Annotated in this window: 100 protein-coding genes and 8 pseudogenes (1 of these 108 cut by a window edge); 57 read left to right on the forward strand and 51 right to left on the reverse strand. The window is 63.6% G+C overall.

Going from position 1 to position 113,975, the window contains the following annotated elements:
• A protein-coding gene (locus tag IWY39_RS05360) for a DNA methyltransferase (RefSeq protein WP_229380664.1) crosses the window boundary here: on the forward strand, window positions 1-350 show its 3' portion. Its footprint begins 2,029 nt before the window's first position; the window shows 350 of its 2,379 coding nt (coding positions 2,030-2,379); its start codon lies off the left edge, out of view; it ends in the stop codon at window positions 348-350.
• 3 nt (window positions 351-353) lie between these two features.
• Here the strand turns inward: IWY39_RS05360 and IWY39_RS24550 are convergent, their stop codons facing one another.
• Window positions 354-695 (reverse strand): immunity protein Imm33 domain-containing protein, encoded by a 342-nt coding sequence (locus IWY39_RS24550; protein WP_443019974.1) that lies wholly within the window; start codon window positions 693-695, stop codon window positions 354-356.
• Window positions 696-821: 126 nt separating this feature from the next.
• On the opposite strand from IWY39_RS24550, the gene IWY39_RS05365 reads away from it, so the two are divergent.
• From IWY39_RS05365 to IWY39_RS05370, 3 genes and pseudogenes are all read left to right on the forward strand, one after another.
• A protein-coding gene (locus IWY39_RS05365) for an IS5 family transposase (protein WP_196871401.1) occupies window positions 822-1,603 on the forward strand; the annotation gives its coding sequence in 2 pieces (ribosomal slippage) (window positions 822-1,146 and window positions 1,146-1,603; 783 coding nt in all).
• An 11-nt stretch (window positions 1,604-1,614) separates the two neighbouring features.
• A pseudogene (locus IWY39_RS24430) lies at window positions 1,615-1,719 on the forward strand (type IIL restriction-modification enzyme MmeI); the annotation flags it as partial.
• Complete coding sequence (locus tag IWY39_RS05370; RefSeq protein ID WP_196871402.1) at window positions 1,720-2,094, forward strand: type IIL restriction-modification enzyme MmeI; 375 nt, start codon at window positions 1,720-1,722, stop codon at window positions 2,092-2,094. It abuts the pseudogene before it with no gap.
• Window positions 2,095-2,314: 220 nt separating this feature from the next.
• Here IWY39_RS05370 and IWY39_RS05375 read toward each other — a convergent pair whose 3' ends face one another.
• Window positions 2,315-3,229 carry a sugar kinase gene (locus IWY39_RS05375; protein WP_107125196.1) on the reverse strand — a complete coding sequence of 305 codons (915 nt, stop codon included), beginning with the start codon at window positions 3,227-3,229 and terminating at the stop codon, window positions 2,315-2,317.
• Between the two features lie 171 nt (window positions 3,230-3,400).
• On the opposite strand from IWY39_RS05375, the gene IWY39_RS05380 reads away from it, so the two are divergent.
• Window positions 3,401-5,362 (forward strand): hybrid sensor histidine kinase/response regulator, encoded by a 1,962-nt coding sequence (locus IWY39_RS05380; RefSeq protein WP_107125275.1) that lies wholly within the window; start codon window positions 3,401-3,403, stop codon window positions 5,360-5,362.
• A gap of 79 nt (window positions 5,363-5,441) precedes the next feature.
• Window positions 5,442-6,320 carry an alpha/beta fold hydrolase gene (locus tag IWY39_RS05385; protein WP_107125195.1) on the forward strand — a complete coding sequence of 293 codons (879 nt, stop codon included), beginning with the start codon at window positions 5,442-5,444 and terminating at the stop codon, window positions 6,318-6,320.
• Window positions 6,321-6,455: 135 nt separating this feature from the next.
• On the opposite strand, the gene IWY39_RS05390 is transcribed toward IWY39_RS05385, so the two are convergent.
• The gene (locus IWY39_RS05390; protein ID WP_017181370.1) at window positions 6,456-7,385 is read right to left on the reverse strand and encodes an NAD(P)H-dependent flavin oxidoreductase; all 930 of its coding nucleotides are present in this window, start codon (window positions 7,383-7,385) and stop codon (window positions 6,456-6,458) included.
• Between the two features lie 138 nt (window positions 7,386-7,523).
• On the opposite strand from IWY39_RS05390, the gene IWY39_RS05395 reads away from it, so the two are divergent.
• A complete protein-coding gene (locus IWY39_RS05395; protein WP_107125194.1) occupies window positions 7,524-8,582 on the forward strand; it encodes a hypothetical protein in 1,059 nt (352 codons plus the stop codon).
• Between the two features lie 42 nt (window positions 8,583-8,624).
• Here the strand turns inward: IWY39_RS05395 and IWY39_RS05400 are convergent, their stop codons facing one another.
• Both IWY39_RS05400 and epsC read right to left on the reverse strand, forming a co-directional pair.
• Window positions 8,625-8,963, reverse strand: coding sequence for a DUF2794 domain-containing protein (locus tag IWY39_RS05400; protein ID WP_107125193.1), 339 nt, complete (start codon window positions 8,961-8,963; stop codon window positions 8,625-8,627).
• The gene (gene epsC, locus IWY39_RS05405) at window positions 8,963-9,676 is read right to left on the reverse strand and encodes a serine O-acetyltransferase EpsC (RefSeq protein WP_026002086.1); all 714 of its coding nucleotides are present in this window, start codon (window positions 9,674-9,676) and stop codon (window positions 8,963-8,965) included. The genes IWY39_RS05400 and epsC overlap by 1 nt, the downstream gene beginning before the upstream one ends.
• A 189-nt stretch (window positions 9,677-9,865) precedes the next feature.
• Here epsC and IWY39_RS05410 point away from each other — a divergent pair, with 189 nt between their 5' ends.
• The 3 genes from IWY39_RS05410 to IWY39_RS05420 all read left to right on the forward strand — a co-directional run bounded on the left by IWY39_RS05410 (window position 9,866) and on the right by IWY39_RS05420 (window position 12,654).
• Window positions 9,866-10,639: a sulfite exporter TauE/SafE family protein gene (locus tag IWY39_RS05410; protein ID WP_019051794.1), complete on the forward strand. Its 774-nt coding sequence runs from the start codon at window positions 9,866-9,868 to the stop codon at window positions 10,637-10,639.
• A 39-nt stretch (window positions 10,640-10,678) separates the two neighbouring features.
• Window positions 10,679-11,605, forward strand: a complete 927-nt coding sequence (locus tag IWY39_RS05415; RefSeq protein ID WP_017181365.1) for a hydrogen peroxide-inducible genes activator — start codon at window positions 10,679-10,681, stop codon at window positions 11,603-11,605.
• 296 nt (window positions 11,606-11,901) lie between these two features.
• Window positions 11,902-12,654, forward strand: coding sequence for an SDR family oxidoreductase (locus tag IWY39_RS05420; protein WP_107125192.1), 753 nt, complete (start codon window positions 11,902-11,904; stop codon window positions 12,652-12,654).
• 76 nt (window positions 12,655-12,730) lie between these two features.
• On the opposite strand, the gene IWY39_RS05425 is transcribed toward IWY39_RS05420, so the two are convergent.
• The 3 genes from IWY39_RS05425 to pgsA are packed head-to-tail and all read right to left on the reverse strand — an operon-like array spanning window position 12,731 to window position 13,998.
• Window positions 12,731-13,174 (reverse strand): molybdenum cofactor biosynthesis protein MoaE, encoded by a 444-nt coding sequence (locus IWY39_RS05425; RefSeq protein WP_107125191.1) that lies wholly within the window; start codon window positions 13,172-13,174, stop codon window positions 12,731-12,733.
• Window positions 13,171-13,425, reverse strand: coding sequence for a molybdopterin converting factor subunit 1 (gene moaD, locus IWY39_RS05430; RefSeq protein ID WP_019051792.1), 255 nt, complete (start codon window positions 13,423-13,425; stop codon window positions 13,171-13,173). Before moaD ends, IWY39_RS05425 begins: the two co-directional genes overlap by 4 nt.
• A 9-nt stretch (window positions 13,426-13,434) precedes the next feature.
• Window positions 13,435-13,998 carry a CDP-diacylglycerol--glycerol-3-phosphate 3-phosphatidyltransferase gene (gene pgsA / locus IWY39_RS05435; RefSeq protein WP_026002085.1) on the reverse strand — a complete coding sequence of 188 codons (564 nt, stop codon included), beginning with the start codon at window positions 13,996-13,998 and terminating at the stop codon, window positions 13,435-13,437.
• A 145-nt stretch (window positions 13,999-14,143) separates the two neighbouring features.
• On the opposite strand from pgsA, the gene IWY39_RS05440 reads away from it, so the two are divergent.
• Window positions 14,144-15,454, forward strand: coding sequence for an MFS transporter (locus IWY39_RS05440; RefSeq protein WP_107125190.1), 1,311 nt, complete (start codon window positions 14,144-14,146; stop codon window positions 15,452-15,454).
• Window positions 15,455-15,459: 5 nt separating this feature from the next.
• Here the strand turns inward: IWY39_RS05440 and IWY39_RS05445 are convergent, their stop codons facing one another.
• Entirely contained in the window at window positions 15,460-15,657 is a 198-nt protein-coding gene (locus tag IWY39_RS05445) for a hypothetical protein (RefSeq protein WP_107125189.1), read from the reverse strand.
• Window positions 15,658-15,765: 108 nt separating this feature from the next.
• Between IWY39_RS05445 and IWY39_RS05450 the strand changes: the two genes are divergently transcribed.
• The gene (locus tag IWY39_RS05450; RefSeq protein ID WP_107125188.1) at window positions 15,766-17,820 is read left to right on the forward strand and encodes a transglycosylase domain-containing protein; all 2,055 of its coding nucleotides are present in this window, start codon (window positions 15,766-15,768) and stop codon (window positions 17,818-17,820) included.
• A gap of 152 nt (window positions 17,821-17,972) precedes the next feature.
• Here IWY39_RS05450 and IWY39_RS05455 read toward each other — a convergent pair whose 3' ends face one another.
• Window positions 17,973-19,145 carry an NAD(P)/FAD-dependent oxidoreductase gene (locus IWY39_RS05455; protein WP_107125274.1) on the reverse strand — a complete coding sequence of 391 codons (1,173 nt, stop codon included), beginning with the start codon at window positions 19,143-19,145 and terminating at the stop codon, window positions 17,973-17,975.
• Window positions 19,145-19,594, reverse strand: a complete 450-nt coding sequence (locus tag IWY39_RS05460; protein ID WP_107125187.1) for a YaiI/YqxD family protein — start codon at window positions 19,592-19,594, stop codon at window positions 19,145-19,147. The genes IWY39_RS05455 and IWY39_RS05460 overlap by 1 nt, the downstream gene beginning before the upstream one ends.
• A 211-nt stretch (window positions 19,595-19,805) precedes the next feature.
• On the opposite strand from IWY39_RS05460, the gene IWY39_RS05465 reads away from it, so the two are divergent.
• From IWY39_RS05465 to IWY39_RS05490, 6 genes are all read left to right on the forward strand, one after another.
• Window positions 19,806-20,228 carry an iron-sulfur cluster assembly scaffold protein gene (locus tag IWY39_RS05465; RefSeq protein ID WP_019051786.1) on the forward strand — a complete coding sequence of 141 codons (423 nt, stop codon included), beginning with the start codon at window positions 19,806-19,808 and terminating at the stop codon, window positions 20,226-20,228.
• Window positions 20,228-22,030 (forward strand): cation:proton antiporter domain-containing protein, encoded by a 1,803-nt coding sequence (locus tag IWY39_RS05470; RefSeq protein WP_107125186.1) that lies wholly within the window; start codon window positions 20,228-20,230, stop codon window positions 22,028-22,030. Before IWY39_RS05465 ends, IWY39_RS05470 begins: the two co-directional genes overlap by 1 nt.
• On the forward strand, window positions 22,027-22,353 hold the full coding sequence (locus IWY39_RS05475; protein WP_107125185.1) for a DUF423 domain-containing protein: 327 nt from the start codon (window positions 22,027-22,029) through the stop codon (window positions 22,351-22,353). The genes IWY39_RS05470 and IWY39_RS05475 overlap by 4 nt, the downstream gene beginning before the upstream one ends.
• Window positions 22,354-22,397: 44 nt before the next feature.
• Window positions 22,398-22,865, forward strand: a complete 468-nt coding sequence (locus IWY39_RS05480) for a Fur family transcriptional regulator (protein ID WP_017181353.1) — start codon at window positions 22,398-22,400, stop codon at window positions 22,863-22,865.
• A 49-nt stretch (window positions 22,866-22,914) separates the two neighbouring features.
• The gene (gene dxs, locus IWY39_RS05485; RefSeq protein WP_107125184.1) at window positions 22,915-24,843 is read left to right on the forward strand and encodes a 1-deoxy-D-xylulose-5-phosphate synthase; all 1,929 of its coding nucleotides are present in this window, start codon (window positions 22,915-22,917) and stop codon (window positions 24,841-24,843) included.
• Between the two features lie 128 nt (window positions 24,844-24,971).
• Window positions 24,972-25,265, forward strand: a complete 294-nt coding sequence (locus IWY39_RS05490) for a hypothetical protein (protein WP_107125183.1) — start codon at window positions 24,972-24,974, stop codon at window positions 25,263-25,265.
• Window positions 25,266-25,312: 47 nt separating this feature from the next.
• On the opposite strand, the gene IWY39_RS05495 is transcribed toward IWY39_RS05490, so the two are convergent.
• The 8 genes from IWY39_RS05495 to gpmA all read right to left on the reverse strand — a co-directional run bounded on the left by IWY39_RS05495 (window position 25,313) and on the right by gpmA (window position 33,287).
• Window positions 25,313-25,726 carry a DUF3035 domain-containing protein gene (locus tag IWY39_RS05495; protein WP_017181351.1) on the reverse strand — a complete coding sequence of 138 codons (414 nt, stop codon included), beginning with the start codon at window positions 25,724-25,726 and terminating at the stop codon, window positions 25,313-25,315.
• Window positions 25,723-26,238, reverse strand: coding sequence for a signal peptidase II (gene lspA / locus IWY39_RS05500; RefSeq protein WP_019051782.1), 516 nt, complete (start codon window positions 26,236-26,238; stop codon window positions 25,723-25,725). Before lspA ends, IWY39_RS05495 begins: the two co-directional genes overlap by 4 nt.
• 109 nt (window positions 26,239-26,347) lie before the next feature.
• On the reverse strand, window positions 26,348-29,245 hold the full coding sequence (gene ileS, locus IWY39_RS05505; protein WP_107125182.1) for an isoleucine--tRNA ligase: 2,898 nt from the start codon (window positions 29,243-29,245) through the stop codon (window positions 26,348-26,350).
• A gap of 141 nt (window positions 29,246-29,386) precedes the next feature.
• A complete protein-coding gene (locus IWY39_RS05510) occupies window positions 29,387-30,328 on the reverse strand; it encodes a bifunctional riboflavin kinase/FAD synthetase (RefSeq protein WP_107125181.1) in 942 nt (313 codons plus the stop codon).
• A 43-nt stretch (window positions 30,329-30,371) separates the two neighbouring features.
• Window positions 30,372-30,854, reverse strand: a complete 483-nt coding sequence (locus IWY39_RS05515) for a dihydrofolate reductase (protein WP_107125180.1) — start codon at window positions 30,852-30,854, stop codon at window positions 30,372-30,374.
• Entirely contained in the window at window positions 30,851-31,921 is a 1,071-nt protein-coding gene (locus IWY39_RS05520) for a 5-(carboxyamino)imidazole ribonucleotide synthase (RefSeq protein ID WP_107125179.1), read from the reverse strand. The genes IWY39_RS05515 and IWY39_RS05520 overlap by 4 nt, the downstream gene beginning before the upstream one ends.
• Before the next feature lie 8 nt (window positions 31,922-31,929).
• Window positions 31,930-32,418 (reverse strand): 5-(carboxyamino)imidazole ribonucleotide mutase, encoded by a 489-nt coding sequence (gene purE, locus IWY39_RS05525; RefSeq protein WP_017183666.1) that lies wholly within the window; start codon window positions 32,416-32,418, stop codon window positions 31,930-31,932.
• Between the two features lie 182 nt (window positions 32,419-32,600).
• Window positions 32,601-33,287, reverse strand: coding sequence for a 2,3-diphosphoglycerate-dependent phosphoglycerate mutase (gene gpmA / locus IWY39_RS05530; RefSeq protein WP_019051776.1), 687 nt, complete (start codon window positions 33,285-33,287; stop codon window positions 32,601-32,603).
• Between the two features lie 297 nt (window positions 33,288-33,584).
• Here gpmA and sppA point away from each other — a divergent pair, with 297 nt between their 5' ends.
• Window positions 33,585-35,468 (forward strand): signal peptide peptidase SppA, encoded by a 1,884-nt coding sequence (sppA, locus tag IWY39_RS05535; RefSeq protein WP_107125178.1) that lies wholly within the window; start codon window positions 33,585-33,587, stop codon window positions 35,466-35,468.
• A gap of 155 nt (window positions 35,469-35,623) precedes the next feature.
• Here the strand turns inward: sppA and IWY39_RS05540 are convergent, their stop codons facing one another.
• From IWY39_RS05540 to IWY39_RS05560, 5 genes are all read right to left on the reverse strand, one after another.
• Window positions 35,624-36,265: a trimeric intracellular cation channel family protein gene (locus IWY39_RS05540; protein ID WP_107125273.1), complete on the reverse strand. Its 642-nt coding sequence runs from the start codon at window positions 36,263-36,265 to the stop codon at window positions 35,624-35,626.
• 121 nt (window positions 36,266-36,386) lie between these two features.
• A complete protein-coding gene (locus tag IWY39_RS05545; RefSeq protein ID WP_107125177.1) occupies window positions 36,387-37,694 on the reverse strand; it encodes a M20/M25/M40 family metallo-hydrolase in 1,308 nt (435 codons plus the stop codon).
• Window positions 37,695-37,696: 2 nt separating this feature from the next.
• The gene (locus IWY39_RS05550; protein ID WP_107125176.1) at window positions 37,697-38,242 is read right to left on the reverse strand and encodes a glutathione peroxidase; all 546 of its coding nucleotides are present in this window, start codon (window positions 38,240-38,242) and stop codon (window positions 37,697-37,699) included.
• Between the two features lie 37 nt (window positions 38,243-38,279).
• Complete coding sequence (locus IWY39_RS05555) at window positions 38,280-38,987, reverse strand: VIT1/CCC1 transporter family protein (RefSeq protein WP_107125175.1); 708 nt, start codon at window positions 38,985-38,987, stop codon at window positions 38,280-38,282.
• A 104-nt stretch (window positions 38,988-39,091) separates the two neighbouring features.
• Window positions 39,092-40,993, reverse strand: coding sequence for an ABC-F family ATP-binding cassette domain-containing protein (locus tag IWY39_RS05560; protein WP_107125174.1), 1,902 nt, complete (start codon window positions 40,991-40,993; stop codon window positions 39,092-39,094).
• Window positions 40,994-41,226: 233 nt separating this feature from the next.
• On the opposite strand from IWY39_RS05560, the gene IWY39_RS05565 reads away from it, so the two are divergent.
• From IWY39_RS05565 to IWY39_RS05585, 5 genes are all read left to right on the forward strand, one after another.
• Window positions 41,227-41,958 carry an SIMPL domain-containing protein gene (locus tag IWY39_RS05565; protein ID WP_107125173.1) on the forward strand — a complete coding sequence of 244 codons (732 nt, stop codon included), beginning with the start codon at window positions 41,227-41,229 and terminating at the stop codon, window positions 41,956-41,958.
• Between the two features lie 76 nt (window positions 41,959-42,034).
• Complete coding sequence (locus IWY39_RS05570; protein ID WP_017182725.1) at window positions 42,035-42,373, forward strand: hypothetical protein; 339 nt, start codon at window positions 42,035-42,037, stop codon at window positions 42,371-42,373.
• Window positions 42,374-42,407: 34 nt separating this feature from the next.
• A complete protein-coding gene (locus IWY39_RS05575) occupies window positions 42,408-43,073 on the forward strand; it encodes a response regulator transcription factor (protein WP_006953141.1) in 666 nt (221 codons plus the stop codon).
• Window positions 43,074-43,257: 184 nt separating this feature from the next.
• Window positions 43,258-44,562 carry a sensor histidine kinase gene (locus tag IWY39_RS05580; protein WP_107125272.1) on the forward strand — a complete coding sequence of 435 codons (1,305 nt, stop codon included), beginning with the start codon at window positions 43,258-43,260 and terminating at the stop codon, window positions 44,560-44,562.
• Between the two features lie 169 nt (window positions 44,563-44,731).
• A complete protein-coding gene (locus IWY39_RS05585) occupies window positions 44,732-45,085 on the forward strand; it encodes a YbaN family protein (RefSeq protein WP_107125172.1) in 354 nt (117 codons plus the stop codon).
• Between the two features lie 465 nt (window positions 45,086-45,550).
• Here IWY39_RS05585 and IWY39_RS05590 read toward each other — a convergent pair whose 3' ends face one another.
• A complete protein-coding gene (locus tag IWY39_RS05590) occupies window positions 45,551-45,985 on the reverse strand; it encodes a hypothetical protein (RefSeq protein WP_145169695.1) in 435 nt (144 codons plus the stop codon).
• 333 nt (window positions 45,986-46,318) lie between these two features.
• Window positions 46,319-46,816 carry an SH3 domain-containing protein gene (locus tag IWY39_RS05595; RefSeq protein ID WP_107125271.1) on the reverse strand — a complete coding sequence of 166 codons (498 nt, stop codon included), beginning with the start codon at window positions 46,814-46,816 and terminating at the stop codon, window positions 46,319-46,321.
• 102 nt (window positions 46,817-46,918) lie between these two features.
• Between IWY39_RS05595 and IWY39_RS05600 the strand changes: the two genes are divergently transcribed.
• The 6 genes from IWY39_RS05600 (at window position 46,919) to acnA (ending at window position 56,205) form a co-directional block, all read left to right on the forward strand.
• Window positions 46,919-47,917, forward strand: coding sequence for a 2-hydroxyacid dehydrogenase (locus tag IWY39_RS05600; protein WP_017184338.1), 999 nt, complete (start codon window positions 46,919-46,921; stop codon window positions 47,915-47,917).
• 68 nt (window positions 47,918-47,985) lie between these two features.
• The gene (locus IWY39_RS05605) at window positions 47,986-48,171 is read left to right on the forward strand and encodes a DUF1328 domain-containing protein (protein WP_017184339.1); all 186 of its coding nucleotides are present in this window, start codon (window positions 47,986-47,988) and stop codon (window positions 48,169-48,171) included.
• A gap of 4 nt (window positions 48,172-48,175) precedes the next feature.
• Window positions 48,176-48,391, forward strand: coding sequence for a DUF5818 domain-containing protein (locus IWY39_RS05610; RefSeq protein ID WP_107125170.1), 216 nt, complete (start codon window positions 48,176-48,178; stop codon window positions 48,389-48,391).
• A 54-nt stretch (window positions 48,392-48,445) separates the two neighbouring features.
• Window positions 48,446-50,200, forward strand: coding sequence for a DUF885 domain-containing protein (locus IWY39_RS05615; RefSeq protein WP_107125169.1), 1,755 nt, complete (start codon window positions 48,446-48,448; stop codon window positions 50,198-50,200).
• A 165-nt stretch (window positions 50,201-50,365) separates the two neighbouring features.
• Window positions 50,366-53,131, forward strand: coding sequence for a bifunctional aconitate hydratase 2/2-methylisocitrate dehydratase (locus IWY39_RS05620; protein ID WP_107125168.1), 2,766 nt, complete (start codon window positions 50,366-50,368; stop codon window positions 53,129-53,131).
• Between the two features lie 404 nt (window positions 53,132-53,535).
• A complete protein-coding gene (gene acnA / locus IWY39_RS05625; protein WP_107125167.1) occupies window positions 53,536-56,205 on the forward strand; it encodes an aconitate hydratase AcnA in 2,670 nt (889 codons plus the stop codon).
• Between the two features lie 65 nt (window positions 56,206-56,270).
• Here the strand turns inward: acnA and IWY39_RS05630 are convergent, their stop codons facing one another.
• Together IWY39_RS05630 and IWY39_RS05635 are read right to left on the reverse strand one after the other, a co-directional pair.
• The gene (locus IWY39_RS05630) at window positions 56,271-57,914 is read right to left on the reverse strand and encodes a M28 family metallopeptidase (protein WP_107125166.1); all 1,644 of its coding nucleotides are present in this window, start codon (window positions 57,912-57,914) and stop codon (window positions 56,271-56,273) included.
• A 59-nt stretch (window positions 57,915-57,973) separates the two neighbouring features.
• A complete protein-coding gene (locus IWY39_RS05635) occupies window positions 57,974-58,630 on the reverse strand; it encodes a glutathione S-transferase (RefSeq protein WP_017184345.1) in 657 nt (218 codons plus the stop codon).
• Window positions 58,631-58,754: 124 nt separating this feature from the next.
• Here IWY39_RS05635 and IWY39_RS05640 point away from each other — a divergent pair, with 124 nt between their 5' ends.
• Window positions 58,755-59,978 (forward strand): polyhydroxyalkanoate depolymerase, encoded by a 1,224-nt coding sequence (locus IWY39_RS05640; RefSeq protein WP_019051756.1) that lies wholly within the window; start codon window positions 58,755-58,757, stop codon window positions 59,976-59,978.
• Window positions 59,979-60,515: 537 nt separating this feature from the next.
• Here the strand turns inward: IWY39_RS05640 and IWY39_RS05645 are convergent.
• Genes IWY39_RS05645 through IWY39_RS05655 form a run of 3 tightly spaced genes read right to left on the reverse strand, consistent with a single transcriptional unit; the run spans window position 60,516 to window position 64,758 of the window.
• Window positions 60,516-61,856: an amidohydrolase family protein gene (locus tag IWY39_RS05645; protein ID WP_229380663.1), complete on the reverse strand. Its 1,341-nt coding sequence runs from the start codon at window positions 61,854-61,856 to the stop codon at window positions 60,516-60,518.
• Window positions 61,853-63,238, reverse strand: a complete 1,386-nt coding sequence (locus tag IWY39_RS05650; protein ID WP_107125164.1) for an amidohydrolase — start codon at window positions 63,236-63,238, stop codon at window positions 61,853-61,855. Before IWY39_RS05650 ends, IWY39_RS05645 begins: the two co-directional genes overlap by 4 nt.
• Window positions 63,235-64,758, reverse strand: coding sequence for a peptide MFS transporter (locus IWY39_RS05655; protein ID WP_107125163.1), 1,524 nt, complete (start codon window positions 64,756-64,758; stop codon window positions 63,235-63,237). Before IWY39_RS05655 ends, IWY39_RS05650 begins: the two co-directional genes overlap by 4 nt.
• Before the next feature lie 137 nt (window positions 64,759-64,895).
• On the opposite strand from IWY39_RS05655, the gene IWY39_RS05660 reads away from it, so the two are divergent.
• Both IWY39_RS05660 and IWY39_RS05665 read left to right on the forward strand, forming a co-directional pair.
• Window positions 64,896-65,474 (forward strand): nitroreductase family protein, encoded by a 579-nt coding sequence (locus tag IWY39_RS05660; protein WP_107125269.1) that lies wholly within the window; start codon window positions 64,896-64,898, stop codon window positions 65,472-65,474.
• Between the two features lie 72 nt (window positions 65,475-65,546).
• The gene (locus IWY39_RS05665; RefSeq protein WP_017184351.1) at window positions 65,547-65,891 is read left to right on the forward strand and encodes a GntR family transcriptional regulator; all 345 of its coding nucleotides are present in this window, start codon (window positions 65,547-65,549) and stop codon (window positions 65,889-65,891) included.
• Between the two features lie 160 nt (window positions 65,892-66,051).
• Here the strand turns inward: IWY39_RS05665 and IWY39_RS05670 are convergent, their stop codons facing one another.
• From IWY39_RS05670 to IWY39_RS05700, 8 genes are all read right to left on the reverse strand, one after another.
• A complete protein-coding gene (locus IWY39_RS05670; protein ID WP_107125162.1) occupies window positions 66,052-68,088 on the reverse strand; it encodes a tetratricopeptide repeat protein in 2,037 nt (678 codons plus the stop codon).
• Window positions 68,085-69,449 (reverse strand): PEP-CTERM-box response regulator transcription factor, encoded by a 1,365-nt coding sequence (prsR, locus tag IWY39_RS05675; protein WP_017184353.1) that lies wholly within the window; start codon window positions 69,447-69,449, stop codon window positions 68,085-68,087. Before prsR ends, IWY39_RS05670 begins: the two co-directional genes overlap by 4 nt.
• Window positions 69,449-71,521 carry an XrtA/PEP-CTERM system histidine kinase PrsK gene (gene prsK, locus IWY39_RS05680; protein WP_107125268.1) on the reverse strand — a complete coding sequence of 691 codons (2,073 nt, stop codon included), beginning with the start codon at window positions 71,519-71,521 and terminating at the stop codon, window positions 69,449-69,451. Before prsK ends, prsR begins: the two co-directional genes overlap by 1 nt.
• Before the next feature lie 10 nt (window positions 71,522-71,531).
• Complete coding sequence (locus IWY39_RS05685; RefSeq protein ID WP_017184355.1) at window positions 71,532-72,920, reverse strand: TIGR03013 family XrtA/PEP-CTERM system glycosyltransferase; 1,389 nt, start codon at window positions 72,918-72,920, stop codon at window positions 71,532-71,534.
• A gap of 306 nt (window positions 72,921-73,226) precedes the next feature.
• The gene (locus IWY39_RS05690) at window positions 73,227-73,508 is read right to left on the reverse strand and encodes a hypothetical protein (RefSeq protein ID WP_017184356.1); all 282 of its coding nucleotides are present in this window, start codon (window positions 73,506-73,508) and stop codon (window positions 73,227-73,229) included.
• A 52-nt stretch (window positions 73,509-73,560) separates the two neighbouring features.
• Complete coding sequence (locus tag IWY39_RS05695; RefSeq protein ID WP_019051748.1) at window positions 73,561-74,229, reverse strand: sigma-70 family RNA polymerase sigma factor; 669 nt, start codon at window positions 74,227-74,229, stop codon at window positions 73,561-73,563.
• 119 nt (window positions 74,230-74,348) lie between these two features.
• Window positions 74,349-74,480 (reverse strand): hypothetical protein, encoded by a 132-nt coding sequence (locus IWY39_RS24310; RefSeq protein ID WP_017184358.1) that lies wholly within the window; start codon window positions 74,478-74,480, stop codon window positions 74,349-74,351.
• An 81-nt stretch (window positions 74,481-74,561) separates the two neighbouring features.
• Window positions 74,562-75,353, reverse strand: a complete 792-nt coding sequence (locus IWY39_RS05700; RefSeq protein ID WP_019051747.1) for a response regulator — start codon at window positions 75,351-75,353, stop codon at window positions 74,562-74,564.
• Window positions 75,354-75,642: 289 nt separating this feature from the next.
• Between IWY39_RS05700 and IWY39_RS05705 the strand changes: the two genes are divergently transcribed.
• Both IWY39_RS05705 and IWY39_RS05710 read left to right on the forward strand, forming a co-directional pair.
• Window positions 75,643-75,888 carry a NepR family anti-sigma factor gene (locus IWY39_RS05705; RefSeq protein WP_130752523.1) on the forward strand — a complete coding sequence of 82 codons (246 nt, stop codon included), beginning with the start codon at window positions 75,643-75,645 and terminating at the stop codon, window positions 75,886-75,888.
• Between the two features lie 103 nt (window positions 75,889-75,991).
• The gene (locus IWY39_RS05710) at window positions 75,992-77,503 is read left to right on the forward strand and encodes a sensor histidine kinase (RefSeq protein ID WP_107125267.1); all 1,512 of its coding nucleotides are present in this window, start codon (window positions 75,992-75,994) and stop codon (window positions 77,501-77,503) included.
• Window positions 77,504-77,548: 45 nt separating this feature from the next.
• Here the strand turns inward: IWY39_RS05710 and tgt are convergent, their stop codons facing one another.
• Entirely contained in the window at window positions 77,549-78,679 is a 1,131-nt protein-coding gene (gene tgt, locus IWY39_RS05715; RefSeq protein ID WP_017184362.1) for a tRNA guanosine(34) transglycosylase Tgt, read from the reverse strand.
• Window positions 78,680-78,718: 39 nt separating this feature from the next.
• Window positions 78,719-78,898 (reverse strand): hypothetical protein, encoded by a 180-nt coding sequence (locus IWY39_RS05720; protein WP_017184363.1) that lies wholly within the window; start codon window positions 78,896-78,898, stop codon window positions 78,719-78,721.
• Window positions 78,899-79,135: 237 nt separating this feature from the next.
• Here IWY39_RS05720 and IWY39_RS05725 point away from each other — a divergent pair, with 237 nt between their 5' ends.
• Window positions 79,136-80,098, forward strand: coding sequence for a crotonase/enoyl-CoA hydratase family protein (locus IWY39_RS05725; protein ID WP_026002618.1), 963 nt, complete (start codon window positions 79,136-79,138; stop codon window positions 80,096-80,098).
• A 20-nt stretch (window positions 80,099-80,118) separates the two neighbouring features.
• Here the strand turns inward: IWY39_RS05725 and IWY39_RS05730 are convergent, their stop codons facing one another.
• Complete coding sequence (locus IWY39_RS05730) at window positions 80,119-82,074, reverse strand: putative bifunctional diguanylate cyclase/phosphodiesterase (RefSeq protein WP_019051741.1); 1,956 nt, start codon at window positions 82,072-82,074, stop codon at window positions 80,119-80,121.
• Window positions 82,075-82,266: 192 nt separating this feature from the next.
• On the opposite strand from IWY39_RS05730, the gene IWY39_RS05735 reads away from it, so the two are divergent.
• Window positions 82,267-82,941, forward strand: a complete 675-nt coding sequence (locus tag IWY39_RS05735) for a GNAT family N-acetyltransferase (protein WP_196871403.1) — start codon at window positions 82,267-82,269, stop codon at window positions 82,939-82,941.
• A 64-nt stretch (window positions 82,942-83,005) separates the two neighbouring features.
• Here IWY39_RS05735 and groL read toward each other — a convergent pair whose 3' ends face one another.
• On the reverse strand, window positions 83,006-84,652 hold the full coding sequence (groL, locus tag IWY39_RS05740) for a chaperonin GroEL (protein ID WP_107125160.1): 1,647 nt from the start codon (window positions 84,650-84,652) through the stop codon (window positions 83,006-83,008).
• 50 nt (window positions 84,653-84,702) lie between these two features.
• Window positions 84,703-84,990, reverse strand: a complete 288-nt coding sequence (gene groES / locus IWY39_RS05745; RefSeq protein ID WP_007704439.1) for a co-chaperone GroES — start codon at window positions 84,988-84,990, stop codon at window positions 84,703-84,705.
• A 327-nt stretch (window positions 84,991-85,317) separates the two neighbouring features.
• Between groES and IWY39_RS05750 the strand changes: the two genes are divergently transcribed.
• Both IWY39_RS05750 and yghU read left to right on the forward strand, forming a co-directional pair.
• Window positions 85,318-85,752, forward strand: coding sequence for a universal stress protein (locus IWY39_RS05750; RefSeq protein ID WP_107125266.1), 435 nt, complete (start codon window positions 85,318-85,320; stop codon window positions 85,750-85,752).
• Between the two features lie 73 nt (window positions 85,753-85,825).
• Window positions 85,826-86,695, forward strand: a complete 870-nt coding sequence (gene yghU / locus IWY39_RS05755; protein ID WP_107125159.1) for a glutathione-dependent disulfide-bond oxidoreductase — start codon at window positions 85,826-85,828, stop codon at window positions 86,693-86,695.
• Window positions 86,696-86,717: 22 nt separating this feature from the next.
• Here the strand turns inward: yghU and IWY39_RS24435 are convergent.
• A pseudogene (locus IWY39_RS24435) lies at window positions 86,718-86,798 on the reverse strand (NAD(P)-dependent oxidoreductase); the annotation flags it as partial.
• A 64-nt stretch (window positions 86,799-86,862) separates the two neighbouring features.
• On the opposite strand from IWY39_RS24435, the gene IWY39_RS05765 reads away from it, so the two are divergent.
• Window positions 86,863-88,034 (forward strand): IS3 family transposase gene (locus IWY39_RS05765; protein WP_107124077.1). Its coding sequence is split into 2 segments (ribosomal slippage): window positions 86,863-87,127 and window positions 87,127-88,034, totalling 1,173 coding nucleotides; the frame shifts between segments, so codons are not numbered across the junction.
• Window positions 88,035-88,065: 31 nt separating this feature from the next.
• On the opposite strand, the pseudogene IWY39_RS05770 reads toward IWY39_RS05765, so the two are convergent.
• A pseudogene (locus IWY39_RS05770) lies at window positions 88,066-88,191 on the reverse strand (IS66 family transposase); the annotation flags it as partial.
• 800 nt (window positions 88,192-88,991) lie between these two features.
• Here IWY39_RS05770 and IWY39_RS05775 point away from each other — a divergent pair.
• The 3 genes from IWY39_RS05775 to IWY39_RS05785 are packed head-to-tail and all read left to right on the forward strand — an operon-like array spanning window position 88,992 to window position 92,211.
• Entirely contained in the window at window positions 88,992-90,230 is a 1,239-nt protein-coding gene (locus IWY39_RS05775; RefSeq protein ID WP_196871299.1) for a site-specific integrase, read from the forward strand.
• Window positions 90,227-91,198 carry a tyrosine-type recombinase/integrase gene (locus IWY39_RS05780; RefSeq protein WP_145169986.1) on the forward strand — a complete coding sequence of 324 codons (972 nt, stop codon included), beginning with the start codon at window positions 90,227-90,229 and terminating at the stop codon, window positions 91,196-91,198. The genes IWY39_RS05775 and IWY39_RS05780 overlap by 4 nt, the downstream gene beginning before the upstream one ends.
• Complete coding sequence (locus IWY39_RS05785) at window positions 91,195-92,211, forward strand: tyrosine-type recombinase/integrase (protein WP_145169984.1); 1,017 nt, start codon at window positions 91,195-91,197, stop codon at window positions 92,209-92,211. The genes IWY39_RS05780 and IWY39_RS05785 overlap by 4 nt, the downstream gene beginning before the upstream one ends.
• Window positions 92,212-92,356: 145 nt before the next feature.
• On the opposite strand, the pseudogene tnpC reads toward IWY39_RS05785, so the two are convergent.
• Window positions 92,357-93,253 (reverse strand): annotated as a pseudogene (tnpC, locus tag IWY39_RS24555) (IS66 family transposase); the annotation flags it as partial.
• Here tnpC and IWY39_RS05795 point away from each other — a divergent pair.
• On the forward strand, window positions 93,173-93,358 hold the full coding sequence (locus IWY39_RS05795; protein WP_107126049.1) for a hypothetical protein: 186 nt from the start codon (window positions 93,173-93,175) through the stop codon (window positions 93,356-93,358). The pseudogene tnpC and the gene IWY39_RS05795 sit on opposite strands and share 81 nt — an antisense overlap.
• 37 nt (window positions 93,359-93,395) lie before the next feature.
• Here the strand turns inward: IWY39_RS05795 and tnpB are convergent, their stop codons facing one another.
• A complete protein-coding gene (tnpB, locus tag IWY39_RS05800) occupies window positions 93,396-93,752 on the reverse strand; it encodes an IS66 family insertion sequence element accessory protein TnpB (RefSeq protein ID WP_409994392.1) in 357 nt (118 codons plus the stop codon).
• A complete protein-coding gene (gene tnpA / locus IWY39_RS05805) occupies window positions 93,749-94,141 on the reverse strand; it encodes an IS66-like element accessory protein TnpA (RefSeq protein WP_107126048.1) in 393 nt (130 codons plus the stop codon). The genes tnpB and tnpA overlap by 4 nt, the downstream gene beginning before the upstream one ends.
• Window positions 94,142-94,430: 289 nt before the next feature.
• On the opposite strand from tnpA, the gene IWY39_RS05810 reads away from it, so the two are divergent.
• The 9 genes and pseudogenes from IWY39_RS05810 to IWY39_RS05850 all read left to right on the forward strand — a co-directional run.
• Window positions 94,431-95,279 (forward strand): cupin domain-containing protein, encoded by an 849-nt coding sequence (locus IWY39_RS05810; RefSeq protein WP_107126609.1) that lies wholly within the window; start codon window positions 94,431-94,433, stop codon window positions 95,277-95,279.
• A gap of 193 nt (window positions 95,280-95,472) precedes the next feature.
• Window positions 95,473-97,116, forward strand: a complete 1,644-nt coding sequence (locus IWY39_RS05815; RefSeq protein ID WP_107126610.1) for an acyl-CoA synthetase — start codon at window positions 95,473-95,475, stop codon at window positions 97,114-97,116.
• 189 nt (window positions 97,117-97,305) lie between these two features.
• Window positions 97,306-98,705 (forward strand): annotated as a pseudogene (locus IWY39_RS05820) (IS1380 family transposase).
• Window positions 98,706-99,017: 312 nt separating this feature from the next.
• Window positions 99,018-99,881 (forward strand): cupin domain-containing protein, encoded by an 864-nt coding sequence (locus tag IWY39_RS05825; protein WP_107126487.1) that lies wholly within the window; start codon window positions 99,018-99,020, stop codon window positions 99,879-99,881.
• A 333-nt stretch (window positions 99,882-100,214) separates the two neighbouring features.
• Window positions 100,215-102,797, forward strand: a complete 2,583-nt coding sequence (locus IWY39_RS05830; RefSeq protein WP_196871405.1) for a TonB-dependent receptor — start codon at window positions 100,215-100,217, stop codon at window positions 102,795-102,797.
• A gap of 111 nt (window positions 102,798-102,908) precedes the next feature.
• Window positions 102,909-104,021, forward strand: coding sequence for an S-(hydroxymethyl)glutathione dehydrogenase/class III alcohol dehydrogenase (locus IWY39_RS05835; protein ID WP_107126489.1), 1,113 nt, complete (start codon window positions 102,909-102,911; stop codon window positions 104,019-104,021).
• Between the two features lie 98 nt (window positions 104,022-104,119).
• A complete protein-coding gene (locus IWY39_RS05840; RefSeq protein WP_231377494.1) occupies window positions 104,120-104,278 on the forward strand; it encodes a hypothetical protein in 159 nt (52 codons plus the stop codon).
• A gap of 124 nt (window positions 104,279-104,402) precedes the next feature.
• Window positions 104,403-105,625, forward strand: a pseudogene (locus IWY39_RS05845) (IS256-like element ISSpwi2 family transposase).
• Between the two features lie 55 nt (window positions 105,626-105,680).
• Window positions 105,681-106,022 (forward strand): annotated as a pseudogene (locus tag IWY39_RS05850) (VOC family protein); the annotation flags it as partial.
• A 260-nt stretch (window positions 106,023-106,282) separates the two neighbouring features.
• Here the strand turns inward: IWY39_RS05850 and IWY39_RS05855 are convergent.
• Entirely contained in the window at window positions 106,283-106,747 is a 465-nt protein-coding gene (locus IWY39_RS05855; protein ID WP_107126494.1) for a GNAT family N-acetyltransferase, read from the reverse strand.
• 258 nt (window positions 106,748-107,005) lie between these two features.
• Window positions 107,006-107,542, reverse strand: coding sequence for a TetR/AcrR family transcriptional regulator (locus IWY39_RS05860; RefSeq protein ID WP_107126490.1), 537 nt, complete (start codon window positions 107,540-107,542; stop codon window positions 107,006-107,008).
• 217 nt (window positions 107,543-107,759) lie between these two features.
• Here IWY39_RS05860 and IWY39_RS05865 point away from each other — a divergent pair, with 217 nt between their 5' ends.
• From IWY39_RS05865 to IWY39_RS05880, 4 genes and pseudogenes are all read left to right on the forward strand, one after another.
• Window positions 107,760-109,295: an MFS transporter gene (locus IWY39_RS05865; protein WP_261376126.1), complete on the forward strand. Its 1,536-nt coding sequence runs from the start codon at window positions 107,760-107,762 to the stop codon at window positions 109,293-109,295.
• A 7-nt stretch (window positions 109,296-109,302) separates the two neighbouring features.
• Entirely contained in the window at window positions 109,303-110,469 is a 1,167-nt protein-coding gene (locus IWY39_RS05870) for an HlyD family secretion protein (RefSeq protein ID WP_196871407.1), read from the forward strand.
• Entirely contained in the window at window positions 110,466-111,857 is a 1,392-nt protein-coding gene (locus tag IWY39_RS05875; RefSeq protein ID WP_107126492.1) for an efflux transporter outer membrane subunit, read from the forward strand. The genes IWY39_RS05870 and IWY39_RS05875 overlap by 4 nt, the downstream gene beginning before the upstream one ends.
• Window positions 111,858-112,316: 459 nt before the next feature.
• A pseudogene (locus IWY39_RS05880) lies at window positions 112,317-113,716 on the forward strand (IS1380 family transposase).
• The last annotated feature ends 259 nt before the right edge of the window (window positions 113,717-113,975 follow it).

A 113,975-nucleotide genomic window follows, 5' to 3' on the forward strand; every position in this document is an offset into this window, starting at 1 on the left:
TTATACAACCTTTCGTCGGCGCAGAAGAATTTATTAACGACGGCAAGCGATGGATACTTGCGCTACAAAAAGCTTTACCTGAAAAAATCAGACAATCACGGTTCATCAAAGAGCGGCTTGCAGGCGTGCGCGCATTTCGGAAGGGCGAACTACATCCTAGAGGAAAACCTGATGGAGCGCGTCCCACTCATGGCAGTTCAACGTACTCGCTGGCGGACCATCCGACCAGCTTTCACGTCACGGTTATTCCTGAGAGTCCATTTTTAGTCATTCCACAAGTCAGTTCAGAGCGACGTGATTATGCCCCAATTGGATGGCTAGGCGGCGTGGACAAATTCGGGATGCATTGACCTCTACTGTTCGAGAAGGGTGTGGTCAGGCCACACATCCTCATGGCCGGGTGCGGTCATGAATCGCCATCCCGGAGGTAAGGCTAAGAATGGCAAAGCCGCAGGGCAGTCGTCTGCAAGATGATGAAGATGTAGCGGTTTGAAGAGGTCCGCCGCATCTGACCACTCCCCTGACCAGATGAACCAACCTGATGTGCCGCTTTGGGGTTCGTGGCGGAGGCCATGTAGTGGCACCTCGCCTCGCAAGGCGCTGTCCGATATCCCAACCTTCATCGCACCATCCGGTGGCGAGAATGCGGCGCCGTAACGCTCGCAGATATCCACTTGGGCTTGCTCCATGAGCATAGATTAGCGAACGGATGACCGCCTGCATATCGGCTCGGCGTAGACCAAGGATTTTCGTGCCGACGTGCAAAGCGAGATTGACCCCGGCCACTCAGGTTGATTCAAGGCTGTCTTTTGGAGGCAGGCTTGAGCAGGGGCGATCTCACCGAAGCGGAATGGCGTGTTCTGAAGGGCTTGTTGCCCATAGAGCGTGAGAACCGTAGTCGAGGCAGGCCGCCCGAGCAGAGCCGAACGATCATAAATGGCATCCTATGGCGGCTTCGCTGCGGCGCTCCGTGGCGCGACGTGCCGCCGAAGTACGGTAGCTGGAACACAATCTATCGGCGGTTCAGAAGATGGAGCGAAGCCGGGGTCTGGGAAACCGTGGCCGTGACGTTGGCCGAGGTCATGGCAGACAGCGGCCACTACAGCATCGATAGCACCACCGTTCGCGCCCATGTGTCGGCAGCGGGCGGAAAAGGGGGACTCATCGACGCGCTCTTGGCCGCTCGCGGGGCGGGTTCTCCAGTAAGCTTCACTGCCTGGCTGATGCCCTCGGGCGACCGCTCGCCTTCCATCTGACAGCCGGCGAGGCGGCAGACTGCAAGGCCTATGACGCCCTGATCGGTCTGCCCGAACGCGCACCCGATGCTCTGCTCGCCGACAAGGGCTACGATGCCGATGCGATCCGCGCCAACCTCGCCGAACGAAAGATCGAAGCCGTCATCCCCGGCCGTTCAAACCGACGGGTGAAAATCGAGCATAACCGCACGCTCTACAAGCAGCGCAATCGCATCGAGCGTATGTTCGGCCATCTCAAGATTAACCGCGCTATCGCCACCCGCTATGACCAACTGGCAAACAGCTTCCTCGGCATGGTCCATCTCGCCACCATCAGATACTGGCTCAAATTTGTCCACGCGGCCTAGAACCCCCAACGATTCCAAGCGACAAGTTACGACTTTTAGCCGATGCAACTCTTTGGGATTTTGGGATCATTACAAGTTCCATCCACATGGCTTGGATGAAAGCAATCACCGGACGAATGAAGTCTGATTTCATGTATTCGGTTGGTGTTGTATACAACACCTTCCCATGGCCCGACGCCACCCCCGCGCAGCGCGCTAAAATAGAGGGGCTGGCGCAGGCGGTGCTGGATGCCCGCGCCGCCTATCCCACGTCCAGCCTGGCCGATCTGTATGACCCGGACACCATGCCCGCCGACCTGCGCCGCGCCCATGCCGCGCTCGACCGCGCGGTTGATCGCCTCTACCGTGCGGCCCCGTTTGAAACCGACCGCGACCGGGTGGAACATCTGTTCGGTCGCTATGAGGCGCTGGTCAATCCGCTCGAACGGCTGGGCGCCGCGAAAAACCGCCGCGTGGCGCGCAAGGCCGGTCAGGATGCGGGCGGGAGTTAAGGCAACTTGCGGCTAGCGTTCCCCCGGCGAAGGCCGCAGTCCGCGATTGCAGATGCTGTGCCAGACATTCTGGAAGCATCCTCCCCTGCAAGGGGAGGTGGCAGCACGAAGTGCTGACGGAGGGGTATCGCCCTCTCGATAGCTGGACACCCCTCCGTCTGGCCTGCGGCCAGCCACCTCCCCCGCTGGGGGAGGATCACAGTTCCCGTTCTGAATCGGTTCAATAGGGCGCATCCCCGTCCCGCGCCGGGATCGCGCCGCGACGCCCGATATTCCATCCCGCCAGCCTATGCCCCACCAGCGCCGCGTCCACGGGCGTCGCGCCCGTCAGCCGTGCATGGAGATAGCCGCCGTTGAACGCATCACCAGCCCCGCTGGAATCGATCACCGGCACCATCTGCGGGACCGGCACGACAACGCCATCGACCAGGCAGCCGTCACCGCCCAGCTTCACCACCACCTCACGCCCCTGCCGCGCACCCCAGCGGGCGGCGGCGTCCTGCGCGTCGTCGGCTGCGCCCATCTCCACCTCGTCCGCCAGCGTCGGCAACCCCATGTCGCTGACCGCAATCGCCCGGTCGCGCCAGTGGCAGGCGGTTGCGGCATCGCTCCACAGCCGGGCGCGATAATTGCCGTCGAACGCCACCTTGCCGCCCCCGGCCCGCACCCTGGCGCACAGGTTCAGCAACGCCTCCCGCCCTTCGTCGGGCAGGATGGCCAGCGTGATGAGCGAGAAATAGAGCAGGTCGGACTGCGCCGCCTGCGCCACCATATCCACGCTGCCGGGCAGATCGAACATCCGCCGCGCGGCCGCCTCCCCCCGCCAATAATGGAAACTGCGCTCGCCGCTCGCATCCGTTTCGATCGCATACAGGCCCGGCAGCCGGTCCGCCGCGCGCAGCACCAGCGCGGTGTCGACCCCTTCGGCCTCCCATGCCGCGCACAGTTCCGCGCTCATCGGGTCCGTGCCCATGGCGCTCGCCAGCCGCACCCTGTCGCCCGACCGGGCGAGATGGATCGCGGTGTTGATGACATCGCCGCCATAGCCCAGCGTCCAGCCGTCGCCCGTCCCCCGGCTCAGTTCCAGCATCGCTTCCCCGATGACAGTGACGCTCGCCCCTGCTACGCTGACCATATTCCATCCCGTTCCATCTGACGCCGGTTTCGTGCGGAGCGACTGCGCGCAAGTCAAGCCGTCAACGGTAAACGGCCTGTTTGCGGTAACAGGGAACTTTTACGCGACACGGGCGTTTTGCCTGTGGCAAGGACGCTCTTGATCCATTCGACGTCCGCCTTCGGGGAATTGATGATTAGTGCTGTGCCTGGACGTCCTGACAACTGCTTTGAACTATTGGTCCAGAGTGTTACCGATTACGCCATCTACATGCTCGATCCCACCGGCGTCATCGTCAGCTGGAACGCAGGCGCGCGCCGGTTCAAGGGCTATGAAGCGGACGAGATTATCGGCCAGCATTTTTCCCGCTTCTACACGGCGGAGGATCAGGCGAGCGGCGTGCCTGCCCTTGCCCTCTACACCGCTGAACATGATGGCCGTTTCGAAGCGGAAGGCTGGCGCGTGCGCAAGGGCGACACCCGCTTCTGGGCCAGCGTCGTGATTGATCCGATACGCGATCCCAGCGGACAATTGCTGGGCTTTGCCAAAATCACCCGCGACATGACCGAACAACGCTCTGCGCGCGAAGCGTTGCGCCACAGCGAGGAACGCTTCCGCCTGCTGGTCGACAGCGTCACCGATTATGCGATCTACATGCTCGATCCCGTCGGCACGGTAACCAGCTGGAACCGCGGCGCGGAACGGTGCAAGGGCTATAGCGCAGACGAGATTGTCGGCCAGAATTTCTCGCGCTTCTATAGCGAGGAGGACCGCATCGCCGGCCTCCCCTCCCGCGCGCTCCACACCGCCGAACAGGAGGGCCGGTTCGAAGCGGAAGGCTGGCGCATCCGCAAGGACGGCACCCGTTTCTGGGCCAATGTCGTGATCGATCCGATCCGCGACCCGCTGGGCCAATTGCACGGCTTTGCCAAGGTCACCCGCGATCTGACCGAACGACGCGAAGCGCAGCGCGCGCTGGACGAAGCGCGCGACGCCATCGTCCAGACGCAGAAGATGGACGCGATCGGCAAGCTGACCGGCGGCGTCGCGCATGATTTCAACAATCTGCTGGCGGTTATCGTCGGCAGCCTGGATCTGGCGCGGCAACGCATGGCGAGCGGCGCGGACATCAGCCGCTATCTCGACAATGCCATGGCCGCGGCCGAACGCGGCGCGACGTTGACCCAGCGGATGCTGGCCTTCGCGCGCAAGCAGGAACTCAAGCTGCAATGCGTCGATTGCATCGCTCTGGTGCGCGACATGGCGGACCTGCTCCAGACGACGCTGGGGTCGGGCATCACCATCGAAACCCGCTTCCCGCTCGCTATGGTCCCCGCCCATGCTGATCCGACGCAACTGGAACTGGCGCTGCTCAACCTGGCGGTCAATGCGCGCGATGCGATGCCGGGCGGCGGCCTGATCATTGTCGAGGCGGCGGAAATCGCGGTCGATGCCGGCGAACGGCCCGATCTGGCGGCCGGTGCCTATATCCGCCTTGCCGTCACCGACGCTGGCGAAGGCATGGACGAAGCGACGCTGCAACGCGCGCGCGAACCTTTTTTCACGACCAAGGGCGTGGGCAAGGGTACCGGGCTTGGCCTGTCAATGGTCCATGGTTTTGCCCAGCAATGCGGCGGATCGCTGACCCTGTCGAGCGAGGTCGGGGTTGGCACTACCGTCGCCCTGTGGCTGCCCGTCGCCAGCGCCGATACCGCCGAGCCCGCGCCAGCGCGCTTTCAGATGGCCGACGACATCGACACGCCGATGGTCATATTGGCGGTCGATGATGATGATCTGGTGCTGATGAACACGGCGGGGATGCTGGAAGATCTGGGCCATACCGTGTTTCAGGCCAGCAATGCGGTGGATGCGCTGCGCCTGCTGGAACAGGGCGCGATCGACCTTGTCGTGACGGACCATGCCATGCCGGGCATGACCGGCGCGCAACTGGCCGACGCAATCGAAGCCTGCTTCCCCGGCCTGCCGGTCATCATCATCACCGGCTTTGCCGAATTGCCCCCGCACGCCAGCGCCCGGCCCCGGCTGGACAAGCCGTTCAAGCAGGCCGATCTCGCCCGCATCGTGAAGGCCAGTCGCCCTTCGCACGCCGGCGATCCACCGCTTGACGCTACGGTCACGCCGCACGGCGGCTGACACTTTTGGCGGATAGGGGCTTGCAAGCAGCCTGCACTTCGCCAATGGAATAAAAATTCCAACAAAATCGCAGGATTACATGGACACGCCGTTTGCGCCCACACCGACATCGCATTTCTTCACGTCGTTGCGCACCCGGCTGCACTATCTCGACTGGGGCAATTCATCGGCGCCCACGCTGATCCTGGTCCATGGCGGCTTCGACCATGGGCGCAGCTGGGACTGGACGGCGCGCGCGCTGGCGAAGGATTATCATGTCGTCGCGCTCGACCTGCGCGGCCATGGCGACAGCGGCTGGTCGGCTGACGGCGCTTATATGATGACCAATTATGTCTATGATCTGGCGTTGCTGGTCGATCTGCTGGACCGATCGCCGATCAGGATCGTCGGCCATTCGCTGGGCGGGTCGATTGCGCTGCGCTTTGCGGGCCTGTTCCCTGACAAGGTGGACAAGATCGTCGCGATCGAAGGATTGGGCCTTTCGCCCCACCGGATACAGGAAAAGGCCCAGGAATCAGAGCCTGACCGCTGGCGCAACTGGATCGAATCGCGGCGCGCCAGCGCCCGCCGCACCCCCAAACGCTACCCCACCATAGAGGCCGCGGTCGGGCGGATGCGCGAACGCAACGAACATCTCTCGCTTGAACAAGCGCTGCACCTCACCATGCATGGCGTCAATCGCAATGAAGATGGCAGCTATAGCTGGAAATTCGATCCCTATCTCAACGGCACTGCGCCACAGGCCGGATCGGACGACGATCTGCCTGCCTTCTGGCGACAGATCAGCGCGCCGACCTTGCTGTGCCTGGGACTCGACAGCTGGGCGTCCAACCCGGTCAAGGACGGTCGCGCCGCGCATTTCAGCAACGCCCGGCTGGTCGAATTTGCCGATGCGGGCCATTGGCTCCACCACGACCAGTTCAACCGCTTCATCGCGGAATTGCGCGCCTTTTTGTGACTATTAGGTCCTCCCCTGCAAGGGGAGGGGGACCGTTCGCGAAGCGAATGGTGGAGGGGTGTCGCCCTATCGATAGGGTAACACCCCTGCGTCTGGCCTGCGGCCATCCACCTCCCCTGCAAGGGGAGGATGCCATTACGCCACAAACCCCGCCACCGCCGCCTGATACTCCGCTTTCAGGCCCGCGATAAAATCGCCCGCTGGTTGCACCTTGGTGATCGCGCCGATCCCCTGCCCGCATCCCCACACATCGCGCCATGCCTTCTTGTCGGTCATGGCACCGGCGAAATCCATGTCCGCCGCCTTGGGCAGCGCGTCCGGGTCCATGCCCGCCGCCACGATGCTGGGGCGCAGATAATTGCCATGAACGCCGGTGAACACATCGGAATAGATGATGTCGTCGGCCTGGGATTCGACGATCATCTGCTTGTAGGCCGCATCGGCATTGGCCTCGCTCGTGGCGATGAAGGGCGATCCCATATAGGCCAGGTCCGCCCCCATCATCCGCGCCGCCGCGATCGAGCGGCCCGTCGCAATCGACCCGGACAGCGCAAGCGGCCCGTCGAACCACTGGCGGATTTCCTGCACCAGGGCAAAGGGCGACAGCGTCCCGGCATGCCCCCCTGCCCCGGCCGCCACCGCGATCAGGCCGTCCGCGCCCTTCTCTATCGCCTTGCGCGCGAACCTGTTGTTGATGACGTCATGCAGCACGATCCCGCCATAGCTATGGATCGCCTCATTCACCTTTTCCTGCGCGCCCAGCGACGTGATGATGATCGGGACGCGATATTTGACGCACAGCGCCAGATCCTCCTCCAGCCGGGGATTGGTCTTGTGGACGATCAGGTTGACGGCAAAGGGCGCATCCTTTTCCGTCAATTCGCTGGTCAGCCGTTGCAGCCAGCTCTCGAACACGCCCGAAGGCCGGGCATTGAGCGAGGGGAAGGCGCCGACAATGCCTGCCCGGCACTGGGCGATGACCAGGTCGGGCTGGGATATGATGAACATGGGCGATCCGATCAGCGGCAGCGACAAACGGCCTTGAAGCGATGTCGGCAGGGTCATGATCGTAGCTCTCCTTCTTTGTTCGCCATTCGCGCTATCACTGGCGGCGTCGCAGAAAAAGGCCAAATCAACTGTATTGATGATATAATACAGTCATGCTATGACAGGCCATAATCAACAGTCCGTTGGAGATGGACGATGTATAGCGAGAGTGATCTACAGGATGCTGTAGCGGCGGGGGTTATCCCCGCGCAAAGCGCGCAGGCGCTGCGCGATCATGTCGCCCGGCTGCGGTCCAGCCCGGTGGTGGATGAAGAATCCTTCCGCCTGCTGACCGGCTTCAACGATATTTTCGTGGCGATCGCCGGCATCATCCTGCTGGTCGCGGTCGGCTGGCTGGGCAACAGCATCCGGCTGGGCGCGCCGGAACATCATCCATCGCTGATGTCGGGCCTGCTGGTCGCGGCAGCCAGTTGGGGGTTGGCCGAATATTTCACCCGCCAGCGGCGCATGGCGCTGCCCTCCATCCTGTTGCTGGTCGGCTTCGTCGGCGGCGTCGCCTTTTCGCTGGGCGCGCTGGCGGCGCAACTCTTCCCCGATGTCGGCGATCGGGCAGGCGCGCTAATCCTGTCTGGCGTCGCTGCATTCAGCGCGCTGGCGGCCTTCGCACACTGGCGGCGCTTCATGGTGCCGATCACCGTGGCGGCAGGCGCTGCGGCGGCGGCCGGGGTCGTCGCGGGCCTCGTCATCGCGGCGATCCCGAACAATGTCACCCTGCCCTTCCTGCTGCTGCTGGCTGGCGGGCTTGCCATCTTCGCCTTCGCCATGTGGTGGGACATGTCAGACCGCAGCCGCATCACCCGCCGGTCGGACGTCGCCTTCTGGCTGCACCTTACCGCTGCGCCGATGATCGCCCATTCGCTCTTCCACCTGCTCGGCGTATTCGACGGCGACGACATCAGCGTCGCAAAGGCGGTGATGGTCATCGCCCTCTATGTCGCCTTCGGCCTTGTCGCTCTGGCGATCGACCGGCGCGCGCTGCTGGTATCCAGCCTCGCTTATGTTCTCTTCGCCCTCTATGCCCTGTTCAAGCAGGCAGGCGCGGTCGAACTCTCCGCCGCCTTCACCGCACTGGTGATCGGTTCTTCGCTGCTGCTGCTGTCGGCGCTCTGGCACCATGCCCGCACGCTGGTGGTCGGCGGCCTGCCCTCGTCCCTGATCGACAAGCTGCCCTATCTCGACCGCGCACCGGCCTGAAAATCCTCCCCAAAGCCTGCCTTGGGGAGGGGTCAGGAGGACTTACCCCTCCACGATCCGCAATAATTTGCGCTCGACCTGGGCCAGGATATTCTGCAAATCCTGGCCTCGTTTCAATATATTGCCCGCTTCGCCGACCAGCGCCCACATGCCCTGCCGGTTGCGCAGCGCCGGGCGCTTTTCGATGCGATATTCGGGGCGTTCGGCGGCGCGGCGGAAGGCGCTGAAAATCGCGGCCTCACGCCCCATGTCCATGGCATAGTCACGCCAGTGCCCAGCTGACACCATCCGGCCATACAGGTCCATGATCCGCTGCAATTCCTGCCGGTCGAACCCGACCTGCCCCGCTCCACCCTTGGGAAACGGCGTCACATTGGACATCAGGCCCGGTCACGCGCCTTGAACAGCGACTCGTCGTCGGGCAGCTTGGGCCGCTGTTGTTCCGCGATCAGTTCCGCCAGCCGCTTCTGCAACTGTTCGACCTCGCACTGGAGCAGTTCCAGCTTCTGCTTTTCCGGGTCGAAACAGTCGGAGCAAGGGGTGCCATAGGGCACGAAATCGCGCTGATAGGCGGTCACGTCGACCAGCATCGCCCGCGCCGGTATGCCCACCATCGTCGCGCCTTCGGCCACATCCTTGGTCACCACCGCATTGGCCCCGACCCGCGCCCGCGCGCCGACCGTCACTGGCCCCAGCACCTGCGCGCCCGACCCCACGATCACGCCATCGCCCAGCGTCGGGTGCCGCTTGCCCGCAATGCCGTTGGCCGGATCAGTCCCGCCCAGTGTCACATTCTGGTACAGCGTCACATCGTCGCCAATCTCCGCCGTCTCTCCGACCACGGTAAATCCATGGTCGATGAAGAAGCGCTTGCCGATCTTGGCCCCCGGATGAATGTCGTTCCCGGTCATGAAGCGCGAGAAATGATTGACCGCGCGCGCCAGGAAAAAGAGCCGCGCCCGATACAGGCGATGGGCCACCCGGTGAAAGGCCAGCGACCAGACGCCCGGATATAACAGGATTTCTGCACGGGACCGGGGCGCAGGATCGCGCGATTTGACCGAATCCAGATAGGCAATGAGGGCGCGTACCATCCACATATCCCCGAACCGGGCGCGCCTGTCCGCACGCCGCTATAGCTAAATCGAAGACCAACATAGCGACACAGGTCCGATTTTTCCAGAGACGGCGCTATTTCCCCTTCGCCACCGCAAATAGGAACTTGCTTGCCGCGTGCCGATAAGCCAACTATATAGGTAGACAATCAGACCAAAGGCAGACGGATGATCGACGCTCTCACGGCCCATTTCGGCGAAATCCTGCCGTTCATCCTGGTCGGCTTCGGCGCGCAGATGGTCGATGGCGCGCTCGGCATGGCCTATGGCGTCATCTCCAGCACGCTGCTGCTCACGCTCGGCGTGCCGCCCAGCCGCGCCTCGGCCAGCGTCCATGTCGCGGAAACCTTCACCACCGCGGTCTCGGCGATCAGCCATATCCTGCACAAGAATGTCGACTGGAAGCTGTTTTCGAAGCTCATCATTCCCGGCGTCATCGGCGGCGTGACGGGCGCCTATGTCCTGTCCAATATCGACGGCGCCGTCATCAAACCCTATATCCAGGCCTATCTCGCTGCCATCGGCCTCTATCTCGTCTGGCGTGGCTTTCACCTGCCGCCCAAGCAGAAAGACCCCAAATGGGTGACGCCGCTCGGCCTGACGGGCGGTTTCATGGATGCGACCGGCGGTGGCGGCTGGGGGCCGATCGTGACCTCCAACCTGTTGTTGCAGGGGTCCAGCCCTCGCCATACGATCGGCACCGTCAACACGGTCGAATTCTTCCTGACCCTGTCGATCAGCCTCACCTTCCTCATCCATCTGGGGTGGCAGGCCTTCACCACCTACACGCTCGGCCTGTTGATCGGCGGCGTATTGGCCGCCCCGGTCGGCGCGATGCTCGCCAGGCATATCCCGCCGCGCCTGCTGTTCACGGCGGTCGGGTTCATCCTGACCCTGACATCCATTGTCGGCCTCGCCAAATATCTTGGATATATCGGCTAAAACACTTATATTCGGCTTTCTGATCGAGGAAGCCGATAGATGTCCAACTACCTCCCCACCCTCAAACAGCTGCAATATCTGGTTGCGCTGAAGGAACAGGGACATTTCGGCAAGGCGGCCGACAGCTGCTACGTCACCCAGTCCACCTTGTCGGCAGGCATCAGAGAACTCGAATCGCTGCTGGGCGTCACGCTGGTGGAGCGCACCCGCCGCGTCGTGCGCTTCACTGCGCTTGGCGATCGCATCGTGGAAAAGGCGCACCGCGTGCTGCGGGAGGCGGAGGAGCTGTCCGCCATCGCCGAAGCGTCGGGCAAGCCGCTGTCGGGCGAATTGCGCATGAGCGTCATCCCGACGATCGCGCCCTTCCTGCTGCCCCGCCTGTTGCCCCGGCTGCGCGCCGACCGGCCCGAACTCAAACTCTATCTGCGCGAGGAAACGACCCAGGCGGCGATCGAATCGCTGCGCCATGGCAATGTCGATTGCGTTTTGCTCGCCCTCCCCTTCGCCACCGGCGAACTGGAAAGCGAAATCCTCTTTCAGGACCGCCTCTATGTCGCCTTCCCGCGCGACGATCCGCGCGATCCGCCCGACTGGATCGGGCCGGAGATGATCGACGAGAGCAAATTATTGCTGCTGGAGGACGGGCATTGCCTGAAGGACCATGCACTGGCCGCCTGCAACCGCCCCGAACTGCGCGCCAGCGCGATCATGATGGGCACGTCGCTGCACACGCTCATTCAGATGGTCGACAATGGCCTGGGCGTCACCATGCTGCCTGAAATGGCGATCGCCAGCGGCATATTGGAACATACCCAGATCGTCGCCCGCCCGCTCCGCTCCGACCGGGCCTGGCGTGACATCGCGCTGGTCTGGCGCAAGAACAGCCCGCGCGAAAAGGAATTCCACCTCCTCGCCGGCATTCTGCGCGAAGCGTCCGATCCGCCGACGATGGTGGAGGCGGCCTGACACCCACCTCCGTGCCAAGGAAGCTTTTGGCAAGCTTATCGTAGCGGGTGGCGACAGTCTCAGGCTCGATAGGCAATAAGCCTTTCAGAGCGCGCCACTTTCGTTCCGTCACATCTCCTCTGCTCAGGCATGCCTCCAAAAGACGGCCTTGAATCAATCCGCCAAGATCATGTCATCCGATTGGCATCCCCACGGCCCGCGAAGGCCGATGGGGGTTACCAGTTTGAAGGCAGGAAACGGGAAGCCCTGACCCGTGGCTATTCCTAAAATTCTGTTTCAACACACGGAGTTGCAGAATGAAGCTGATAGAGGGCAAGGTCGCCATAATTACCGGGGCGAGTTCAGGAATTGGCCGGGCAGCGGCAAGATTGTTCGCCGCGCACGGGGCAGCGGTGGTCCTGGTTGCGCGTCGTCAAGATCGCCTGGATCAATTGGTCAGTGAAATCGCCGAATCCGGCGGACAGGCAAAGGCTATCCTAGGCGATGTCACGGATGAGCGCACGCATCATGATGCAGTGGCTGCCGCCCAATCCGCTTTTGGCGGCCTGGATATCGCGTTCAATAATGCCGGGACGGTCGGCGCCATACTGCCGCTCGCGGCAATCGAACCTCAGCAATGGTCAGACGTGCTGGCAACAAATCTCACTGCCGCATTTCTAGGCGCGCGTGCGCAGCTTCCGGCAATGCAGGCGCGCGGTGCGGGAACGCTTATCTTTACCGGCAGCTTCGTCGGCACAAGTGCCGGTTTGCCCGGAATGGGCGCATACGGCGCGGCGAAAGCTGGCCTTATGGGCCTGGTGCGTGGGATAACGGCAGATTATGGTGCGATAGGAATTCGGGCCAATGTACTTCTCCCGGGGGGAACAGCGACCGAGATGGCCGGCGATGCGGAACAACGCCAATGGGCCGCTGGCCTTCACGCCATGAAACGCATCGCTGAACCTGAGGAGATCGCACAGGCAGCGCTGTTCTTGGCCAGCGATATGGCGAGCTTCGTCACCGGTTCAGCGTTGTGGGCCGATGGCGGAAACGCGGCGGTGAAGATTTGAGCAAGCAAAGGTCGTGTGCCGAAAAGCGTACTGCGGCATTCGGTCAACCTGAGCAATTGGAATTTGTGCGCGCAGCCTAACCGATCCAGCCCTTAGCCTTCGCCTCATCCTCCGCCCGCGACTCGACCCATCCCGCCGCGCCGTCGGCGAAATGCTCCTTCTTCCAGAAGGGCGCCTGCGACTTCAGCCAGTCGATCAGGAAGGCGCAGCTTTCCAGCGCGGCGGCGCGGTGGCGCGATGCCGTGCCGACGAACACGATGCGCGCCCCCGGCTCCAGCCGCCCGAAGCGGTGGATGACGCTCAGGCCCAGCAGCGGCCAGCGCGCCATCGCCTCGTCGCAGATGCGGTCGACCTGCGCCTGCGTCATCGCCGGATAATGTTCCAGTTCCAGCGCGACCAGCCCGCCGCCCCCGCGCACCACGCCAGTAAAGCTCGCCACCCCGCCGCCGCCCAGGGCTTCGAGCGCGGCCAGTTCGGTCGCGACATCGAAATCCCCGGCCTGCACCGCGACCCGCTTCATCCGCCGGTCACCGGCGGAAACAGCGCCAGTTCGCGCGCATCGCCGATCGGGCTGTCCAGCGCCACGAACCGCTGATCCAGCGCCGCCCGCAACCGCGTCGCATCGCCCAGCGCCTCGGCATGGCCGCCGCCCCGCGCCGCCAGCATCGCCACCAGATCGGCAATGCTGGTCCCCGCGTCGGGCCGCGCCACCTGCTCCTCATCCAGCCCGATCCGTTCGCGGACCCAGGCGAAATAGACGATCGTCAGCATGATCCGCGCTCAATCCATATGCTTGATGCCGACGCGCAGATAATCCCAGCCGGTTATCAGCGTCAGCAGCGCGGCAGCCCACAGCGTCACGATGCCAACCGCCTGGACAAAGGGAAATTGCGGCACCGCCCCCGCCAGGATCAGCGCGCCCAGTGCAATGATCTGGAAGGTGGTTTTCCACTTGGCCAGCCGCGACACCGGCACCGACACCTGAATGCCCGCCAGAAATTCGCGCAATCCCGATACCGCGATCTCGCGCAGCAGGATGATCATCGCGGCGACGATATGGATGCCCGCTATGTCGCGCGTGGCGCTCAGCATCAGGATGACGGCGGCGACCATGATCTTGTCGGCGATGGGATCCAGGAAGATGCCCAGCCGCGACACCGCGCCCTGCGCCCGCGCCAGATAGCCGTCGAAATAATCGGTAATGCCCATCAGGCAATAGAGCGCGAAGGCCAGCGCATAGCCGGTGGTCCAGCGCGCGCCCATTTCCGCGGGCCACAGCAGGGCGACCAGCAACGGCACCGTGACGATGCGCGAAAGCGTAAGCAGATTGGGCAGCGTCAGCATCGCCGCCGACTGCCACAGTCCGGCGCGACGCACAAGGCGCGACACATGGGCACGACACATGATTGCGGCAACGGGATTGGACAGCGGCACCGCCAGCGGCTAGACCCCGCTCCGGTCGCTAACGGTAAAGAAGCCCCCTTCATCCATGAAAGCCTCTCTCAGGCTCTTGAACAAGCGCCGTTTTCTGCCGCTTTTCATCACCCAGTTGCTCGGCGCGTTCAACGACAATCTCTTCAAGAACGCGATGGTGCTGTTCGTCGTCTATCAGGTATATAACGACGAACGCTCGGAAACCTGGTTCAGCGCGCTGGCCACCGGGATCTTCATCCTGCCCTTCTTCCTTCTGTCCGCCCTGTCGGGACAATTGGCCGATCAACGGGACAAGGCGGTCATCATCCGCTGGGTCAAGGGCGCGGAAATCGCGATCATGCTGGTCGGCGCGACTGGCCTCAGCCTCATCTGGGCGGGCATCGCCGTCCACACGCTGGCCATCCCGCTGCTGCTGCTCGCGCTGTTCGCCATGGGGGTCCACTCGACCTTCTTCGGCCCGATCAAATATGCCATCCTGCCCCAGCATCTCCATGACGATGAAGTGCTGGGCGGCACCGGCCTGGTGGAAGCCGGCACCTATATCGCCATTCTGGCGGGCACGATCCTGGCTGGCCTGATCCCGGTGGAGGTCGCTGCGGTCGGCATCGTCATCACCGCGCTGATCGGCTTTGCCGCCGGGCGCAGGGTGCCGTCCGCCCCGTCCCTGCTGGAACGGACGCCGATCGATTTCCACATCATCCGTTCGTCGATTACGCTGGTGCGCGGCACCATGCATATCCGCCGCCTGTTTCTGGCGATCATGTCGATCAGCCTGTTCTGGGCGGTCGGCTCCATCCTGTTCATCCAGTTTCCGCCGCTGGTCAAAAATGTGCTGACCGCCGACAAGTCGGTCGCCAGCCTGTTCCTCGCCATCTTCTCGATCGGCATCGCCATCGGCTCGATCGCGATCAACCGGCTGCTATGCGGCCATGTCTCGGCCAAATACGCCCCGGCATCGGTGATCGGCATGGGCGCCTGCATCGTTGCCTTCCATGTCGTATGCGCACTGTGGACGCCCGCCCCCGCCGGACAGATGCTCTCGTTCAGCGACTTCCTCGCCCATCCCATGGCGATGCCGCTATCCGCCTGCCTGCTGGGCGTCGCGACCTTTGGCGGCATGTTCGTCGTGCCGCTCTACGCCTTCCTCACCACCACCGTCGAAAAATGCGAAGCCGCCCGTACCGTCGCGGCCAACAATATCGTGAACAGCGGCATGATGGTGGTTGGATCGGTCATCGCGATCGGCCTGACGATCGCCGGCCTGTCAGTCGTGAAGCAACTGCTGCTCGTCGCCCTGCTCTGCCTGCCCTGCGCCTGGCTGGCGTGGAAACTGCACAAGGCATGCGACGGCCCCGTCTGTGCCTGATGCGCTCAGGAAATGAAGCTGTAGAAGGCCGTGAAGAAGGCGCAGAAGCTCAATCCGAACAGCTTCCAGTCGCTGTCATCATCGACCCGCTTTCGCTTGGCCGCTGGCGCCTGCTCGACAACGCGCAGCACATGCTGCGGCAACCGCTGGCGAAAGGGGTGACGGGCGGATTCGGTCGTCAGGACAAGGGGGCGTGTTCGCATGATGATGGGTTAACGCATTATTTACCATTTGGGCCATTGCGAAAGATGGTTAACCTGACCCTGTCCCGGTGCGGGACAGACTTGACTGTATCAGGCGAATAATACAGCATGGCTGAACCGATGACCGATCCGTCCAGCACAGCCGATCCCGCCGCGCCGCCGCCGCGCGAATTCGGCGCCGGGCCGCCCAGCGCCTTCGCCCCGCCCACGCCCTGGCGGCGGCGGTTGCAGATATTGGGCTGGATCATCGCGGCTGGCCTGGCGCTGCTGATGCTGGTGATCGGCTGGCTTGCCGTCACCGCCCCCCTCTCCCGCTCGCTCCGGCCGATCGCGCCGCCCAGCATCAGCCTGATGTCGACGGACGGCCACCTCATCGCCCGGCGCGGCGCGGTGATCGACACGCCGGTCACCATCGCGCAGCTTCCCGCCCATGTGCCCCAGGCTTTCATGGCGATCGAGGATCGGCGCTTCTACAGCCATTGGGGCGTCGATCCGCGCGGCATCGCCCGCGCCGCCTGGCACAATCTCTGGTCGGACGGATCGTCGCAGGGCGGCAGCACCATCACCCAGCAGCTGGCCAAGGGTGTGTTCCTCTCCAGCGACCGCACCATGGGCCGCAAGGCGCGTGAGGCGATGATCGCCTTCTGGCTCGAAGCCTGGCTGACGAAGGACCAGATCCTCGAACGCTATCTGTCCAACGTCTATTTCGGCGACAATGTCTATGGCCTGCGCGCCGCCTCGCTCCATTATTTCAACCGCGCGCCCGAACGGCTGACCATCCCGCAGGCCGCGATGCTGGCGGGCCTGCTCAAGGCGCCATCCCGCCTTGCCCCCACCAGCAATCTGAAGGGCGCGCGCGCCCGCGCCGCGCTGGTGACGCAGGCGATGGTGGACGCTGGCTATCTGACGCAGGCGGAACGCAACGCCCTGCCCCCCGTCCGCCTCAACGTCCGCGAAACGCCCGACGCCACCACCGGCACCTATTTTGCGGACTGGGTGCTGCCCGACGCCCGCGACCGGGCGGGCGCGGTCTATGGCGAACAGAAAATCGACACCACGCTCGACTGGCGCATCCAGCGCCTGGCCGAAGCCGCCGTCCGCCGCGCGCCGCTGGGCGGAGCGCAGGCCGCACTGGTCGCAATGAAGCCCGACGGCAGCGTCGTCGCCATGGTCGGCGGCAGGAATTACGCCAAAAGCAGCTTCAACCGCGCCGTGCAGGCCAGGCGCCAGCCCGGATCGACCTTCAAGCTGTTCGTCTATCTCGCCGCCTTCCGCGCAGGCATGACGCCGGAGGATATGATCGACGATACGCCGATCACTACCGGCTCGTATCGTCCGGCCAATCATGGCGGCAAATATCGTGGCCGCATCAGCCTGCGTCAGGCGTTCGCCGCCTCCAGCAATGTCGCCGCCGTCCGCCTGACGCAAAAGGTCGGCGTCGACAATGTCATCAAGGTCGCCCGCGATCTGGGCGTCACCGCGCCCCTGACCGAGGATTTGAGCCTGGCGCTCGGCACATCGGAAATCCCGCTGATCGAACTGGCCGAAGCCTATGCGGCGGTCGCGGCGGGGTCATATCCCGTCCTTGCCCATGGCCTGCCGCCCGAAGAACGGGGCTGGTTCGAACGGTTGATGGCGCGCCAGCGGGCCTTCGATGACGATGAACTGGCCATGATCCGCGACCTGCTCTCCTCCGCGGCCAATCGCGGCACCGGCAGCGCCGCGGCCCTGCGCACCAGCACCTTCGGCAAGACCGGCACGACCCAGGACAGCCGCGACGCCATCTTCGTTGGCTATGCCGGTGGTCTGGTGACGGCGGTATGGATCGGCAATGACGATAATAGCCCGCTCCCCGGCGGCGCGGCAGGCGGCGGCATCCCCGCGCGCATCTGGCGCAATTTCATGAGCGGCGCGATCAACGAAGCGGTCGAGGACGCCCCGGTCGAAACGCAGGATGCCGACCTCGTCAACGCCATCGCCAATATCAGCGTGGAAACCGGCATCGGCAATGTCGGACTCGGTGTCGACGAAGGCGGCATGACCGTGAATGTCGGCCCGGCCCAAATCCGCCTGCCCACCGACCAGCCCGCCCCGCCAGCCGATACGCCCCCACCCCGCATCGCCCCCACGCAACCGCCGCAGGGCGAGGATAGCGGGCCTTAACTCGACCGTCAGGGTCGATCGACATTCAAATGATGACGAGCCGAAAATGGTGGTTTTTCGTGACCCGGAGCGCAGCCTACTAAAAGTAGGTGAGCACCGGAAGCACGGAAAATCGCCATTTGCAGGCCGTCAGGGCTGAATGTCGGTCGATCCTAAACCGCCTGCGCGGCCGCCCAGCCACTGGCCCACGCCCATTGGAAATTATAGCCGCCCAGCCAGCCGGTAACGTCCACCGCCTCGCCAATCGCGTACAGGCCCGGCACCTTGCTTGCCTCCATCGTCCGCGATGACAGGCCCGCCGTCGCAATCCCGCCGACCGTGACCTCGGCCTTGGCATAACCCTCTGTTCCCGTCGGCGCGAACGGCCAGTCGTGCAGCCGCACGCCCAGTTGCCGCAGCGCCTTGTCGGACAGGTTGCCCATCTCGCCCTGCACCCCGGCCCGCTCCAGCAGCGCATCGGCCAGCCGCTCGGTCAGCGCCTGCGCCACTATCTTGCGCAAACTTGCGCGCGGCCGTTCGCGCTTCGCCTCGATCAGCCAGTCCGCGTCATGGTCGGGCAGGAAATCGACATGGATCGGGGTGCGATGCTGCCAATAGGATGAAATCTGCAACATCGCCGGTCCCGACAGACCGCGATGGGTGAACAGCGCCGCCTCCCGAAACCGCACCTTGTTCCAGCGGACCATGACGTCCGCCGACACGCCCGACAACGCCTGAAACAGCGCCTCGTCCGCCCCCAGCGTGAAGGGCACCAGCGCCGGGCGGGGCTGGATGATCGACAGCCCGAATTGCCGCGCGACGTCATAGGCAAAGCCGGTCGCGCCCATTTTCGGGATGGACGGCCCGCCGGTCGCCAGCACCAGCGCGGGCGCGCGATGCTCCACCCCGCCGACCGTCACCCGATACAGGCCATCGCCATGCGCCACGTCGGCAATCGGCTGCCCCAGCGCCATCGTCACCCCGCCCTTGGCGCATTCCTCCTCCAGCATCGCGACAATCTGTTTGGCCGACCCGTCGCAAAATAATTGCCCCAGCGTCTTTTCATGCCAGGCGATGCCATAGCTATCGACCAGCGCGATGAAATCCTGCGCGCCGTACCGCCCCAGCGCGGACTTGGCGAAATGCGGATTGGCCGACAGATAGCGATCGGCCGCCGTGTCGATATTGGTGAAATTGCACCGTCCGCCGCCAGAAATCAGGATTTTCTTGCCCGGCTGATCGGCATGATCGATCAGCAGCACCCGCCTGCCCCGCTGGCCTGCGACCGCCGCGCACATCATCCCCGCCGCACCCGCACCCAGGATGATCGCGTCCCAATCGGCCATCATCGACCCCGCTTGCCGCGCACCAGCGCCTCGTCCAGCGCCGACAGGAATCGCGAACGGTCATTCTTGCCAAAGGGCGGCGGCCCACCAATCTGTTCGCCCCCGGCGCGCAGATCCGCCATGATCGCCCGCGTCGCAATCGCCGCGCCAATCGAACTCAGCGTGAAGGGCTTGCCATTGGGCGCAATCACGATCGCACCGGCTTTCAGGCATCGGTCCGCCAGCAGGATGTCAGCCGTGATGCACACCGCGCCCGCATCCGCCCGCTCGGCAATCCAGTCGTCCGCCGCATCGAACCCGTCGCTCACCACCACCCGGTCGATCAGGTCATGGGCGGGAACCCGGATCGGGCTGTTGCTCACGATCGTGACCGGCACGCCATGGCGAAAGGCGACCTTGTAAATCTCGTCCTTCACAGGACAGGCATCGGCATCGACCAGAATCTTCATGGCTCCGGGCGATAAGCGCGAGGACGGCACTTCACAATGGCCCGATTGAAGCGCCCTGTGTTCCCGCGCAGGCGGGAACCCAGTCCCGCCGTTTGAACTGGGTTCCCGCCTGCGCGGGAACACGCTGCCTTTGGTCGTGGCCGGAGCTTATTTCCGCTATGATCATTCCCCGCCTTCACCCCACGCCCATCCTGCCCTACATGAGACGGCAATGAGCGCCCCCCTGTACAACAAAGATATTTTGCGGCTCGCCGCCAGCATCCCGCACCATCACCGCCTGCCTGCCCCGCAGGCGAGCGTGGAGCGACGCTCCCCCACTTGCGGGTCGCGGGTGACGGTGGATGTGGCGATGGCCGACGGTCGCCTGTCCGACATCGGGCTGGACGTAAAGGCATGCGCGCTGGGGCAGGCATCCGCCTCGCTGATGGCCGCGCAGGCCATCGGCATGAGCGCCGACGAGCTGGCCGAGGCCCGCGACAAGCTGACCGCCTATCTGTCGGGCGCCAGCGACGATCTCGATTTCTGGCCCGGCCTTGCCGTGCTCGCCCCGGCGCGCGGCTACCCCGCCCGCCATGCCTCGATCCGGCTGGGCTTTGAAGCCATTGCCGAAGCCGCCCGGATGGCCGACGCCTGATGGCCAAATCCGCCGCTCCCATCACCGCGACCGAGATATTGCTCTCCGACGGCGTCCTCCTGCTGGGCGCGGCGTTGCTGTTCGTCATTATCTTCCGCCGCTTCGGGTTGGGCGCGGTGCTGGGCTATCTCGTCGCGGGCGCGCTGGTCGGGCCGCAGGGGCTGGGGCTGGTGGGCGGCGGCGAATCGAAGCTCGCCATTGCCGAAATCGGCATCGTCCTGCTGCTCTTCCTCGTCGGTCTGGAACTGCATCCCGCCCGGCTGTGGCGGTTGAAGCGGGACATATTCGCCCTCGGCCTGGCGCAGGTGGTGCTGTGCGGCTGCGTCCTGACCGCGATCATCTTCTATTTCACCGGCTTCACCTGGGGCGCGGCGATTGCGCTCGGCTTGCCGCTCGCCCTCTCCTCGACCGCTCAGGTCTTGCCGGGCCTCAAATCCAGCGGCCGCATCAACTCGCCCTTCGGTGAAAAGATATTCTCGATCCTGCTGTTTCAGGATCTTTCCATCGTCCCGCTGATCACCATCGTCGCCGCCCTGTCCCGCAACCCCGCTGATGCAGGCGGACCGCCCGGATGGATGACGGCGGCCTATACCGTCGCGGCGATCGCGGGCCTGGTTCTGGCCGGTCGCTTCATCCTGCGCCCGCTCCTGTCCCTTGTCGGACGATTGGGCGAGCGCGAACTGTTCGTCACCGTCGGCCTGTTCACCGTGCTGGCCGCCGCCGCGCTGATGCACAGCCTGCATCTTTCGACCGCCCTGGGTGCCTTCGTCGCGGGCGTGATGCTCGCCGATTCGCCCTACCGGCATGAAATAGAGGCGGACGTCGAACCGTTCCGTTCCATCCTGCTCGGCCTGTTCTTCCTGGCGGTCGGCATGGTGCTGGATCTCGCCACCGTCGCTGCCAATCCCGTGTTCGTCATCGGCATGGCGCTGATCCTGGTCGCGACCAAGGCCGCGATCATCACCGGCCTCGCCCGCCTGTTCGGCATGGACTGGCGGCCCGCGCTTGGTGCTGGCCTGTTGCTCAGTCAGGGCGGCGAATTCGGCTTCGTCCTGTTCGCCCAGGCGCAGGGCGCGCTGCTGATTGCGCCCGAAGCCGCCAGCCTGTTCAGCGCCATCGTCACCTTCTCCATGGCGACCACCCCCTTCCTGATGCTGTTCGCCCGCCGGTTTGAATTCGCCACGCCCAGTTCCGGCGCCGATCTGCCCGACCCGGACGAAGCGCCGCGCGGCACCGCGATCATCGTGGGCTATGGCCGCTTCGGCCAGACGGTCGCGCAAATGCTGATCGGCCATGGCTTTGCCGTCGTGTCGATCGACAAGAAGCCCGCCCAGATCGAAACGTCGCAGCGGTTCGACACGAAAGTCTATTATGGCGATGGTACCCGCATCGACCTGCTGCGCCGCGCCGGCGCGGAAGAGGCCCGGCTGATCGCCTTCTGCATCGACGATCCCTCGCTCGACAGCCGCACGCTTGAACCGATTGCCGAAGCCTTCCCGCAGGCGGCGCTGATGGTCCGCGCCTTCGATCGGCGGCAATTGCTGGCCTTGCAGAACATCGATCTCGCCGCCGTGGTGCGCGAAGTCTATGAATCGGCCATCTGCATGGGCGTGCAGGCGATGGAGGCGCTTGGCGTCCCGTCGGAGGAAATCGAGGAAGTCGAACGCCAATATCGCGCCAACGATCAGCAAAGGCTGGCGCTCCAGATCGAACATGGCACGCTGCTGGCGGCCAAGGATCTCATGTATCGCCCCGGCAGAGGCATGCGCCTGCTCTCGCGCGGCGACGGAGAAAAGCCATGATCCCCATATTCGCCGCCCTGTCTGCCGCCCTCGCCATCGGGGCGGGCGCGTTTGGCGCGCATGGCGTTGCCGATCCCAAGGCGGCGGAATGGCTGCGCACCGGCGGCCTTTACCAGCTGGTTCATGCCGTCGCCGCACTGGCGATCATGGGCGTGGCGCGCGGCGCGGCGGCGCTTTTGCTGGTTGGCGCGGCGATCTTCGCCCTCACCCTCTACGCCATGGCGCTGGGCGCGCCCAAATGGCTGGGCGCGGTGACGCCCGTTGGCGGCCTGTTGATGATCGCTGGCTGGCTCTGGGCGGCATGGACCTTCGGGCAACGCTGACGCGCGCCCTTGCCCCGGCCACCTACCCGGCCTAGATTGACGTCATGGCCGACCATCACCACCATCATCACGAACCCACCGGCACCCGGTTGGCCGACGCTGCGCGCGCCACGCTGGAAACGCAGGGCGAACAATGGACGCCCATGCGCGCGGCCATTTTCGATGCGCTGGCGGCGGAGGACAAGCCCGCATCGGCCTATGACATTGCCGACACCGTGTCGAAGGCGCGCGGCAAGCGGGTCGCGCCCAACAGCGTCTATCGCATCCTCGACCTGTTCGTGACGAACAATGTCGCGATGCGGGTGGAAAGCGCCAACGCCTATATCGCCAATGCCCATCCCGGCTGCCACCATGACTGCATCTTCCTGGTGTGCCGCACCTGCAAGCAGGCTACCCATGTCGATGATGACAAGGTGACGAACGAAGTCCGCGCCGTTGCCGAACAGGAAGGGTTCAAGCCTGAACGCCCGGTGATAGAAATTTTGGGAACATGCGCCAAATGCGCTGCATAAGTGGATCGTTGCGCTTCGCGACGGAACGGCCTAGCGCCCTGACGAGTCTATGTCTTTCATGAACGATCGCCCCCAAACCCCGTTGCTCGACCAGGTGATCTGGCCGTCCGACCTGCGCGCCCTCAAGCCGGAGCAGCTGCGGCAACTTGCCGACGAACTGCGGCAGGAAGTGATCGCCGCTGTCGGCGTCACTGGCGGCCATCTGGGATCGGGGCTTGGCGTGGTCGAATTGACGACCGCCATCCACTATGTGTTCGACACGCCCAATGACAAGCTGATCTGGGACGTGGGGCATCAATGCTATCCCCACAAAATCCTGACCGGACGGCGCGACCGCATCCGCACCCTGCGTCAGGGCGGCGGCCTGTCGGGCTTCACCAAGCGCGCCGAATCCGATTTCGACCCGTTCGGCGCGGCGCATAGCTCCACGTCGATCAGCGCGGCTCTGGGCTTCGCCATCGCCAACAAGATGCAGGACCGGCCGGGCAAGGGCATCGCCGTCATCGGCGACGGCGCGATGTCGGCGGGCATGGCCTATGAGGCGATGAACAATGCGCAGGCGGCGGGCAATCGCCTGATCGTCATCCTGAACGACAATGACATGTCGATCGCCCCCCCGGTTGGCGGCCTGTCGGGCTATCTCGCGCGGCTCGTGTCCAGCCGCGAATTTCTGGGCCTGCGAGACCTTGCGAAGAAGCTGGCGCGCAAGCTGCCCCGCCCGCTCCACAATGCCGCGCGCAAGACCGACGAATTCGCCCGCGGCATGGCGATGGGCGGCACCTTGTTCGAGGAACTGGGCTTTTACTATGTCGGCCCGATCGACGGCCATAATCTCGACCAGTTGATCCCTGTGCTGGAAAATGTCCGCGACGCTGCCGAAGGGCCGTGCCTGGTCCATGTCGTCACGCAAAAGGGTAAGGGCTATGGCCCCGCCGAAGCGGCCGATGACAAATATCATGGCGTCCAGAAATTCGACGTCATCACCGGCACCCAGGCCAAGGCTCCGCCCGGCCCGCCCAGCTACACCAATGTCTTTGCCCAGGCGCTGATTGCCGAGGCGCAGCGCGATCCAGCCGTCTGCGCCATCACCGCCGCCATGCCGTCCGGCACCGGGCTGGACAAATTCGCGACCGCTTTTCCCGACCGCTGTTTTGACGTCGGCATCGCCGAACAACATGCCGTCACCTTTGCCGCAGGCCTCGCTGCGCAGGGGATGCGGCCCTTCTGCGCCATCTATTCGACCTTCCTGCAACGCGCCTATGATCAGGTCGTCCATGACGTCGCGATCCAGAATCTGCCCGTCCGATTCGCCATCGACCGCGCGGGTCTGGTCGGCGCGGACGGATCGACCCATGCGGGCAGTTTCGACGTCACTTACCTCGCCACCCTGCCCAACATGGTGGTGATGGCGGCGGCCGATGAAGCCGAACTGGTCCATATGACCCATACCGCCGCCTGCCATGACAGCGGGCCGATCGCGCTGCGCTACCCGCGCGGCAACGGCACCGGCGTCGCCATGCCTGTCGTCCCCGAACGCCTCGAAATCGGCAAGGGCCGCATCGTGCGCGACGGGCGGCAGGTTGCCATTCTCTCGCTCGGCACAAGGCTGGAAGAGGCGCTCAAAGCCGCCGAGGCTCTGGAAGCGCGCGGCCTGTCCACCACCGTCGCCGACCTGCGCTTTGCCAAGCCGCTCGACGAAGCGATGATCCGCCGCCTGCTCACCACCCATGAAGTCGCCGTGACGATCGAGGAAGGCGCGATAGGCGGCCTTGGCGCGCATGTGCTGACGCTGGCCAGTGACCTTGGCCTCATCGACAATGGCCTGAAACTGCGCACCCTGCGCCTGCCGGACCTGTTCCAGGATCAGGACAAGCCCGAAAAACAATATGCCGACGCGCGCCTGGACGCCGACGCCATCATCGACACGGTGCTGACGGCATTGCGCCACAACAGCGTAGGAACCGAAGCGCGGGCGTAGACAGCGTGGTCAAATTCGCTTTGGCCATAGCCATCATATTGGGGCTATTGGGCGTGTCTGGCTCTGTGCAAGCTAAGAGGCGCGCCAAACGACTGGCCATTCAACGACGCGGGATCCAACCCAGCGCCTTGATCGATTGGCTGATCAATGAAGGTGTGGGGGAACCCGTTGCGGAATTCATATGGGATGCCCTTTCGCCCTATTATGGCGACGGCGATAATCTACCGCATCCCAACGACGACTTGATCGAAGATGCTGGCATCGACCCGGAAGATTTAGAAGATATCGTTGCCAAATTTTTCCAAGAAGGCGGATTGTCCGAACCGACGGCAAGCAATCCGGAGCATATCCCCCAAGACATGAGCATATGCGACTTCGGGCATTATCTCATGTCCTGCGCAAAACGATATAGCACCGCCTAACACCGCCTTGAACGCTCCACGAGACGCTCAAGGCGATGCAATAATTATCACTGCGGCGTTGCGGCTCGTGCGTCCTGACCGTCGCCTTCGGGGGCGGCGATAATGTCGCGGGTGGTCGCGCCCTTGTCGACCACTTCGGTGCCTGGATCGCCAGCGGTCGAGCGGATGCCCGCCGCCGCATTGGCGCGACCGGCAGCGTTCAGCGTCGACGTTTCGGTCGCGCTGCGCTGCGCCGGGCCTCCGAACATGGCTTCCATCGCCGCCTTGCTCGAATCGACCGCATTGGACGAAGGCGAGCCGGGCGCGGGCGGCACCAGCGCGAAGTCTGGCGGGATCACCAGCGGCGCCTGACGCGACACCGCAAATTCATCGGGACGTTCGCGGTTGAACAGCCCGCCGCCGCCGCCACAGGCCGACAGGGTGGTGAGCAGACCGGCGGCAAGGATCAGTTTAAGCTTCACTTCAAAGTCTCCGTATTTGCGCCCTTGTCGCGCAGCAGCAACGCCCGCGCAAGCAGGATCAGCACGCCGATGGTGATCGCTGCGTCAGCCAGGTTGAAAATCAGGAAGGGCCGCCAGTCGCCAAAATGCAGGTCCGCATAATCAACGACATAGCCCAGCCTTATCCGGTCGACGATATTGCCGATGGCGCCGCCCAGAACCAGCCCCAGCGCCGCGACATCCTGCCGCGCCTTTTCGCGCCACATCCACACGCCCACAAATCCGGCGATCAATATGGTCATGCCCACCAGCCCCCAGCGCATCAGGTCGGTGTCGGCGTGGAAGAAGCCCATCGACACGCCGCGATTTTCCAGCCAGCGCAGGCGGAAGATCGGCAATATCTCGATCCCCAGATCCGCCCGGCTCTTGAGCGCCAGCGGATAGGTGACGGCATATTTGATGAGCTGGTCGAGCGCCAGCGTCACGATCGCGACGGTCAGGCCCAGCGGGCGGTGGTTGATAGGATTAGTCATCGATCAAACCCAGCGACTGGAAAAAACGTGCTCCCGCGAAGGCGGGAGCCCAGCTCGGACGGCACGACTAGGCTCCCGCCTTCGCGGGAGCACGTTGTTCCATGCCTATTCATGGCGCAACAACCGCGTCACACCGGCCGCACAGCGCGCCATCCTCGGTGACTTCGGGCAGCAAGCGCCAGCAACGGCCGCATTTGTGCCATTCGCTGGGACGGACGCTGATGCCGTCGCCCTCGCCCATCGTCACCCGCGCGACGATCGCCACTTCGGCGAAATCGACGTCGCCCACGGCCAGCACCTGCCCCATGGTGACATCGGCCTCCAGGCTGGAACGCACGATCTTCTCGCGCCGCAACGGCTCGATCGCCTCGTTCACCTGTTCGCGCTGGCTGCGCAACTCCGTCCATTTCTCATCCAGATGCGCATTGATCCAGTGATGGTCGATCTCCGGCCATTCCAGAAAATGCACGCTTTCCTCGTCACTTGGGAAGCGGCTTTGCCATACTTCCTCCGCGGTGAAGGGGATGATCGGCGCGGCATAGCGGACCAGCGCGTGGAACAGCGTATCCAGCAATGCGCGATAGGCGCGGCGCTTGGGGTCCGATGGCGCGTCGCAATAGAGGCAGTCCTTGCGAATGTCGAAGAAGAAGGCCGACAGGTCGCTATTGGCGAAATCGAACAGCGCGCGGGTATAGCGGCTGAATTCCAGCCAATTCTCGCTGTCCGCCGCCTTGTCGACAACGCTGCGCAATTCCGCGTCCAGCGTCGCCAGCCGGTGGAGCATATAGCGCTCCAGTTCCGGCATTTCGGCGTAGGACACGGCTTCGGCCTCTTCATCATAATCGGAAAGAGCGCCCAGCATGTACCGGAAAGTATTGCGCAATTTGCGATAGGCGTCGGACGATCCGGCCAGCACTTCCTTGCCGATCCGCACATCGTCGAAATAGTCGGTGCTCGCGACCCATACGCGCAATATGTCCGCGCCGCTTTCGCCCATGATCTTGAGCGGATCGACCACATTGCCAAGGCTCTTGGACATTTTGCGCCCGGTCCCGTCGAGCGCGAAGCCATGGGTCAGCACTGCCTTGTACGGTGCCTGTCCGCGCGTGCCGCAGCTTTCGAGCAGCGATGACTGGAACCAGCCGCGATGCTGGTCCGATCCTTCGATATACAGGTCGGCGCGCGCGCCCTCGCCATAGCGGGCCTCCACCACGAAACTATGGGTCGACCCGGAATCAAACCACACGTCGAGAATGTCGGTGATGACCTCATAGTCGGCCAGATCATGATCCGGCCCCAGCAGCGCCTGATGATCCGCCCCGAACCAGGCATCCGCGCCGCCCGCCTTGAACGCTTCGACGATGCGGGCATTGACCGCCGGATCAACCAGATACTGCCCACTCTTGCGATGCACATAGAGCGCGATCGGCACGCCCCAGGCGCGCTGGCGGCTGATCACCCAGTCAGGACGCCCTTCGACCATGGACCGGATACGGTTGGTCGACCGCTCCGGCACCCAGCGGGTATTCTGGATCGCATCGAGCGCCACGCCGCGCAGCGTCGGCCCGTTGGTCGGCAGCGCCGTCGCCAGCGCGCCGGTAACCGGCTCCAGCGGCGGTAGCGGATAGTCCATCACCTGCCCGCTCGGCTTGTCCATCGGAATGAACCATTGCGGCGTGCAGCGATAGATGATCCGCGCCTTCGACCGCCAGCTATGGGGATAGCTATGCCTGAACTCGCTGGCCGACAGCAGCGCGCCAGCCGCGCGCAGGTCAGTGCAGATCGGGCCGTCCGCACCGTTGAACTTGGTGTTGATGACGCTGCCCTGCCCCGGCAACCACGCCCAATCGTCGCGATAGAAACCCGCATCATTGACCGCAAACACTGGGTCGATGCCCAGCTTCTTGCAGGCGATGAAATCCTCCTCGCCATGATCGGGGGACATATGGACGAGACCGGTGCCTGCGTCGGTGGTGACATGATCGGCGGGCAGGAAGGGACGCGGACGGGCGAAGAAGCCGCCCAGCGCGTGCATGGGGTGACGGGCGACGGCTTTCGAAAGTTGATTACCAAAAATCTGGCGATCAGCGACATTCCCGATGCTCGCAACTGCATCGGCACCAGCCAAAGTGCCAGTTTTGAAACTCAACCCAGTACGTGCCAGAAACTGATCGACCAACTCGAACGCTACGACATATCGTTTGTCATCGCTCGCTTCGAAGTGGAGATATGTGATCCCCTCCCCAAACGCGATCGCCTGGTTCACCGGGATCGTCCAGGGCGTCGTCGTCCAGATCACCGCATGCGCGCCAACCAGTTCCGGCGCATTGGGCGCTTCCACAATCTCGAACGCCACGTCGATCTGCGTCGACACGACATCCTCATATTCCACCTCAGCCTCGGCCAGCGCGGTCTTTTCGACCGGCGACCACATCACCGGCTTGGCCCCGCGATACAGCTGGCCGCTTTCCGCGAATTTCAGCAACTCGCCCACGATGGTCGCTTCGGCGTCGAACTTCATGGTCAGGTACGGATCGGCCCAGTCGCCCATCACGCCCAGACGCTTGAACTGCTCCTTCTGCACGCCCACCCATTTGTCGGCATAGGCGCGGCACTGGGCGCGGAACTCGGCGGCGGGCACCTCGTCCTTGTTCAGCTTCTTCTTGCGATACTCCTCCTCGATCTTCCATTCGATCGGCAGGCCATGGCAGTCCCAGCCGGGCACATAGGGCGCATCCTTGCCCAGCAGCGATTGGCTGCGGACGATGATGTCCTTGAGCACCTTGTTCATCGCATGGCCCATATGGATGTCGCCATTCGCGTAGGGCGGCCCGTCATGCAGGATGAAGCGTTCGCGCCCCTTGCGCCGCTCGCGCAGCCGGTCATACAGACCCATTGCCTCCCACTTGGCCGCGATCGCGGGTTCCTTCTGCGCCAGGCCGGCCTTCATCGGAAAGTCGGTGACGGGCAGGAAAACGGTGGACTTATAGTCAGGTGCGTCGGTCATAATGGGTCCGGTATCTGCTAATGACCGTTCGCCCTGAGCGACGTCGAAGGGCTCGACCGACCGATAGGGAGGTCACTTCGCTCCGCTCAGTAGAAGGCTTCGACTTCGCTCAGCCCGAACGGGTGAGAAAACAAGCCGCCATTAAGCGACGTAAGGCGTTCCCGCAAGGATTTGCCGTGCAGCCTCGCAGTCCAGCGCGATCTGCGCCATCAGCGCGTCCAGCCCGTCATATTTCGCCTCCGGCCGCAGGAACGCGATCAGTTGCACGGCAATGCACTGGCCATACAGGCTTTCGGCAAAATCGAAGAAATGCGGTTCCAGCAATTCCTTGGGCGGGTCGAAGGTCGGGCGGATGCCCAGATTCGCCGCCCCGTCCAGCACGCGCCCGTCCGGCAACATCCCGCGCACCGCATAAATGCCATAGGCCGGGCGCAAATAGCTGCCCATATCGACATTGGCGGTGGGAAAGCCGATCGTCCGCCCCAGCTTGTCGCCATGCTGCACCTCCCCCTCGATCGCGAAGGGCCGGGTCAGCAGCCGGGTCGCGGTGGCGCAATCGCCCGCCTGCAACGCCGCGCGGATGCGGCTGGAGGAAATCACCGCCCCGTCCGCATCGGTCACCGGCGCAACCGCCTGCGCCCACATGCCCCATGGCGCGCCCAGTTCGGACAAGAGCGCCACGGAACCGGCACGCCCCTTGCCAAAGGTGAAATCCTGCCCCGTGACGACCCCCGCAATGCCCATATCGGCGGCCAGCAGGCGCACGAAAGCCTGCGGCCCAAGCGCGGCCAGTTGGGGGGTAAAGGCGAACACCATCATCGCGTCCGCCCCGGCGCCGGCGAACAGGGCCGCCCGCTGGTCCAGCGTCGTCAGGCGAAAATGGGGCGTGTCGGGCCGGAACAACCGCATCGGATGCGGATCGAAGGTCGCGACGATGACCGGACGCCCCTCGGCGCGGGCGCGGTCTATCGCATGGCCGACCACGGCCTGATGCCCGGCGTGAAACCCGTCAAAATTGCCCAGCGCCATGATGGCCCCGCGCAAATGCGCCGGGACCGGGGCGCCGCTAGTCAGCCGCTCCATGGCGCGGCCTATAGGGGGGCGCACAGGGCGTGGCAATGCGGCATCAGGCTCGCCGCAGGGTCACGAAGCTGTAGCCGGGCCGTCCGTCCAGCGCGCCATGGTCCTCGCGCGCCACTTCCACCCAGTCCGCCGGATAGGGATAGGCGATGCTGGCATCCCCCACCGCGTCCAGATGCACTTCGGTCAGCTCGATTCGATGGGCGACGTCCAGAAACAGTCGATACACTTCCGCCCCGCCAATCACCATCACGCCCGGCGCATTGGCCAGCGCAAGCGCGCCCGCGACATCATGCGCAACCTCCGCCCCTGCCCCGCTCCATGTCCGGTCGCGAGTCAGGACGATATGGCGACGCCCCGGCAGCAGTCCCGGCAGGCTGTCGAACGTCTTGCGCCCCATGATCATCGGATGGCCCAGCGTCAGCGCCTTGAACCGCTTGAGGTCCGCCGGCAGCCGCCAGGGCAGATCGCCATCCCGCCCGATCACGCCATTGTCGGCGCGGGCCAGGATCAGCACGATCTCGCTCACAGCACCAGCCGCGTGACATGCCCCATCTTGCGCCCCGGCCGCGCTTCATGCTTGCCATATAGGTGCAGATGGTTGGCCGGATCGGACAGGATCGCCTGCCAGTCATGCGCCGCCTCGCCGATCAGGTTGCGCATCTCCACCCGGCGCGCCGCCAGCGCGGTGTCGCCCAGCGGCAGCCCGCAAATCGCGCGGACATGATTTTCAAACTGGCTCGTCACCGCACCCTCGATCGTGCCATGCCCGCTATTATGGACGCGCGGCGCCATTTCGTTGAACACCGGACCATCGGCACTGGCGAAAAATTCGCAGGTCAAAACGCCGACATAGTCCAGCGCATCGGCAATTTTCCGCGCCAGCGCGCGGGCGGCAGGCACCTGCCCCTCGATCAGCGGCCCAGCGGGCGTGGTCGACATGTCGAGGATACCGTCGACATGGACATTGGCCGAACTGTCCCAGAAGCGCACCTCACCGTCCGCCCCGCGCACCAATATGACCGAAAATTCCTCGGCAAAAGTCACGAATCCTTCCAGTATCGCGCTCTGCCGGCCGATCGCATTCCATGCACCGACCGCATCGCCCGGCTCATTGATCCGCGCCTGTCCCTTGCCGTCATAACCCATGCGATTGGTTTTCAGGATGGCGCGGCTGCCGACCTGCGCGATCGCCGCCTCCAGATCGTCCAGATCCTCGACCGGCGCAAAGGGCGCGGTCAGCCCGCCCAGATCACACACGAACCGCTTTTCCGCCAGCCGGTCCTGCGCCACCCGCAACGCCTGCGCACCCGGACGCACCAGCCCATGGCTGGCCAGCACCTCGATCGCTGCCGGGTCGATATTCTCAAACTCATAGGTGACGACATCGACGCCATCGGCAAAGGCCGCCAGCGCCGCAGCGTCCTCATAATTGCCCCGCGTCCAGCGCGGCGACACGTCGGCGGCGGGGCCGCTCTCCTCCGGCGCGTAGATGGCGGTGCAATAGCCCAGCTGCGCGGCGGCGATGGCAATCATCCGCCCCAGCTGGCCGCCGCCTAGTATGCCGATGGTCGAACCGGGCGCGATGGTCGTCATGGGGCCGCTTAGTCCTCCACCGTTTCGGCGACCGCATCGGTCTGCTTCGTGCGCCAGGCGTCCAGTCGCCCGGCCAGTTCAGGATCATTGGTCGCCAGGATCGCGGCGGCCAGCAGCCCGGCATTGATCGCGCCCGGCTTGCCGATCGCCAGCGTCGCCACGGGAATGCCGCCGGGCATCTGGACGATCGACAGCAGCGAATCCATGCCCTTCAGCGCCTTCGATTCGACCGGCACGCCCAGCACCGGCAGGCGCGTCATCGACGCGCACATGCCCGGCAGATGCGCCGCCCCGCCCGCGCCCGCGATGATGACCTTCAGGCCGCGGCTCACCGCGCTCGTCGCATAATCATACAACCGCTGCGGGGTGCGGTGCGCCGACACCACCTTGCATTCATGGGGCACGCCCAGCGCGTCCAGCGTTTCGGCGGCATGGCGCATCGTGTCCCAGTCGGACCGCGACCCCATGATGATGCCGACCTCGATTGCCCCGCTCATGCCCGTGCTTCCCCTCATGGCGCGGCCTTCACGGTGCCGCCCGGAAAGCAAAGCCCCTTAGCGACCGGGTCGCCGGGGGGCAATGTCGTATTTCCTCCCCGAACCCGGCGTGCTCCCGCGCAGGCGGGAGCCTAGTCCCGCCGTTTCAACTGGGCTCCCGCCTGCGCGGGAGCACACAGCCCTTACCGTTCCGACAGATAATAGCGCTCGATCGCGCTCAGATCGTCGGCCAGTTCGTAAACGATCGGCTGGCCGGTCGGAATTTCCAGTTCGGTGATCTCGTCGTCGGGAATGTTCGACAGATGCTTGACCAGCGCGCGCAGCGAATTGCCATGGGCGGAAATCAGCACCCGCTTGCCTGCCTTCAGGTCGGGCGCGATGCGGCTTTCCCAATAGGGCAGCACGCGCGCGATCGTGTCCTTCAGGCTCTCGGTCGATGGAATGGCGATGCCCGCATAGCGGCGGTCCTTGCTCAGGTCGAACTCGCTGCCCGCCTCCAGCACCGGCGGCGGAATGTCGAAGCTGCGGCGCCAGATCTTGACCTGCGCGTCACCATGCTTGGCCGCCGTCTCCGCCTTGTCCAGGCCGGTCAGCCCGCCATAGTGACGCTCGTTCAAGCGCCAGTCCTTCTCCACCGGCAGCCACAGCCGCCCCATTTCCTCCAGCGCCAGGTTCAGCGTCTTGATCGCGCGGGTCTGGAGCGAGGTGTAGCATTGGTCGAAATCCAGCCCCTTGGCCTTCATCAACTGTCCCGCCGCCCGCGCTTCGCCCACGCCCTTCTCGGTCACGTCCACGTCCCACCATCCGGTGAAGCGGTTTTCCAGATTCCATGACGACTGGCCATGACGGATAAGGACGAGTGTGGGCATCGGGCACGTCTCCTGCACAAGAGCGGACAATATGAGTTCCCATCACGGAACGGCGGCATAATTCTCCAACCCCTCCTCCGTTCGGGCTGAGCTTGTCGAAGCCTTGTCCTTCTCTTGAAGAAGGGCGGCCCTTCGACAGGCTCTGGGCGAACGGGGGAGGGTAGGCCGTGATTATGCAACGATCCCCATAGCGGCCAAAATCGACCGCGCAAGCTTGTCCAGCCCGCCTGTACCCCCACATTGCAGTCGACAGGGCGATGGGCTAGCCATGGCAGATCGGGCAGAAGGAACACCCACTTGGCATTTGTGAAGGGCGCGTGGCGCATATTGGTCGCGATCAAGGACGGACTGGTCCTGCTGTTCCTCCTCCTCTTCTTCGGCGCGCTCTACGCCGCTCTCTCCTTCTCGCCAAAACCCGTCGCCGGCATCAGCGCGGGCGCGCTGCTGCTCGACCTCAACGGCACCATCGTCGAACAGCCAGCGGAGGTTGATCCTTTCGCGCTGCTGTCGGGGTCCGGCCCGCAGATGAAGGAATATCGCCTGTCCGACATCGTCACCGCGCTCGATGCGGCCAGAACGGATGGCAAGGTCAAGGCGGTGGTCCTGAACCTGGATGGCTTCATGGGCGGCGGTCAGGTCGCCATCGCCCGCGTCGGCCAGGCGCTCGATGCCCTGCGCGCCGCGAAAAAGCCGGTGCTGGCCTATGCCACCCTCTATACCGACGACAGCTATCTGTTGGCCGCCCATGCCAGCGAAGCGTGGAGCGATCCGCTGGGCGGCGTCGCGATCATGGGCCGGGGCGGATCGGGCCTCTATTATAAGGGGTTGATCGACAAGCTGGGCGTCAACACCCATGTCTATCGCGTCGGCACCTACAAGAGCTTCGTCGAACCCTTTATCCGGGCCGATCAGTCCCCCGAAGCCAAGCAGGCCAATCAGGCGCTGGCCGACGCGCTGTGGCAAAACTGGCGCGATGATGTCGCCAGGGCGCGGCCAAAGGCGAAGATTGCCGCTTATGCCGCCGACCCGGTCGCCGCCGCCCGCGCCGCCAACGGCAATATGGCGCAGGCCGCCCTGTCGGCTGGCCTGATCGACAAGCTGGGCGACGCCACCGCCTTTGGCACGCGCGTCGCGGAGATTGCGGGCGACGCCTCCGATGCGAAGGCGGGCGGTTTCGCCACGATCGACCTTGCCGCCTATGTCAAGGCGCGCATGCCCGCCAATGACGGCCAGATCGGCGTGCTGACGATCGCGGGCGACATCGTCGATGGCGAAGCCGGTCCCGGCACCGCGGCGGGCGATACCATCTCCGACCTGCTGCTGACTGCGCTCAATGAAAAGGATCTGAAAGCCCTCGTCGTCCGCGTCGATTCGCCCGGTGGATCGGTCATGGCCTCGGAAAAGATCCGCTCCGCCATTCTTCAGGCCAAGGCGGACGGACTTCCCGTCATCGTCTCCATGGGCAATGTCGCGGCCAGCGGCGGCTATTGGGTCTCCACCCCCGCCGACATGATCTTTGCAGAGCCGGACACCATCACCGGCTCGATCGGCGTGTTCGGTATCCTCCCCAGCTTTGAAGGCACACTCGCCAAGATCGGCGTCACCACCGACGGCGTCGCCACCACGCCCCTGTCGGGCCAGCCCGACCTTGCCGGCGGCACCTCCCCGCAATTCGACGCGATCATGCAGATGGGGGTCGAGGATATCTATCGCCGCTTCGTCGGCATCGTCGCCCAATCGCGCCGCAAGACCCCGGCGCAGATCGACGCCATCGCGCAGGGCCGCGTCTGGGACGGCGGCACCGCGCGGCAAATCGGGCTGGTCGACCGTTTCGGCGGGCTGGAGGACGCCATCGCCGAAGCCGCCCGCCGCGCCAAGATCGACCCCAAAACCGCCCGCGCCTACCGCATCGAAAAAGCGCCCGACAAATGGGCCGCGTGGATCGAGGCGATGGCGCAGCGCGACACCGACGATGCAGGCGCACCGCGCGACATGCTGGCCCGGCAAGCCATGGTCCAGCGCAACTGGGCGATGCAGGCGGTGGCCGACGTCAAGGCACTGGTCACCGGCGCAGGCGTCCGTGCCGACTGCCTGGAATGCCGCAGCTACGGCGCGCCGAAACCGCAAAGCGCAGCGGACCAGCGCGGCATGATGGCGCTCATCGCGGGGTTGTGGCGCTAATCCCCTTCTCCCCTTGCGGCGCATTCCCTCCTCCGTTCGCCCTGAGCTTGTCGAAGGGCTTTACTTCTTGAGCAGAAGGACGAGGCTTCGACAGGCTCAGCCCGAACGGGGTGAGGTCAGAGGGCATGTAAATCTCGTCAAGAGAAGGACGATAATCACCCCTCATCCCGATAGACCGGCAACCCCAGCCCGCGCCATATCGCCAGCGCGCGCAAGCCAAAGCCGGTCAGCGCCGCGATGACGCCCGCGACCGGCACGTCCAGCCCCAGCATCCGCAACCCCACGAACAGCCCCGCCGCTACTGCCGCCGCCGTCACATAAAGTTCGGGCCGCAACAGGATCGACGGTTCCCCCGCCAGCAGATCGCGCATGATCCCGCCGACGCAGCCGGTCACCACGCCCATCATCCCGGCAACAAAGGGCGGCACGCCGAAACTCATCGCCTTGGCCGCGCCGAACACCGCAAAGGCCGCCAGCCCGATCGCATCCAGCCAGTCGAGCGCCCGCTCGCTCCAGAAGCGGCGCGGCGTACACCACACGATCACCGCCGCGCACATGCAGGTGATGGCGGGCGCGGCATCCACGACCCAGAATACCGGCGCCCCGATCAGCAGATCGCGCAACGTGCCGCCGCCCACCCCGGTCACCAGCGCGAAAAAGGCGAAGGTCACCAAAGTCTGCCGCAACCGCGCCGCCGCCAGCGCGCCCGACGCGGCAAAAACGAAGGTGCCGACGATGCTGAGCGTTTCCAGCACCGGGCCGATCGATGTGGCGAGGAGGGGCGTGGACGGGAGCATGGCCATATACTTACATCCGTTACAATATTTCCGTGTTCCCGCGCAGGCGGGAACCCAGTTCGGACGGCGGGCCTGGGTTCCCGCCTGCGCGGGAACACGCGGCTCAACTATGCCATGCCCCCTATTTCCGCCCCTTTTCCCCCGCCAGCCGGCTCATCAATATCGCCGCGCGCTTGGCCTGGCGCTTCATGCTCGACAGGTCGGCCTGTTCTGCCGGGCTGTGATCGCCGGTCGACGTCACGCCCAGCCCCACCAGCCCGTCCGTATCCTGCGCGACGAAGCTGATGTCGCCCGCGCCGCGCTTCAGCGGATCGAGTTCGGGCATCTGCGCCAGCCCCAGATCGGCATTGACCCGGTTCAACCGCGCCAGCAGCGCGCGATTGCCCGCCGTGGGCGCCATCGACGGATAGCCCATGTCGAATGCAATGCGCGCCGATGTGCCGGGCAGATGCCCCGCCCCGACGATCGCCTCCATCTTCGCGCGCACCCGCGCCGTCTGCTCCTCGCTCAGCGTGCGGAAATCGCCCTTTGCCACCGCGATGGGCGGGATGATGTTGGTCTTGCCGGTCACCGCGATCCGCACGCCGTCCTTGTCCACCTCGGCGCTCTGCCCGCCGCCGATCAGCCCGACATTGAAGGTCAGATTGGGTTCCGGCAGGTCCTTGCGAAACGCGACGATGATCCGCGCCAGCTCGTAGATCGCGCCGTCGCCCGCGCTGGCGGAAAAAATTCCCGAACTATGCCCCGACTTTCCGCTCGCGGTCAGCGTCCAGCTGTTGGAGGATCGGCGCGCGATCGACCCCATATCCTTGCCGTCCTCCTGGGACAGCCCCTCGAAATCCAGCGCGACATCGGCGCGCTTGCCCGCAGCAATCAGGTCGGCCCGCGCGATGCTGATCGGATCGCCCGAATCCTCCTCGTCCCCGGTCAGCACGACCTCGATATTCGCAGCTTTGAGCGTGCCGGCCGCCTGCATCGCCTTCAATGCCAGCAGCATCGTGACGACCCCGCCCTTGTCGTCCGCCACGCCCGGCCCCCGCGCTAGATCACCCTTGCGCTCGAACTTTTGAAACGGCGAATCCGGCTCGAACACGGTATCGAGATGCCCGATCAGCAGCATCTTCGTGGTCCCGGCCCGTCCCTTACGCACCGCGATCAGATGCCCGGCCCGCTTGGCCGCATCCATCGGCTGCCATGTCACGACAAAGCCCAGTCTCTCGAACTCAGGCCGCAGCATGTCGGCCACCGCCTTCACCCCCGCCAGGTTCATCGAACCGCTATTCTGGTTCACCAGTTTTTCGAGCAGGCCGATCGCGGGTTCATAGCCCGCCTCAACGCTGGTGCTGATCGTGCGTTCGGCGGGCGACAGTGCCGCCCCGGCGGGTACCCCCACCATCAGCATCGCCCCCGCGATCAGGCCTGCCCGCATTCTCACTTGGCCAGTTCCGTCTCGATCGCCGCGACCAGCGCCGCGTCGTCAGGCGCGGTCGTCGGCGCAAAACGCGCCGCGACGCTGCCATCCTTGGCGATCAGGAATTTCTCGAAATTCCACAGCACTTCAGGCACCGGATTGGGGGTCATGCCATAGCCTTTCAGCTTCTCGCGAAACGCATCGCCCTCGCCCTGCGCTTCCGGCACGGCGCTGGTCAGCGCGGCATAGAGCGGATGCTTGTCTGGCCCGGTGACCACGATCTTCTCGAACATCGGGAAATCGACGCCGAAATTGGTGGTGCAAAATGTCGCGATCTCGTCGTTCGTCCCCGGCTCCTGCGCGCCGAAATCATTGGCGGGAAAGCCTGCGACCACCAGCCCCTTGTCCTTATAGTCGGCGTACAGCTTTTCCAGCCCTTCATATTGCGGCGTCAGCCCGCATTTGGACGCGACATTGACCGCCAGCACCACCTTGCCCGCATAATCGGCGAGCGATGCATCCGCGCCCTTGATGGTCTTGAGCGGGATCTGCTGAATGTCCGTCATCTCGTTGTCTCCTGTGAAATTTGCGTGGACCTTGCCACTATATCGCCGCCCCGAACAGATGCCCCGCGCCCGCCGTCACCGCCATCGCCAGCGCGCCCCAGAACAGGGTCCGGCCCATTGATCGCACCACCTGCGCCCCGCCCAACCGCGCGCCGACATAGCCCAGCAGCGCCAGGCACAGCAGGCTCAGGCAGACAATCGCCATGATCGCGCTGCCCGCGGGCGCGATCGCCGCGACCAGCACCGGCGGCGCAGCCCCCATGGCAAAGCTGCCCGCCGACGCCAGCGCCGCCTGCACCGGACGGGCCGTCGCAATATCGGAAATGCCCAGTTCGTCGCGGGCATGCGCGCCCAGCGCGTCGGCCTCCATCAACTGTCGCGCCACTTGCCCCGCCAGGTCGGGCGTCAGGCCACGCTCGACATAAATGTCGCGCAGTTCGGCCCATTCCTGTTCGGGTTGCACGGCCAATGCATGCCGTTCCTTGGCCAGGTCGGCGCGTTCGGTATCCGATTGCGCGCTGACGGACACATATTCCCCCGCCGCCATCGACATCGCCCCCGCGACCAGCGCGGCAACGCCGGTCAGCAGGATCGCCTGACCGTCCGCTCCCGACGCCGCGATCCCGGTCATCAGGCTGGCGGTGGACACGATCCCGTCATTGGCCCCCAGCACCGTCGCACGCAGCCAGCCGACCCGATTCACATAGTGAACGGCATGGTGCGACTGGTCGATTGCCGTGTCCATTGGTCAGCCCCCGTTACGATCCTGCTCCACCCTGCCGTTGGTTTGGCGCGAAGTCGAGTGTCCCATGATACGTGCTCCCGAGCAGGCGGGAGCCCAGTCCCACGCTATCGACTAGGCTCCCGCCTGCGCGGGAGCACGACAGCTTGCCCCGCCAAACCCTCGGCCTTCTCCGCCAGTTCCAGCCAGCGCATTTCCGCCGCCTCTTTCTCGGCCCGCGCCTTTTCGATCGCGCCGGTCAGCGCGTCGAACCGCTTGCGGTCGCGCGTATACAGCGCCGGGTCCGCCAGCATATCCTCGTCCCGCGCGATCGCCGCCTCCAGTTCCTCGACCCGCTTGGGCAACAGCTCCAGGTCGCGCTGGTCCTTGTAGCTCAGCTTTGCGGACACGGGCTTTGGCTGCGGAGGCGCGGCGGCGGCCTTCTTCTCGATCTTGACCGCCTTGCGCGGATCGCGCTTGGCGATCCAGTCGGCATAGCCGCCCACGATCACATCGACCTTGCCCGATCCGTCCAGCCCCAGCGTCACCGTCACCGTCCGGTCCAGAAAGTCGCGGTCATGGCTGACGATCAGCACCGTGCCGTCATAATCGGCAATCACTTCCTGCAACAGGTCGAGTGTTTCCAGATCCAGGTCGTTGGTCGGCTCGTCCAGCACCAGCAGGTTGGATTCGCGCGCAAATTCGCGCGCGAACAGCAGGCGCGAACGCTCCCCGCCCGACAGCGTGCCCACCTTCGCCTCGGCAAGGCTCGGATCGAACAGAAAGTCCTTGAGATAGCCATGGACATGCTTGCGCACGCCCCGCACATCGATCCAGTCGCCCCCCTCGGCCAGCACTTCGCGGACCGTCTTGTCGCCCTGCATCAGGCTGCGCTGCTGGTCGATGAAGATCATGTCCAGCGTCTTGGCCTGGCTCACCGTGCCGCTGTCGGGCTGCAATTCGCCGGTCAGCATCTTCAGCAAGGTCGTCTTGCCCGCGCCATTGCCCCCGACAATGCCGATCCGGTCGCCGCGCTGCACGCGCAGCGACAGATTGTCGATGATGACCCTTTCACCAGCTCCGTTCGTGTCGAGCGAAGTCGAGACACCGTCGCCCTGCCGCTTCTCGACTTCGCTCGAAGCGAACGGAGACCGGGGGAAACGCTTGGTGGCATGTTCGACCTTGATGACGCTCTTGGTCTTGCTGTCGTCGCTCGCCACCGCGATCTTGGCGACGCCCTGCGGCCCGTTCATCGCCGCGCGCGTCTCGCGCATTTCCCACAGCTTGGCCAGCCGCCCCTGGTTGCGCTTGCGCCGCGCGGTGACGCCCCGCTCCAGCCAGTGCGCCTCGATCTTCAGCTTGGCGTCCAGCTTCTCCGCCGCCCGCGCCTCTTCGGCATAGACCGCCTCCATCCACTGTTCGAAACCGCCAAAGCCGATCTCGTTGCGGCGCATCTGCCCCCGGTCCAGCCACAGCGTCTGGCGCGTCAGCCGCGTCAGGAAGGCACGGTCATGGCTGATGACGATGAAGCCGCCATTATAGCGCGCCAGCCAGTTTTCCAGCCAGTCGATCGCCGCAATGTCCAGATGGTTGGTCGGTTCGTCCAGCAACAGCAGGTCCGGTTCGCTCGCCAGCGCACGGGCGATCGCCGCCCGCCGCCGCTCGCCGCCGCTCGCCGTTTTCGCCTCGCGCGACAGGTCGATCCCCAACTGGTCGGCAATCGCCTCCACCTCATGGGCGGGCGGCGCAAATTCGCCCGCCAGCGCGAAATCATGCAGCGTCGCAAAGGCGCTGACGTCCGGGTCCTGTTCCAGCGTGATGATCCGCGCGCCCGGCTGCACCGACCGCACGCCCTCATCGGCCTCGATCTGACCGCCCAGCAGCTTGAGCAGGGTTGTCTTGCCCACGCCGTTGCGCCCGATCAGCGCCAGCCGGTCGCGCGCGCCGACGTGAATATCCATCCCGCGAAACAGCCAGTGGCTGCCCTGCGAAAGGCCAAGATTTTCGAACGAAAGAAGAGGTGCTGCCATGCCCGTGCAGCTAGTCGCAAGATCACGATGGAGCAAGCATATCCTCCCCGGCACGGGAAGTGAGACCGCCGCCAAGCGGTGGTGGAGGGGGCGTGCATCAAGGCGCGTCCCCTGCGTCACCGACACGGAAAGGACACGGAACCCCAACCTGTCTGACGGCTTTCAACGCATGTCAGCGTCCATTCATCGCAGCCGTCCCACCATTACGGCATCCAAACAGGAGTGTTCCCTTCATGAAATCCGCCCTCGCCATCATGGCGCTCGCCGCTTCGTCGCTCCCGATGGCCGCCATCGCCCAGACCAGCGTGACCCTTGCCGAAACCGCGCCGGTGGTCACCCTCAACGTCACCGAAAGCGTCGAGGGGTCGCCCGACATCGCCACCGTGGGCACCGGCGTCCAGACCCGCGCGCCTACCGCGCAGGCGGCTATGCAGGACAATGCCGCAAAGACGGAAAAGCTGATCGCCGCCCTCTCCCGCGCTGGCATCGCCAAGAAGGACATCCAGACCAGCGGCATCAACCTGTCGGCGCAATATGATTATAACCAGCGCGACGGCGAACCCGCCGGCCCGCGCTTCATCGGCTATGAAGCGTCCAACCAGCTCAGCGTCAAACTGCGCGACATCAGGAAGGTCGGCCCCCTGCTCGACGCCATGGTGGCCGCGGGCGCGACCAACATCAATGGCCCGACCTTCGCGATCGACAATCCCGCGCCGATGCTGGCGCAGGCGCGCGGCGCGGCACTCAAGAGCGCGAAGGCCCAGGCCGATTTCTATGCCCAGGCCGCTGGCTACCGCACCGCCCGCCTCCTCTCCATCGCCGAAAGCAACAGCGGCGGCCAGCCCCCCATGCCCATGCTGCAAAGCGCCCGTTTCAAGGCCGATGCCGCCGCCGCCACCCCGGTCGAACCCGGCCAGGTCAGCGCGTCGGTGACGCTCACGGTGCAATACGCACTGGAAAAGTAAAAACCTCAATCCTCCCCCGCCGGGGGAGGATGAAATAGCGCAAACACCTCATCCTCCCCCATTCACCACCTGTTCAATGCCTGTCGCCTATGCCATGCCCATGACAATGATGCGCAAAAGCCTGATCGCCGGAATCATCGCCATGGGGGCCGCAATCGCACTGGTCCCGGTCGCCGACGCTGGAGGACGCCGCGACGAGCAGGACGCCGCGCGCCGGGCCATGCTCGACGGGCAGGTCATGCCCTTTGCCATGATCAAGCGCCGCGTCGATTCGCAGATGAACGGGGCCAGCTATGTCGGCAGCGAATTCGACCCTTCCTCCAACCGCTACCGCCTGAAATATGTGAAGGACGGAAAGGTCATGTGGGTTGATGCGGACGGCCGGACAGGCAATATCATCGGCTGGGCGCGCTGACCGCGCCTGACACAGAAAAGAAACGGAACAGCCCATGCGTCTGCTGATCGTCGAGGATGAACCAAGTCTGGGCCAGCAGCTCAGGAACACGCTGGAGGGTGCTGGCTATGCCGTCGACCTCGCCACCGATGGCGAGGATGGGCATTTCCTCGGCTCCACCGAAAATTACGATGCGGTCGTGCTCGACCTGGGCCTGCCGACCATTGACGGCCTGACGGTGCTGGACCGCTGGCGCAAGGAAGGCCGCGCCTTTCCCGTGCTGGTGCTGACCGCGCGCGACAGCTGGTCGGACAAGGTGGCGGGACTGGACGCGGGCGCGGACGACTATCTCGCCAAACCCTTCCAGTCCGAAGAACTCATCGCCCGCCTGCGCGCGCTCATCCGCCGCGCATCGGGCAATGCGTCGAGCGAACTCACCGCAGGCGACGTCCGCCTCGACACCCGTTCAGGCAAGGTGACGCTCAGCGGCGATCCGGTAAAGCTCACCGCGCAGGAATATAAATTGCTCTCCTACCTGCTCCATCACAAGGGCAAGGTGGTCAGCCGCACCGAATTGATCGAACATATTTACGATCAGGATTTCGACCGCGATTCCAACACGATCGAAGTGTTCGTCACCCGCATCCGCAAGAAACTGGGCGCCGACGTCATCACCACCATCCGCGGCCTGGGCTACAGCCTGGACGAGCCGGGGCGCTGATACCAAACCCGACATCCGTTCGGGCTGAGCGAAGTCGAAGCCTTCACCTGAACGCAGTGGAGGCACTTCGCTCCGCTCAGTGGACCCCTTCGACTTCGCTCAGGGCGAACGGTAAAGTGGGATACGCATGACCGATCCCATCACCCCTCCCCCCGTCCGCTCCACCGGCTCCATCAGCCGCCGGATGATCGGCATTGCCGCGCTGTGGATCAGCGTGCTGCTGATCGGCGGCGGCGTGGCGCTGGACCGGGTGCTGTCGGACGCCATCACCCGCAATTTCGACGACGGCATGAATTATGTGCTGACGGCGATGATCGCCGCGTCGGAAATCGGCCCGGACGGCGAAGTCCTCTTCAACCGCGAACTGGCCGACCAGCGCTTCCTCGAACCCAATAGCGGCCTCTATTATCAGGTCAGCGCGAAGGGGCATGAGGATTGGCGCTCCCGCTCGCTCTGGGACCGCGCGATCAAGGTGCCCGCCGACCATCATGACCGCCGCCTCCACGTCTATGACAGCAAGCAATTCCCCGGCGAGGATTTGCGCATCATGGAACGCAGCGTGGTCCTGCCCGGATCGAACACGCGCTGGATGTTCATCGTGGCGCAGGCGCGCGCGGGCCTGAACGCCCAGATCCGCACGCTGCGCACCACGCTGGTGCAAAGCTTCGCGCTGCTCGCGCTTGGCCTGTTCGTGCTGGCGACGCTCCAGACCCTCTATGGCCTGCGCCCCCTGCGCAAGGTGCGGCTGGAAATCATCCGCATGCGCGATGGCCTCAAAAGCCGCGTCACCGAACCCATGCCCGCCGAAGTGCTGCCCATGGTGGAGGAACTCAACGCCCTGCTCGCCCACAATGAACGGCAGGCGGAAGAAGCGCGCACCCATGCGGGCAATCTTGCCCATGCGCTCAAGACCCCGCTGACCGTCATCATGAACGCGGCGACGGCCCAGTCGGCCGATCTCGGCGAAACCGTGATCCGCGAAGCCACGACGATGCGGCGGCAGGTCGATCATCACCTTGCCCGCGCCCGCGCCGTTGGTCGGCGGGGTGCCGCGCAAAGCCGCGCCGACGTCTGGGCCAGCCTCACCGCCGTCGAACGCGCCGTCGCCCGCCTCTATTCCCACGTCCGCGTCGACATGGACGGATCGAAGGACGCGGCCGTCCGCGTCGAGCGGCAGGATCTCGACGAAATGCTCGGCAACCTCGTCGAAAACGCCGCCAAATATGGTGGCGGCAGCGTGTTCGCCACCGTCCAGCGCGCGGGCGACATGGTCGAAATATTGGTCGAGGATGACGGCCACGGCATCCCGGCGCAAGAGCGCACCCGCATTTTCGACCGCGGCGTCCGCCTCGATTCCGGCAAGCCCGGCACCGGCCTTGGCCTCGCCATCGTCCGCGATGTGGCGGAAATCTACGGCGGCACCGTCACCCTCGAAGAAAGCGAGGATCTGGGCGGCCTCCTCGTGCGTCTAAGACTCCCCGCCGCCTAAAACCCCTTCTCCCCACGGGGGAGAAGGATACGAAGCCTTGGCCGCGAAGCGGCTTAGGCGAAGTTGGAAGAGGGGGGTGGGACGCCAACGTCACCCTTGCCATCCACCCCAGCCCCTGCGAAGCAATAGCATCGCACGCATCATCCACCCCGGCCAGAACAGGAACCCCATGCGGCGGCACCTCTACCTCATCGCCGGTTTCGCCTCGCTGGGCCTGGGCACCATCGGCGCCTTCCTGCCGCTGCTGCCCACCGTCCCCTTCATGATCCTCGCCGCCTTCTGCTTCGCCCGCTCCAGCCCCGCGCTGGAGGCCAGGCTGCTCGACCACAGGATTTTCGGCCCCCATATCCGCCGCTGGCGGGAACGCGGCGCAATCAGCCGCCGCGGCAAGAAAGCCGCGCTCGCCGCCTTCGCCTTCAGCGCCACCCTGGCCCTCTTCCTCTCCCCCTGGCCCTGGTACCTCCTCCCCCTCACCGCCGCCCTGATCGGCGGCACCTGGATCTGGACCCGCCCGGAAGCGTGAGGGGCATAGGTCAGCACCGAAGGCCGGACATCAATTCAACCGTCATGCCGGACCTGATCCGGCATCCAGGGCAGCTACACACCGCCCTGGATCCTGCCATCCGTCAGGATGACGACGGCACTGAACCCTTCTCCCCCACGGGAGAGAAGGATACAAAGCCTTACCGATCGCGATGAGGTTAGGCGAAGTTGGATGAAGGAAACCGGCACTGGCGGCGCACACTACCAAGAGGCCACCACACCCACCTTCGTCACCCACCGACCGGCGCAGGGTCCGCCATGACCCAAGAGGAGCGACAATAAATTCCTCCCCTGCAAGGGGAGGGGGACCACGAAGTGGTGGAGGGGTGTCACCCTATCGCGGGGGGACACCCCTCCGTCTGGCCTACGGCCATCCACCTCCCCTTATAGGGGAGGATGATCGGGAACGACTATTATTTGACGTTCCTAACCGCTCGCATTCGCCTTATGAGCGGTCATTCACTTCAATCCAGCGACTGCCAGCTTTTTCCCAAGCCTCCAAAAAAGTGACGTGGTCTTCGTCACTCAAAACTTCCCACCCGGCGGTTATGAGAAACTGCTTTGGTGCTATTTTTCCTGAGCTAATCGCGCGCGCTAGAAGGCGCGGCAGGAACATGTAGTGTTCGCCTTTGCCTCTCAGGTTGGAGAGCATCTGACCAATCTCGCCATCGCAAATCCGAAGAAATAGCGGTGTGTCCAGTTTGCGTATCACGCCATTTATCATGTGGTGACCGACATGAGATGCCGTTGAATCGTCTTGTAGCAATTCGGACAAGCCGGGGGCAGCACGGATATCACTTTCCAGCGCAGTAGATGCCGAGTGTAGGGCGATGTCCTCCGCCGATCGGACACCAAATCTATCAAGGCCATATGCTTTCATGCTTCACCTTCCGGTCATCATCTATCGCTTGGCAGCTTTCCCCTACTAAAAGGTTCAACGCAGACGGTCCTCAATCCACCCCAGCCCGCCATCCGCCCCAGCCGGCACCAGCCCCCACACCTGTCCTACACCCCCGCCACCTGCTACACTCGCGCCCGGCTCTTTCCCATCGTCGACCCCAGCACGCCCGCGCAAATCCCCCACGCGCGACATGGGCGAAGTTTGCGAAGTTCCGCGCCGCGCCCAACCACCGGCCCGCGTAACATTCTGCCCGCAGCACGCACGAAAATATCACGATCACCGGGAAATATGCGAAGTTAAGCCCCGCACATCCTATTTATCCGTCGCGCCCCACACATCCTGCGCCTTCACATAGCCCCGCTGGCCCTTCACATCGAAGCTGCACCAGCCGCCCGAACAGTCGGACAGGCGCCCCACCACGCCCTTTTGCGCGCGAAACAGCGTCCGCGCGCCATCGCTGGCCGATTCGCGCATCGGCGCTTCGGCCGCGCGCACCACCCCAGTGGGCGTATCGCTCAGCAACCGGACATGCATCCACCCTTGCGCGCCGTCCGGGTCCTCGACCTTGCGCCACAGGCCCAGCACCTGCACCACCTTCACCGGCAGGTCGCGGCGGCGGTAGATCCAGTTGGACGGGTAATCCAGGCTCGGCCCGACCCGCATCCGCGCCTCCGGCTGCGAAATCGAGGCCCAGTACGGCACAGGCTTGCCCGCCGCGATCGCTGCGCCGCCTGCTGCGCCCAGCGCCATGACCACGCCCGCGCCCAGCAAAATGCGCTTCATGCCCGACCTGTTTTTCCTGTCACCCATGGCCTTCCCATAGCCGCTGCGCCGCCCCCGCGACAACTGCTGACTTGCCCGATCCACCATAAGCGCTTGACCGATGGCGCAGCCAGGCATAGCGGCCTTGGCATGGCCAAAAAACCGCGCCCCGCCAAGCCGCGCGTCATCGTCACGCGACGCCTGCCCCCCAATGTGGAGGCGCGCATGGCCGAACTGTTCGACGCCAGCTTCAATGTCGGTGATCAGCCGATGAGCCGCACCGAACTCGCCCGCGCCATGGCCCAGTGCGACGTGCTGGTGCCCTGCATCAGCGACCAGATCGACGCCACGCTGATCGCCGCCGCGCCGGACCGGCTGCAACTCCTGGCCAGCTTCGGCAGCGGCGTCGACCATATCGATCTCGCTGCCGCCCGCGCGAAGGGCATCATCGTCACCAATACGCCCGGCGTCCTGACCGAAGACACCGCCGATATGACGATGGCGCTGATCCTGTCGGTCCCCCGCCGCCTGGCCGAAGGGGAGAAGCTGGTGCGCAGTGGCGAGTGGCGCGGCTGGAGCCCGTCGGGGATGCTCGGCCACCGCATCGGCGGCAAGAAGCTGGGCATCATCGGCATGGGTCGCATCGGCCGCGCCGTCGCCCGCCGCGCCCGCGCCTTTGGCCTGACCATCGCCTATCACAACCGCCACCGCCTGCCGTTCGAGGTGGAGCAGGAACTGGAGGCGGAATGGGTCGGCGATGTCGACGGCCTGCTCGCCGCCTGCGACATCGTGTCGATCCACTGCCCGCTCAACGGCGACACGCGCGGGCTGATCGACGCACGGCGTATCGCACTGATGCGGCCCGACGCCTATCTCATCAACACCTCCCGCGCCGAAATCACCGACGAAGCGGCGCTCATCGCCGCGCTGGACGAAGGCCGGATCGCGGGCGCAGGGCTGGACGTCTACACCCACGAACCCGCCGTCGATCCCCGCCTCTTCGCCCTCTCCAATGTCGTGCTGCTGCCGCATATGGGGTCCGCTACCTTCGAAGGCCGCGACGCCACCGGCGCGCGCGTCATCGCCAACATCCGCAGCTGGGTCGATGGCCACCGCCCGCCCAACCAGGTGCTGGAAGGCTGGGTCTGACCACGGAACCGCTGGTCCCGCCGCTCGTTCGGAAAGTATCGCCTTTCCAACGTCAGGGACATATTACCATGTTGAAACTCGCCCTCATCTCGCTCGTCATCGCCGGTGTCCTCGCCATTCTGGGCTTTGGCGGGGCGGCTGGCACATTTGTCGGCATCGCCAAGATCCTGTTCTTCATCGCCCTCGCGGTCTTTGTTCTCTTCCTTGTCCTGGGCATGCTGGCTGGCAAGGGCATCAAGGACGCGATAGACTGAACCGATGGATATAGCTGGAGCAGAAACAGGTGCGGCTGTGGATGAAACGGGTCGATTGATCCGCGACGCCGCCGGCTTCCTGCTCCAGCGCGACCTGGGCGGCAGCTATCGGCTGGTGCTGCTGCGCGTCCCGGTCGATCTGGTCGAAAAGCGGGTCCGGGTCCGCGGCTACCACGCTGGCGACAACATCGTCGAAGCGGATGGCGTCGCCCCGGCCTGATCCACCCGCCTGATCCTCTTGCCAAACCGGCCGGGACGCGCGATCCCCTGTGCCATGCGCAAGATCATCGCCCTCCTCCTCGCCGTCGCCACGCCAGTTCTGGCCCACGCCCAAACGCCCCATGACGCCCTTGGCAAGGTCATGGACGACCATTGGGCCTGGTGGCTGTCGGTCCATCCGGTCGATGCCACCGCGCGCGGCGTGCGCGACTATGACGATCGCATCTACGACATTTCGCTGGCTGGCCGCGCCGCACAGATCAAGGCGGAACAGGCATTCGTCGCCCGGCTCGACGCGATCGCCGACAGCGGCCTTGACCCCGCCGACCGGGTCAACCGCGACGTGCTGCTGTGGATGCTGCGGGACGACATCGCCGGGGAAAGCCATCCCGCCGAACGGCTGATGCTGTTCACCACTTATTATGGCTGGCATCAGGGCTTTGCCAGCATGAGCGACGGCCTGCCCTTCTACAATCGCGCAGACTATGACAGCTATCTGAAGCGCCTTTCGCTCTACCCCCGGCAAAATGCCGACGCCCTTTCCATCACGCGGCAGGCGATCAAGGGCGGTTATGTCCAGCCCTGCTCGGTGCTGGGCCACTATGCCGCCAGCATCAGCGGCATCGTCGCGGGCAAGCCGCAGGACACGCGCTTCTACGAGCCCTTCACCCGCGCCAGGCCCCGCGACATCAGCGATGCGGACTGGGCCGCGATGCAGGCCCGCGCCACCGCCCTCATCCGCGATGTAGTCGCGCCCGAATATTCCAAATGGCACGATCTGTTCGTGAAGGACTATCTGCCCGCCTGCCGCAAGAGCGACAGCGCCTCCACCCTGCCCGGCGGCGCGGCATGGTATGCCAGCCGGGTTCGCGCCCATACGACGACCGACCTTACCCCCGACCAGATCCATGCCATCGGCCTGTCCGAAGTCGCCCGTATCCGCGCCCGCATGGATGACGTCGCGGCCAAGGCGGGCTATCCCAGCCGCGCCGCCTTCATCGCCCATCTGCGTACCGATCCGCGCTATTATGCCAAAACGGCGGAGGAACTGCTGCAAGTCGCCGCGCGGCAGGCCAAGACGATCGACGGCCTGCTGCCCCGCTATTTCGGCACGCTGCCGCGCCTGCCCTATGGCCTCAAACCCATTCCCGCCGCCGAAGCGGAAGGGACGACGACCGCCTATTACATGCCCGGCGCACCTGAAAGCGGCATCGCCGGCACCTATTATGTCAACACGTCAAAGCTGGACCAGCGCCCCTATTGGGAACTGCCCGCCCTCACCGCCCATGAAGCGGTGCCCGGCCATCACAACCAGATTGCGCTGCAACAGGAATTGCCGCTGCCGCCATTCCGCAAATATCTGGCCAGCTTCACTGCCTATGTCGAAGGCTGGGCGCTCTACAGCGAATATCTGGGCGAGGAGATGGGCCTCTACGACACGCCCGAAAAGATGATGGGCCGCCTGTCCTATGAAATGTGGCGCGCCTGCCGTCTGGTCGTCGACACCGGCATCCATGCCAAGGGGTGGGACAAGGCCCGCGCGGTCGCCTTCATGAAGGATAATAGCGCCCTGTCCGACGCCAATATCGACGCGGAGGTCAATCGCTATATCAGCTGGCCGGGACAGGCGCTGGGCTACAAGCTGGGCGAGATCAAGATCCGCGAATTGCGGGCCAGGGCAGAGGCCGCGCTGGGACCGAAATTTAACCTGCGCGCCTTCCACGACGCGGTACTGGCGCAAGGCGCGGTGCCGCTGACGGTGCTCGACAGCCAGATCGACGCCTGGATCGCCGCGCAAAAGGCACGCTAGTCGGCGCCTCCCCTTGTCCGAATTGGCAATTTTTGCTGCGCTGCGGCGACTTGCCAATACCCCTCCGTTCTACTACCGGGGGGGCCAACAGCTCCCCAGACCGGGCATAAGTCGGCAAGTGGCGCTGCGCGTCGAGTCCGTACACTTTATGACGTTGGGAAAGAGATGAGCATTTACCTGGATTATCTGGCCGAAATCGACAGCCGCAAGACACAGGGACTTGCGCCCAAGCCAATCGACGATGGCGTCTTGCTTGGCGAAATCATCACCATCATCCAGGACGCAGCAAGCGAACATCGCGCCGACGCGCTCAAATTCTTCATTTACAACACATTGCCCGGCACCACGAGCGCCGCTGCCGTCAAGGCTGCTTTCCTCAAGCAGATCATCCTTGGCGAAGTGACCGTGCCGGAAATCACCCCGGCCTTTGCGCTGGAACTGCTCAGCCACATGAAGGGTGGCCCTTCGATCAAGGTGCTGCTCGACATTGCGCTGGGCGATGATGCCACCATCGCGGCTCAGGCGGGCGACGTGCTCAAGACCCAGGTTTTCCTCTACGACGCTGACATGTTCCGCCTGCGTGACGCTTACGCGGCGGGCAACGCAGTCGCGAAGGATGTGCTGGAAAGCTACGCCAACGCCGAATTTTTCGTAAAGCTCCCTGATGTCGAGGGCGAGATCAAGGTCGTCACCTTCATCGCGGGCGAAGGCGATATTTCGACCGATCTTCTGTCGCCGGGCAATCAGGCGCATTCGCGTTCCGACCGCGAACTGCACGGCCAGTGCATGATCTCGCCGGATGCGCAGCAGCAGATCCAGGCGCTCAAGATCCAGCATCCCGACAAGCGCGTCATGCTGATCGCCGAAAAGGGCACGATGGGCGTCGGCTCCTCGCGCATGTCGGGCGTCAACAATGTGGCATTGTGGGCCGGCAAGCAGCAGAGCCCCTATGTGCCCTTCGTCAACTATGCCCCCGTCGTCGCGGGCACCAACGGCATCTCGCCCATCTTCGCGACCACCGTGGACGTGACCGGCGGCATCGGCATCAACCTTAAAAACTGGGTGAAGATGACCGGCCCGGATGGCAAGCCCATCCTCAATAATGACGGCAATCCGGTGCTGGAGGAAAAATTCTCCGTCGCGACCGGCACGGTGCTCAAGATCGACGTCAAGAACAAGAAGCTGACCGACGAAGCCGGCAACGAACTGGTCGATGTCGCGTCCGCCTTCACCCCGCAGAAGATGGAATTCATGAAGGCGGGCAGCAGCTACGCCATCGTGTTCGGCAAGAAGCTTCAGACCTTCGCTGCCGAAACGCTGGGCATCGAAGCCCCGCTCGTCTTTGCCCCGAACAAGGAAATCTCGGTCGAAGGCCAGGGCCTGACCGCCGTTGAAAAAATCTTCAACCGCAATGCCGTCGGCGTCACGCCGGGCAAGGTGCTGCACGCCGGTTCCGACGTGCGCGTCAAGGTGAATATCGTCGGGTCGCAGGACACGACCGGCCTCATGACCGCGCAGGAACTCGAAGCGATGGCGGCCACCGTCATCTCGCCGCTGGTCGACGGCGCTTATCAGTCGGGCTGTCACACCGCGTCGGTCTGGGACAAGAAGGCGCAGGCCAACATTCCCAAGCTCATGTCCTTCATGAACAATTTCGGCCTCATCACCGCGCGCGACCCCAAGGGCCGCTATCATGCGATGACCGACGTCATTCACAAGGTTCTGAACGACATCACTGTCGACGACTGGGCCATCATCATCGGCGGCGACAGCCACACCCGCATGTCGAAGGGCGTGGCCTTTGGCGCGGACTCCGGCACTGTTGCCCTGGCTCTTGCCACCGGCGAAGCGACCATGCCGATCCCGCAGTCGGTCAAGGTCACCTTCAAGGGCAAGATGCAGCCCTATATGGACTTCCGCGACGTCGTCCACGCCACCCAGGCGCAGATGCTCGCCCAGTTCGGCGGCGAAAATGTGTTCCAGGGCCGCGTCATCGAAGTCCATATCGGTACGCTGCTGGCCGATCAGGCTTTCACCTTCACCGACTGGACGGCCGAAATGAAGGCCAAGGCGTCGATCTGCATCTCGCAGGACGAAACGCTGATCGAATCGCTGGAAATCGCCAAATCGCGTATCCAGATCATGATCGACAAGGGCATGGAAAATGCCGCCGGCACGCTGCAGGGCCTGATCAACAAGGCGGATGCGCGCATCGCGGAAATCCGTTCGGGCGTGAAGCCCGCACTGGCCCCCGACCCCAACGCCAAATATTTCGCCGAGGTCGTGGTCGATCTGGACCTGATCAACGAACCGATGATCGCCGACCCAGACGTCAACAATGCGGACGTGTCGAAGCGCTACACCCACGACACCATCCGCCCGGTTTCCTATTATGGCGGCACCAAGAAGGTCGACCTGGGCTTCGTCGGGTCGTGCATGGTACACAAGGGCGACATGAAAATCCTGGCCCAGATGCTCAAGAATATCGAGGCGAGCGAAGGCAAGGTCGAGTTCAAGGCCCCGCTGGTCGTCGCCCCGCCGACCTATAATATCGTCGACGAGCTGAAGGCCGAAGGCGACTGGGACGTGCTCAAAAAATATGCCGGCTTCGAATTTGACGATGTCGCACCCAAGAGCGCTGCCCGCACCAGCTACGAAAATACGCTGTATCTCGAACGGCCCGGCTGCAACCTGTGCATGGGCAATCAGGAAAAGGCCGCCAGGGGCGATACCGTCATGGCCACCTCCACCCGCCTGTTCCAGGGCCGCGTCGTAGAGGACACCGACGAGAAGAAGGGTGAATCGCTGCTGGCGTCCACCCCGGTCGTCGTTCTCTCCTCCATATTGGGCCGCACGCCCAGCATGGATGAGTATAAGAGCGCTGTCACCGGCATCGACCTGACCAAGTTCGCGCCGCCCGTCGCCCACTGATCGGGGGTCTGGCAGACAATCCTCCCCTGTAAGGGGAGGTGTCGGCACGAAGTGCTGACGGAGGGGTGTCACCCTAACGATAGGGCGACACCCCTCCGTCTGGCCTGCGGCCATCCACCTCCCCTTGCAGGGGAGGAAGTATTGTGTTCGACACGCCAATGATGGCGAACCCGATAGTCTCACGTCGACAGCGGATACCCGACCTCGGCTGCCTCCCAAACATCTGCCTTGACCGACTTGGCAATTGACTTGGCACCGCTAGTTCCTATCTCCCTGCTACATCGGGACATACCTGCTTCGACCCATGGTTGGGGCGCCTTCTGCCCTCAGGCCGTCCGGCTTTTGGGCGGATCATGCGTCATCCTCCCGACCGGGCCGATGCTACCGCGAGGAGACGCATTTTCATGACCGCCATCGGACAGGACACATTGGGCACGCGCGACATTTTGCATGTCGAGGGCAAGGACATCGCCTTTTACTCGCTCAAAAAAGCGGCGGCGAAGCTGGGCGACGTGTCGCGTCTGCCCTTCTCGATGAAGGTGCTGCTCGAAAACCTGCTCCGCTTCGAAGATGGCGTCACCGTCACGATCGAGGATATTCAGGCCATCATCGACTGGCAGAATGACAAGGGCAAGGCCGAGCGCGAGATTCAATATCGTCCCGCCCGCGTCCTGCTTCAGGATTTCACCGGCGTCCCCTGCGTCGTCGATCTCGCCGCCATGCGCGACGCGATGAATGCGCTGGGCGCCGACGCCAGCAAGATCAATCCGCAGGTGCCTGTCCACCTCGTCATCGACCACAGCGTCATGGTCGACGAATTCGGCACGCCCAAGGCGTTCGAGCAGAATGTCGAGATTGAATATCAGCGCAACATGGAGCGCTACGACTTTCTGAAATGGGGCAGCAAGTCCCTCGCCAATTTCTATGCGGTCCCCCCCGGCACCGGCATCTGCCATCAGGTCAATCTGGAAAATATCGCGCAGGCCGTCTGGTCGTCCGTGGATGCGGACGGCAATATCGTCGCCTATCCCGACACCTGCGTCGGCACCGACAGCCACACCACCATGATCAACGGCCTTGGCGTGTTGGGCTGGGGCGTGGGCGGTATCGAGGCTGAGGCGGCGATGCTTGGCCAGCCTGTCTCCATGCTCATCCCCGAAGTCGTCGGCTTCAAGATGGTCGGCCAATTGAAGGAAGGCGTCACCGCCACCGATCTGGTGCTGACCTGCACCGAAATGCTGCGCAAGAAGGGCGTGGTTGGCCGCTTCGTCGAATATTTCGGCCCCGGCCTTGCCAGCCTGTCGCTCGCCGACCGCGCGACCCTTGCCAACATGGCGCCCGAATATGGCGCGACCTGCGGCTTCTTCGGCATCGATGACAAGACGCTCGACTATATGCGCCTGACCGGCCGCAGCGACGAAAATCTCGCGCTGGTCGAAGCATATGCGAAGGAACAGGGCTTCTGGATCGATCCGTCAGCGGAGCTGGTGTTTACCGATACGCTGGAACTCGACCTTGCCACCGTCGTCCCCAGCCTGGCCGGTCCCAAACGCCCGCAGGACCGCGTCTCGCTGCCGCAGGTCGATGACGTGTTCAACGCCGATCTCGCTAACGTCTACAAGAAAGCGCAGCAGCGCGTGCCGGTCGATGGCAAGGATTTCGACATTGGCGACGGCGACGTGACCATCGCGGCGATCACCAGTTGCACCAACACGTCGAACCCCGGCGTCATGCTGGCCGCGGGCCTGGTCGCCAAGAAGGCGAACGAACTGGGCCTCAGGCCAAAGCCCTGGGTCAAGACCTCGCTCGCCCCCGGCAGTCAGGTCGTCACCGACTATCTGGAAAAGGCGGGCCTCCAGTCGCATCTCGACGCGATCGGCTTCAATCTGGTTGGCTATGGCTGCACCACCTGCATCGGCAATAGCGGCCCGCTGGCCCCGCCGATCAGTGCCGCAATCAACGACAATGGTCTGGTCGCCGCCGCCGTCATTTCGGGCAACCGCAATTTCGAAGGCCGCGTGTCACCCGACGTGCGCGCCAATTTCCTGGCCTCTCCCCCGCTCGTCGTCGCCTATGCGCTCAAGGGCACGGTGATCGAGGATTTCATCACTACCCCGATCGGCGTCGGCAGCGCCGGGCAGGACGTCTATCTCAAAGACATCTGGCCCACCAATGACGACATCGCATCGACCATGGCGACCTGCGTGGACCGCGCCATGTTCCAGGCGCGCTACGCCAATGTCTATAAGGGCGACGCCCATTGGCAGGCGATCGACGTTACCGGATCGGACACATATCAGTGGCGCGCAGGCTCCACCTATGTCGCCAACCCGCCCTATTTCGAAGGGCTGAGCATGACCCCGGCCCCCGTCACCGACATTGTCGAGGCCAAGCCTCTGGCGATATTCGGTGACTCCATCACTACCGACCATATCTCGCCCGCAGGCTCCATCAAGGCATCCTCGCCAGCAGGCAAGTGGCTGTCCGAGCATCAGGTCGCGCAGGCCGATTTCAACAGCTATGGCGCGCGGCGCGGCCATCATGAAGTCATGATGCGCGGCACCTTCGCCAATATCCGCATCAAGAATCTGATGCTGGACGGCGTCGAGGGGGGCATGACCCGCTACAAGGGCGAAACCCTGCCCATCTATGACGCGGCGATGAAGCACAAGGCGGACGGCACTCCCCTGGTCGTCATCGGCGGCAAGGAATATGGCACCGGATCGTCACGCGACTGGGCGGCCAAGGGCACCAATTTGCTGGGGGTTCGCGCGGTCATCGTCGAAAGCTTCGAACGCATCCACCGCTCCAATCTGGTTGGCATGGGCGTGCTGCCGCTTCAGTTCAAAAATGGCGACACGCGCGACACGCTGGGCCTGACCGGTGACGAAAGCTTCACCATCACTGGCGTTGGGAAGCTCAAGCCCCGCCAGGATGTCGAAGTCGCCGTGACCCGTGCCGATGGCTCGACCTTCACCTTCACCGCGCTCTGCCGGATCGACACGGTCAACGAGCTGGAATATTTCCTGAACGGCGGCATCCTGCAATATGTGCTGCGAAAGCTGGCTGCCTGACCGGCTGACTGCCTGACACCGCCATCCCGTGCCGCTATTTCGGCCGGGATGCGCGGCTTTCAGGCTCAGGGCCGTGCGGTTGCGCTCGCGTCCCGCACCGACTTGAATTCGGACCCCGGCTTCCATTGCGGCCAGCGGGTCGACGTCGCAAGGTCTTGGCCGATCGCCAGCATCAGATCTACATCCTGCGCAGCCCCGTCCAGTTTCCATGTCGCGTCGACCGCGTCACACGCCTGATGGTAGCATTGGCCGGTATAGGCATCGACCCAGGCCTGTCCCGCCGCCCGGCCGCCCTCGACCAGATCGGACGCGCCCGCAATCCCCATCATCAGCAGCACCGGCACGCCCCGCTTGGCCATGGAGAAATGATCGGCACGGTAGAATAGCCCGCGTTCGGGCAGGCTTTCGGGCGTCACGACCCGGCCCTGCGCAGCAGCAGCCCTGGCCAGGTCATCCTCCAGCGTCCCCTGCCCCTTGCCCACCAGAATGACGTCCTTCGCCTTGCCAGCGGTCTGGAGAATGTCGATCGTCAGGTTGGCGACGGTCTTGTCGAGCGGCCAGACCGGGTTCTGGGCATAATGTTCCGAACCCAGCAGCCCCCGCTCCTCCGCCGTCCAGGCCGCGAACAGGATGCTGCGGTCCGGCGCGGGGCCAGCCTTGAAGGCGCGGGCGATCTCGAACAGGCCGGCGATGCCCAGCGCATCGTCATTGGCCCCGGCGCGATAGATCCGCCCCTGCGCGTCGGACGCGCCCTTGCCATAGGCATCCCAATGCGCGCCATACATGACCGTTTCGTCAGGCCGTTTGGCACCGGGAATGCGGGCAAGGACATTGGCGCTCTTGATGACGTCCTGCGTCACCGGGAAAGCGGCGGAAAAGCTGGCCCCCTTCAACTCCACGGGCCGAAAGCCTTTCGACCGCGCCTTCGCGCGCAAGCTTGCAAGGTCCAGACCCGCGCCTGCAAACAGCTTGGCCGCTGCCCCGCCCTCGATCCAGCCCTGTAGCTGGAGGCTGGTCAGCTTGTCGGGGGCGCGGACCAGATCATAATTTTCCCCGCCCAGACTGACGACCACATTCCAGCCATAGCCAGCGCCGGGCGTGTCATGCACGATCAGCGCGCCAACCGCGCCGCGCCGGGCCGCTTCCTCGAACTTGTAGGTCCAGCGGCCATAATAGGTCATTGTCCGGTCGCCGAACTTGCCGGCTGCGTCATCGCCCTTGGCCGCTTCGAAATCCGGATCGTTGATCAGAAAGACGGCGACCTTGCCTTTCAGATCCGCGCCCTTGAAATCATCCCAGCCGCGTTCCGGGGCAGAAACGCCATAGCCAACGAACAGCAATGGCGCGCTGCTGATCGCAACCTTGTCGCGCGGCTGGAGGGTGGAAAGATAGACGTCCTTCCCCGCGGTCCACGCCGTCGTGGCGCTTCCCTGCCTGACGCCCAGCACCTCCGCCTGGCCCAGGCGGGTGTGGAGTAGCGGCACGCTTTGCACCCATTGCCCATCCGGCCCGCCCGGCTCCAGCCCCAGCGCCTGAAAGCGACCGACGAGATAGCCGATCGTCCGCTCCTCCCCAACGGTGCCGGGGGCGCGGCCTTCGAACAGGTCGGACGCCAGAACGCGGACCGATTGTTCGAGTTGCTGCGGCGCGACCGTCTGGGCGTGAGCGGGAAGGGCGAGGAGGCCAAGAGCCAGTAATGCACGGGTCATGGCACAGGCTTACTCGCTACCAGCCATAAGCGAAAGGCCAGTGACGGGCGAAAGGACTGTCAGAATTCGATGTCGAGTTCTTCCATCTCGTCCGGTTCGATCCGCGCTTCGTCAATCCATTCGCGCATGATGTCCCACCCGTTGATCGTCTGGCAATAGGCCGCCGCCTTCATGGACACCGGCACGGCATAGGTCAGGAACCGTTCGGCCACCGGCGCGAACATCGCGTCGGCGACAGTCGGTTTGTCGCCGAACAGCCATGGCCCGCCATAGCTGTCCAGACATTCGGCCCAGATCGTCTCGATCCGTTCAATGTCGGGCTTGGCGCCCGGAAAGATCGGGAATTTGGCGTGGCGGACCTTCAGGTTCATCGGCAGGGCGGAGCGCAGATTGGCGAAACCGGAATGAATTTCGCCCGACACCGACCGGCAATGGGCGCGGGCGATCCGATCGGCGGGATACATGCCTGCATCGGGATATAATTCATGCAGATATTCCGCGATCGCGAGCGTGTCCCACACGCTCGCCCCTTCATGGGTCAGGCGCGGCACCAGTACGGATGGTGACAGCAGCAGCAATTCCGCGCGATTTTCCGGATCATCAAGCGCGACCAGCTTTTCCTCGACCTTCAGGCCCGCAATCCGGCAGAGCAGCCAGCCGCGCAGCGACCAGGACGAGTAATTTTTACTGGATAGAGTGAGCTCAGCAATGGGCATGACATTCCCTCCGGTCGGCCTTAACCTACATTTATGATGATGCGGTGCAACATATAATCCGTGTATAACGTTTTATACCAGAACCGATTCGGATGGACGGATTAAACAAGGCGCGCTTATAATCATGCGGATGCTATACAGTGGTTATCAGGCGTGGAACGATATGCTGGCGCCGGCACGCTTCGGGGCGCAGGTTGCGCTGGGGATGCGCGATAAATTGGGACCGATGGCCGATTGGGCCATGCCTCGGCGCATGTTCGCGCTGATGGACGTGTTTCAGGGCGCGCGGGTTACGCACAAACGGCCGCCCTACGCCATTACGTCGGTGCGCAGCGGCAATGCCGATGTGGCGGTGCGCGAAGAGATCGTCCTCGACCTGCCCTTTGGCGACCTGCTGCACTTTGTGAAGGATGAGGTAGACACCGCCCAGCCGCGCGTGCTGGTGGTGGCGCCGATGTCAGGTCATTTCTCCACCTTGCTGCGCAGTACTGTGGAGACCCTGCTGCGGGACCATGACGTCTATATTACCGACTGGAAAAATGCCCGCGACGTGCCGCTGGCGGCGGGGCGTTTCGGCTTTGAGGATTATGTCGATTATATAATCCGCTTTTTCCAGACGATGGGCCCCGGCGCGCATCTGCTGTCGGTATGCCAGCCCTGCGTTCCCGCGCTGGCGGCGGTGGCAGTCATGGCGGAGGATAAAGACCCCGCGACCCCCAAGTCGATGACGCTGATGGGCGGGCCGATCGACACGCGAGTCGCGCCCACTGTGGTCAATGATCTGGCCAACGACAAGCCGATCGACTGGTTCGAGAAGAATCTGATCTCCATCGTCCCCTTCCGCTATGCCGGGCGCGGTCGCGAAGTCTATCCCGGCTTCGTGCAACTTTCCGCCTTCATGGCGATGAACATGGAACGGCACGGATCGCAGCATCGCGAACTCTATCAGCTTCTGGCCGACGGCAAGACGGTCGAGGCGGACAAGATCAAGAGTTTCTACGAGGAATATTTCGCGGTCCTGGACATGACCAAGGAATTTTACCTGGAGACGGTCGATCTGGTGTTCCAGCGCACCTTGCTGGCCAAGGGCGAATTGATGCACCGTGGCCGTCCCGTCAATCCGGGCGCGATCCGCAAGACTGCCCTGCTGACGGTCGAGGGCGAGAAGGACGATGTCTGCGCCGTGGGCCAGACGGCGGCGGCCCATGCGCTCTGCACCGGCCTTCGCCCGCACCTAAAACGCCACCATTTGCAACCGGGCGTTGGCCATTATGGCGTCTTTTCCGGCAGCAAATGGGAAAAGCAGGTCTATCCGCAGGTCCGGAACATGATCCTGTCGATGAACTGACGGCCCGGCAAAGGGCAAGCGCTGAATAGGAGATGCGGGGCTTAGCTTCGCATATTTCCCGGCAATCATGATATTTTCGTGCGCAATGCGGACAGGATGTTACGCGTCCTGCCATGGCTGGCGCATGCGAAACTTCGCAAATTTCGCCCATATCGCTTATGGAAAATTCGGGTGACGTTTGCCGGTCGGCCATGCGGTGCGCGCGGTCGAATATGGCGTGTGAACGATGGGAAGGAACCGGGCGCGCTTATAACAGGCGGGGCGGGTGTAGGACAGCGAGCATCCTCCCGCCCTCTTCCAACTGCGGCATGGCGCGCGATGGCTTGAGGGTTTTTCTCCACCTCCGTTCGTTTCGAGCGAAGTCGAGAAACACCGAGCAGGTTTCTCGACTTCGCTCGAAACGAACGGGGGGCGGGTTGGGGCGGGTGTAGGACAGTGAGCGTTCTCCCCCCCCTCTTCCAACTTCGCCTAACCTCACTGCGTTCAGTAAGGCTCCGTATCCTTCTCCCCCGTGGGGAGAAGGATACGGACGCGGCCCTACCATTCATATGCCTTGGGCAGCGCGCCCTCCTGCGGCGTCGCATAGCGGTCGCGCAGCTTCGTCTGGCGGTTGTCGATGGGTTGCGGCACGCCGTCGATCCACACCGCGATCGGCGCGGATGTCATTTCCAGCGGATCGCCATCCCACAGCACGACATCCCCTGCCCGCCCCGGCTTTAGTGAGCCGATCCGGTCGCCCAGCCCCATCGCTTCGGCGGGGGCGCTGCTGATCGTGCGGAGCGCCTGCCCCCAGCTGAGGCCCGTGGCGCCCGGCACCTTGTTCAGCGCCACCATATTGCCCGCCTGCTGGGTTGCGAGGCGCAGTTGCAGCCCCTCGTCCCGGTCCATCAGCCCCATGGAGACGATGACGCCTGCCTTCACCATCCGCCCGACATTGCTCTGGGTCGCGGCCAGCTTTGCAAAGCTGGAGGGCAGGTCGTCGAGGCCGCCCGCGATCACCGGCACCTTGGCCGCCGCGATTTGCGGCGCGACGATCCAGCCTTCGGCAGCGCCCGCGATGATGAGCTTGAGCGCAGGAAAATCCTGACGCAGCGACAGGACGGTCACTATGTCGCGCGCGCTTTCGACATGGACCATCAGCGGCATCGCCCCGGTGACGACGGGCACCAGCGCCTGCGCATCCACCCGGTTGAGCAGCGCATCCTTCGACCGCCCGTCATAGCTGGCAGGGGCCTTGGCAAACTCCTGCGCCTCGCGCAGCATCGTCTTGAAGGTCAGGATCGCGGCGGGACGGCTGCCGCCCGCATCCTTGGCCCCCTCCTCGCCCAGTTCGACATATTGGAAGGCGCGCGCCTTGGTGATGGCGTTCATGTCCGCACCAAGGTCCACGACCGCGCCCTGCCCGGCGAAAATGCCGATGCCGGTCGACGGGACGACGACGGCGCGGGTAATGCCCGCCGTGCGGCTGATCGCGATCGGGTTGGCGAGCGGGTTGATCGCCGGAGCGACGTCGATCGCGGCGGAAAAGGGCGACCGCGCGCTGGCGTCATTGGTTTCGTTGACCGCAGGCACCTCTACCAGACCGACGCGGGAGTATCCCGACACCAGACCCGGCGTCACCCATTTGCCGCCCGCATCGATGGCCTTGATGCCCGGCGGAATGGCAATGCCCGCGCCAGCGGCCGTCACCTTGCCGGCGCTGATCAGGACAGTACCGTTGCGGATGGGCTCAGAGCCGTCACCGATGGCGAGGGTCGCGCCGGTGATGGCGAGGGACTGGGCGAGCGCGGGGGTAGAGAGCAGCGCAAGAGCCACGAAGGCTGCGCGAGCGCTTCTCGACTTCGCTCGAAGCGAACGGATGCTGGATGCTTTCATCATTTCACGTCTCCCGCGCCGATCTGGCCGAGTTCAAAATCGCTGACCGGGCGCAGTTTGGGATTGGCGCTGTCATAGAGCAGCGCCCCGTCGATCCACACCTTCTCCGGCCTTGTATAGGTGCTGAACGGATTGCCGTTCCACAGCACCACGTCCGCCATCTTGCCGACCTTCAGACTGCCGGTCTGATCGGCAATCCCCATCGCCCGCGCGGGATTGATGGCGAGCCAGGTCCACGCCACTTCGTCAGCGATGTCGATGCCCATCCGGCGGCCAGCCCCCAGCGCCTTGGCCGCCTCCTGATTGAGCCGCTGTATGCCATTTTCATCATCGCTATGGACGATGGTGCAGGCGCCTGCCCGGTGGACCAGCGGGATATTCTCCTTGATCCCGTCATAGGCTTCCATCTTGAAACCATACCAGTCGCCCCACAGCGCTGCGCAAATGCCATTGTCGCGCAGCAGGTCGGCAATCTTGTACGCTTCGACCGCATGGTGAAATGCCGTGACCTTGTACCCGAACTCCTTGCTCATATCGATGACATTGGCCATTTCGTCGGCGCGGTAGCAGTGATTGTGCACCAGGATCTTGCCTTCCAGCACATCGGCCAGCGTTTCCATGCCAAGGTCACGGGTCTGATCTTTTCCGGCGGCGCGCTTCTTCTGATATTCGCGCGCCTTGATCCAGGTCTGGCGGTTGACCGCCATATTGCCCATGCGGGTGGAAGGCTCCCGCCCCTTGGAACCATAAACCCGCTTGGGATTTTCGCCGCACGCCATTTTCAGGCCATAGGGCGCACCGGGGAATTTCATCCCCTGCATCGTGCGGGCGGGGACGTTTTTCAGCGTGACGCTGCGCCCGCCGAACAGATTGGCCGATCCGGGCAGGATTTGCAGGCTGGTGACACCGCCATTGGACAGCGCCCGGCCAAAGCCTGCATCCTGCGGCCAGATACTATGTTCGGCCCATACATGGGCGGTGACCGGCGACGTCGCTTCATTGCCATCGGACAGCGCATCCACGCTGGGGCTGGGATAATCGCCCAGATGGCTGTGTATGTCGATAACGCCCGGCGTCACATATTTGCCGGTGCCGTCGAACAGGGCGATGTCGGCAGGGATTGGCGTGTCGGGGCCGCCGATCGCGGTCACCTTGCCATCGGACAGGAAGATGACGCCATTGTCGATCCGGCCCCCCTCCCCGTCGAAAATGGTCGCGCCCCTGATCGCCGTGGCGACGCCGGGATAGGCCTTGTAGGTCGAGGGATAGGGGTTTTCCGGCTCGGCCGAACTGCCCTGCGTCGGGGCGGGCGCGTCCCTGTCCTTCTTCGCACCGGCAGGGGTAGCCGCGCTGGCGAGCAGCGCGGCGATCAAGATCAACCTCATGGACGTTCCTCCGCGCCAATCGTGTCGAGATGCATCAGTCGCGTGATCATTGGCGAGACCAGCAATACGATCACGCCGACGCCGATCGAAAACCAGCCGATGCGACTATAGACGTCCAGCACCTGCGCCACGCCGTTCGCATCGCCGCTGCCGGTCGCGCGGGCGATCAGGCCAGCGATGAAATTGCCCGCCGCCATGGCCAGGAACCAGGTGCCCATCACCAGCCCGACCATATTGGGCACCGACAGCCGCGTCATCGCCGACAGGCCGACGGGGGAGAAGCATAGCTCCGCCATGGTGTGGAACAGGTAGATGAGGATGACGAACGACAGCGGGGTCAGATCCTGCCCCGCCATCGCCGCGCCCGCCACCAGCACCAGAAAGCCCGCGCCGCACAATATGAGGCCGATGCCGAATTTGGCGGGGGATGAAGGTTCGAGGCGGCGCTTGTCGAGGAAGGTCCACAGTACGGCGAACAAGGGCGCGAGCAGGATGATGAAGATGGAATTGACCGACTGGAACATCGATGCGGGAATATCCCATCCCAGCACGGTGCGGTCGACATTGCGATCGGTAAAGATGTTGAGCGACGATCCGGTCTGTTCAAACAGACCCCAGAATAGCGGGTTGAGCGCGATCAGGAACAGGGCGGCGAACATGCGGTCGCGGTCGACCTTGCCCAGCGTACCGAGCGTGCGCCAGACGATGTAGATGACCGTCAGCGCCGCGAAGGCCAGCAGCGCATAGCCCAGCAATTCGGCATAGCGGATGACGAACCAGATCGCGACGACGCCCAATATCGCGCCCAGATAAATGGTCCATTCCTGACTGACGCCTGCAACCGCTGGCGCGCGCAATTGCTGCGGCGCGGGCGGCTCGCCCTTGCCCAGCAGCCAGGGGGTCAGCCAGACGAACATCACAAGGCCCAGCAACATGCCGACCCCGGCCGCGCCAAAGCCCCAGCCCCAGCCCATCGTTTCCCCCAACAGGCCGCAGACCAGCGGACCGATCGCCCCGCCAGCATTGATGCCCATGTAGAAGATGGAGAAGGCCGGATCGCGGCGGGCGTCATCGCGCGGATAGAGTTCGCCCACCAGCACGGAGATATTGGCTTTCAGAAAGCCGGTGCCGACGATAATGCTGGCCAGCGCCAGATAGAAGCCGTTGAGATAGACCGGGTCTTGTCCCCCCGGCCCCTCCGTCACCGCGATCAGGAAATGACCGAAGGCGATGAACAGTCCGCCCGCCAGCACCGCCTTGCGCGGCCCCAGGAACCGATCGGCCAGATAGCCGCCGATGACCGGGGTGATGTAGACCAGCGAGGTGTAAGCGCCGTAGAGCAGATAGGCCCTGTCCTCCCCGAACAGGAAATGTTTGGTGAGGTAGAAGATCAGGATGGCGCGCATCCCATAGTAGGAAAAACGCTCCCACATCTCCGCGAAAAACAGCAGAAACAGGCCGCGCGGATGGCCAAGCCAGGTCTTGCCCGCTGCCGCCGCGCCAGAAATTGAGGTCGCCATCAGCTACCCTTGTCTTTTATGTGTGCCGGTCCGCCGAACGGGGACCAGAGGATGGCGCGAGACTAGAGCCTATTTCGCATCTGTCAAAAGCGCAGGCGGCCCTTGCGTCAAAGCGGGTGCCGCGCCATCTGGATGCGATGTTCAATGACCGCTCGACCCCGCTCACCCTGCTCCAGACCCGCCGATCGGGCAAACCGCGCGACCTGATCGCGCCCGGCCCGGACGATGCGCAATTGCGCCAGATCCTGGAGGTGGCGATCCGCACGCCCGACCATGGCAAGCTGGCGCCATGGCGTTTCGTCATCGTGCCGCTGGAAAAGCGCGCGGCGCTGGCCGACCTGCTCGAAGCCGCCTATCGCGCCGAAAAGCCCGATGCCGGTCGGCTGGAGATAGAGGCGATGCACCAGTTTGCGCATCAGGCGCCGACATTGGTGGTCGCCCTGTCCGCCCCGGTCGTAGGCAGCAAGATACCGGCCTGGGAACAGACATTGTCGGTGGGCGCGGCGGTCATGAACCTGCTCAATGCCACCCATGCGCTCGGCTTTGCCGGGGGCTGGCTGACCGGATGGCCGACCTATAATGACAATGTGCGCGCGGCCTTTGGCAAGGAGGGCGAAAGCATCGCCGGATTCATATTCATTGGAACGCCCGGCAAGCCGCAGGAAGAGCGGCCAAGGCCAGATTATGACGACATCATATCGATCTGGGACAGATAGTTACGCAAACGACCCGATCGAGCGCAAGCAACTGGCTTGCGCGCATCGCTGTATTATGGCACTGATGCAGTTATGGCCGACGATTCCAAACCCGTCTATCTCCGCCTGCGAGAGATAATTGCCGCATCCATATTGGACGGTGAATTTAGCGATGGCGACATGCTGCCATCCGTCCGCGCCTTTGCCGCGCAGCAGGGGGCCAATCCGCTGACGGTCGCCAAGGCCTATCAAAGCTTTCAGGATGATGGGCTGGTCGTGGTCAAGCGTGGCGTCGGCATGTTCGTCGCCGATGGCGCAACCCGCCGCCTGCGCGTGGCGGAGCGGGCGCATTTTCTGGAAACCGTCTGGCCCCCGGTCGCGGCGCAGATCCGGCGGCTGGGCCTGCGGGTCGAGGAACTGGACGCGCAGAAGGCGTAAGCGGGCCGCGCGCTTTTCCTGTCGTTCCAGATACCATTCTCCAACCTCCGTTCGTTTCGAGCGAAGTCGAGAAACCTTAGCGCCACGGTTTCTCGACTTCGCTCGAAACGAACGGAGCAAGGGATATGCAACGCGACAACGCGACTCAGGGCGGAGGATTTTACAGCGCCGCCAGCGCGTCCACCGCCTCCTGCCGCCCCGCAAAATTGGTAGCCGCTGCCTGCCCCAGCGCCAGCTTCGCATCATCCTTGCGCCCGGCGGCGGCATAGGCCTGCCCCAGATGGAGTTGCAGCACCGGGTGGCCGGGCGCCAGCGCCACCGCTTTTTCCAGCAGATCGACCGCCGCCGCCCCCTTGTCGCCGGTGCGCAGCAGCGTCCAGCCATAGATGTCGGCGGTCATCGGGTTGGCGGGCATCAGGCGATAGGCATGGGCGGCATAGGCCAGCGCAGACGGGCGATCCCCCATTTCCAGCGCGGCGCGGGCGAGGTCGGCCATCAGCACGGCGTCGCCATTCCCGGTCTGCGCCCGCACTGCCTGCAACAGGCGCAGCGCAGTGCGCCAGTCCTGCCGCTGCATGGCGACGGCGGCGGCAAGGCGCTGGGCTTCGGCGTCATTGGGATGCTGGGTCAGGAAGAGCTGCACGACCTGCGCCGCGCGCACGGCATTGCCCGCCTGCCCCCATGCCGCGGCAAGACGCATGGCGGCCGCCCGGTCGAACCGGATATTGGCAGCAGCCTCATAGGCGCGCGCGGCGTCGGCCGGGCGGCCCGCTGCGCCCAGTGCGTCACCGTGGATCAGCCAAGCGTCGGGCGCACCGGGATTGGCGCGGCTCAGCGATTGGGCGCGCGCCAACGCTTCGCCGGTGCGGCCAGTGCTCAGCAGCGCCCGGATATAGGGGATATTGTCGCGCGCGGTGGCGGTGCTGGCGGGCGGCGGCCCGCTGGCCAAAGCCGCGTCGCGGGGGCTGGCAAAGGAATCGGCGGCAGCACGCACCGGCCAGGCGGCGCGGGCCAGCATGTCGGCGGCCATCGCCCGGTCGCCCAACCCCTCCTGCGCACGGGCGGCCAGCGTCAGCACATAGGGATCGGCATCGCGCTGCGCGACGATCGGCGCCAGCATCGTGGCGGCGGCGGCATAATCGCCGGTCATATATTGGGCGCGGGCCAGCAGGGTGCGGGCGGTGCGATTGTCGGGCTGCGCCGCGACCAGTGGGGCCAGCGCCTCGGTAGCAAGGACGGCGTTGCCCTCCTGCAAATTCAGGACGCCGCGCAGCAGGCGGGTCGCCGGTTCATCGTCCAGCCGCCCCTGGGTTCGGTCCAGCAGCGAACGGGCCAGATCCGCCTTGCCCGCGCGCGCCGCCATCACCGCCTGCATCATCCAGGCGCGGGCATTGGCAGGGTCCAGCGCCAGGATGCGGCGCGTGAGGGCAAGCATCGCGCTGGCCGACCCGGCATCGGCCAGCGTTGCGGCATATTGCTCCATCGTCGGAATCGAATCGGGCCGAACCGCCAGCGCCCGGTCGAACCAGGGCAATGACGCCGTCAGGCCATATTGGGCGCGGGTCAGTTCACCGCGCAGCGTCAGCGCCTTGGCATCGGCAGGGTTCAGCGCAACGGCCCTGTCAGCCGCCGCAATCGCCCCCGCCTGATCGCCGGTCGCCAGCCGGAAGCGGCCAAGCTCGACCCAGTTTTCCGCATCGTCGGGCGCGATCGTCAGCGCGTTGGCCAGCGCTTTTTGCGCCCCCGCCATGTCCCCCTGCGCCATGGCGGCCCGCGCGATCACACGCGCAGCCATGTCCAGGTCGCTGTCGGGCACATCGGCGGCGCGCGCTTCCTTCAGCGCAGCGGCGGCATCGCCCTGCAACAACAGCGCCTGCGCCATGACGGCGCGGGTCTGCGACGGCGGCGCACCCAATGCGCGCGCGCGGGCCGCTTCGACCTGCGCCCCTGCCCCGTCGCCCAGTTCCACCAGTGTGCGCGCCTGCGCTTCCCGCGCGACCACGGATCGCGGCGCGCCCTTGATCGCGTTCATCAGTTCGATCCGCGCCGTGCGCGCGTCACCCAGGTCGAGCGCCGCCAGCCCCCGCGCCAGCGCGGCGCTCCCGTCCCGTTCATGCACGCGCCATTGCCACAGGCCCGCCACGCCCAGCAGCAGGACGATGATCCCGGCGATCAGGAAGATGCGCGTCCGGCTCATGCCTGCATCTGATATTGTTTGAGCAGATCGTAGAGGGTCGGGCGGCTGATCCCCAATATCTTCGCCGCGCCCGATATATTGCCATCGGTGCGGGCGATGGCGCGGCGGATGGCGCGGCGATCGGCCATTTCGCGCGCGGCCTTCAGGTTCACGACCTCACCCCCGGCGGCGCGTTCCTCGTCCAGATCCAGGTCGGCCGCCGTCACCAGCTTGCCATCGGCCATGATGACCGCGCGCTTCATGCGATTTTCCAGTTCGCGCACATTGCCCGGCCAGGGCCAGGCGTCGAGCGCGGCCAGGGCGTCCGGGGCCAGCCCCTTGACCTGCGGGTTCATCTCTCGCGCGAAGCGCGCCAGAAAATGGCGGGCCAGCAGCGCCGGATCGCCGGGCCGGTCCTTCAGCGCGGGTATGCGGATGACGATTTCGGCCAGGCGATAATAGAGATCCTCGCGGAAGCTGCCCGCCGCGATCATCTCCTCCAGATTCTGGTGGGTGGCGCAAACGATGCGGGTATCGACCGCTATCGGGTTGCGACCGCCGACCCGTTCGATCGACCGCTCCTGCAGGAAGCGCAGCAATTTGACCTGGAGCGCCAGCGGAATGTCGCCCACTTCGTCAAGGAACAATGTGCCGCCCTGCGCCTGTTCGATCTTGCCCGGCGTCGTCTTGACCGCGCCGGTGAACGCGCCCTTTTCATGGCCGAACAGTTCCGATTCGAGCAGCGTCTCAGGGATCGCCGCGCAATTGATCGCAACGAACGCCCCGTTCCGGCGTGGGCTGGCATCATGCAGCCCCTGCGCCAGCAACTCCTTGCCAGTGCCGCTCGCCCCCAGCAGCAGGACGGAAACCTGCGCGCTCGCAACCCGCTCGATCGTGCGGGCCACCTTCATCATTTCGGGCGCCGCGCTGATCAGGCGGCCCAGCACCCGCCCATCATCCGGCGCGGTGTCGGCCAGCCGGGCATTTTCCCGCTCCAGCGCATGAACATGGAAGGCACGGCGGACGATCATGCCCAGTTCGTCAATATCGACCGGCTTCTGGTAAAAATCATAGGCGCCGCCCGCAATCGCATCGAGCGCGCTTTCCCGCGCGCCATGGCCGGACGCAACGATCACCTTGGTATCGGGCTTGATCCGCAATATCTCCGCCAGCGTCGCAAAACCCTCGCTGGTGCCGTCCGGGTCCGGCGGCAGGCCAAGGTCGAGCGTCACGACATCGGGCGTTTCCGCGCGCAACATCTCGATCGCTTCGTCCCGGTCGCCCGCGATGAACAGCCGATAATCCTCATAGGCCCAGCGCAACTGGCGCTGGAGACCCGGATCATCCTCGACGATCAGCAATTTGGGGCGGGTGTCGCTCATCAGGCGGCTTTCTCTTGTCTGTCGTTCCGGGGGGCGAGCGGCAGGCGCAGGGTGAACCGGCTGCCGACGCCCATCTTGCTTTCAACGTCGATCCGCCCGCCCATGGCCTGCGCCAGCGCGCGCGCCTCGAACGCGCCAATGCCAAAGCCGCCTGCCTTGCTGGAGGAAAAGGGCTTGAACAGATCGCGGCGGATATATTCCGCGCTCATGCCCCGGCCATGGTCGATAATCTCCACCAGCACGTCGCTGGCATCGGCGGACAGGCGCAGATCGACCGGGCTGTCGGGCGCGCTGGCGTCGATGGCGTTCTGAAGCAGATGGGTGAGTATCTGTTCGACCCGCGCCGGATCGGCCAGTGCCAGCGGCGCGGTGCCAACGACATTGACCGGATGCTGGCGCGCGCGGGTGCGGGCGACCTGATCGGCCATGTCGCGCAGGGACAGCGGACGGGGTTCCTCCGCCTTGCCCTTGTTATGCTGCGACAGGCGGGCGAGCATATCGTTCATCTTGCCGACCGATTCCTGCAACGTCAGGATCATGTCCGCGCGGAAATCCGGATTGTCGGCATGGCGCTGCGCATTGCGGGCGAGCAACGAAAGTTGGCTCACCAGATTTTTGACGTCATGGATGATGAAGGCGAACCGGCGGTTGAACTCCTCGAACCGCTGCGCATCGTCCAGCGCCTGCTGCCCCTGCGCCTCGCTGATATAGGTTGCGGCCTGCCGCCCGGCGGCGCGCAGCATGTCGAAATCCTCCCAGTCGAGCCGCCGGTCGATCGGCGGGCGGGCCAGCAGGATGGCGGCGATCAGGCGGCCATAATGGACCAGCGGCACCAACGCCCAGGCGCGCCGGTCCTGCTTCATCCAGTCGGGGAACATCAGAGCGCCATCCACGGTACGGGGTTTGCCAAGATCGATGATCCAGCCGCTCTTTTCCCATGCCGCCACCATATCGGGCGTCAGCGCAGCGCCATCGGGCAGGCCGCCGTCCCAGTTCCAGTGCGCCTCGAACGTCAGCGCATCCTGTTCGTCGCGCAACATCAGCATGGCAGCGGGCGAATCGGTGATGTCGGCGACCGCCTTGGCCACGCGCTCGCCCAGCGGCGCGGCATCGTCGCCGGGGCGGCCGATCGTCTCGCCAAAACGCATCCATTCGGTGCGATAGTCATAGCGATGCTGGAAGAAATGCTTGGCGACCTGCACCTTCCACAGCGCGCGCATCTGGGGCGATGGCAACAGCACCAGCGCGGTGACGGCGGTGAAGAATACGGCGCCGATTTCCACCACGCGGGCATAGGGGCCAGCGATCAGTTCGATCAGGATCGCCGCTGCCGTCAGGACGATGACGTAGAGCGCGATGGCGAACAGCGAGAGCGACTGAAAGGTCAGCGTTCGCGAAAGTTGCAGGCGGCCCGCCATATCCTTGTGCATGCCCACCGCGATCACCGGGGCGAGCAGCGCCATCAGCACGCCGCGCAGGGCGTAAAGTTCGCTGACCCTGGCGGGCGCGAAATAGCAGAGCACGTAGAGATTGAGGTCATAAGTCCACATCGCCGCCAGCGCGCCGAGCAACAGCGCCACCCCGACCCGCTCACGCGAGGGCCAGTTGGTGTAGAGATGATGGACCAGCAGCAGGCTGCCGATCGCGGTCATCATCCGCAGCACCAGCGACACGTTGACCAGCGCGCGATGCATCTCGCTGTCGGGCGACAATTGCCGCCAGATCAGATCGGTCGATGTCTGGAGCAGCAGCAGCCCGGCAACAGCGGCGTAAAGCGCGCTGATCGCCAGGATCGGTCCCGCCCGGCCCACCGGCCCGCGCCGCAGCATGACGAACATCGCCAGCAGCCAGGCGGCATTGCGGATGCTTTCGCCGATGCCGCTGAGCGGTTTGGAAACGCCGCCGAAGGATATGTAGAGCGCCCAGCAGCTGGTGAGCAGCAACGCGACCGCCAGCATGCGCGGTTCAACGGCCTCTTCCCGCCGCCGCAGGATGAAGATGCCCAGCGCCGCAAACAGCACGGCCGCCAGCGCATGGCCCCAATCGCCGACAAATTGAAGCAGCGTGCCCATATCGAGCGCCTCAGCGCGCGCCGTCGGGCCAAAGGACAACCCGCAGCGTCTGGATCAGGATCAGCAGGTCCAGGAAAGGCGTGTAATTTTTGGCGTAGTAAAGATCATATTCCAGCTTGTGCCGGGCATCTTCGATCGACGCGCCATAGGGATAGTTGATCTGCGCCCAGCCCGTAATGCCGGGCTTCACCATATGGCGTTCGGCATAATAGCGCAGATGCTGTTCCAGATCCTCCACGAACTGCCGGCGTTCGGGGCGCGGGCCGACGAAGCTCATTTCGCCCTTCAGCACGGTCCAGGTCTGCGGCAGTTCGTCGATCCGCAATTTGCGCAGCCAATAGCCCAGGCGGGTGATGCGCGGATCGTCCTTTTCGGCCCAGACCGCCTGTCCATCGACTTCCGCATCGGTCCGCATGGTGCGCAGCTTCACGATCCAGAATTCCTGGCCGAACAGGCCGACACGCTGTTGCCGGTAGAAAGCCGGCCCCTTGCTGTCCAACTTGACCAATATCGCCGCGATCAGGATGACCGGGCCGGTCAGCGCCAGCAGCAGCGCACTGGCCAGAATATCGAACAATCGCTTGGCGAAGCTGGATATGCGGCGGCCGGCGGAAAAGCCGTCCGAAAAGATCAGCCAGCTGGGATTGACGCTGGCAAGGTCGACGCGCCCTGTCTCCCGCTCCAGAAAGGTCGACAGATCGTTGACATGGACGCCGGTGGTCTTGATCCGCAAAAGGTCCGCCATCGGGATGGCGTTGCGCCGTTCCTCCAGCGCCAGCACCACTTCGCTGGCGTTCAGGCGGACAACGAAATCGGACAGATTATAGATGGCGCTGCGGTTGATCGCTTCCTGCACCACCTGCGGCCCGTCATTCATGGCGATATAGCCAACGACGAGATAGCCAGCGCCCTTCTTCTTTTCCAGTTCGCGGATGCGATCGGCACGATTGCCCGCGCCGAGCACGACCAGCCGCCGCTTGAACGCCTCGCCGCCCAGCATCGAGCCGAGCACCAGCCGGACCGCCAGCAGCAGACCCATAGCCAGCCCCATGGCGTAGAGCGAATTGGAGCGCCACAGCGTCATGCCGGGCAGCAGGAAATAGAGGACGGAGAGGAAAATGACGCCCAGCGACACAGCGACCAGCAGGCGCGCAAAGGCGAATCGGATGGATTGCAGCGCTTCGGTGCCATAGACGCCGACCGCGATCATGCCGGTCTGGATCGCGACGGCGAAGCTGAGCAATGGGCCCATGCGGGTCATCACATGATCGATATCCATGCCGATCTGGCGCGCGCGCAATATCCAGCCGCCCTCCGCCGCGCACAGCAGCAGCACGAAATCGAGCAGCCCCAGCAGCAGCACGGCATGCGGCACATAATGTTTGAACAGCCTGATCATCGTCGCACTATCGGTCCCGGTGGTGTCGGACTTGGCCTTACAATGACTGTAAGAAAATCCGACAGGGCCATACCCTGCCCGAAAATGGCAAAGAAATCCTGAATCTGTGCGCCGATCGCGGTCAACCCATGATCAGCCATGGGGATTATCGGCTTCTAAAAGCCTCGCCTTCGCCCCGATCGGCTCCGACGCAGGATTATGGGCGACCCCCGGCTTTGAAGGGATCGGCTTTGTGTGATGGGATGGGGGTGGCGCACGCGATGATTGCGCGCTCCAGCCGCTTTACAGTGTCAGCCTATCGCGCCGCTATTGATCCGCCGCTTTCGATCCGTTGCCGTCGCGTAATTTGTCCGCTGCATTTTTGGCCGCGTCACCGACCAGCTTGGCCGCATCATCGACCGATTGCGCAGCGCTCGTCACGGCTTCAGCCTGGCGATCATCGCGACGATCGTTGGTCAGATAGAAAAAACCGATGGCCAAAATCAGCGCGAGCGCAACCAGCGCAAACACGACCCCGCTGCCACGCGATGGCTCGGTGGTGGTGAAATGAGTCGGCGGATCGTCCCGTTCTAAGGGGGTATCGCCCATATTGCGTCTCCTTATGCGAGCTACAACGGGCAAGGTCGGGCGATCGTTCCGGTCAGTCCTCCAGCGGGCCATGATCGCGGCCCCGGCTGAGCCGGTCAACATCATCCATGATTTCGTCCAGCACCGCCGTTTCGGTCGTTTCCTGGCTGCGGCGCGATGGCAGTTCCCCGCTTTCGAGGATCTGCTCCAGCGCGGCGCGACCGCGGGCCACGCGGCTCTTGATCGTACCGACGGCGACGCCGCAAATTTCGGCGGCTTCCTCATAGGCGAAACCGCCAGCGCCCACCAGGATCAGCGCCTCGCGCTGCGGCTGGGGTAGCTGTAGCAGCGCGCGCTGCATGTCGCTAAGTTCGACATGCTTGTCCTGCGACGCAGGTGCCGCAAGGATGCGATCGGCCGTCAGGTCGTCCCAATCGCCACGAAAGCGCGAACGGCGCATTTGCGACAGATAATGATTGCGCAGGATGATGAAGGTCCAGGCGCGCATGTTGGTGCCAGCCTGAAAGCGCTGCCGCGCCGCCCAGGCCTTCAACAGGGTTTCCTGCACCAGATCGTCCGCCGTATCGCGGTTGCCCGACAGCGACCGGCCAAAAGCGCGCAGATGCGGAATTACCGCGGCAAGCTCACGCTTGAAGTCGGCGTCCGACAGTGGCGCCCGATCTTCGGCCGACACAATCTCTGCGCCGATAGCGTCGTGGCTGTCGCCAACATGATCAGTCATGGGTACGCCCCCCTTGCTGGTTGCCGTCCTCATCCCATGAACCGACATCGTCAAAGCCATAAATGCGCCCGCATCCTAAATCATGTGCCGTCAAAAAGCAGTTTCCGCAATCCGCGCCGTCAGCGCCAGAGAACGAAGAGCATCACGATGACGGCGAGTGCCAGCGAAATACCCAGCACATACCGCACGACATGCTCCGTCGACCCGCTGCGCGCGTCTTCGGTCGCGATATGCTTTTCAGGTTCAACCATTGCCCGTCTCCCGATCGTTACGCCTCATTAACGCCAGCGATGATCGGGAGTTCCAACATTGCGTCATAAAGGCGGCGCCGTTCAGGCCGGCGCGGTCGCCTCGTCAAAGAATAAAGCCTGCGAAATCGCTGCCTTGACGGTCGATCGCTGGAACGGCTTGGTGATCAGGAAGGTCGGTTCGGGCCGTTCGCCCGTCAGCAGCCGTTCCGGAAAAGCGGTGATGAAGATGACCGGCACGGAGAATTCGGCAAGAATGTCCTTCACCGCATCGATGCCGCTGCTGTCGTCGGCCAGCTGAATGTCCGCCAGCACCAGCCCCGGACGATCGGCCAGCGCTTCACGCACCGCATCCTCCGCCGTTACGGCGATGGCGGTGACGTCATGCCCCAGATCGCGGACGATGGTTTCGATGTCCATCGCGATGATCGGCTCATCCTCGATGATCAGCACCTTGGCGCGTGTCTGCGCCTCGATCTCGCCCAGCGCCTCTTCGACCAGCGCTTCCACATCGGCGCTGCTCATGTCGATCAGATAGGCTACATCGTCGATGGTGAAGCCTTCCAGCGCAGTCAGCAGCAAAGCCTGACGCGGCAGCGGGGTCAGGCGGGCAAGGCGCGCCTGCGCAATCGCTTCGCGGCTGCCGCCGACCGACATCGGAATATCTTCCAGGTGCGAAGAGGACCAGATGGCGTGGAAGGTACGATACAGGCCCAGACGAGGGTCGACGTCGGACGGAAATTCCTCCGGCGCGGCGACGATCGCTTCCAGCGTCGCGCGGACATAGGTGTCGCCATGCGCCTGGCTGCCAGTCAACGCACGAGCGTAGCGCCGCAGGAACGGAAGATGGGGGTGCAATTGCTGTCCAAGCGACATCGTCAAATCTTCTCCCTGCCCAAAATGGGCGTAAAATCCCGAAGCATCGGTGCCTGCCTATGGCGGCATGGGAAAGGATGGAATGTCACTGCCGTCATGGCAACCCCCTGCCCCCAAACATAGCCAAAAGCGCGGCCGTAGAAAAAATGCTTCACTCGCCGGAACCATCAACGGGCAGATTTGTTTCGCAGCCATATGGATTTTTCGATTTTATCGTGAATTTTGTATCAATCGCGTAGAACGGCGAATTGACGTTCTATAAGAATCCCGCAAATACGGGCAGACTGGCGTGTCGGATATTGCTTCAGAGGGGCTCATTTTGGTTTCTTCATCGACGGAACGTAAGGCGGCGGGAGGGGGCAAGCCAGATGGCGTGACCAGCCCGGACAGCGGCCAACCTGCCGCTTCGTCACGCCGCAAGCGTGCCCCCAAGGAAGATGGCCATGTGTCCCAGGCGCTCCGCACCGTGTATCAGCGCGCCGTGGATGAAGATATTCCCTCCGAAATGCTCGATCTGCTGAGCAAGCTGGACTGATACAGCCATGAACGGGGGCAGCCTTCCTCCGGCCGCCCGCACCGGAGCCGCCCGATTGCCGGGCGTGCCGTTTGCCGGTCTGCTCCGGTCAACGGGCGTCAAGATGTTCCTCATCCTGACGCTGGCCCTTTTGCCGCTGGGGCTGATCGCGCTGATCGCCTCGCTTCAGGCGATCCGCACCGCAGATCTTGAAAAGGACGCCCTGCTCCGCGTCGCCGTGACGCAGAGCGCGCGCAAGCTGACGGCGGATCTGCTATCGGACCGGACGGCACTGGAACTGACCGTCAACACCCTGGCCAACGCCGGTGGCGACCAGAGTATCTGCCAGCGGCTGGAGCTTTTCCTGACCTCGCATGACCGCGATGGCGGGCTGTTTTACATCTACGACCGGCGCGGCAGGCGCCTGTGCGGATCAGCCGCGCCCGAACCGGCTGGCATCGTCTTTGGCGCCCGCTTCAAGGGCAGGGCTGCGCAACTTCTGCCCGCATCGAACGTCCTGGTAAGCCGGGTCCGCAGCCGCAATGGCAAGCTGGTCGGCCTTGCCTATTATTCGCAGGCCCATCTCGAAAGCGTCGCCGATCCTGCAACGGCCTTGCAGAACCGGCAGCTCACCTTGCGGCAGGGCGACGCTCGCATGGTCATCAGCCGTCCCGGCGGCGCGCAGATCGCTGGCCGCGCCAGCAGCCTGTCGGCGCGGCTCGACCCGCCCGACATGGTGCTGACAATGACGGTGCGCGATCCGCCGGCGACCCTGGCGCGGCTGCTCTCGCTCTTCCTGCCGCTCGTCATGTGGTTTGCGGCGGCGGCGGTCGGCTGGTTCGTCGTCAATCGCCTGTTGATCCGCCCGCTGGTGCTGCTGCGCCGTTCGGTTGCGGCCTATCATCCGGGCGAAGTGCTGGAGCCGCTGCAAAAGGTGCGCACCCCGGCGCAGGAAATTGTCGCGCTGGGCGAAACCTTCCGCGAAATCAGCGAAGATGTCGCCACCCATGAAGCGGAAATGGCGCAGGGGCTGGAAACACAGCGCAAGCTGACCCGTGAAGTGCATCATCGGGTGAAGAACAACCTTCAGATCATCGCCAGCCTGATCAACCTGCATGCCCGATCGGCCCATGATCCCGAAGCGGTGGAAGCCTATGCCTCGATCCAGCGGCGGGTCGATGCGCTTTCGGTCGTCCACCGCAATCATTTCGCGGAACTGGAAGATAATCGCGGCGTAGGCGTGCGCCCGCTGATCAGCGAATTGTCCGCCAGCCTGCGCGGCACAGCGCCCGCGCAAGCGCGCCGCTTTGGCATTCAGATCGACGCGGACGACCTGCACATCAGTCAGGATGTTGCCGTGCCGATCGCCTTCCTGCTGACCGAACTGGTCGAACTGGCGATGATGCTGGACCCCCAAGGCACGATGCGGATCGCGGTACGGGCGGTGGCGGATCGCGACGATCGTGCGCTGCTGAGCGTCCGGTCGCACGGGCTGCGCGGATCGGACGCGATGACGGTCCATCTGGCCGAACGTTATGGCCGGGTGCTGACCGGCCTGTCGCGTCAGCTCCGCGCGCCGCTGGACCATGACGCCGAAGAGGGCGGCTACAAGATCGAGATCAGCGTCATCCCCTGAAGCGCGAAAACATCACTGCCCCCCGTTGGGAACATGACCCATTGCTCAGGCGCGTTGATAATCGCGGCGGAAATCGGCGGCGAAGGCGGCGAATTGCCCAGCCGCGATCGCGTCGCGGATTGCCTGCATCAGCGATTGGTAGAAATGGATATTATGCTGCGTCATCAGCATCGCGCCCAGCATTTCCCCCGCCTTCACCAGATGATGGAGATAGGCGCGGCTCCAGGTCGTGCAGACCGGGCAGGTGCAGCGCGGATCGAGCGGCCCTGTATCTTCGGCAAAGCGCGCATTGCGGATGTTGAGCGGTCCCGCCCAGGTAAAGGCCTGTCCGTTGCGGCCCGACCGGGTCGGCAACACGCAATCGAACATGTCGATGCCGCGCTCCACCGCCCCGACAATATCGTCGGGCTTGCCCACGCCCATCAGATAGCGCGGCTTGTCCTGCGGCAGCATGTCCGGCGCGAAATCCAGCGTGGCGAACATCGCCTGCTGCCCTTCCCCCACCGCAAGGCCGCCCACGGCATAACCGTCAAAGCCGATGTCGATCAGTTGCTGGGCCGATTGCCGCCTCAACCCTTCATCCAGCGATCCCTGCTGGATGCCGAACAGGGCCGCACGTTCCGCATGATCGCCGCCAGCATCAAAGCCGTCGCGCGAACGTTTCGCCCAGCGCATCGATCGCTCCATCGAGCGCGCCGCCTCGTCATGGGTGCAGCCATTTTTCGTGCATTCGTCGAACGCCATCACGATGTCGCTGTCCAGCAAGCGCTGGATTTCCATCGACCGTTCCGGGGTCAGCATATGCTTGGACCCGTCGATATGGCTGGAAAAGGCGACGCCCTGCTCGCTCATCTTGGTCAGTGCGGACAGGCTCATGACCTGATAACCGCCGCTGTCGGTCAGGATCGGCCGGTCCCAGCCCATGAAGCCGTGCAGGCCGCCCAGCCGCGCCATACGCTCCGCGCCAGGACGCAGCATCAGATGATAGGTGTTGCCCAATATGATGTCCGCCCCGGTCGCGCGCACTTCGGCCGGGCGCATCGCCTTGACCGTGGCGGCAGTGCCGACCGGCATGAAGGCGGGCGTACGGATCTCGCCGCGCCGCATCTGGATAGCGCCAGTGCGCGCCTTGCCGTCAGTGGCGGCGATGGAAAAGGAAAAACGGGGCTGGGTCACGCGCGCCGTTTATGAGCGAACGGGCGCTGGCACAAGGGTTCAGCCCGCCTTGCGCACACCTTCAAACAGCATCAGCGCATCGACGTTGAAGCCTTCGACCCGGCGATAGGGACCGATGAAGCGCAGGCAGTCCGCCGACAGGCGCAACGGCCATGCTGCACCCGTCGCATCGTGGAGGGCCAGCGTGACAAATTTGGAGTCCTGATCGCGGTCGTTCATTCGACCGTTGCTAATTAATAAAGGTTAACAAAGGCCTGAGCGACGATCAACAGAGGCCATGGCAGGTCGATTTGTTGCATTTCCACCACAGCGAGTCGCATTCGGGCCGATTTGTGACGACGCGTTTGCAACAGTGCTGAGCAAAAATAGTTAACGCTCTGTTCATTGATGGAGGGTTCATTGCATCCTCCCTGCGAGCCTGTTCTGTTCAGTCGTAATAGAAAAACGGGGACGCACATGATTGATTCAGGACGGTTTAATCCGGCAAGGGACGTGGTCGAGACCGCGAGTGAGGAGCATTTTGCGCCTGACACCGATCAACCCGCCTTTTCCGTAGCGGAAATTGCGGTTCCAACCAGCCGCTCCACCCTGTTCGATCTGGGCCAGATCGACGTGCGCTGGGACGAGGAGCTGGCGACATTGTGGGCCTTCATGACTCCGCATGAACGGCCCAATTCCAATCTTGGCCTGATTCGCGACACGATGGCGTGGCAGCGCGAAAGCAAGCGCGTCTATGGCGGTGCCGACGGCAGCGGCCGCGACGGTCCGCTTAAATTCATGGTATTGGGGTCACGCTTTCCCGGCGTGTTCAACCTGGGCGGCGATCTGGAGATGTTCGCCGAGTGCATCCAGCGCCGCGACCGCGCCACCCTGCTCAGCTATGGCGTCGCCTGTTGCGAGATCGTCGATCGCATCTGGCACTGCAACGACATGAGCATCATCAATATCGGTCTGGCGCAGGGCGACGCGCTGGGTGGCGGGCTGGAGGCGCTGATGTGCTTCGACGTCATCATTGCCGAGCGTCAGGCCAAGTTCGGCCTGCCCGAAGTGCTGTTCGGCCTGTTCCCCGGCATGGGCGCCTATTCGATATTGTCGCGGCGCGTCGGCCCGGTGCTGGCGCGCGAGATGATTGCCGAGGGGCGCATCTACAGCGCGGACGAGATGTGCGAGATGGGCATCGTCGCCAAGGTCGTCGAAACGGGCGAGGGCGAAGCGGCGACCGCGCAATGGATTCGCGACCATCGCGCCCATCATGCCGGTTATGTCGGCATCAACCGGGCGGGTCGGCGGGTCAATCCGCTGACATTGGCCGAACTGACCGATATTGTCGAAACATGGACCGACACGGCGCTATCCCTGTCCGACCGCGACCTGCGGATGATGCGTCGGCTGGCGTCGGCGCAGACCAAGCTGCGCTGAAGCAGCCCTGCGGCGGCGGGTCAGGCCTGCCGCTGCGGCCGCTTGCGGATGACGGGATCGGGGCGCTCCGCCCCTTCCAGCGGGCCGGCGGCAATCATTTCCGCAACTCGCTCGCTCGTCACCGGGCGACTGAACAAATAGCCCTGCACGTTGGTAAAGCCAGCCTCGCGCGCATGAAGTAGCTGATCGGGCGTTTCGATCCCTTCGGCCACCGTGTCCATCGCCAGATCCCGCGCCAGATTGCCGATCGCGCGCACGATCGCCCGATCCTCCGCATTGGAACTGACCCCGGCCATGAAGCTCTGGTCCACCTTGAGCGTGTCGAACCGATAGGAACGCAAATAGGAAAGCGAACTATAGCCGGTGCCGAAATCGTCGAGCGCCAGCCGCAGGCCGATGCGCTGCAATTCGCGCAGGATCGTGTTGGTCTGGCCGCTGTCGTCCAGGAAGATCGATTCGGTGACTTCCAGTTCCAGCCGCCGGGCCGGTAGCCCCGTCTCCAGCAGCGCCGCAATGACATTGCCGGGCAGCTCGTGCGACTTGAGCGAGGCGGGCGAGATGTTGATGGCGATGCGTACTTCGCCCGGCCAGGAGGCCGCGGCGATACAGGCTTCGCGCAGCACCCAGCCGGTCATCGCCTCGATCATGCCCATGCTTTCGGCGATCGGGATGAATTCGCCGGGCGAAATCGGTCCCAGCACCGGATGATCCCAGCGCAGCAGCGCCTCGCAAGCGTCGATATGGCCGCTTTCCAGATCGACGATCGGCTGGAAGAGCAATTTGAGTTCGTTGGTCTCCAGCGCGCGGCGCAGCCCGGTTTCAACCTCATGGACACGGTTGAAGCGTTCCTTGAGCGACCAGTTGAAGCTGGATGCGCGGTTGCGCCCTTCCCGCTTGGCTTCATAGAGCGCGAGGTCCGCATGCTGCATCAACTCGTCCATGTCGCGCCCATCCTGCGGCGCGACCGCAATGCCGATGGACGCGGTCACCTGGAGATGATTGTCCGACAGGTCGAAGCCATGGCCGAAATAGGTGATGATTTCCTGCGCGATCGCCGCTGCGGTCACCCTGTCGGTATCGGGGCAGATGATGACAAATTCGTCGCCGCCAAAACGCGCGATCCGGCCCCGGCCCTGCACGACTTCGTCTAGCCGCTCCGCCACGGCGCGCAGCAACTGGTCGCCGACCATATGGCCCAGCGAATCGTTGATTTCCTTGAACCGGTCGACATCCATCCACAGGATCGCCACAGCGTCATTGCGCTTCTGGCTGGTTTCGAAGATGTCGCGCAGCCGCATCTGCATCGCCATGCGGTTTTCAAGGCCGGTCAGGCTGTCGAAGCGCGCGAGTCGCTCGAATTTTTCAGCGAGCAGCGATTTGTCACGCTTGCCGATCAGCGCCTGGACGACGATTCGGTGCGTGGTCGAGCTGATTTCGGCAAGGCCCAGCACCATGGCGACCATGGCGATCGACAGGACACGATAGCCGGTCGATCCTTCCATCCACAGCCCGGTCGCGGTCGGCAGCAGGGCCAGGCACACCTGCCCGATGGCGATCTGGACGCGGCCTGCATTGCGGCCGGAGATGCCGCCGGCATAGCCCGTCGCCATCGACACGCTGAGCATGTGGATGACCGGATTGCCCGATCCGATCAGGGTGACAAAGCCCATCAGCCCCAGCAACCCGGCATAGGCCCAGGCGCCCAGCTCATAGGCCAATTCCCAGTTGCGCGAGGCGACGGCTGTGCCGCGAACCAGCTGGCGATGAAAGAAAATGGCGGAAACGACGCGAAGTGCGGCAACGACGCACACGGCGATGACGACCGCGTGGATCGCGGCAAAATCGCTCAGGCTGCTGATGGCGATCCCCACGGCGGTGCCGGTGGCCGCGCCGATGGTCAGGGATGCAGGAGACGCATAAAGGGATTCGACCAGGCTCTGCCGCACGTCGGCTTCCTGCCCCGTCCGCTGCGCCATGCGCTTTTCCAGCAATGTCCTCAAAGCGCGCAAATTGGCGGGTCTCCGGTTCCCTGACCCGGTGTCGCATTTTCCCTTTATTTTTTGGTTAATGCCGCAGCAGCAGAGACAGAAAGGGGGATGCGCGGCTTGAACGGGCCAGTCGGGCTGATATGCCACCCGCATCTTAGCCCATAGCCTGGAGCCTGCCCGATGCACCTGCTTGATCGCCCCGTCTGGCACGCGCTTCGCAGCGGTTGGGCGGCGCTGGCGCAGGGCGATGGAGACGCGCTGCGGATCGATCCCGCCTATGGCCCCTTTGCGGCGAGCGCGGATGACGATGCGGACAGGCTGACGGCACTGGCGGCGCTGGCGACGGGCGAGAGCGAGATGTGGCTGGTCGGGCAGGATGTCGCGGTCGCGCCGCCGGGCATGACCATCGCGCGGACCGCGATGCTGGCGCAGATGGTTGCCAAGGAGGTTATCCCTGCCCCCGCCCCGCCGCTTGAATGGAAGGTGCTGGACGAAGGCGATGCGGCGGATATGCGCGCGCTGTCACTGTTGACACGGCCCGGCCCCTTCGGCCCGCTGACCCACAGGCTGGGCCGCTTCGTGGGGATACGCGACCATGGGCAACTGGTCGCCATGGCGGGCGAGCGCATGCGCCTGCCCGGCTTTGCGGAGGTCAGCGGCGTCTGCACCCATCCCGATTTTCGCGGACGCGGTCTGGCGAGCGCGCTGATGCGGATCGTCATGCAGGCGATGCTGGACCGGGGCGAAACGCCCTTCCTGCACGCCTATGCCGCCCACGACCGGACGATCGCGCTCTATGAGACGCTGGGCTTTGCCGTGCGCGCGCGACTGCCGATGACGGTGCTGGTGCGCTGACCGATAAAAAAGGCCGGTGGATCGCTCCACCGGCCTCTTCCTTGTCATAGCGAGAGCGTTGGACTTAGAAGTCCATGCCGCCCATGCCGCCCATGCCGCCGCCGGGCATGCCCATCGGCGCCTTGTCGTCGGCAGGCACTTCGGAGATCGCCGCTTCGGTGGTGATCAGCAGGCCAGCAACCGATGCCGCGTCCTGCAGGGCCGCACGAACGACCTTGGTCGGGTCGATCACGCCGGCTTCCACCAGGTTTTCATAAACGTCGGTCGAAGCGTTGAAGCCACGGGTTTCGTCATTTTCGCGCAGCAGGTTGCCGGCAACCACGGCACCGTCAACGCCCGCATTCTGGGCGATCTGGCGCAGCGGCGCTTCGATCGCCTTGCGGATGATGTCAATACCACGGGTCTGGTCGTCATTCGCGCCCTTCATGCCGGCCAAAGCCTTGGTGGCATAGAGGAGAGCGGTGCCGCCACCGGGGACGATGCCTTCTTCGACGGCCGCACGGGTAGCGTGCAGGGCGTCGTCGACGCGGTCCTTGCGTTCCTTGACTTCGACTTCCGAAGCGCCGCCAACCTTGATGACGGCAACGCCGCCAGCCAGCTTGGCCAGGCGTTCCTGGAGCTTTTCACGGTCATAGTCCGAGGTGGTGTTCTCGATCTGCTGACGGATCTGGTCGGTGCGGCCCTTGATCGAGTCATGGTCGCCAGCGCCATCGACGATGACGGTGTTGTCCTTGTCGATGGTGACGCGCTTGGCCGTGCCGAGCATCGCCAGCGTGACGTTTTCCAGCTTGATGCCCAGGTCTTCCGAGATCACTTCGCCCTTGGTCAGGACAGCGATATCTTCCAGCATCGCCTTGCGACGATCGCCAAAGCCAGGGGCCTTGACCGCTGCGACCTTCAGGCCACCGCGCAGCTTGTTGACGACCAGGGTCGCCAGCGCTTCGCCTTCAATGTCCTCAGCAATGATCAGCAGGGGGCGACCCGACTGAACGACCGCTTCGAGGATCGGCAGGATCGACTGGAGGTTGCTGAGCTTCTTTTCGTGGATCAGAATGTACGGATCAGCCAGCTCTACAGACATCTTTTCCGGGTTCGTCACGAAATAGGGCGACAGATAGCCACGGTCGAACTGCATGCCTTCGACGACGTCCAGCTCGAATTCGAGACCCTTGGCTTCTTCAACCGTGATCACGCCTTCCTTGCCGACGCGCTCCATGGCTTCGGCGATCTTTTCGCCAACCACGGTGTCGCCATTGGCCGAAATGATGCCGACCTGGGCGATTTCCTTGGTCCCGGCGACGGGCTTGGAACGGGCCTTGAGGTCTTCGACAACCTTGATGACGGCCAGATCGATGCCACGCTTCAGGTCCATCGGGTTCATGCCGGCGGCAACCGACTTCATGCCTTCGCGGACGATCGCCTGCGCCAGAACGGTCGCGGTGGTCGTGCCGTCACCGGCGATGTCGTTGGTCTTGGACGCGACTTCGCGCACCATCTGGGCGCCCATATTCTCGAACTTGTCCTTCAGTTCGATTTCCTTGGCGACGCTGACGCCGTCCTTGGTGATGCGGGGCGCGCCGAAGCTCTTGTCGATGACGACGTTGCGGCCCTTGGGGCCCAGGGTCACCTTGACCGCGTCGGCCAGGATATCGACACCGCGCAGGATGCGCTCACGGGCGTCGCGGGAAAATTTTACGTCTTTTGCAGCCATGGGAAAAACCCTCTTTCTTGCAAATGGGAATAGTCAGGAAAAGGAACGAGTTAGGCGACAACGCCCAGAATGTCCGATTCCTTCATGATCAGCAGGTCTTCACCGTCGACCTTGACTTCGGTGCCCGACCACTTGCCGAACAGGACGCGATCGCCAGCCTTGACGTCGAGCGGGGTAACCTTGCCATCTTCGGCCTTCGAGCCGGTGCCGACGGACACGATCTCGCCTTCCTGCGGCTTTTCCTTGGCGGTGTCGGGGATGATGATGCCACCGGCGGTCTTAGCTTCCGCTTCGATGCGGCGGACGAGAACACGGTCGTGCAATGGACGAAATGCCATGTTGATTGCCTTTCCCTTCTGTTTGGGATCGGTCCGGCGCGCGATCCGGGGATGAATCCCCCCGAAAACCGCACTCGCCTTATCCTGCTCCCGATAAACTGCGTCGCTGCTAGCACTCATTGAAGGAGAGTGCTAGCGCGCCCTCATATGGTGCAACCAAAAGGCGGGTCAAGGATTAGTAGCGAAATTTTCGCGGTGATTTTTTCGGGCGACATGTCCCGTCTGTTGCGCGTTCCGGCGAGATATGTCGCCAGCGCATTCTTTGATGGCGGTCGCATCGCTTTTCCGCCGTCCTCGTTGTCCAGTCATAACAGGAAAGGACAGAGGATGCATTTCGGCACAATCGTCGTCGCGGTCGACATCAACGATCCGGAAAATGCAAAGGCCGCCATTGCCAGGGCTGCCGCCATCGCTGGGCCGCAGGGGAAGCTGCACCTGCTCAACGTGCGCTACCACCTGCCGTCGCGCTATTCCGATCTGCTGGTTGGCGATTTCGATCAGCGGGAGGAAGATGAGGCCATGGCCGCGATGCGGCAATGGTCCATGCAGGCCGGACTGACCGAAGAGCAGGTCAGTTTTTCCACCCGGCGCGGCAGGGTGCGCGATGAAGTCATCAGTGAAGCGGAACGAACCGGCGCGGATCTGATCATCATCGGATCGCATCAGCCATCCATGTCGTCGAAGCTGCTGGGATCGAACGCATCGGCCATCGTCCATCAGTCGCCGGTCAGTGTGCTGGTGGTGCGGCATAGCGGCGGATAGAAAGGTGCAGCGGTTGCGGCACGGCGCTTGGCTTCCTACCTCCCGCGCGTAGAACAAGCTGGAGCCTGCGCGCATGACCGACACCTATACCCCGCCTGCCGTCTGGACGTGGGACAAGGCCAATGGCGGCCAGTTCGCCAATATCAACCGGCCCATTGCGGGCGCCACCCATGACAAGGATCTGCCCGTGGGGCAGCATCCCCTGCAACTCTATTCGCTGGCGACGCCCAACGGGCAGAAGGTCACGATCCTGCTGGAGGAATTGCTGGCGGCGGGGTTCAGCGCCGCCGAATATGATGCCTGGCTGATCAGGATCAGCGATGGCGACCAGTTTTCCAGCGGCTTTGTCGCAGTCAATCCCAACAGCAAGATCCCGGCGCTGATGGACCATAGCGTCTCCCCGCCGCAGCGCGTGTTCGAATCCGGCGCGATCCTGCTTTACCTCGCCGAAAAATTCGGTGCCTTCCTGCCGACCGATCCGGCCAAGCGCACGGCAGCGCTCAGCTGGCTGTTCTGGCAGATGGGCAGCGCGCCGCTGCTGGGTGGCGGCTTTGGCCATTTCTACGCCTATGCGCCGGAAAAATACGAATATCCGATCAACCGCTACGCGATGGAAGTGAAACGGCAACTCGATGTGCTGGACCGGCATCTGGCGGACAATGACTATATGGCGGGCGATGAATATAGCATCGCCGACATGGCCATCTGGCCATGGTATGGCGGCGTCGTGCTGGGCCGCGCCTATGATGCGGTCGAGTTTCTGGACGCGGGCAGCTATACCCATGTCCTGCGCTGGGCCAGGCAGATCGACGCCCGCCCGGCGGTGGCGCGCGGACGGATCGTCAACAAGACAAGCGGCCCGCTGAACGAGCAATTGCACGAGCGCCACGACGCGGGCGACTTTGCAACCAGGACGCAGGACAAGGTGGAGGGGGCCGCATAACGCCCCCTCGCCTACCCCCGCATCAATAGCCGACGGTAAAGCGCTGGCGGCTGTGGCGCGGCGTTTCGATTTCATCGACCAGCGCGATGGCATAATCGGCAAAGTGATCTGCCCCCTGCTGAGTGGCCCAGAGACTATGATAGTCTGGACCACGAAGGGGAAAATGAATGCCGAGCAAGAAGCACAAGCCGGAAGAGATTATCGGCAAGCTGCGTGAAGTTGAGATTGTGCTGGCGCAGGGGGCCTCGACAGCGGAGGCCTGCCGGCGGATCGCGGTCAGCGAGCAGACCTATTATCGCTGGCGGAAGGAATATGGCGGGCTGAAGACCGACCAGGCGCGGCGGATGAAGGATTTGGAGAAAGAGAACCAGCGTCTTCGCCGGGCGATTTCGGACCTGACGCTGGACAAGTTGATCCTGCAGGAGGCTGCCAAGGGAAACTTCTGAGCCCTGCGCGGCGGCGGCGCTGCATCGATCATTTGCGACAAGAGCTTCCGGTGTCCGAGCGACGGATATGCCGGGTGCTGGGTCAGCATCGATCGACACAGCGCAAGGTGCCGCGCGGGGCGGATGACGAACAGGCACTGACAGAGGATATCATCGCTTTGGCGAAGCAATATGGTCGCTATGGCTACCGCCGGGTGACGGCATTGCTGTGCCATGCGGGATGGACGGTGAACCATAAACGCGTTGAGCGGATCTGGCGGCGTGAGGGGCTGAAGGTTCCGCTGCGCCAGCCAAAGCGCGGACGCCTATGGCTCAACGACGGATCCTGTATCCGCCTGCGGCCCGAATATCCAGGTCATGTATGGGCCTACGACTTCGTCGAAGGGCGCACGCATGACGGGCGCAAGTTCCGCATTTTGACGATCATCGACGAGGCCAGCAGGGAGTGCCTGGCGCTCATCGTCGCGCGGCAGCTCAAGCATGAGGATGTTCTGGCAGCGCTCGCCGACCTGTTCATCTCGCGCGGGCCACCGGCGCATATACGGTCCGATAATGGCAGCGAATTTATCGCGACTGCCGTCCAGAAATGGTTGGGGCAGATCGGCGTGAAGACGCTCTACATCACGCCGGGTTCACCATGGGAGAATGGCTATAACGAAAGCTTCAACGGGTCGCTTCGCGACGAACTGCTCAACGGCGAGATCTTCTACAGCCTTGCCGAGGCCAAAGTGCTGATCGAAGCCTGGCGGCGGCATTACAACACCGTCCGCCCGCATAGCAGCCTGGGCTATCGACCACCGGCCCCGGAAACGGCGACACCGCCATATCCGGCCTCCGGTTCCGCTTCGCTCCACCTCCACCCGGATATGGCGGCGATGAGCTTAATGCACTAACAAACCAATCGGTCCACTCGGTGGGGGCAGATCATCGTCGCTCATCGGGTGGCGCGCTCTTGATGTCGCGCTCGATGGCGAAGAGCTCGGCGATCCGCACAACCGCCTCCGCCGCGATCGGTGACGGGCTCTTGTCCAAGATGTCGGTAAATTTCCGGCGCGCGTGGCTCTTATGTCGATCTCGACATAAGAGCCATTATCCAGAGCATGGTTTTATCTGGGGTATTTTGGGATATAGTCCGTGCTTGCCGGAGATTTCGGCGCGCTGGGCTCCAGATAAAAGCCGCGACCTTGCTGTTGGCGGCCGCCGCGTGCGGGGGCGAAGTTGCAGATACCATTGCGTACCAGGTCGACGATCGAGGACTATGTCGCCACACAGGAGTGGCGGCGCGCGCGACTGTCGCGCTGCCCGCTCCACCCGAACGGTGGCTGTGCATTTCGGCGTCACGGCAGTTATGCGCGCCTGACCAGCCCGGGTGTACGGATCGCTCGCTGCTATTGCCCACAAGGGCGCATAACATTCAGCTTGCTCCCGGATTTTCTCGCCGCTCGCCTGCCCGGTTCGCTTGCCGCGATTGATCGCAGCGCTGGGATCGCCGCGTCGGCGCGGAGCATGGAAGCCGCCGCAGACGCAGCACGCGGGCCCGATATTTGCCTTCCAGGCGCGGTGCGCTGGCTTCGCCGCCGTGTGGTCGCGGTGCGCAGATCCGTTGCCGCCGTTGAAGTGATGGCGCCCCAGCTGGCAAGGCCGGGCTTGCCGGTGGGTGACGTTCCGGCCCTTGCAATGCTTCGCCGAGCTCTTTCCCCGCAGCTGTTGCACTGCATTCCGGCGCCCCTGGGATTCCGGCCTATCCAGAGGATTGGCAGTGGCGACGCCGCCGGTGGCTCTTGCCAACACGATGCGGGGCGTGATCACGCGTTCATCGCGAGCTACGCTTTGCCGATCGAGGTAAAGCCATGCCCATACATGTCGATCATATCGCCGCAGCCGACCCTGCCGCGCCCACCCCCGACGATATCCGCCGCATCTGGAGCGCGGAGCGGCGGCTTGGGGCAGGAACAACGATTGTCTATCTGAACCGCATCCAGCAGTTTCGTACCTATTGCGCCTTGCACGGCTTGGTCGAGCGAGAAGAGTTGACCCTCGAACGAGTTGGCCGGTTCATAGACTGGTATGCGAAGCGACGGGGTCTCGACCCGCTTTCTCTCCGCCTTTCCAGCACCGCCCTGCTGTCGCTCAGCCGTGTCTATCATCGCTTGGGGCTTGCCCCACCTGACTGGCGACCGCCTCGTCCGGTGAAGGCTCTGCTGACGCCGTTGCTCGCGCAATATGCCGCCTATCTGACCCAGCACCGCGGTAATCCAGAGGTGACGGTTCACAAGAAGCTGGGCCACATCGGCAGACTTCAGGATCATTTGATCCAGGCCGGCAAGGACTGGCACTCGATGCAGCTAACCGATGTCGACGCATTTCTGGTTGGCTGCGCCGCGCGATATTCCCGATCGCATGTGAGCGATCTCGCTTGCACGGTACGCTGCTTTTCCCGTTTCCTGCACTGGAGTGGCCAGAGCCCGGTCGATATCAGCGAGGCCGTGATCGCGCCCGTGCAACGACGGCACGAGCGACCGAGACGGTCCCTTTCCTGGGACGATGTGAAGCGGCTCCTGATGGCCGTGGACAGATCGAGTCCGTCGGGCCTTCGCGACTACGCGATCCTGCTGATGATGAGCACCTATGGCTTTGGCGCCGGCGAGATCATCCGCTTGCAGTTTCAGGATATTGACTGGGATAGCGGCACGCTGTCAGTCCTTCGCCCAAAGACGGGCGTCGCATTCACGCTGCCGCTGTTGCCACCCGTCGCCAAGGCGCTGGCAGAGTATCTACGCCACGGCCGGCCCGCTGATACACCCACCCGCCATCTTTTCGTGCAGATGAAGATGCCGCTGGAGCCATTCGTCGCTTCGAGCGCGATACGCCACATCTTGATGAAGCATGCGAAGATCGCGGGGATCGATGCGCCATTTCTGGGCAGCCATGTCTTGCGACACTCTCACGCGGCGCGCCAGATCGACCTTGGTGCGCGGCCCCAGGTGGTATCGGATCTCCTTGGTCACCGGGATCCAGAGTCGGTCTCGGCCTATGTGCGGATCGCCACCGCATCCCTGCGCGAGATCGCATTGCCGGTGCCAACATGACCACCGTCGTCGTCCTGGAAGAGTTGAGGAACGACGCCGCGAGCTTTCTGGCATTCAAGCGCGCCATGGGCCATCCCTATCGACGCGGCGAGTTTGAGATCGAACGCTTCCTTCGCTTCGTCGAAGACCAGTGGGGCGACGATGTCGATATTCCGCTGGCCGAAGCGATTAGCCGCTGGTGTGGCCGCTTGCCCGACCGCAAGGCCGTCACGCTCGGCAATGAGTTCGGGGTCATTCGTCAACTTTGCCTGCATCGCCGTCGTCGCGATCCCACCAGCTATGTGCCCGAGCACGCCTTTGCGCCGGTGAAGGAGTCGACGTTCTTTCCTTATATTTTCAGCCGCGACGAGATCCGCTGCATTCTCGCCGCCGCGTCAGCGCACCAAGGCCGCTTCATATGGGCATCGATGCTGCGAAGGCTGATTCTCGTGCTTTACTGCACCGGCCTCAGGCTCGGCGAGGCGGTGCGTCTGACCATGGATGATGTCGATCTCGACCGTGGGACCTTGCTCATCCGCAACAGCAAACGGCGTACGCGGATCGTCCCCATGCGCGACGATCTTGTCGCAGAGCTTCGCCTCTATGTCGATGATCGATGCCGGTTACTTCACGATCGTGGTCAAGTGGATTCCGAAGCGCTGTTCGTTCGCCTCAACGGCGCGCCACTCCATACCCACGCTGCGTCCGAAGCTATTCGCAAGCTCCTGCGCCGCCTCGATATCAAGCCTGCGCAAGGGCGCGTCGGAGCGCGTCCATATGAGTTTCGGCATGCATTCGCGGTTCACCGCCTGACGGCATGGGCGGAGGAAGGTGCTGACATTCACGCCAAGCTCCCTTGGCTTTCGGCCTATCTCGGGCACCAGAACGTCATTGGGACCGAGGTCTATCTGAAGGCGACGCCGCAACTCCTGGAACTCGCGAGCACGCGCTTCGAACAACATATGCGACACGCCCGGCAGCCACGATGAGTAAGGCCGGACCTCAGATGCTGTTCGCTCTGGTGGAGTCGTTCTTCTCCAACTATCTGCCGCGTCAGCGCGGCGCGAGCCCACATACGACGCGCGCCTATCGCGACACGCTCAAGCTGCTGTTTCAATTCATTGCCCAGCATCGCAGCCGCGAGGTCGCCGCGCTTGTGCTGGAGGATCTCGATGCCGACACCGTCGCTGGGTTCCTCGATCATCTCGAGGGCGGAAGATCGAACTCCACCGCGACGCGCAACTGCCGCCGTGCCGCGCTTCGCAGCTTCTTCAAGCACCTCTTGCGCAACGATCTCGACAATGCCCTCCGTTACACGCAGGTGCTGGCGCTGCCGTCGAAGCGGGCGAGGCAAAAGCCCGCAACTTACCTCGAAGCAACCGACGTGCGGGCCATCATCGCCCATCCCGATCGGCGGACCCGCAGTGGCTGGCGCGACTACACGCTGCTGCTTTTCCTCTATAATTGCGGCGCCAGAGTGAGCGAAGCAACCGGCCTGCTGTGGCAGGACCTTCAACTGACGCCGCCACACCAGGCCCGACTACATGGGAAGGGCCGCAAGGAGCGGTTCGTTCCGCTATGGCGCGAGACGGCCGACGCGTTGCGGCGCCTGCAAAACCTGTCGGGTGCCGCGGGTCAGCAGCATGTTTTTATGAACCGACACGGCCAGCCGCTGACCCGCGATGGAGCGGCGTACATCCTTACCAAGCATGCCTCGCCAGTCGTCCAGGATCGGCCAAGGTTGGCGCGTGACCGCATCACTCCTCACGTTTTCCGCCACAGCTGCGCCGTCGCGCTCCTGCAGTCAGGCACCGACGTGACCGTGATCCGCGATTATCTCGGTCATTCCAGCATCGCGACCACGAACCGGTATATCTTAACGAACCTGAAGATGAAGCGCGATGCGCTACAGAACTTTTGGAAGCACGCTGGCATCGAACCCGCAAAGGCCACGCCTTGGAAGCCAAAGCCGGATCTGCTTTTGTACCTCCGGTCCCTATGATTTTATCACGAGGTCCACGCAGAGCTTTTTCGCCGATCCCGGACATCAGCATCGCGTGGCCCCAGATAAAACCATGCTCTGGATAATGGCTCCAGCATCCCACTTCGACGATATCCCTGGGCGCCTTGGTCTTGGGGTCACGGTAAAGTGCGTTGTACCCGGCAAAGCCGTCTGCCTGTAGATACCCCCGATAGTCGGCGAGATGTTCTGCCGGATGCGCTCCGCCACGATCGGCGCTGAAGCGGAAGACCACGGCAGGCGGGCTCATATCGCCGCTGGAGCGGTCATCACGCAGATATACCCAGAAGTGCCCAGTCCGGCTGCCATCGCCATTGCCCAGCAGCGTGACCGGCGTGTCGTCACCGTGGATCTTGGCGGCTTCCCGGATATAGGCGAACAGCCGCTCACCCAGCGGCGCCAGCAGCCATGCCAGTTTTCGGGCCCAGCGGCTCATCACGTCCCGATCGATGTGGAGTCCCACGCGGCGGAAGATCACCGACTGCCGATGCCAGGGCTGATGATCGACAAAGCGATTGACGACGAGATGGGCCAGCAAGCTGCTGCTCGCCATCACCTTGGGGAGTGGCAGATCGACAGCGGGGGCCTGGCGGATCTGTTCGCAGGACCGGCACACCAGTCTTGGTCGCACGTGGCGAATGACCCGGAAGCGCGCCGGGACATAGTCGAGAACCTCAGTGACAGCCTCGTTAATCTGTACTGACGGCCCGTTACAACCGGTACTGCACGGGCTGGGCTGATGATCGACTGTATGACGCGGGAAGTGCGCAGGAAGCGGAACACGGCCGCCGGATTTGCGGGCCGATTTCGCCACAGACGGTGCCGCCACCTCATCGTTGGCGGGTTGCGGTGCCTCGACCTCCTCGAACATCAGCCGCAGCTGGGCGATATCCATTTTCTCTGAGCTACGACCGAACTGGACGCGCAGCAGCCGCGCGACGCGATGCTCGAGCTTTTCGATCCGCAAGGTCTGGGCTTTGACCGTGGCTTCCGCGGCCCTCCGTTCGGCCCGTTCCTGCTCCATGGCATCGGCCATCTCCAGCAGCATTTTCTGCAGGAGGACTGGGTCTGTGGGAAGGCGATCAAGGGCGAACCGCATGCCACCGATAATAGCCCAAGCCCACGGTAAATCCTACATAAAATGGCGGCTTTCCTGATCTTTTTGGCTATGCGAGCCTCGGCGTGATGACCTCGTCGTGGACGATCGCCTGCTTCCAGTTCATGCCTTCGAGCAACATCGCAAGCTGGGCTGCCGACAGCCGCAGCGCACCCTCATGGGCACGTGGCCAAACAAACTTTCCGCGCTCGAGACGCTTCGCATACACGCATAGCCCTGAGCCGTCCCAGACCAGAGCCTTCAACCTGTCGCCCCTTTTCCCGCGGAACAGGAAAACCGCCCCCGAGAAGGGATCAAGCTGAAGAATATTGCGCACCTGCGCCGACAGCCCATCAAACCCCTTGCGCATGTCGCACGGCGCCAGCGACAGATAGATTTTCGTCGAAGGCGGGAAAGCCAGGCTCAATGATCCAGCTCCCGCAAGACATCGAGCACCTGTTTCAGGGCGGCCCGATCGACCTCGCCATCAACCAACACCGTCAGGCCGCACCGCCCTCGAACCTCAATCCGCCCTGGCTGCCGAGCTTTGGCCGACGGAGAAGACGATGCCAGTTCGACAGGCACGAAGCCCGCCATCGCCCCGCGAAGCAGCTGCTTGCGCCAGGTATAAAGCTGGCCTGTTCCAACGCTGTGCCGCCGAGCCACGGCCGAGACGATCGCCCCCGGCACCGTCGTCTCCTTCAGGATCGCCAGCTTCTCCTCGTCGCTCCAGTTCCGACGCCGCTCCACCCGTACAAGCGCTCCGCCATCACCGCGACCGCTCATACGAGGCTCGTTTGACTGCTCGATGTCCATGCTCACACCTCCTCAAAGGCCGCGAGCTTTCCTATTCCGATGCCGGCAACAAGGCCGCCTTCCGTCGGCGCTTACGATGGAGCGTCACGAGCGGTCCCGCAGGAGGGGCACCACCTAAGCAAATGATGGTGGCAGGAACCGACCGCAAATCTGGCACCATCAAAAAGAGCGGTCATGGCGCTAGCGGCCGTGACAGTTCTACCGCAGATTTCAGCATAGCCGAATAGTCTCGCCCGAGCTGCTTTCAGCCAGCGGGCGCGGCAATGGCCGGGGAAAAGGAGACATGGGGATGACGTCGGAAGTTCTTGTCCGCAGCGCCGTACATGGCGGGGTTCAGAATGAGCCCAATGAGAAATGGTCTCCCTTTGAGTGGCTGGAGCCGCGATTCGGCGCTCAGGTGCATGGTGAGTATGTCGTGATCCGGCCCGACGGCGTTTCAGGATCGCTTTCCGCGGGGCTGTGGCGGACCGGGCCGACCGCGCCCGGAGCAGCATCCGATGGGTCGCATACTATTCTCTATTCCTCGCCGCTCGGCGATGAAACCGCGTGTGTGATCGACGGAACGGCCGTCCTTACCGTTATCTCGACCGGCAAGCGCTATGAAGTCGGCCCCGGCTCGATCATCAGCTCGCCCAAGGGGCTCGAAGTCCAGTGGGACATCCAGGGTCCAGCGTTCAAAAAATACTGGTGCATCTGGAACGGCAGCGAACCCACCGCCAACCCGCCTCAGGATCTGCTGATCACCCATGTCAGCGACAATCCTGAGGAATGGCAGGAGTACCACTTCACCGAGCCGGCGGAAGGTGACCTCGTTGCGGGCGAACTCTACTTCATTCGCACCGGCGGTTCGACCGGCACGATGTTGAGCGGCGTATGGCGCTCTGGCAAGGGCATTGCCGGCAGCGATGTCGACGGTAAGGGCACCATGTCCACACCCTATACCGGAGTGCTGGGCGACGAGACTATCTTGCTTCTCGAAGGCGAGGTCGAGGTCACCGAAACCGAGAGCGGCAAGACGCATAACTTCAGGGCGGGCGATGTGATCGGCCTCTCTTCGGGCACGCATATCACCTGGACGTCCAAGGGGCCTTTCAGCAAGAAGCTCTGGGTCATTACGCGCGACGCATTGCCTGAATAGGCATGCGAACGCCGGCGGAGCGGACCTCTTCCCAACAGGTGCTGCTCCGCCATGCTATCGAGGGCAACCATGCTCGGGCGAGGAGCATGACCGCGCCGGGCTTACCGGCTAACCGCCAAGCCTCCGCCACGTCGTTCAATGAAAAATAGTGCATCGCGCCTAAGCCGCGAGCACGGAAGAGGACAATGAAGGCATGACCGGTGCACCGGTATTCGCCGATCCCCTGTCATATGGGACGACGCTCGATAACTTTTCCATGCAGACCGAACGCGGCCGGCTTTCAGGGAGCGTCGAGGCGGGTTTGAACGCATGCGTCGAGTGTTGTGATCGATATGCCGACGACGAGCGAACAGCGCTCATCTGGGTGTCGGCCAATGGGCAACAGGAAGACTATAGCTTTGCCCAGATGCGCGACCTTTCCGCACAGGTGGCCAACATGCTGGTCGACCATGGCGTTCGTCCCGGCGATTGCGTGGCGGGTCTTCTTCCCCGCACTCTGGAGCTACTCGCGACCATCTTGGGGGTCTGGCGCGCGGGAGGGGTCTATCAGCCGCTCTTCACCGCCTTTGGCCCCAAGGCCATCCAGCACCGACTGGGCATCAGCGGCGCGAAACTTATCATCACGGACAGCGCCAATCGGTTCAAGCTGGACGAAATAGCCGATTGTCCGAAAGTCGCGACCGTCCTTGCGCCCGGCGATAGGCTGCGGGAAGACGATCTTGACTTCCGCGTCGAACTCGATGCGCGCAGCGCCGTGTTCCAACCGGTTCTGCGCAGCCCCGACGATCTCTTCCTGATGATGTCGACGTCGGGCACCACCGGCCTTGCCAAGGGGGTCGGGGTGCCGCTGCGCGGCCTTCTGGCCATCGGCGCCTATATGCGCTGGGCAGTCGATCTACGGCCACAGGACCGTTTTTGGAACATCGCCGACCCGGGCTGGGCCTATGGCCTCTATTACGGTATCACCGGGCCGCTTCTGCTTGGTCATGCGACGACGCTCTATGATGGCGGGTTTACGGCGAAGGCAGCTTATGAGGTGATCGGCCGGCTCGGGATCACTAACCTCGCCGGGGCGCCGACCGCATACCGGCTGCTGATCGCGGCAGGGCCGGAGGCGGCCGCGCAGGCTAAAGGCAGTCTGCGCGTGGTGAGCAGCGCGGGCGAACCGCTCAACCCCGAAATTATTCGCTGGTTCGACAGGCATCTGGCCGTTCCTATCCACGATCATTACGGCCAGACCGAAATGGGCATGGTGGTGAACAATCATCATGGGCTGGCCCACCGCGTACTCATGGGATCGGCAGGTCTTCCCATGCCCGGGTACCGCGTTGCGGTCCTTGATGAGGCCGGCCGCGAACTGGGGCCAAACCAGCTTGGCGAGCTAGCGATCGATGTCGCCAACTCGCCTCTCCTCTGGTTCAGCGGCTATTGGCAGCAGGAAACACCCGCGATCGCGGGCGGATATTACCGAACCGGTGACACGGTAGAATGGGAAAGCGATGGCAGCATCAGCTTCATCGGCCGCGCTGACGATGTCATCACCTCCTCGGGCTACCGAATCGGCCCTTTCGATGTCGAAAGCGCCCTGGTCGAGCATCCCGCTGTGATGGAAACGGCGGTCATCGGTGTACCCGACCCGGAGCGAACCGAGTTGGTCAAGGCATTCGTCGTTCTCAATCAGGGTTATGAAGCCTCGCCAGCACTGGCAGAGGAGCTCAAGCGTCATGTGAAGAGCCGCTTGTCTGCGCATGCCTATCCCCGACTTGTCGTGTTCGTCAGCGAACTGCCCAAGACACCCAGCGGCAAGATCCAGCGCTTCGTCCTGCGCACCCTGTAGTAAGCCTGGTGCTGGGGCTCGCCCAGACGTGGCACGATGCCTCATTGTCCGTCCGAGAAAACTGGCACCATCGCAAAGGCCCGATCAGGCTCTAGCCCGGAAATCTCACGGAATTAGGTGCATCGGGGCTCTGAATCGGATAAATTTCTTCTGCAACAAAGTCTTACCGGACAGCAGAGGAGTTCCCCGATGCCGACAGAGTGTAGCGCAAAGTCATTTGAGTTTGCACGGGTAGAATCGCGGTCGGTGGTGGCGGCATTCGATGGCGGGTCGGTGACGAGCGACGCCGGGAGCCTGCTGCTGGGGGCAACCGATCGGGCGATCAGGCTGGTGGATCGGTTTGCCGGCTGCTTTGCGGATCATCGCCGGTCGGAATTGATCGAGCATGAAGTCCGAACCTTGGTGAGCCAGCGGATATTCGGGATTGCGCTGGGCTACGAGGATCTGAACGATCATGACGAGTTGCGCCATGATCCGGTGATGGCGACGTTGGTCGGCAAGCTCGAGGCGGGACGCGCGGCCTGCGCGCCGCTGGCGGGCAAGAGCACGCTCAACCGGCTGGAGCTGTCGCGGCCGGAACCGACGCGATACCACAAGATCAGCCATGATCCGGAGGCGATCGAGGATCTGTTCGTGACGCTGTTTCTGGAAGCGCACAAGAAGGCGCCAAAGCAGATCATCCTCGACCTGGACGCCACGGATGATCCGATCCACGGCCATCAGGAAGGCCGGTTCTTCCACGGCTATTATGACGGCTATTGCTACCTGCCGCTCTACATCTTCTGCGGCCGGCACCTGCTGGCGGCCAAGTTGCGCCGTTCGAACATCGACGGGGCGGCGGGCGCCTGCGAGGAGGTCGAGCGCATCATCGCGCAAATCCTTCGCTCCTGGCCGCGGACCCGCATCCTGCTGCGCGCCGACAGCGGCTTTTGCCGCGAGAAACTGATGGCGTGGTGCGAGGCGAACAAGGTCGATTATCTGTTCGGCCTCGCCAAAAACAAGCGGCTGACAGCCGAGATCGAGCCCGAACTCGCCAAAGCCACCGACGAGAGCTGCCAGACCGGCAAGCCGGCGCGGCGCTTCAAGGACTTCATGTGGAGCACGCTCGATAGCTGGAGCCGCAGGCGGCGCGTCGTCGGCAAGGCCGAAGTGACGCAGGGCGACACCAACCCGCGCTTCGTGGTCACCTCGCTCAAGGCCGGCGAGGCCAAAGCGCGCGATCTCTACGAGAAAATTTACTGCGCGCGCGGCGAGATGGAAAACCGCATCAAGGAATGCCAGGCCGATCTGTTCGCCGACCGCACCTCAACCGCCACTATGCGCGCCAACCAGTTGCGTCTGTGGTTCGCGTCAATGGCCTATGTGTTGCTGTGCGCGCTGTGTTGCTGTGCGCGCTGCGCCGCGTCGGCTTGCGCTTTACCCAGTTCGCGCGGGCCAGTTGCGGGACCATCCGTCTCAAGCTGCTCAAGATCGGCGCGCGCGTCACTGTCAGCGTCCGGCGCGTCAAGATCGCCATGGCCTCTGCCTACCCGTGGCGCGACGAATGGGAACTCGCTCACCTGGCCTTGCGAACCGCCGCGACGCGCTGACGAACCAGACAGCGCACAGTCCGAAATCCGCCATCTCGCTTAACCCGCCATCGGGAATGGCCCCGCTCGCCCCGCAACCGCCGAAAATGCTCCTTCGAGCTGCCATCTCGCATCTCGGTCGCCTTCATCGCCGCCGAAAGGCCACAAAAGCGCACCGCCAGGTCAGATCAAACGGCGGTGTGAGATTTCCGGGCTAGGGCCAGATGCGCCTCCTCCATAGGTTTCTGATCATCGCTCCCAGCGATCCCCAAGGGCGCACCTGCGCCGCGTTGGAGGGGAGCCGGGAGACAGCAGCGAGCGAGGAGTTTAATTATGGCGAGCGAACCAAACCTCCAAGGCAGTTCCTCCGTGACCGCGCCCCGGTCCCTGGGCATTGGTAACCGCAACAGCAATCCCGCGCAGTGGGCGCCTTTCGCCTGGGACGATCCGCTTTACGGGCCACAGGTGAAGGGCGAGGTCGCGCCGATCGCCTTCGACCACACCAGCGGGTCGCTGCAGCTCGGGTTCTGGCGAACTGGCAAGGATATGCCCGGCTGCAACGAGGATGGTTCATGCCATATCGACTATTCCGCGCCCCTTGGCGATGAAACCATGGTCATCCTCGAAGGCACGGCGACCGTCACGGTCGCCGCTACGGGCAAGCAGTACCGACTTGAGGCCGGTACGATCATCAGCCATCCCAAGGGCGTAGCGCTGAGCTGGGACATCGACGCGCCCTTCCTCAAGAAATTCTGGATATTGTGGGACTCGCCGGCGTCCTTGGTCAAGGACGATGACGTCTATGTCGGCCATATCAGTGACAATCCGGATGCATGGGAACCCTTCACTTGGGAAGAGCCCGGTCACGGCACGATGGTGTGCGGCGAATTGTTCACGCTGCGCTCCACGGGAAGCACCGGAACCCTGCTCTGCGGCCTGTGGCGGGCGGGCGTCGGCATCGCCGGTTGCGCACCGGACGGCTCGACAGCCATTCCCTACACCTCTCCCCTGGGAGACGAGATCGAATTGCTGCTTGAAGGCCAATATCATGTCGTCAACGAAGATACCGGCGAGACCCACGACCTGCGGGGCGGCGATGTCCTCGCCATGCCACGCGGCACGCGTCTGTCCTGGTCGTCAAAGGGGCCATTTGCCAAAAAATTCTGGCTGATCGCGAATGCAAACGTGCCGGAATGAGGGTTGCGCCCAGCGGCCCGTCCGACCTGGCGCTTCAGCACGCGTGACCAGGTAATCGGGCCGCCGGGCAATGGCTATGAGCGGGCTGGTCGCCTTGGCACGCGCGTTGCCGCGCGCCCGCAACCCAGGGATGGCGCCACAGGCCCGATCGCCCCATCTGGCACCATCAATTAGCGAGGAAGAGGCACTAAGAAGAGTATCAGTTCTCCGGCACCTTGGACCTTGACAATGGAGTCGAGGGCAAAGGGTAGCGCCACCCTCGCAAGCCGGCGTCCAGGCGAAACTGGGCCACGAAATGCACTGGGATGCAGTGGCCCGAACAGGGAGGTTCGTATGAAAAGGGTTGGATCCATAAGCGTTGTTGCGATCGCGGTGTGCCTTGCCACGCCGGCGCTCGCTCAGCAGGCCGCCGAGGAGCAGGCTCAATCAGGCGGTCTGGAAGAGATCGTCGTTACTGCGACCAAGCGCTCTGAAAATCTACAGGATGTGCCGGTCGCGGTATCGGCAATCTCCGCCTCAGCGCTTACCGCCAAGGGGGTGTTCGACACATCGGACCTCAACGCCTCGATGCCCAATCTCCAGGTGTCATCGGCCTATGGCTCTCAGCAGCCCAATTTCACGCTGCGCGGCGTCGGCGTGGGGACCGAACTGAGCGCCAGCGCGGCTTCGCCGGTCGGCGTTTACGTCGACGAGGTCTACCAGACCTTCCGGGCGAGCCAGGGGCAGCAGCTCTACGATCTGGAACAAGTCGAAGTGGTGCGCGGGCCCCAGGGCACGCTCTATGGCCGCAACACGACCGGCGGCGCGATCAACTTCATCACCCGCAAGCCGCAGATGAAGGGCGCCAATGGCTATCTGACGCTGGGTTACGGCAATTACGATCGCAAGAGCGCCGAAGGCGCGATCGAACTGACGCCAGTAGAAGGCCAGCTGGGCATCCGCATCGCGGGCACCTACGTCAAATCCGATCCCTATATCCATAATCTGATGCCAGCCGGGCTCAACACCACTGCCGCCGCTGGCGCTTCCGGTCTCAACTATGCAACCGGACGCGATCCCAATGGTGACGAAAGCTACGGTATTCGCGGCACGCTACGCTTCGCGCCAACCGATACCCTCGATGTCACCTTGAAAGGCTATTCGGCCAAATCGACCGGCGGCGTCGCCGCGTCACTGGGCGCGGGCCCCTCGCGTGCCAACCCAGAGGTGATCAACTACGAGAACCCGGCTTTCCCGTTGGCGCCCCTGTTCCAGTTACTCGGCGACAATGGCGCCGGGCTGCTGCCCAGCACCTACAGCCGGGTCGGCTTGTCCGACACGCAGATTGAGCAGGACACGATCGGTCGCGCTGTGACGCGGGCCGAGGGCGCGGTCCTGACGGTGAAGGCCGAGCTTGCCGACAAGCTCAATCTCACCTCGATCACCGGCTATGACTCCGGCCTCTATCTCCAGACCGCGACGGACTGCGACAGCGGCCCCTTGCGCCTGTGTTCAAACGGCTATCGCTCGTCCTTCGAGGCCTTCAACCAGGATCTTCGTTTCGACTACAGCAGCGGCCCCTTCAAGGTGATCGTCGGTGCCTATTATGGCTGGGACAGTGTCACCTCCGACAACGACATCGACATCTTCAATTTCCTGAGCGACGTGCGCGCGGCGGTCGGCCTGCCCGCGACCTGGTTTAACCCTGCTGGCGGCTTCAACGGCACCGCGCTCTCGGCTGGCTCGGTTCCGACTGGCGTTCGCGGCAAACAGCATTTCAAGCAGAACCGTGAAAGCTGGGCGATCTACAGCGAAGGGAGCTACGAGCTCACGCCAACGCTCAAGCTCACTGCGGGCCTGCGCTACACAACCGATACCACCGACTATAAGGATGGCCTCACAACCTATTATGACGATGCCGGCAACGCCCGGATGCTGGCCGTCTCCGCTTACGGGGCACCTTATTTCCTTGCGCCGGTGCGGAACGAAGCCGGAACCGTCGTCATTCCCGCGACCGCCGATCCCAATCCAGGCGGGATCAACAAGAGCGGCAAGACAAGCCGCGTGTCGGGACGCGCCATCCTCGACTGGAAGCCGGTGGACGGCGTCATGCTCTACGGCAGTTACAGTCGCGGCTATCGCGCCGGCACGTTCAACGGGCTCGCCTATATCAGCTCGCCGCAGGTCTATTTCGTCAAGCCTGAGGAGGTGAACGCCTTCGAGGTGGGCTTCAAGACCCGCTTCCTCGACAATCGGCTGCAGATCAACGGCAGCTTTTTTTACTATGATTACAAGAACCAACAGAGCCAGGTGGTCGATCCGAGCGTGACCGCCAACATCATCACGCTCGACGGGACTATGAAAGGCCTCGAACTCGACGTCGAGTTCGCCGCGACTAATCGCCTCACGCTCAGCGCCTCGCTCGGCATCCTCGACAGCAAATATAAGGAGTATGATCAGGCCGCATGCGCCGCGCTCAACCTGAGCGGCCTCTTCCCCGCGCAGGATGGCTCATGCGTTCAGTCGGGGGCCGGCAACGTCAGCGTGGGCGGCAACCCCTTCCCCTATGCGCCCAAAACATCGGTCAATCTCGCCTTCGACTGTGATGCGGTGGATATCGGCGAGGGTAAGATCAAGGTGCATGGCGACACCGCCTATACGGGGCGTTTCTACTACGACACGTTCAAGGATTACAGCCGCGGTGTCCTGCCCAATCTCGCGAGCGGGCAGTATACACAAGGTGAAGGCGATTATTGGGTCTTCAACAGCCGCATCAGCTATGTCGCGGACCGTTACACGCTCTCGCTCTGGGGCAAAAACCTGTCGAACAAGCTCTACTTTCCGGCCGGCTATCCCAATGAAGGCATCACCGGTGCGGGGTACATCGTACGCGCTCTGCCGCGCACTTACGGAGTCGAAGCCACATTGCGCTTCTGACGGCAACTGGGAGGGGAGGCTCTGTCTCCCCTCCTCCTTTCGACTTGAGCCGATAACTGAATGAAGGCCGGCCCTTGGCGGCAGCCGTTCATTGATGATCTGGAGTAATCTGTGAAGACACGTGCAGCCGTCGCATTCGAAGCGAAAAGGCCCCTCGAAATCGTCGAAATCGATCTGGAAGGGCCCAAAGTGGGTGAGGTGCTGGTTGAAATCATGGCGACCGGAATCTGCCATACCGATGCCTATACGCTGGACGGGTTCGACAGTGAGGGAATTTTTCCGTCGATCTTGGGACATGAGGGTGCGGGTGTCGTGCGCGAGGTCGGTGCGGGCGTGACGTCCGTGAAACCCGGCGACCATGTGATCCCGCTCTACACGCCCGAATGCCGCCAGTGCAAAAGCTGTCTTTCGGGCAAGACCAATCTGTGCACCGCCATCCGCGCGACCCAGGGCCAAGGGCTGATGCCCGACGGAACGACGCGCTTCTCCTACAAGGGGCAGCCGATCTTTCACTATATGGGCTGTTCGACCTTTTCCAACTTCACTGTCCTGCCGGAGATTGCTGTAGCGAAAATCCGTAAGGACGCACCCTTCGACAAGAGCTGCTATATAGGCTGCGGCGTGACGACCGGCGTTGGGGCGGTCATCAACTCTGCCAAGGTCACGCCTGGTTCCAACGTCATCGTCTTCGGCCTGGGCGGCATCGGCCTCAACGTGCTGCAGGCCGCGCGCATGGTCGGCGCCGACCGTATCATCGGTGTCGATCTCAACGACGGCAAGGCGGACTGGGGCATGCGCTTCGGCATGACCCACTTCTACAACCCCAGAGGTAAGAGCACGGCGCAGGTCGTCGCCGATCTCGTGACCCTCACCGATGGCGGCGCCGATTATACGTTCGATTGCACCGGCAACACCGAGGTGATGCGCCAGGCGCTCGAAGCCTGCCATCGAGGTTGGGGCGTTTCCACCGTGATCGGTGTGGCTGAGGCGGGCAAGGAGATTTCCACCCGTCCATTCCAGCTCGTCACCGGTCGTGTGTGGCAAGGATCGGCTTTCGGCGGCGCCAAGGGCCGCACCGACGTGCCCAGGATCGTCGACTGGTACATGCACGGCAAGATCGAGATTGACCCGATGATCACCCATGTCCTCAGTCTCGAAGAGATCAACAAAGGCTTCGACCTGATGTATGCGGGTGAAAGCATACGCAGTGTCGTCGTGTTCTGATGCCTTCGCTTCAAGAAACTCGTGCGAGTAAAGGCCCCAGGGGCGCGATCCCGTCGCGCGCTGTCACGCGCCATATCGATCCCCCGATTGTCCAGCGATTGGGAAAGCGTCTGTGTTCGCGCAAGCCCGACCACATCATGGAGCAACTCGGCATAAGCCTTAACACTTGGCTCAAGCTGCTGGCGGGAGAGCCCATCCGCGCGAGCGTCGCCGACAGGCTGCTCGACCGCCTTGGCGATATCGAAGAATTCAACTGAAGGAGAGCAAACAATGGCAGTGATTTCTGGCAACGACGTCTTTTCGCATGTCTTCATCGGTGCCGCCGGGACTGTCAGGATTTCCGTGTGTGGCCGGGCATAATGGGCAACAAGGAGTCCCACTATGTCACGACGCAAAGAACCTGCCATACCGAATGAGCTTCTCGATCAGCTTTTGGCGGGCGGCGCTGTCAGTGCCGCCTTCGAGCAGGGCGGTCTGCTCGATTCGCTGAAGAAGGCGCTGACAGAGCGTGCCCTGAATGCGGAGATGGATCACCACCTCGCTGGCGAAGACGGCGCCGGCAACATGCGCAACGGCTACGGTCGGAAGACGGTAATGACCGACACCGGCAAGTTGGCGATCGACGTGCCGCGCGATCGCCAGTCGAGCTTCGACCCGCAGTTGATCGCCAAGTATCAACGCCGCTTTCCCGGCTTCGACGACAAGATCGTGTCGATGTACGCGCGCGGCATGAGCACCCGCGAGATCACCAGGCACCTGCACGATCTATACGGAATCGACGTCTCACCCGATTTGATCAGCACGGTGACCGACGCCGTGCTCGATGAGGTCGCCACTTGGCAGCAGCGGCCGCTCGATCCGGTTTACCCGCTGGTCTTCTTCGACGCGATCCGGGTCAAGATCCGCGACGAGGGCATGGTGCGCAACAAGGCGATCCACATTACGCTGGGCGTCCGCGCCGACGGCGCAAAGGAGGTGCTCGGCTTGTGGCTCGAGCAGAATGAGGGTGCCAAGTTCTGGCTTCGGGTGATGAACGAGCTTCGCAACCGTGGCGTTGAAGACATCCTGCTGGCCGTCGTTGACGGCCTGAAGGGCTTTCCCGATGCGATCACCGCAGTTTTCCCCGATGCGATCGTCCAGACCTGCATCGTTCACCTGCTGCGCAACTCAATGGACTTCGTCTCTTGGAAGGACCGCAAGACCTCGCCAGCGCGCTCAAGGAGATTTACCATGCCACCGACGCTGATGCCGCAGAAAAGGCGCTGACGGCATTTGAGGCTGGTCCTTGGGGGCAGCGCTACCCCGCCATCGGCCAGAGCTGGCGGCGCGCCTGGGGCGAGGTGATCCCGTTTTTTGCGTTCCCCGACGAGGTCCGCCGGATTATCTACACCACGAACGCGATCGAAGCTTTGAACTCGAAGCTCAGGCGGGCTGTCAGGGCCAGGGGACACTTCCCAAGCGACGAGGCCGCCACCAAGCTGCTCTATCTGATATTGAATCGGTCGGAGAAAGAGTAGAAGATGCCACCACGTGAGTGGACCATGGCGAAGGCGCAATTTGCCGTGATCTTCGGCGAACGTTTCATCAGAGCCATGGCGGCCTGATGATCAACCGCCCGGCCGCACACGGAAATTCTGACAGTCCCGTGCCGCCGACGTCGAAGTATCAACCAAATTTTACGACAACACGCTTGGCGCGCTTGGCATCAATAATCTGGGTCCGTTCGGCAAGGGCTGGGTCCTCTACGGCAGGGACAAGCCGGCGTTCATCATCGCGCGTCCGGGCAATGGAGAAGCGCCGTCAAGCAACGGCGTGACCATCGGCTTTGCCGCAGCCAGCACCAACGAGGTCGACGCCTTCTATGCCGCTGGCCTCGCCAATGGCGGTACTGACGAAGGCGTGGCAGGACCGCGCAGCCATCTTCCTGGAGCCTATGCCGCCTATTTGCGCGACCCGGCGGGCAACAAGGTTTGCAGCTACACATTCACCGAAGCTGGCTGAGACGAACATCGTGGAGAAAATCAGTACGCGTAAGAATTCTGCCGCAGCAAGGCATGTACGCACCACCTCGGCCGCCTGCTGAACCAAGAGACCTTTTCGATGTACGGGCAGCTCTGTGCGACAGGCGAGGCTTCTCATCGTCTGGCATCTCTCGGGGCTGACCTAAACCCATGCCAATGTAACCGCATAACGCACGGTACGCGGCATGGCGATAAAAGCCTGATTCCCGTCCGCCAAACCGAGATCAATTATCGTGTCAGCTATAGGTAGAGACCGAGAAACGACGCGCCGGGAACCGGATTGAAGGATATCGGCTCAGCCGCGACGAAACCAAGAGCCTCATACAGCTTGCGCGCGGTGACGAACTTCGCCTGCACATCGAGCCTCATTTCTCTGTAGCCAACAGCGCGAGCTTCTTGGATCAGGCGTTCGGCAAGGGCACGACCAAGATGACGTCCTTGAGCATAGGAACGAACATATAGTCGCTTCATCTCACATATTTCAGGAGTGACTTGGCGCATCGCAACGCAGCCCTCAAATTCGCCTTCCCGTTCCGCAAGCAGAACGCATCCTTTCGGCGACGCATACTTATCCGGCAGGTTGGCGAACTCGGCATCGTTGTTTTGATAATCGAGATTTACCGGGGAATTGGCGATAAACTCACGCCAGATGGTCAGCACCGCCGATGTGTCGTCAGGAAAGATCGCGTGCCGGATGATCGTCATAGCATAAATATCATGCCGGAGATCATGGCTTCGATAAGGCGTGTTTTTGAGGACATTGTGGTAATGCGCGACAACCGCCGACCAACACATGACGGGCGGCGGCTTTCGCCTGATTTTCGTGCATTAGAGGGTGAAAGCAGGTCTCTACACTAGGCGCTTCTGCGGAACGCCCAGACTTTCGCTCAAACGCCTTGCGGTGGGGAGCGAGTTATCGTCCCAACAGGAGCGCCCTCATGACGGCGGAGCTAAGCTCCGCCGTCATGAGGGCGCAAGACCGGCCAGCAAGATGGCCAGTGCTCGCTCGAGTGCGTCATTCGGGTCCATCTCCGGCATGGTAGCCGCCGCGATCAACATCCTGTTGACGATCCGCATGTCTGTGATCGTGATGTGAGCGGAGATCCTGCCCAAGGCGATCGCACCCTCCAGCACCGTTCCCATTAATGCATCGGCCCGTTCTCGCAGAGATATAATGACCCTGTTGAGAGCGCCGTTCTCCGCGTTGACAAGAGCTTTGGTGTGGAAGGCCGCGACCACGCCCTGACGCCGAACGAAATCCTCGAACAGGGTCGGACTGTCGACATTCTCTTTAATGAACAAAGCCAGTTCGTCGAGGCGCTTTTCCAGAACGGCAACGATCATCGCATTGCGATCGGCGAAGTTGCGGTACAGCGTTCCCCGCCCCACGCCCGCGCGTTCCGCTACCGCCTCCAGTGCGACGCCGTATCCGTGCTGCTCAAAAAGCTCCGCCGCTGCCACAATGAGCTGATCACGTCGTGCTTGCGCGTCCTTCCGCATCCTTGCCTCTTTTCGCCAATGAAGATAAAGCGGACATTGGTTGTCCGGTTAAGAGTAGGCAATTTTCATGACGACGTCCACGTCCCGATCACCGCCGCTCATACTAGAGCGCACACCTGACTGGCACCCGGACGAGGTTCCGATGATCCCGGGGTCGCCTGCCTCGGTACGGCATACACCCGCCTTGCGGGCCGCGTATCTCACGATCGGGCTGCTGGTGACAATCACTAGCGGGCTCGGCAACGCGCTGGTTTCGGCCAATCTTCCGCAGATACAGGGTACGCTGGGCCTTACGCCAGTCGAAGGGGCATGGCTGCCCGCCGCCTATGTGATGGTCAACCTGTCCGCCAATCTGGTGCTGTTCAAGGCGCGTCAGCAGTTCGGTATCCGCCGCTTCGCGGAAATCGCGCTTGTGGCCTATCTCGCCGTGACGGCGCTTCATCTGTTCGTCGACGATTATCCGACCGCGTTGCTGGTGCGCGGAGCGTCTGGATTCGTCGGCGCGACGCTGAGTTCGCTCGGATTCTATTATGTGATGCAGGGATTTCCCAAGCATCTGCTTGGCAACTCCATCGTCGTCGCCTTCGGCCTGACGCAGCTTGCGCTGCCGTTAGCATGGCTGCTCTCGCCCGCGCTCCTCGATCTGGGCGACTGGCAGACGCTCTATCTGTTCGAGTTCGCGCTCGCCCTGTGTACGCTGGCAGCAGTGGTCGCGCTCAAGCTGCCGCCCGGCATCCGCGTCAAGGTGATCGAGCGGACCGATTTCCTGACCTTCGCATTGTTGGCGCCTGCCTTCGCGCTGATCGCGGCGGTGCTGGCGCAAGGACGGTTGCAATGGTGGAGCGAGCAGCCATGGATGGCCTGGGCGCTGATCGCCGCCATGGCTCTACTCTTCGCGGCGTTCTACATTGAACATCACCGAGTCAATCCGTTGATCCAGACGCGTTGGATCGGCACGGTCGAGGTAGCGCGCTTCGTTATCGCGTCGCTCGCCTTTCGGCTGATCCTCTCCGAACAGAGCTTCGCGGCGGCAGGGCTGTTGCGCACGCTGGGAATGGGGCCTGATCAGTTCGGGTTGTTCTACCTGGTCATCATCGCCGGTGTGTTGGCCGGGATCGCGATCGGCGCCGCAACCTTCGGACCAAAAACGATGATGCCGATGGCCATTGCTTCGATCGTCCTCGTTCTCCTCGCCAGCCTGATGGACAGCGACGCGACCAGTGATACGCGCCCGAACACCATGATGGTTAGCCAGTTCATGGTCGCGATGGCCGGCGCGCTCGTGATGGCGCCGCTGATCCTGAACGGCGTGATGGGCGCGCTGAAGCGCGGACCTGATCATATCATCACCTTCGTGATCCTTTTTACCATGACCCAAAGCGCAGGCGGGCTGATCGGCCCCGCGCTGTACGGCACGGTGCAGCAATATCGCGAGCATGAATATTCCGGTCAGATGACGAGCCACGTCGACCCGTCCGATCCGATCATCGCGCGGCGGCTCGCAATCCAGCGCCAGGTTTATGCGACGCGCGTCACCGACCCCGGGCTGGGCGCGGCGCAGGGTACTGCGCTGCTTCAGCAGGTCGCAACGCGTGAAGCCAATGTGCGCGCGTACAACGACATCTTCCGACTGAACGCAGCAATCGCGTTCATTTTTCTTCTGTGGTGTCTGTGGCGGATCAGCGTCCAGGTGCGCAACGCCCGCAACGCCCCGCCGCCTGCCGCGAAAGCAGCGGCTGGCTCCTTAATGTGAGATTTCTATGACCGATGCTGTCCAGACCCGCGATGCCGCGTCGCCCGCCACCGTACCCGACGAAGATCCTGCAACCGATGCTGGCGTGTCGGACACGCCCCCGCCGCCCAAGACGATCAAGACCAGCGGCCGCACGATGGCGATCATGGCGGTGCTGTTCCTATGCGGCCTCCTCATCATCCAGTACGCTTGGCGGATATGGCCGTTCACCAGCCCGGTGGTCACCACCGAGAACGCTTATGTTCGAGGCCAGATCACAGCGATGGCGCCGCAGGTCGCAGGCTATGTCGTGGAGGCTGATGTCCGAGATTTCGCGCATGTACGCCGGGGGCAGGTGCTGCTGCGCATCGATGACCGCATTTATCGCCAGCAGCTCGATTCCGCGCTTGCCGCGTTGCAGGTCGCGCAGGCCGAGCTGGCCAATTGGTCGCAGACAGTCGCCCAGAACCAGGCGACGCTACGAACGCGGCAGGCCGACCTTGCGCAGGCCAGCGCCAAGCGCGCGCGTGCGCAGGCGGACATCGGACGCGTCAGCGAGTTGGCCTCGCGCGGATCGGTAAGCCTACGCGAACGCGACCAGGTCCTCGCGACCGAACGAACATCGGCGGCGTCCATCGAACGGGCGCAGGCCGCGATCGAGGGGCAGCAGCAGACCATAATCGCGACGCGCGTATCGCGCGGCTCGCTGGAAGGCCGTGTCGCGCAGGCGCAGGCGCAGGTCGATCTTGCCCGCATCAACCTCGGCAATACAGTGATCCGTGCGCCACGTGATGGGCAGATCAGCGAAGCTTCGGTTCGGGTCGGGCAATATGTGCAGGCGGGATCGCAGCTGATGTTCCTCGTACCCGATCAAATTTGGGTCGTCGCCAATTACAAGGAGACACAGACGGCGCGGATGCGGTTGGGACAACCCGCAAGCTTCACCGTCGATGCGCTAGACGGGGCGCGGCTGACCGGGCGGATCGAACAGTTTGCGCCCGCGACAGGATCGGAGTTCAGCGTGCTGCGACCGGACAATGCCAGCGGCAACTTCACCAAGATCGTGCAACGGATCACCGTGCGCATTCGTATCGACTCGAACCAGCCGCTCGTCCAGCGGCTGCGTCCCGGCATGTCAGTGGTCGCGCGGGTAGACACGACGGGGGCCTCCTCCCTCAAGGAGTCGGTGCGATGATCTGCCAGCGGTTTTCTGCGGTTACCGCCTTGGTCCTCATTTCCGGCTGCATGCCCGTCAACCGCCCGCAGCCACCGCAGGCAAGCATCGCCGCGCCGTCCGGGTGGCGCGAGCAGGTCGCGGCCAGCGCCGTGCCGGTTTCGGCTGAATGGTGGCGGCAGTTTGGCGATCCTGCGCTTTCGGCTGTCGTCGAACGGGCGATCGACAACAATTCCGACGTACTGATCGCTGCGGCGCGCATAGAGGAAGCGGAAGCGCAGATGCGCCTTGCCGGTGCCGCACGGCTGCCAACGCTGGCGGTTGGTGGAGGCGCCGCCTACGATAGCTCGCCGGCAGGCGGGCAGCCACGCGAAGTTTTCGCACTCCAGCCACAGATCACGGCGAACTGGACGCTGGACCTGTTCGGGCGGCTGCGCGCTCTGACCGATGCCGCGCGTGCCCAATATGTCGCGACTGTGGCAGATCGCGATGCGGTGCGCCTTTCAATCGCGGCCGCGACGGCGCAGGCCTATGTCACACTCCTGTCGATCGACGCGCAACTGGACGTGACCCGCCAGACGCTGACCTCTCGCACCGAGGCGCGCCGGATCGCGCAGGACCGGGCTGATTTGGGCTACAGTTCCCAATTGGAGCTAACGCAGGCGCAGTCCGAGTATGAGGCAGTAGCGCAGACCCTCCCGCAACTGGAACAGGCCCGCAGGTTGCAGGAGAACAGCCTTCGGCTGCTGACAGGCGACCTGCCCGCTGCGGTGGAGCGAGGCAGGCTGGTCGCACTAACCGTACCAGCTGTTCCTTCCTTGCTACCATCGGAACTGATGCGACGGCGCCCTGATATCGCAGCCGCTGAAGCGCGGCTGGCCGCAGCCGACCGTGTCATCGCGTCACGGCGAGCCGAATTCCTGCCCGATGTGAGCCTATCCGCGTCGGGCGGCGCTCTGATCGTTGATCAAGGCGGATATGATCCAGTGTCCATCTGGAGTCTTGGAGCCAGCGTCCTTGCTCCGCTTTTCCAGGGTGGACGTTTGACCGCGCAACTCGATCAGGTCAACGCACAGCGTGACCAGGCCGCCTTGGCGTACCGTGACACGGCGTTGCGCGCTTTCGGTGAGGTCGAGAACGCGCTAACCAGCGAACGGCGACTGCGCGAGCAGATCGATCGCGCGATTGCCCGACGTGCCATCCTCCAACGCTCGCTGATCTACGCGCGCGATCGATTCCGCGTAGGCTATGCCTCCCATCTTGACGAACTGGATGCTCAACGGAACCTGTTCACGGTCGAGCTGAATGCGATCGGCGTGCGCGAGCAACAATTGAACGCGATGATCCGTCTTTGGGCGGCCCTCGGGGGTGGGTGGAAAGTTGCAGGCAGGTCAGTGCCAAGCCCGTAACTATGAGCGCTGCTTATCGGCCATGAACACAGGTTCGAGCCTGAACCACCCTTCTGGTCTCGTAGCATGAATGGAGGGGCCGTTCTCGCATAATGTCTAGATGGCTCGTAGTAGGCCATGAGAAGTGTGCGCCAGCGCTGAGAAGTCCGGGGAGATCAACTTCGCCGAAAAACACATGGCGGTCGACGGCTATCGTCTGATTTACGACACGGCAGACAGGAGCAGTCGATCCGTGACTAAGGATATCACGATGATCGAGACGGCGGATTTTTGTTGCCGCAGCAGTCGCTCGCGCTGCTGACAAAATGGTCGTCCATCTGCGCGCTATCGCAGGTGCCGATGTTCTGGTCTTCGACAGAGCCTAGCCCGGAAATCTCACGGAATTAGGTGCATCGGGGCTCTGAATCGGATAAATTTCTTCTGCAACAAAGTCTTACCGGACAGCAGAGGAGTTCCCCGATGCCGACAGAGTGTAGCGCAAAGTCATTTGAGTTTGCACGGGTAGAATCGCGGTCGGTGGTGGCGGCATTCGATGGCGGGTCGGTGACGAGCGACGCCGGGAGCCTGCTGCTGGGGGCAACCGATCGGGCGATCAGGCTGGTGGATCGGTTTGCCGGCTGCTTTGCGGATCATCGCCGGTCGGAATTGATCGAGCATGAAGTCCGAACCTTGGTGAGCCAGCGGATATTCGGGATTGCGCTGGGCTACGAGGATCTGAACGATCATGACGAGTTGCGCCATGATCCGGTGATGGCGACGTTGGTCGGCAAGCTCGAGGCGGGACGCGCGGCCTGCGCGCCGCTGGCGGGCAAGAGCACGCTCAACCGGCTGGAGCTGTCGCGGCCGGAACCGACGCGATACCACAAGATCAGCCATGATCCGGAGGCGATCGAGGATCTGTTCGTGACGCTGTTTCTGGAAGCGCACAAGAAGGCGCCAAAGCAGATCATCCTCGACCTGGACGCCACGGATGATCCGATCCACGGCCATCAGGAAGGCCGGTTCTTCCACGGCTATTATGACGGCTATTGCTACCTGCCGCTCTACATCTTCTGCGGCCGGCACCTGCTGGCGGCCAAGTTGCGCCGTTCGAACATCGACGGGGCGGCGGGCGCCTGCGAGGAGGTCGAGCGCATCATCGCGCAAATCCGTCGCTCCTGGCCGCGGACCCGCATCCTGCTGCGCGCCGACAGCGGCTTTTGCCGCGAGAAACTGATGGCGTGGTGCGAGGCGAACAAGGTCGATTATCTGTTCGGCCTCGCCAAAAACAAGCGGCTGACAGCCGAGATCGAGCCCGAACTCGCCAAAGCCACCGACGAGAGCTGCCAGACCGGCAAGCCGGCGCGGCGCTTCAAGGACTTCATGTGGAGCACGCTCGATAGCTGGAGCCGCAGGCGGCGCGTCGTCGGCAAGGCCGAAGTGACGCAGGGCGACACCAACCCGCGCTTCGTGGTCACCTCGCTCAAGGCCGGCGAGGCCAAAGCGCGCGATCTCTACGAGAAAATTTACTGCGCGCGCGGCGAGATGGAAAACCGCATCAAGGAATGCCAGGCCGATCTGTTCGCCGACCGCACCTCAACCGCCACTATGCGCGCCAACCAGTTGCGTCTGTGGTTCGCGTCAATGGCCTATGTGTTGCTGTGCGCGCTGTGTTGCTGTGCGCGCTGCGCCGCGTCGGCTTGCGCTTTACCCAGTTCGCGCGGGCCAGTTGCGGGACCATCCGTCTCAAGCTGCTCAAGATCGGCGCGCGCGTCACTGTCAGCGTCCGGCGCGTCAAGATCGCCATGGCCTCTGCCTACCCGTGGCGCGACGAATGGGAACTCGCTCACCTGGCCTTGCGAACCGCCGCGACGCGCTGACGAACCAGACAGCGCACAGTCCGAAATCCGCCATCTCGCTTAACCCGCCATCGGGAATGGCCCCGCTCGCCCCGCAACCGCCGAAAATGCTCCTTCGAGCTGCCATCTCGCATCTCGGTCGCCTTCATCGCCGCCGAAAGGCCACAAAAGCGCACCGCCAGGTCAGATCAAACGGCGGTGTGAGATTTCCGGGCTAGCCCCCGGGAGGGGCGGCTTTGGCCGCTCCTTCCCCAAACGAACGACTGGCGAAACCGTTAAA

It is taken from the genome of Sphingobium sp. JAI105 (assembly GCF_015752145.1).
In the GTDB taxonomy this organism is placed as follows: domain Bacteria; phylum Pseudomonadota; class Alphaproteobacteria; order Sphingomonadales; family Sphingomonadaceae; genus Sphingobium; species Sphingobium xenophagum.

Excerpts from the sequence above, each read along its gene's own strand:
- IWY39_RS05440 (WP_107125190.1), top strand. The coding sequence starts at position 14,144 with ATGAAAGCCTCTCTCAGGCTCTTGAACAAGCGCCGTTTTCTGCCGCTT.
- IWY39_RS05670 (WP_107125162.1), bottom strand. The coding sequence starts at position 68,088 with ATGAGCCGGACGCGCATCTTCCTGATCGCCGGGATCATCGTCCTGCTG.
- moaD (WP_019051792.1), bottom strand. The coding sequence starts at position 13,425 with ATGCTGACGATCGTCTATTTCGCCTGGGTCCGCGAACGGATCGGGCTG.
- ileS (WP_107125182.1), bottom strand. The coding sequence starts at position 29,245 with ATGACCGACGCACCTGACTATAAGTCCACCGTTTTCCTGCCCGTCACC.
- IWY39_RS05580 (WP_107125272.1), top strand. The coding sequence starts at position 43,258 with ATGATCGGCATTGCCGCGCTGTGGATCAGCGTGCTGCTGATCGGCGGC.
- IWY39_RS05710 (WP_107125267.1), top strand. The coding sequence starts at position 75,992 with ATGTTCCTCATCCTGACGCTGGCCCTTTTGCCGCTGGGGCTGATCGCG.
- IWY39_RS05605 (WP_017184339.1), top strand. The coding sequence starts at position 47,986 with ATGTTGAAACTCGCCCTCATCTCGCTCGTCATCGCCGGTGTCCTCGCC.
- IWY39_RS05375 (WP_107125196.1), bottom strand. The coding sequence starts at position 3,229 with ATGGTCAGCGTAGCAGGGGCGAGCGTCACTGTCATCGGGGAAGCGATG.
- dxs (WP_107125184.1), top strand. The coding sequence starts at position 22,915 with ATGTCTTTCATGAACGATCGCCCCCAAACCCCGTTGCTCGACCAGGTG.
- IWY39_RS05415 (WP_017181365.1), top strand. The coding sequence starts at position 10,679 with ATGTCCAACTACCTCCCCACCCTCAAACAGCTGCAATATCTGGTTGCG.
- pgsA (WP_026002085.1), bottom strand. The coding sequence starts at position 13,998 with ATGCTGACGCTGCCCAATCTGCTTACGCTTTCGCGCATCGTCACGGTG.
- IWY39_RS05550 (WP_107125176.1), bottom strand. The coding sequence starts at position 38,242 with ATGACGGACATTCAGCAGATCCCGCTCAAGACCATCAAGGGCGCGGAT.
- IWY39_RS05775 (WP_196871299.1), top strand. The coding sequence starts at position 88,992 with ATGCCCATACATGTCGATCATATCGCCGCAGCCGACCCTGCCGCGCCC.
- epsC (WP_026002086.1), bottom strand. The coding sequence starts at position 9,676 with ATGGTACGCGCCCTCATTGCCTATCTGGATTCGGTCAAATCGCGCGAT.
- IWY39_RS05615 (WP_107125169.1), top strand. The coding sequence starts at position 48,446 with ATGCGCAAGATCATCGCCCTCCTCCTCGCCGTCGCCACGCCAGTTCTG.
- groES (WP_007704439.1), bottom strand. The coding sequence starts at position 84,990 with ATGGCATTTCGTCCATTGCACGACCGTGTTCTCGTCCGCCGCATCGAA.
- IWY39_RS05635 (WP_017184345.1), bottom strand. The coding sequence starts at position 58,630 with ATGCCCATTGCTGAGCTCACTCTATCCAGTAAAAATTACTCGTCCTGG.
- IWY39_RS05785 (WP_145169984.1), top strand. The coding sequence starts at position 91,195 with ATGAGTAAGGCCGGACCTCAGATGCTGTTCGCTCTGGTGGAGTCGTTC.
- IWY39_RS05410 (WP_019051794.1), top strand. The coding sequence starts at position 9,866 with ATGATCGACGCTCTCACGGCCCATTTCGGCGAAATCCTGCCGTTCATC.
- gpmA (WP_019051776.1), bottom strand. The coding sequence starts at position 33,287 with ATGCCCACACTCGTCCTTATCCGTCATGGCCAGTCGTCATGGAATCTG.
- IWY39_RS05380 (WP_107125275.1), top strand. The coding sequence starts at position 3,401 with ATGATTAGTGCTGTGCCTGGACGTCCTGACAACTGCTTTGAACTATTG.
- lspA (WP_019051782.1), bottom strand. The coding sequence starts at position 26,238 with ATGACTAATCCTATCAACCACCGCCCGCTGGGCCTGACCGTCGCGATC.
- yghU (WP_107125159.1), top strand. The coding sequence starts at position 85,826 with ATGACCGACACCTATACCCCGCCTGCCGTCTGGACGTGGGACAAGGCC.
- IWY39_RS05685 (WP_017184355.1), bottom strand. The coding sequence starts at position 72,920 with ATGATCAGGCTGTTCAAACATTATGTGCCGCATGCCGTGCTGCTGCTG.
- IWY39_RS05750 (WP_107125266.1), top strand. The coding sequence starts at position 85,318 with ATGCATTTCGGCACAATCGTCGTCGCGGTCGACATCAACGATCCGGAA.
- IWY39_RS05390 (WP_017181370.1), bottom strand. The coding sequence starts at position 7,385 with ATGACCCTGCCGACATCGCTTCAAGGCCGTTTGTCGCTGCCGCTGATC.
- IWY39_RS05825 (WP_107126487.1), top strand. The coding sequence starts at position 99,018 with ATGGCGAGCGAACCAAACCTCCAAGGCAGTTCCTCCGTGACCGCGCCC.
- IWY39_RS05465 (WP_019051786.1), top strand. The coding sequence starts at position 19,806 with ATGAGCGCCCCCCTGTACAACAAAGATATTTTGCGGCTCGCCGCCAGC.
- IWY39_RS24550 (WP_443019974.1), bottom strand. The coding sequence starts at position 695 with ATGCTCATGGAGCAAGCCCAAGTGGATATCTGCGAGCGTTACGGCGCC.
- IWY39_RS05575 (WP_006953141.1), top strand. The coding sequence starts at position 42,408 with ATGCGTCTGCTGATCGTCGAGGATGAACCAAGTCTGGGCCAGCAGCTC.
- IWY39_RS05700 (WP_019051747.1), bottom strand. The coding sequence starts at position 75,353 with ATGTCGCTTGGACAGCAATTGCACCCCCATCTTCCGTTCCTGCGGCGC.
- IWY39_RS05565 (WP_107125173.1), top strand. The coding sequence starts at position 41,227 with ATGAAATCCGCCCTCGCCATCATGGCGCTCGCCGCTTCGTCGCTCCCG.
- IWY39_RS05660 (WP_107125269.1), top strand. The coding sequence starts at position 64,896 with ATGTTCAATGACCGCTCGACCCCGCTCACCCTGCTCCAGACCCGCCGA.
- IWY39_RS05695 (WP_019051748.1), bottom strand. The coding sequence starts at position 74,229 with ATGACTGATCATGTTGGCGACAGCCACGACGCTATCGGCGCAGAGATT.
- IWY39_RS05570 (WP_017182725.1), top strand. The coding sequence starts at position 42,035 with ATGCCTGTCGCCTATGCCATGCCCATGACAATGATGCGCAAAAGCCTG.
- IWY39_RS05860 (WP_107126490.1), bottom strand. The coding sequence starts at position 107,542 with ATGCGGAAGGACGCGCAAGCACGACGTGATCAGCTCATTGTGGCAGCG.
- prsK (WP_107125268.1), bottom strand. The coding sequence starts at position 71,521 with ATGGGCACGCTGCTTCAATTTGTCGGCGATTGGGGCCATGCGCTGGCG.
- IWY39_RS05555 (WP_107125175.1), bottom strand. The coding sequence starts at position 38,987 with ATGGACACGGCAATCGACCAGTCGCACCATGCCGTTCACTATGTGAAT.
- IWY39_RS05780 (WP_145169986.1), top strand. The coding sequence starts at position 90,227 with ATGACCACCGTCGTCGTCCTGGAAGAGTTGAGGAACGACGCCGCGAGC.
- IWY39_RS05795 (WP_107126049.1), top strand. The coding sequence starts at position 93,173 with ATGCTCGAGCTTTTCGATCCGCAAGGTCTGGGCTTTGACCGTGGCTTC.
- IWY39_RS05455 (WP_107125274.1), bottom strand. The coding sequence starts at position 19,145 with ATGGCCGATTGGGACGCGATCATCCTGGGTGCGGGTGCGGCGGGGATG.
- IWY39_RS05720 (WP_017184363.1), bottom strand. The coding sequence starts at position 78,898 with ATGAACGACCGCGATCAGGACTCCAAATTTGTCACGCTGGCCCTCCAC.
- prsR (WP_017184353.1), bottom strand. The coding sequence starts at position 69,449 with ATGAGCGACACCCGCCCCAAATTGCTGATCGTCGAGGATGATCCGGGT.
- IWY39_RS05385 (WP_107125195.1), top strand. The coding sequence starts at position 5,442 with ATGGACACGCCGTTTGCGCCCACACCGACATCGCATTTCTTCACGTCG.
- IWY39_RS05830 (WP_196871405.1), top strand. The coding sequence starts at position 100,215 with ATGAAAAGGGTTGGATCCATAAGCGTTGTTGCGATCGCGGTGTGCCTT.
- IWY39_RS05730 (WP_019051741.1), bottom strand. The coding sequence starts at position 82,074 with ATGGCGCAGCGGACGGGGCAGGAAGCCGACGTGCGGCAGAGCCTGGTC.
- IWY39_RS05545 (WP_107125177.1), bottom strand. The coding sequence starts at position 37,694 with ATGCGGGCAGGCCTGATCGCGGGGGCGATGCTGATGGTGGGGGTACCC.
- IWY39_RS05450 (WP_107125188.1), top strand. The coding sequence starts at position 15,766 with ATGGCTGAACCGATGACCGATCCGTCCAGCACAGCCGATCCCGCCGCG.
- IWY39_RS05610 (WP_107125170.1), top strand. The coding sequence starts at position 48,176 with ATGGATATAGCTGGAGCAGAAACAGGTGCGGCTGTGGATGAAACGGGT.
- acnA (WP_107125167.1), top strand. The coding sequence starts at position 53,536 with ATGACCGCCATCGGACAGGACACATTGGGCACGCGCGACATTTTGCAT.
- purE (WP_017183666.1), bottom strand. The coding sequence starts at position 32,418 with ATGAGCGGGGCAATCGAGGTCGGCATCATCATGGGGTCGCGGTCCGAC.
- IWY39_RS05585 (WP_107125172.1), top strand. The coding sequence starts at position 44,732 with ATGCGGCGGCACCTCTACCTCATCGCCGGTTTCGCCTCGCTGGGCCTG.
- IWY39_RS05655 (WP_107125163.1), bottom strand. The coding sequence starts at position 64,758 with ATGGCGACCTCAATTTCTGGCGCGGCGGCAGCGGGCAAGACCTGGCTT.
- IWY39_RS05510 (WP_107125181.1), bottom strand. The coding sequence starts at position 30,328 with ATGGAGCGGCTGACTAGCGGCGCCCCGGTCCCGGCGCATTTGCGCGGG.
- IWY39_RS05810 (WP_107126609.1), top strand. The coding sequence starts at position 94,431 with ATGACGTCGGAAGTTCTTGTCCGCAGCGCCGTACATGGCGGGGTTCAG.
- IWY39_RS05645 (WP_229380663.1), bottom strand. The coding sequence starts at position 61,856 with ATGATGAAAGCATCCAGCATCCGTTCGCTTCGAGCGAAGTCGAGAAGC.
- IWY39_RS05395 (WP_107125194.1), top strand. The coding sequence starts at position 7,524 with ATGTATAGCGAGAGTGATCTACAGGATGCTGTAGCGGCGGGGGTTATC.
- IWY39_RS05370 (WP_196871402.1), top strand. The coding sequence starts at position 1,720 with ATGAAGTCTGATTTCATGTATTCGGTTGGTGTTGTATACAACACCTTC.
- IWY39_RS05665 (WP_017184351.1), top strand. The coding sequence starts at position 65,547 with ATGGCCGACGATTCCAAACCCGTCTATCTCCGCCTGCGAGAGATAATT.
- IWY39_RS05815 (WP_107126610.1), top strand. The coding sequence starts at position 95,473 with ATGACCGGTGCACCGGTATTCGCCGATCCCCTGTCATATGGGACGACG.
- IWY39_RS05630 (WP_107125166.1), bottom strand. The coding sequence starts at position 57,914 with ATGACCCGTGCATTACTGGCTCTTGGCCTCCTCGCCCTTCCCGCTCAC.
- IWY39_RS05540 (WP_107125273.1), bottom strand. The coding sequence starts at position 36,265 with ATGCTCCCGTCCACGCCCCTCCTCGCCACATCGATCGGCCCGGTGCTG.
- IWY39_RS05520 (WP_107125179.1), bottom strand. The coding sequence starts at position 31,921 with ATGACGACCATCGCGCCCGGTTCGACCATCGGCATACTAGGCGGCGGC.
- IWY39_RS05735 (WP_196871403.1), top strand. The coding sequence starts at position 82,267 with ATGCACCTGCTTGATCGCCCCGTCTGGCACGCGCTTCGCAGCGGTTGG.
- IWY39_RS05560 (WP_107125174.1), bottom strand. The coding sequence starts at position 40,993 with ATGGCAGCACCTCTTCTTTCGTTCGAAAATCTTGGCCTTTCGCAGGGC.
- IWY39_RS24310 (WP_017184358.1), bottom strand. The coding sequence starts at position 74,480 with ATGGTTGAACCTGAAAAGCATATCGCGACCGAAGACGCGCGCAGCGGG.
- IWY39_RS05875 (WP_107126492.1), top strand. The coding sequence starts at position 110,466 with ATGATCTGCCAGCGGTTTTCTGCGGTTACCGCCTTGGTCCTCATTTCC.
- IWY39_RS05445 (WP_107125189.1), bottom strand. The coding sequence starts at position 15,657 with ATGCGAACACGCCCCCTTGTCCTGACGACCGAATCCGCCCGTCACCCC.
- groL (WP_107125160.1), bottom strand. The coding sequence starts at position 84,652 with ATGGCTGCAAAAGACGTAAAATTTTCCCGCGACGCCCGTGAGCGCATC.
- IWY39_RS05870 (WP_196871407.1), top strand. The coding sequence starts at position 109,303 with ATGACCGATGCTGTCCAGACCCGCGATGCCGCGTCGCCCGCCACCGTA.
- IWY39_RS05690 (WP_017184356.1), bottom strand. The coding sequence starts at position 73,508 with ATGGGCGATACCCCCTTAGAACGGGACGATCCGCCGACTCATTTCACC.
- tnpA (WP_107126048.1), bottom strand. The coding sequence starts at position 94,141 with ATGGACATCGAGCAGTCAAACGAGCCTCGTATGAGCGGTCGCGGTGAT.
- IWY39_RS05600 (WP_017184338.1), top strand. The coding sequence starts at position 46,919 with ATGGCCAAAAAACCGCGCCCCGCCAAGCCGCGCGTCATCGTCACGCGA.
- IWY39_RS05595 (WP_107125271.1), bottom strand. The coding sequence starts at position 46,816 with ATGGGTGACAGGAAAAACAGGTCGGGCATGAAGCGCATTTTGCTGGGC.
- IWY39_RS05470 (WP_107125186.1), top strand. The coding sequence starts at position 20,228 with ATGGCCAAATCCGCCGCTCCCATCACCGCGACCGAGATATTGCTCTCC.
- IWY39_RS05420 (WP_107125192.1), top strand. The coding sequence starts at position 11,902 with ATGAAGCTGATAGAGGGCAAGGTCGCCATAATTACCGGGGCGAGTTCA.
- IWY39_RS05480 (WP_017181353.1), top strand. The coding sequence starts at position 22,398 with ATGGCCGACCATCACCACCATCATCACGAACCCACCGGCACCCGGTTG.
- IWY39_RS05725 (WP_026002618.1), top strand. The coding sequence starts at position 79,136 with ATGATTGATTCAGGACGGTTTAATCCGGCAAGGGACGTGGTCGAGACC.
- IWY39_RS05640 (WP_019051756.1), top strand. The coding sequence starts at position 58,755 with ATGCGGATGCTATACAGTGGTTATCAGGCGTGGAACGATATGCTGGCG.
- IWY39_RS05425 (WP_107125191.1), bottom strand. The coding sequence starts at position 13,174 with ATGAAGCGGGTCGCGGTGCAGGCCGGGGATTTCGATGTCGCGACCGAA.
- IWY39_RS05590 (WP_145169695.1), bottom strand. The coding sequence starts at position 45,985 with ATGAAAGCATATGGCCTTGATAGATTTGGTGTCCGATCGGCGGAGGAC.
- IWY39_RS05855 (WP_107126494.1), bottom strand. The coding sequence starts at position 106,747 with ATGACGATCATCCGGCACGCGATCTTTCCTGACGACACATCGGCGGTG.
- IWY39_RS05620 (WP_107125168.1), top strand. The coding sequence starts at position 50,366 with ATGAGCATTTACCTGGATTATCTGGCCGAAATCGACAGCCGCAAGACA.
- IWY39_RS05650 (WP_107125164.1), bottom strand. The coding sequence starts at position 63,238 with ATGAGGTTGATCTTGATCGCCGCGCTGCTCGCCAGCGCGGCTACCCCT.
- IWY39_RS05475 (WP_107125185.1), top strand. The coding sequence starts at position 22,027 with ATGATCCCCATATTCGCCGCCCTGTCTGCCGCCCTCGCCATCGGGGCG.
- IWY39_RS05400 (WP_107125193.1), bottom strand. The coding sequence starts at position 8,963 with ATGTCCAATGTGACGCCGTTTCCCAAGGGTGGAGCGGGGCAGGTCGGG.
- IWY39_RS05460 (WP_107125187.1), bottom strand. The coding sequence starts at position 19,594 with ATGAAGATTCTGGTCGATGCCGATGCCTGTCCTGTGAAGGACGAGATT.